Raw genomic sequence first — 115,343 nt, forward strand, 5'->3', positions numbered from 1 at the left:
AAATCCTACTCCAACTGTTACAACTACTACAACCGGCGCAACTATTTGTTCGGGAAGTTCTACAACGATCACTGCAAGTGGCGCTACAACTTATTCCTGGATGCCGGGAAGTTTGTCGGGAACTACTGTTACGGTTTCTCCAGCTTCAACTACTACTTACACCGTGACGGGAACCTCTGCCGGATGCAGTAGTACTGCAACACAACTTATAACAGTGAATCCTTCACCAACTGTTACGACCACTACAACTGGCGCAACTATTTGTTCGGGAAATTCCACCACAATCACCGCGAGCGGCGCAACAACTTACGCGTGGATGCCGGGTAGTTTATCCGGAACTACAGTTACAGTTTCCCCGGCTTCGACTACTACTTACACAGTGACGGGAACGGCGGGCAATGGTTGCACAGCAACGGCAACAAGAACAATCACAGTAAATCCTACTCCAACTGTTACAACTACTACAACCGGCGCAACTATTTGTTCGGGAAGTTCTACAACGATCACTGCAAGTGGCGCTACAACTTATTCCTGGATGCCGGGAAGTTTGTCGGGAACTACTGTTACGGTTTCTCCCAACAACTTACGCGTGGATGCCGGGAAGTTTGTCGGGAACTACTGTTACGGTTTCTCCGGCTTCGACTACTACTTACACAGTGACCGGAACGACGGGCAATGGTTGCACTGCAACGGCAACAAGAACAATTACAGTGAATCCTTCTCCAACTGTTACAACAACCACAACCGGCGCAGCTATTTGTTCTGGAAGCTCAACCACGATCACGGCAAGTGGTGCTACAACTTATGCGTGGATGCCCGGTAGTTTGTCGGGAGCTACGGTTACCGTTTCTCCTGCGTCAACTACTACCTACACTGTGACGGGCACCACTGGGTTGTGTTCTGGCACAACCACACAAATGATCACCGTAAATCCGAATCCGGGCGTAACATCTTCTTCATCGTCCCCATCGGTCTGCCAGAATGGAAACGTTACACTGACCGCTTCGGGTGCAACAACCTACAACTGGATGCCGGGAAGCATGAGCGGAACAAGCATTACTGTTACGCCACTATCGACCACAACTTATACTGTTACCGGAACAGATGTGAACGGATGTTCGAACACTTCGACACTCACCATTACTGTGAATTCATTGCCAACCGTCACGGCTTCTTCATCAAGTAGCACTGTCTGTTCTGGAAGCGCAGTTACACTTACTGCATCAGGAGCATCAACTTATAACTGGATGCCGATTAATGTGAATGGAAATCCTGTTACCGGTAATCCTGTTTCAAACACTACTTACACCGTAACAGGAACGGATGCTGTTGGATGTTCCAGCACTGCAACGGTCATTGTCAACGTGAATGCTCTTCCGAATGTTACTGCATCAGAATCTGCAACGTCGGTTTGCACCGGGGATGCTGTTACTCTCAGCGCGAGCGGCGCAAACACTTATTTGTGGCAACCGATAAACACAACGGGAGCAACCGTGACCGACGTTCCTGCATCAACAACAACGTATACCGTAACAGGAACCGATTTGAATGGATGCGCAAACACTGCACAGGAAACGGTAACTGTAAATCCGCTACCGATAATAACTGCAACAGGGGATTCGCTTATTTGCGAAGGAAATTCAGCAAATCTTTCCGCAAGCGGTGCAACAAATTATACCTGGAATCCGGGTGCGCTCAACGGATCAACTGTTGCAGTTTCTCCGGCTGCAACTACTTCCTATACCGTGTTGGGAACGGATGCAAACGGATGCAATGGATCTGCAACTTTTACCGTCACCGTCGATACGCCACCGGTTGCCGGAAATATTATCATCAATGGAACTACATTAACATCAAGCGTTGTCGGCACAACTTATCAGTGGTATTTAAATGGAAATCCTGTCTCCGGCGCAACTTCACAATCGTACACCGCAACACAGAATGGAACTTATACCGTGGAAGTATTTGATGCAGCAGGTTGCGGTTCCGGACAATCTTCCGGCGTAACAGACCCAACAGGTATTTCTGTTTCGTCGTCGGTAGAATTCATCAATCTATATCCGAATCCGAATAACGGACATTTCACACTGAATTTCAATTTGACAGAAAAATCAGATTGTACAGTGGATATTTACAATGCACTTGGTCAGTTGATCTATCGTGAAGCGCTTGGCGATTTTTCCGGCGAATACAAAAAAGATCTTGACCTGAGTAATTATGGAAAAGGCGTTTACTCCGTGCGATTGAAAACCGGAACGAAAGAGCTTGCGATCAAAACGATCGTGTACTGATAACAAAATCTGCCGGCTGATTTTAGCTCCATTCGTGATTTTTTCATTCTGAATTCTCCCTTTTTCTCCCGACATTTACTTTCCGTTCCGACTTCCCCGGGGTCCATGAAATTTCATCTCTAAAAACATCCGCTGCAATGTTCCGCTCCGTAAAAATCTGCACTCTTCTTCTTTCAATTTTTTTCTGCTCCCGGATTCTGTTTGCGCAGAATTCCAATAACTGGATCGATCTCTGGCAAACGCCGGGAACTAATTTTTTCGTTGTCAAAGCTGCGTTCGATTCCGCTTATTACGATCGTGAACAGGAAATGATCCGCGACATGCGCGAGCATCCGCGTGACTCGCACGGAAATGAAGAGCTGGATGGAACTTATTTTCAGTTCAAACGCTGGGAATATTTCATGCAGCCGCGCGTGGGCGAAACAGGTGATGTTTCTATTGTGAATACGACCAATCAGAAATTCAACGAATATCTTCAAGGCAATCCTGCTGCAATGACAATGCATAATTCTTCAGTCGCAAGAATGCAGTCTTCCTCTTCCTGGTCATTCGTAGGCCCAACGGGGGCGCCCACAAATTCAGGCGCGGGAAGATTGTGTTGCATACGATTCGATCCGGTTACGACAACGACCATGTACGTGGGTACGCCCGCAGGAGGTTTGTGGAAATCTACCAATAGCGGAACCACGTGGACATGCCTGACCGATTTTCTTCCTGAGATCGGATGTTCTGATGTTGCTATAGATCCAACCAACACCAACATCATATACATGGCAAGTGGCGACAATGATGCAGGCGACAGTCCAAGTATCGGTGTAATGAAAAGTACGGATGGTGGGTTGTCTTGGAACACAACCGGTCTCAGTTTTACTTCGAGCCAGGTTCGCCGCATCGGGCGATTGCTTATCGATCCTTCGAATCCGAATATTCTTTATGCAGGAACATCCTCCGGCATTTACAAAACTTATGATGCAGGAGTTAACTGGTATCTTGTTTCGCAGCTCAACACACAGGATATGGAATTCAAACCGGGGGATCCGAATACGATTTATGCTTGTAAAACTTCTTTTTTCAAAAGTACAAATGGCGGATTAACATGGTCGCTCATTACTACAGGGCTTCCGCAAAGCAGTATTGTTGCCCGTCTGGCAATTGCAGTTACGCCGGCTGCGCCTGATAATGTTTACGTCGTGGCCGCGCATACCTCTTCTTATATTTCCGAGGGAGTTTATCTCTCGACGAATTCAGGAAGTTCGTTCACTCCGCAATCCGGTCAACCGAATTTGCTCGGATGGGATCCTTCCGGTGGCGACAATACCGGGCAGGGATGGTATGATCTTTCTATTGCTGTTGCGCCTTATGATGCGAATATTGTTCTCGTTGGCGGTGTGAATGTCTGGAGAAGTGATGATGCCGGTGTGAACTGGACGCTCAATGCGCACTGGACGGGATCGGGCGCACCTTACGTGCATGCGGATGTGCACGATATTGTTTTCGATCCGGTTGCCGGAGGAAGTTATTACATCGGTTGCGACGGAGGAATTTTTAAAACTGTAAATGACGGTGGAAGTTTTTCCGACTTGAGTCACAATCTCAGCATTGCCCAGATTTACAGTCTGGGATTATCTCAGCTTAATTCCGGAACTCTTATCACCGGCCATCAGGATAACGGAACGAATGTAAAAGTCGGCGCAAATTATTTTGAAGGTCTCGGCGGCGACGGAATGGTTTGTTTTATTGACAGAACCAATGATGGAAATATGTTTGGTGAATTGTATTATGGCGCATTCAATCGCTCAACGAATGGCGGCGGTTTCTGGTCGGGAATTACCAGTGGATTGACCGGGAGTGCCGATTGGGTAACTCCGTGGTGCCAGGACCCTGTGAATGCAAATACACTTTACGCCGGGTATGATCAGCTTTTTAAATCGACGGACTTGGGAAATACCTGGAATCCTACGAGTACAACTATGCTCGGTGTTTTAAAAGATATTGAGATCGCTCCTTCCAACAATCAGATCATTTATACAACAACCGGTGTTGGCGTTACACGATCTTCCGATGGCGGAGTTACATGGGCCAACATCACTCCTTCCGTCAACACTTCTTCTTCTTCTATTACAAAAATTGCTGTGAGCAGTTATGATCCGAATAAAATCTGGATCTCATTGAGCGGATATACTCCGAATATGAAATGTTTTTACAGCGCCGATGGCGGAACAACGTGGACCAATATTTCTTACGGACTTCCGAATCTTCCTGCTAATTGTATTACCAGTGTTCCGGGTTCAATGAGTGATGCAATATTCATCGGGTGTGACGTGGGCGTTTATTACCGCGATAATTCTTCTGCCAACTGGCAACCTTTTTTTCAATCACTTCCGGATGCGCCTGTTTATGATCTGAAAATTTTTAAACCCACAATGATCCTGCGTGCGGCAACTTATGGCCGCGGTGTTTGGGAAGTTCCGATCGATCAGTCGTTGCTGGTTCCGCAGCCAAATTTCACAGCTAACCTGAGAAATGTTTGTCCCGGTCAAAGTATTTCATTCACCGATCTCTCGACAATGAATCCTGTTTCCTGGCAATGGAGTTTCCCCGGCGGAAATCCTTCTTCGTCCACGGTGCAGAATCCATCCATAGTTTACAATACTCCCGGAACTTATCCGGTAACACTTGTCGCCACCAATGCAGCAGGCAATGCAACATTGACACAAACTGCTTACATCACTGTGAACGGAAATGTTCAGCCGCCTTTCGTGGAAGGATTTTTGAATTCAACTTTTGTTCCCGCAGGATGGACAACGCTCAATGGAGGCAACCAGAATTTTTTCTGGCAACGCAGTAATACAGTCGGACACAACAGCACGAATTCTGCGTACTTCAATAATTATACACAGAATGGCGGAGGCGACAAAGATGACATCCGCACAATGGGATTGGATTTCACCGGTTATTCTTCGCTGCAATTGCAGTTCGATGTGGCTTACGCGCGCTACAGTAATTCACGATCCGATTCACTCGAGGTTCGCGTTTCAACCGATTGCGGTGTAACATGGACAACTGTTTACGTGAAAGGCGGATTGACACTCGCCACTGCGGGAACGCTGAGCACCCCCTTCACTCCTTCTAACAATCAGTGGAGAACAGAAACGGTAAATCTCGGTGCATACGCCAATCAAAGTGATGTGATCTTCGCTTTCAGAAATCACGCGCGTCACGGAAATTATCTTTACGTTGATAATATCAATATCGCCGGAACTGCAAATGCCGCTCCCGTAGCTTCGTTCTCCATGAATGGAAATGTATGTGAAAATAATGCGGTAACATTCAATGATCTTTCATCGCCTGTGCCGGCTTCATGGATGTGGTATTTCCCCGGAGGAAATCCGTCAACCTCCACTTCACAGAATGCAACAACCATTTTTGCAACGGCAGGCACTTACACTGTTTCGCTTGTTTCCACAAATTCATTCGGCAGCGATTCTGTTTCACAGGTGATCACTGTTAATTCTTCGCCGGCGATAAATGCAGGAGCCGATTCATCTTATTGCAGCGGAACGTATGTGCAACTCAATGCAAGCGGAGGAACCACTTACAGCTGGTCGCCATCCACAGGAATGAGCAATCCCAATGTTGCTGATCCCGGAATTTACCTGACCGCTTCCGGAACCTTCGTTGTGTTAGGATACAACCCTCTCGGATGTTATTCTTCCGACACCGTTGCCATCACCATCAAACCGAATCCTGCATTCTCTGTTAATGCAGCCCCTTCCATCATTTGCGTGGGAGATACTTCTTTGCTTACGGTTACAAATCCGGCATGGAGTTATGCGTGGACACCAACGAACACATTGAATATTGCAACCGGCGATAGCGTGGTTGGATCGCCAACGCAAACCACAAATTACACAGTGATTGCAACAGATACCAATGGATGCACTGCAACGGGAATAAAAACAGTAACGGTCACTCCTCCGCTTATGACGCCTTCTGTACTCGTGAATGGGTTCCAGCTCACCTGTTCTGTTTTCGGTTATTCTTATCAGTGGTACCTCAATGGAAATCCGATCGCGGGTGCCACTTCTCAAACCTATACTGCAACGCAGGTTGGAAATTATTCCGTGGAAGCATTCACTTACCAGGGATGTTCTTCCGGAATTTCTTCGCAGTTGTTCGTGAACGGAATAGAGGATCATTCTTCAATGCCGATCTTCAGCGTCGCACCGAATCCGAACAGCGGAGAATTCGATCTTTCATTCGTGGCGACAGAGAATGCCGATTACGTGCTGCAGATTTTCAGTATCGATGGTAAACTTGTTTTCAATGATGAACTGAAGAAATTTTCCGGTTCCTACACAAAACATATTGACATCCGCAGCTACGGGGCCGGATCCTATGTTGTTCGTTTGACGAATGAGAAACAGCAAACCGTGCAGCGCGTGATCGTGTTCTGATATTTTTTTCCTGTAGTTAATTATGAATGCGAAGATCTCCGAATGGAATATTGACAGAAGCTGGACGTTATTCCTCGACAGGGACGGTGTGATCAACAAACGTTTTCCCGGCGATTATGTGAAGTGCATGGAAGAATTTGAATTTCTTCCATTGGTAAAAGAAAGCATTGCGGAACTTTCATTTCTCTTTGGAAAAATAATTGTCATTACCAACCAGCAGGGAATCGGAAAAGGATATTATTCGCATGAAGATCTCGCGCACATACATGCGCACATGAAAAAAGAAATTGAAATGGCGGGAGGAAAAATAGATGCTGTTTTTTACGCGCCTCAACTGGAAGAAGAAAAATCGCCAATGAGAAAACCCGGGATAGGAATGGCGCTGCAGGCGAAAAAAGTGCTGCCCGAAATTGATTTTGCAAAAAGCATCATCGTCGGAGATTCGGAAAGTGATATGGAATTCGGAAAGCGCGCCGGGATGAAAACAATTTTCGTGGGAAAAGAAAAAGATGTAGCCATGAAATGTGATGGCTATGTGAGCGATCTCGGCGCGGCACGAACTTTTCTGCAGGGATTCTGATTCCGGTTGGCGGACCAACCGCCAATTCATCATAGCCCGCTGATTAATCGGTGAGTTATGACGAAAATTTTTCCAAAAAATAATTGTGACTTTCCGCGACCCATGGTATTATGAGTTCAAACGACACATAAAAAGCCATGAAAAATTCGCATTTTATCCCTCTGTGTGCGCTCGCGGCAGCGCTCACCTGCCTGTGTTTCGCCTCGTGCAAACCCGACCAGAAAACAGCCGGCAACACACGCCACGCTGTTGATCCTGCTCTGAAAGACGATGTTCCCTTCCGCGATTTTGATGTGGATGTTGCTAATGACGACACTGTTCGTCTCGGTGAAGGAACAAACATTTACATTCCGAAAAATATTTTTGTGGATGCCAATGGAAATCCTGTCAATGGAAAAATTCAATTGCATTACCGCGCATTCTATACACCGGGAGAGATCATTGCTTCTGGAATTACCATGGTTTACGATACTTCGGGAACCGATCACACATTCGCTTCTGCCGGAATGTTCCAGATCTCCGGAACACAGAATGGAAATCCTGTTTCTATTGCTCCGGGAAAATCGATCAGCATGGATTTCGCTTCATCAAAAAATGATGCGGATTATAATTTCTATGAACTCGATACGGCTAATGCCAAATGGGGATTTGTTTCCACTTCTACCGCCGGGCCGAATACGCTTCGCATGAAATTGCTTGCTGCCATTGATAAATTTTTTCCGAAGCCGGTGGACCCGCATGAATATGATCCTTCCAAAGCAATTCTGAATCTGGATGTGGATGTTTCCGATCATCCTGAACTTTCGGGTTATTCCAATATTCTCTGGCAATATGCGGGAACAGGAACCGATCCCGAAAAAAATAAATGGATCTACGATGAAGAATGGACCTCGGCTAAACTGGTGATGAATGATTCCAATACCTGCCGTTACAACATGAAACTTTCTGACAACAGCAGAACTTTTTCTACTGATGTTTATCCTTCGCTCAAAGGAGAAAATTACCAGAAAGCAAAAGAGGATTTTAAAACAAAAATGTTCGCCTTCGAAAATTCGGAACGCGGCCGCCAGCAGAATAGAATAAACGTTGCACTAACGCAACAATTCGAACGCAAATTAAATATTAACCGCTTTGGTATTTGCAACTTCGATATGTGGGCCATCTATGGTAAAGTGCGCCAGATACGCGCACGTTTTCATTTCGATGATGCCGAATTTGAAAAAAATCTTGAGAACGTTGCCGTGTTCGTGTGCGCCGTGGGAGGAAGATTCATCCGCACTTATGTCGGTTCTGAAATTGCGGATATTAGCTATATTCAGGAACGCAATAGTTGTGTCATTGCGGTTTTGCGCGGAACATCCAAAGCGTGTATTCTCAATAACAATGAATTCATTGGTGAGTGCCCGAAAGACCGCGATGGAATTGCAGATTTTCATCTGCACAAAACTTCTAAGGCCGTCACCAACAGTAAAGACATAGATGAACTGATCTCCCAATTATGATCCGAAAATTTCCTGCGTGCATAAGCGTGATCTTTCTTCTGGCCTTCGCTCATTGCACATCCGCACAAACAAAAGACGTGGGCTCCCCGCGTCTTTTGCTTCCTGTGAAGCAGGGAAAATTATGGGGCTATGCCGACACGATGAGAAACATTGTCATCTCTCCTCAATTCGACATGGCTTATCCTTTCAGAAAAAAAATCGCTGTTGTTGAAAAAGGACGCAAAGGATACGCGATCGATTCCACAGGAAAAATTCTTACACCCGGATTCGACCAGGTTTTTCAACTCGACGATTCTATTCTTGCTGTTTATGTCAATGAAATCAGCGATACGCTCGGCGGGTGGGGAATCAGCACTGTGACTGGAAAAAATATTCTTGCGCCCGCTTATGACCAGATCCTGCGCCTGAGTCCCGATGTTTTCACTTACAGGAAAGATACGCTGTGGGGCGCGGTGAATAAAAACGGAGTGCTGCTTACCAAAGCGGTTTACGATACGATCACACTTGTGTATGGAAAATATGTGGAGCTGCACACCGGAAAAAAAATCGGACTCATTGGAGCAGACGGAAAAAGATTTCTTGAAGATGAGTTCTCGATAATTTATTTGCCCAATGAAAATATCATAGGCGCTTATCATGAAAAACAAAATGCCGATCATCCGAAAGGATGGGGCGCCGTTGATCTTTCTTCCCGAGAAGTAATTCCATTCGGGTTCGACAGTCTTTTCCGCATCGGCTATTATTTCACGGGCGTAAAAGAAAAAGATTCGCTCGGAATTTATTTCACATCGGAGATCGGCATGCCTACTCCTGTTCATTACAAAACCATTCTTCCTCTCGATCTCTATTGGGCAAAACTCATCGACTTCTCCGGAAAATGCGGGCTCACAGATACGACGGGAAAAATAATTGTCCCGGTTCTTTACAACGACGTGATCATTGGCGGAAACGGATTATGGTTTGCTGCGGATGCAAAAAATAACTGGGGAATTTATTCTCCCGATGGAAAAATGATCGCGCCCACTTCCTATTCGCACATCGATCCTTTCCGTTCGAGAGTGGCCGTCTTTTATTCCGGTAACGAGCAGGGACTCATCAATGATCGCGGAATGGTTCTGGTGCCTCCCGGAATTCAGCAGATCATTGTGCGTGATCTTACTGTGAAGGTTCTGCATACAGATAGTTCTGCAACTTACATTACACTCGATGAAAATGGGAATATTTTCAGCAAGGATAACTACGATGTTTTTCGTGTAATAAAAATTACCGGGAGAGAAGCGCCTGTAAAATTACCGGTGAATAGTTCTTCCGCAGGAACAACAAATGGCTATACGCCGCGCATCGATTCGCTCGACTGGTTCATGAATAACAAAACAGGATTGTGGGGAATGCGGAATACTTTCACCGGCGATACTATTCTTCCTGCGCAATTTGAATACGTAACTCCGGCAGGAAATTTTCTTACGTTGGTTGCGATCAAAGAAGAAGTTCCCTCCGTGATCGTTGATGAAAGAATTTCTTACGCAATGGATCGTGTGGGGCTGGTGAATGACACCACCGGAAAATTCACGCTCAAACCGGAATATGCATCCATCCTCACCACCGACATCGGGAACAAAAGATTTTACGGGTACGTGCGCGCTACACTCACCGACGGGAGCATGGCGCTCGTGAGTACAGACGGAAGCGCGCGCACATTCCGCTGCACGTACGTGGAAAATGTTGCGAACGGTTACGCGCGTTTCTGCACCGGGGGAAAATGGACGATCGATGATCCGGGCGAAATGATCACGAATGTTTTTCATTTCACAACCGAACAGAATTTAAACCAGATGAGATCATTCGGCATTGCCAGCACTTCAAAAACATTCATGGAAAAAAATATCTGCATTGCCGGCGGAAAATGGGGCTATCTCGATTCCACCGGAAAAATTGTGATCGCTCCCGTTTACGATGGAGCAAAACCTTCGCAGAAAAAAACCGGCATTGTAAAACAAAATAAAAAATGGGGCGTACTCAGAATGGATAATTCTTCCATTATTCCCTGCGCGTACGATGTAGTCAGCTACCTGCCGGCCGATACCAACACGATGATCCTTGCGCAGAATAATGGTTTGCGTTATGGCTATATCGATCGCAATGGAAATATTGTTATTCCTGCCGATCTTAAAATGAGCAAACCACTCGGAGAAGGATTCATTGGTTTTACACGAACAGGAAAATGGGGAGTGATGAATGTAAGAGGAGAAATAATTTGTCCGGAAAATTACAATGAAATACTTCCGTTCTCCGAGGGAAAAGCAGCCGTGCGCAAAGGAACGAAATGGGGATTCATCGATACACTCGGTACCGAGATCATAGAACCCGGATTCGACAAAGCAGGTGGATTTCACAATGGAATTGCGCGCGCAAACAGTAATCACAAATGGGGATTCATTGATGTTTCCGGAAATTTCATTGTGGAACCAAAGTATTTACAGGCCGGTGATTTTTCTGTTTCATCTGCTCCTGCGAAAACGCGCGATGGCTGGGGCCTCATTGACAAAGACGGAAAATGGCTGCAGAAACCGGTGTGGAATAAAATAACATTGCTCGACTCTTTGCTTCCCGGATTTTTTGTGCTGAGGAATGAATATGTGAATGGCGTTTGCCGCGCCGACGGAAAAATAATTATCACGCCGCGCTATGATCAGTTTAAATATCTTGGCGAAGGCCGCATTGCTTATCTCTCCGGAACAGCATGGGGAATTACCGACACCAGCGGAAAAATAATTACTGCTTCTATTTTTGATCAGCTAAAATCATTTTCGGAAAATCTTGCTGCGGCGTCTTATGACAGTAAATGGGGATACATCCGCACCAATGGAAAATTCGCGATTGAACCGCAATACATGATTGCCGGAAAATTTCAGGATCACCGCGCGTACACGTACACGATGGATCACAAAGGACAATTCATCGATACTTCTGGAACTGTTTTTTTCAGCATTCCGCGTTCTTGCGTTTTGCTCGGTTATAGCGAAGGAAAATATCTTCTCGGAAGACTCAACAAGAAAAAAGAGGTAGAAAAAATGTATTTCATTACGCGACACGGCGTACTGGTGAACCGGTGCGAATACAAAGAAGCGCTTCCATTCCAGGATGGCGCTGCGCGCGTGCGCGAAGGAATGACGTGGGGCCTCATCAGTTACACCGGGTTTTACATTGTGCGTCCGCGTTATTTCATGATCTCTCCATTCGACCAGGGCCTCGCGCGATTCCAGATGCATTACACGCAAGGGCTTTTTTCCATTGACGGAAAAGAAATTCTTCCTGCTGAATACGATGCTATAGATTATGATGCTGAACTGAAGATGGTGCGTTTCGATAAAGGAAATGCAATGGGATATTTGTTTCCCGACGGAAGGATATGCTGGCCGGAAGGCGAATGAATTCCGCTCGTCGATGAGTAGAATTCATTCACCGATTTTCGCCTGTAAAACAGGTTTTTCATTATAATAATTACTTATTTTTACCTCGTCTCCTGAGTTTCATTTTCAGAATGAAATCAGGTTAGGAAAAAAGTTTTTGTAAAACGAAAATCTCGGGTCTTCTCCATCCATACTCCAAACTATCATGAACTCAGGCGCTGTTGATTATGTTCCCATTATTTTCACCATAGTTGTCGCTGCGGGATTTGTAGTGACGACCATGGTAGCAACGCATTGGCTGGGGCCTAAAAGAAACACGAAGAAAAAACTCGATACGTTCGAATGCGGAATTGAAGTGCAGGGCAATGCGCGGGTTCCATTCTCTGTAAAATTTTTTCTTGTCGCAATTCTCTTCGTGCTTTTCGATGTGGAAGTGATCTTCATGTATCCGTGGGCGGTGAATTTCCGCGATCCCGATGGAGCAGGGCCTTTGAAAGGCCTCGGCCCATTAGGACTTTTTGAAATGATCTCTTTCATGGCGGTTTTCCTTGTGGGATTTTATTACATCCTCAGAAAAGGTGCATTGAAATGGGAAGATTGAAAATTCAAGATTCAAGATTGAAAATTGAATTAAAAAAATAAAAAATGTCTGATATAATCACACCAAGAACAAAACTCCAGATGTCTCACTCTCCTGCGGGAGTGGAAGGTCCGGGATTTTTCGCGACTTCGCTCGAGAAAGTGGTGGGGCTTGCAAGAAAAAATTCCATCTGGCCATTGCCATTTGCAACTTCGTGCTGCGGAATTGAATTCATGGCAACGATGGCATCCACTTATGATCTCGGAAGATTCGGTGCAGAACGATTGAGTTTTTCTCCGCGCCAGGCCGACTTGCTGATGGTGATGGGAACGATCGCAAAAAAAATGGGGCCTGTTTTAAAACAAGTGTATGAGCAAATGGCAGAGCCACGCTGGGTTTTGTCAATGGGCGCGTGCGCATCGAGCGGTGGAATTTTCGATACCTACAGCGTGCTGCAGGGAATTGACAGAATAATTCCGGTTGATGTTTACATTCCCGGTTGCCCTCCACGGCCGGAGCAAGTTCTCGACGGAATTCTCCAGATACAAAAACTCGTGGAGAGTGAATCGCTGCGCAGAAGAGATTCTCCCGAATACAAAGCATTGTTGGCTAAATATGGAATTGAATAGCCTTCGATCCGTTCGACAAGCTCAGGACTCAATCTGACAAAAAATAAAAATGACAATAGCAACACAAGAAAATATTCAAACACTTCACAACACAGTTCTCTCGCGGCTGAAAGATAAATTCGGTGATGAAATAATTTCCTCAGGCATTAATTATGATTTCCCGGTTTTCATTGTGAGGCGCGAAAAAATAATTGACATTCTCCGTTTCCTGAAAGAAGATCCGGAATTGAATTTTCATTTTCTCACTACCCTGTGCGGATTGCATTATCCCGATAACAAGGGCGGGGAGTTTGGTGTGATGTATCAATTGCACAACATGCCAAAGAATTTCCGCATTCGCCTGAAAACTTTCGTTCCGGCGAATGATCTCGACATCGATTCCGCAACTGCATTGTGGCCAACTGCCAACTGGATGGAAAGACAGGAATATGATTTCTTCGGAATTATTTTCAAAGGGCATCCAAATCTCAAACGCATTCTCAATATGGACGACATCACTTTCTTCCCGATGAGAAAAGAATTTCCATTGGAAGATCAAACGCGCGATGATAAGGATGATTCTATGTTCGGACGATAAACCTTTTGTACGAACTACGAAATTGACGAACTACGAACTACGAAAAAAACGAATGAGCCAGGAATAAAATGGAAAATATCGTTGACGAAAATGTAAATACCGCACATCCCGAAGAGAAAGAGTACACCACGCTCAATCTCGGTCCTACGCATCCTGCCACGCACGGAATTTTTCAGAACGTGCTGAAGATGGACGGAGAAAAAATTGTTGACGCGGAATCCACCATCGGTTACATTCACCGCGCATTCGAAAAAATTTCGGAACGCAAGCCGTATTACATGCTCACCACGCTCACCGATCGTATGAATTATTGTTCTTCACCGATCAACAACATGGGCTGGCACATGACGGTGGAAAAACTCCTCGGTGTGAAATTGCCGAAGAGAATTGAATACATGCGCGTCGTGATCATGGAACTTTCGCGAATCTCCGATCATATCATTTGCAATTCGGTCATTGGTGTTGACACCGGCGCAATGACCGGGTTCCTCTACATTTTCCAGTGGAGAGAATTCATCTACGAAATTTTTGAAAATATCTGCGGAGCGCGACTCACAACAAACATCGGACGCATAGGAGGATTCGAACGGAATTTTTCTGCGGAAGTGTGGCAGAAGATCGACAACTTCCTGCGCGATTTTCCGAAAGCATTGAAAGAATTTGAAAATCTCCTCGTGCGTAACAGAATTTTCATGGATCGCACGATCAACGTTGGCCCGATCAAAGGCGATCGCGCACTCGAGTACGGATTCACCGGCCCGAACCTGCGCGCTGCGGGCGTGGATTATGATGTGCGCGTGATGAATCCTTATTCTTCTTATGAAGATTTTGATTTTAAAATTCCTGTCGGGCAGCATGGTGATACGTACGATCGTTTCATGGTGCGCGAACAGGAAATGTGGGAATCACTTTCCATCATCAAACAGGCACTCGCAAAAATTGATCGCAAGGAAAATATTTTTCATGCTGAGGTTCCTGAATTTTATTTGCCTCCGAAAGAAGATGTGTACAACAAAATGGAAGCGCTCATCTATCATTTCAAAATTGTAATGGGAGAAGCCGACGTTCCGGTTGGTGAAGTTTATCATTCGGTAGAAGGCGGAAACGGAGAACTCGGATTCTATCTCATCAGCGACGGAGGAAGATGTCCTTACCGTTTGCATTTCCGTCGCCCGTGTTTCATTTATTACCAGGCATATCCTGAAATGATTAAAGGCGGAATGTTGTCTGACGCAATTCTCACTATGAGTTCCATGAATGTTATCGCCGGCGAACTCGACGCATAACGGTTGTACGAAATACTAAAAGTTTACTAAAAGTTAGGAAATACGAATAAGTACAAATTGAAATGGCAAAAGAGATAAAATTTTCGGATGATACTTTAGCGGTGGTGAACACCATCCTCAAACGTTATCCCGAAGGAAAACAAAAATCGGCGGTCATTCCATTGTTGCATCTCGCGCAAATGGAATTCGATGGCTGGCTCGATGCTCCCGTAATGGATTACGTTGCTTCCATTCTTAAAGTTCAACCGATCGAAGTGTACGAAGTTGCTTCCTTCTATTCCATGTTCAATCTTAAACCGGTTGGAAAATGTTTGATCGAAGTTTGTCGTACGGGTCCTTGCTGGTTGCTTGGCGCGGAAGACATCGTTCGCCACATTGAAAAAAAATTAAACATCAAAGACGGAGAAACAACTTCAGACGGAATGTTCACATTGAAAACGGTGGAGTGTCTTGCTGCTTGTGGAACCGCCCCGGTGATACAAGTCGGAGAAAAATATCACGAAGGCATGACGTGCGAATCGGTTGACAACATGCTGAATGATTACAGATCGAAAGGTGAAAGAAAAACGCATTGGGATAAAAAACATGTCGTACGAAATACGAATCAACACTAATCTACGAAATACGGATTTGACGAATGGGAAAACAACTTCTTCTTGAAAACATCAACGTCCCGGGAATAGAAACTCTCGATGTTTATAAAGCGCACGGCGGATATTCCGCACTGGAAAAAGCGCTGAAGAAAAAACCGGAAGAGCTGGTGGATGAAGTAAAAAAATCCGGATTGCGCGGACGTGGTGGTGCAGGATTTCCAACAGGAATGAAATGGAGTTTCATCGCGAAACCGGAAGGCGTTCCGCGTCACGTTGTTTGTAATGCTGATGAATCAGAACCGGGAACGTTCAAAGACCGTTACCTGATGCAGCACAATCCGCACCTGCTCATTGAGGGAATGATCATTTCCAGTTTTGCGCTCGGTGCGAATGTTTCCTACATCTACATCCGTGGCGAGTTGCTTTACGTTTACCACATTCTCGAAAAAGCAATTGCTGAAGCTTATGCCGCAGGATTACTTGGAAAAAATATTCTCGGTTCCGGATTTGATTGTGATCTCTATGTTCACCCTGGCGCAGGCGCATACATCTGCGGAGAAGAAACAGGATTGATCGAATCGCTCGAAGGGAAACGCGGTAATCCGCGTATCAAGCCTCCGTTCCCTGCGGTGTCTGGAGTTTGGGGAAGACCGACCGTTGTGAATAATGTCGAGACCATTGCGGCGGTTGTTCCGATCATAAATATGGGCGGAGAAGAATACGCGAAGATCGGCGTTGGAAAATCTACAGGAACAAAACTCATTTCCGCTTGCGGACATATCAATAAGCCGGGGGTTTATGAAATTGATCTTGGTTTACCCGTTGAAGAATTTCTTTACTCGGAAAATTATTGCGGTGGAATCAAGAATGGAAAAAAATTAAAGGCAGTTGTTGCCGGCGGATCTTCCGTTCCTATTCTTCCTGCAGAATTATTTCTCAAAACAGCGAAAGGAGAACCGCGACTGATGAGTTATGAATCACTCGCTGATGGAGGATTTGCAACAGGAACAATGCTGGGTTCCGGCGGATTCATCGTGCTGGATGAAACAGCTTCTGTCGTAAAAAATCTCTGGAACTTCACGCGCTTTTATCATCATGAAAGTTGCGGTCAGTGTTCGCCTTGTCGTGAAGGAACAGGATGGATGGAAAAAATTCTTCATCGCATTCTTGACGGACACGGAAAACAAACGGACGTTGATCTGCTCTGGGATATTCAGCAGAAGATCGACGGAAAAACAATTTGTCCGTTGGGGGATGCTGCGGCATGGCCGGTGGCGAGTGCGATCCGCCATTTCAGAAAAGATTTTGAAGAGTACATCAATAATCCATCTTCGATAAAAGATGTGAAGCATTATTACTCACTGAGAAATCAAACTGCAATGGTGTAAATGAATTCAGTTATCTCAAATAATATGTCCGCTATTTCAGAAGCTTGTAAAAAATACAAGGTGAAAGAGCTATATGCTTTCGGTTCGGTCACTGATGAAAATAAGTTCAACGAGAAAAGCGATATTGATCTTCTTGTGGAATTCGGCGAAGCTTCGCTTGCAGATTATGCCGACAATTATTCTTCTTTCGTTGAAACAATGGAAAAACTTTTCGGAAGAGAAGTTGACCTCGTAACGGCGAAATACCTGAGAAATAGATTTTTTATTCAACGGGTCAATGAAACCAAACAAAAACTGTTTCAAGCATAGATTAAAAAAGTAAATGAAATTGCGGCTCCATATCCTCCTGGTTTCCGTAGCGTTGTATTCCAATACAACTGCGCAGAATTCCACCTGGAAATTTCAGAAAGGCGGCAACTGGTATTTCTCCTGGGGCTATGGAAAATTCTGGTACCCGAAAACGAATCTTTATTTCGATGAGAATTATACGGACCCTGTTGCGAAGGAAGTGGTGCACAGCGAATACACTTTGTATAATGTGAAAGCGCATGATCGGCTTGGTCTTGAAAAATTGTACAATGTTCCGCTTACTGTTCCTCAATTCTGCGTTCGCATCGGCTATTTCTTCAATGAAAAACAGGATCTCGGAATTGAGTTGACTTACGATCATGCAAAATTCATTGCTTCCGATTACCAATATGTGGAAATGAAAGGCACTACCAATGGAGTTGCATTTGACTCGCTCGCTTATTTGTATCCCGACAGAACGACGGGGCCAAAACCATTTGTTTACAAACTGAACAACGGTGCAAATTTTTTCGAATTCAACTTAGTCAAAAAATTTATTCTGTTCGACAGTAAAAACGGGATGATCCATTTGTCGTACATCACAAAATGCGGCGCGGGATGGAATACGCCTCACGTAGAAAATGAAATTTTCGGAGAAAAAAACAAACCGCATTTTCAACCTATAGGCGGGTGGAATGTGGGAGCGGAGGCCGCTGTGCGTTGCGTGTTTTTCAATCGCGCTTATCTTGAGTTCGGACAAAAAGGAGTTTATGCAAATTATTACAAACTAAGAAATGCACAGGGAGTTTCACGCCAGCAGATCGCAACTTATGAACTTGTTCTTTCGCTCGGAGTGAATTTTCCTTCGCACATTCACGCAATTCCATTGACAGATTCAGAAAAATCTAAATAATACAGAATGCCAAAAGTTACCATAGACGGTCACGAAATTGAAGTTCCAAAAGGAACAACGATTCTGCAGGCGGCAAGAATGCTCGGGCCTCATGTTGCTCCGCCGGCAATGTGTTATTATTCCAAATTAAAAACGAGCGGCGGATATTGTCGCACGTGCATTGTGCGTGTATCAAAAGGATCTGCACAAAATCCGAATCCAATGCCCAAGCCAGTTGCTTCTTGCAGAACTGAAGTGATGGATGGAATGGTGGTGGAAAATAATACTTCTCCGCAAGTACTTGAAGAGCGCAGAGGTGTTGTCGAATTTTTATTGCTGAATCATCCGCTCGATTGCCCGATCTGCGACCAGGCGGGCGAATGTCATTTGCAGGATCTCGGTTATGAGAATGGCGCCGAAGCAACACGATACGATTTTGAACGCCGCACCTTCGAGAAAATTGACATTGGCACAAAAGTTCAGTTGCACATGACGCGTTGCATTCTCTGTTACCGTTGTGTGAAAGTTGCCGATCAACTCACTGACAAACGCGTGCATGGAGTTCTGAATCGCGGAGAAGTTTCTGAGATTTCCACTTACATACACAACGTGATCGAAAATGAATTTTCCGGAAATGTCATTGACGTTTGTCCTGTTGGGGCGCTCACCGATAAAACTTTCCGTTTCAAATCGCGCGTGTGGTTTACAAAACCCGTGGATGCGCATCGCAATTGTAAAAAATGTTCCGGGCGCGTGCGCTTGTGGTTCAAGGGCGCAGATGTGTTGCGTGTAACTGCGCGTAAAGATCAATGGGGAGAAGTGCAGGATACGCCCGATGGAAAACCGGGATGGATTTGCAACGATTGCCGCTACGATCACAAAAAAGTTTCGGACTGGACGATCGAGGGCCCGTCACATGTTGATCGTCATTCGGTGATCTCGCAGAATCATTATGAATTAGCGAAACTGAAATTGGACACGGGAAAACAATTGAATGAATTGAAGGAGAAAAAAATAAAAGCTTCAAAATAATTTTATGACACCACTCATCGCACTCTTTGTTTTCCACTGGTATCCGCTGATACTCGCCATTTGCGTGTTCGGCGTTTCACTTGGAATTGCCGCCTACTCCACTTATTTCGAACGCAAGATCGCCGCATTTTTACAGGATCGCCTCGGGCCGAACCGTGCGGGCCCTTATGGAATTTTTCAGCCGCTTGCCGATGGATTGAAAATGTTCATGAAGGAAGAAATTATTCCGAATGTGTCGAATAAATTTCTTTTCATTCTCGGCCCTTCCATCGGGATGTTTACTTCACTCATTACCGGCGCTGTTATTCCGTGGGGGCCAAACATTCGCTATCACGGAGAAAGTCTTCCGCTGCAGGTGGCCGATGTGAATATCGGCGTGTTGTATTTGCTCGGCGTTGTTTCCATTGGCGTTTATGGCGTAATGATCGGCGGATGGGCATCAAACAATAAATATTCGCTGATCGGCGCATTGCGCGCTTCTTCACAAATGATAAGTTACGAAGTGGCAATGGGAATTTCAGTGGTAACGCTCATCATGATCACGGGATCGCTGAGCACTTCACAGATCGCAGCAGAGCAACACGGATTCATGAATGAACATTGGCTCACGTGGAATTTTTTCAAAAACCCATTGACGTTTTTCATCTTTTTCATTTGCGCCCTGGCAGAAACGAATCGCACGCCATTCGATCTTCCCGAATGCGAAACAGAATTGGTGGGCGGATATCACACGGAATATTCCTCGATGAAACTCGGATTTTATTTATTCGCCGAGTATGTGAACATGTTCATCTCTTCTGCGGTGATGTCGCTTTTTTTCTTCGGCGGATATAATTTTCCGTGGATGGATAAAATTCATGATCCGAATATGCTCGCGCTCGCGGGCACCTGCGTAATGTTTGCCAAAACACTTTTCTTCATTTTTGTTTTCATGTGGATACGCTGGACCATTCCGCGTTTCCGCTATGACCAACTCATGAATTTGGGCTGGAAAATCCTGATACCTTTGTCCGTCATCAATCTCGTTGCAACGGGATTCTTATTGTGGGGAACAGGAAAATTGTAAGCCGTAATTTTATTCAGTAAAAAAAATAATTGCAGATGCAGGCATTGACCAACAGATCGAAAATGGTTTCCAACAAGCAGATGACGTTCCTGGAGCGGCTTTATCTTGTTTCCATTTTCAAGGGAATGCTCATTACCATTTCACATTTTCTGAAAAAGAAAGCCACCATTTCCTATCCGGAAAAACATCGCCCCATCAGCAGCGTGTATCGCGGACAACACGTGCTCAAGCGCGATGAGAATGGCGCGGAACGATGCACGGCCTGCGGACTCTGTGCGGTTGCTTGTCCGGCGGAAGCAATTACGATGGTGGCGGCTGAAAGAAAAAAAGGAGAAGAGAATCTTTACCGCGAAGAAAAATACGCTGCCGTTTACGAGATCAATATGCTTCGCTGCATTTACTGCGGCTTGTGTGAAGAAGCGTGCCCGAAAGAAGCGATCTTTCTCACCGACAGAATTGTTCCTACGGAATTTGAGCGCGGAGATCTTGTTTACGGAAAAGATATTCTCGTGGAGCCCATGGAAAAATCAAAACGCATTGATGTGAGTAAGCGGCAGACGCCCGATGTTCTCGAATTCAAAACACATTCCGAATACGCACACAACCAGTTGTGGGATCCGAAAAAATCTTTGCAAACAAAAAAACAATCCCACTGATTCAAAGCACATTTTAATTTCATTATGCACCTAACCATCACACATATTCTTTTCGGCACTCTTTCGTTCATCGCTATTCTCAGCGGAATTCTCGTCATCTTCAGTAAGAATCCTGTGCACAGTGTCCTTTATCTCATAGTAGCATTCTTTGCCATTGCCGGGCATTACATTCTGCTCAACGCACAATTCCTCGCTATCGTTCACATCATCGTTTATGCAGGAGCCATCATGGTGTTGTTTCTTTTCGTGATCATGATGCTCAACCTGAATAAAGAAACAGAACCGCACAAACCGGCGTGGATACAGATCGCAGCAGTGATCGCGGGCGGCGTGCTCATGGTGACGCTCGTGGGCGCGCTGCGTAATGCGGGATCTCTGCCATTGACACAACCGAATGATGTGAACATCGGCCTCGTGGGCAATCTCGGGAAAGTTCTGTTCACCGATTTTTTAGTTCCGTTTGAAATTTCTTCCATCCTGTTCCTCGCCGCAATGGTGGGCGCAGTGATGCTGGGCAAAAAAAATATTAAATAAAAAAATATGTTGCTGTTAGAAGCAGGAAAATCCGCGATACAGGTGATACCGATGAACTGGTACATCACACTCTGCGCTGTACTCTTCGGCCTCGGCGTTCTTGGTGTTATGTTCCGCAGGAATGCGATCATCATTCTCATGAGTATTGAATTCATGTTGAACGCGGTGAATCTTCTGCTCGTTGCATTCTCTGCGCAACGCAGCGATCCCAATGCACAGGTGTTCGTGTTTTTCATTATGGCAGTTGCAGCAGCGGAAGTTGCGGTGGGCCTCGCCATTCTCATGATGGTTTACCGCAATACAAAAACAACGGATATTGATTTTCTGAATAAATTAAAATGGTAAACCTGTGATGTCGGGTGTTTAAAATGGCAAACCTGTGATGTCGGGTGTTAACACCCGACATCACAGGTTTACCACAACAAAATAAATTATGATCAAGCTTGCCGGACTCATTCCTCTTCTTCCGCTGATCGGATTTGCGATCATCGGGCTCGGTGGAAAAAAATTATCGAAGACCATTGTAAGTAGTATAGGTTGTGGATCTGTTTTACTTGCATTCGCGCTTGCACTCGGAATTTTCTTTCAGTTGCACGGGCATGCGCAGGATGTGCGCGTGATGGACTGGATCGTGACCGGGAATATGCACGTCGATCTTGCTTTTCTCATTGACCCGCTCTCTGTTCAGTTCCTGCTCATCATTACCGGTGTTGGATTTCTCATTCATGTTTATTCCACCGGCTACATGAAGGATGATGAAAATTACGATCGCTTTTTTGCTTACATGAATCTGTTTGTCTTCTTCATGCTCCTGCTCGTGATGGGAAATAATTATGTGATGATGTTCGTGGGATGGGAAGGCGTGGGATTGTGTTCGTATCTTCTCATCGGTTTCTGGTTTAAAAACACCGCTTACAATAACGCGGCAAGAAAAGCTTTCATCGTAAATCGGATCGGTGATCTCGGATTTCTATTGGGAATGATCCTCATTTATGTGACGTTCGGCCATCTCGATTTCAATCACGTTTTCGGAAGAGCTTCTGAAATGTCGCACGATGAATCTGCGGTGCTCAACACCATCGGAATTCTTCTTTTCATTGGCGCTTGCGGAAAATCGGCGCAGATCCCATTGTACACGTGGCTGCCCGATGCAATGGCCGGGCCTACTCCTGTTTCTGCACTCATCCACGCAGCAACAATGGTCACTGCAGGAATTTACATGATCGCACGTTCCGGTGTAATTTTCGCTCAGGCAGAAATTGCATCTGAAGTAGTGGCCATAGTTGGATTACTCACTGCGCTTTTTGCCGCAACGATCGGATTATTTCAGAACGATATCAAAAAAGTTCTTGCCTACTCCACCGTCAGTCAGCTTGGATATATGTTTCTCGGATTAGGAGTGGGCGCATACACCGGCGCAGTTTTTCACGTTACGACTCATGCATTTTTCAAAGCGTGTTTATTTCTCTGCGCAGGAAGTGTGATCCACGCCATGGGAGGAGAACAGGATATTCGCAGAATGGACGGACTGAAAAAAGCATTGCCCATTACACACCTCACATTTCTCATTGCTACGATCGCCATTGCGGGAATTCCTCCATTCTCCGGATTTTTCTCGAAAGATGAAATTCTTTCGCACGCTTACGATCACAATAAATTGTACTGGATGCTTGGCGTTATCGGATCAATGCTCACTGCGTTCTATATGTTCCGTTTGTATTTTCTCACGTTCGGTGGAAAATTCCGCGGCACACACGATCAGGAACATCATCTTCATGAATCGCCGAAGAGCATGACGGTTCCGCTCATGGTGCTCGCTGCACTTTCTCTCGTGGGCGGATTCATCGGAATTCCATTGATGAAGAACGGACACCTGCTCGATAAATTCCTTCGTCCTTCTCTCGATGGCGCTTACAGCAAATTGCTCGAGCCGAATATCATTCACCTGCAGCATGAACTTACGCTGATGGGAATTGCAGTTGCTGCAGCGGCGGCAGCAATTTATTTTGCTTATTCCATTTTTGTGAAGAGCGGATTTCTTCCGCAGGAAACAGAAGCAGAAATGTCGAAACCGCAGCGTGTTATTTACAATAAATATTATGTCGATGAATTTTACGATAGCATCATTCGCAAGCCGCTCGACTGGAGTTCCGATAAATTATACCGCTTCTTCGAATTGCGCGTCGTGGATTCATTCGTGAATGGAATCGGAACTGCCGTGAAATGGAGCGCAAATTCTGTTCGCTATCTCCAGGCGGGAAATGTGGGTTCTTACATTTTCGCAATGGTGATCGCCGTCATCGCTATTCTACTGATAAAATTATTCTGAAAAATACAGAGCTGAAAAACTATGATCACCGCATTACTCATCGGGTTACCACTTCTCTTCGCATTGCTGCTCTTATTCACGAGCGGCGAAGGTTCGAAAAAGATCGCGTTCGTCGCATCCGGACTTGAATTGGTTCTTGCACTTGTTGCTTACTGGTTCCTTCATAAAAATCCGGCAGATGCGCATCGTCTGGTGATGAATGTTCCGTGGATCACTTCAATGGGAATTAATTTCAACGTGGCGCTCGACGGAATAAGTATGGTGCTTGTGTTGCTCACCGCATTTCTTGTTCCGCTTATTATTCTCAGCAGCTTTAAAAATAATTATGAGAATCCCGCATTATTTTATTCGCTCATTCTTTTCATGCAGATGGCGCTCGTGGGCGTGTTCGTTGCGCGCGACGGATTTTTATTTTATGTGTTCTGGGAACTGGCGCTGATTCCTATTTATTTCATTTGCCTGATGTGGGGCGGAGAAAACCGCGGAGCGATCACTTTAAAATTTTTCGTGTACACGCTCTTCGGAAGTTTATTCATGCTGGCCGCACTCATTTATCTTTACCTGAACACTTCCATTGGAGAAACCGGCATTCACACATTTGATCTCAACGCACTTTACGATGCAGGACAACATCTTTCCGGAACAGAACAGACGTATGTTTTCTGGGGATTATTTCTTGCATTCGCAGTGAAGATGCCCATCTTTCCTTTCCACACCTGGCAACCCGACACGTACGTGGTTGCGCCTACGCAGGGAACCATGCTCCTCTCGGGGATCATGCTCAAAATGGGAACGTATGGATTGATCCGCTGGTTGCTGCCAATGACGCCGATCGCATTGAAAGAATGGGGACACGTGGTAGTCGTGTTGTGCGTGATCAGTATTATTTATGCATCGTGCATGGCAATCGTGCAAAAAGATTTTAAACGGCTCATTGCTTATTCTTCCATTGCGCACGTTGGACTCATTGCTGCAGGCATCATGGCATTCTCGGTTGAAAAAGGAAACGTGGAAGGAATAACCGGCGCCATTGTACAAATGTTTTCGCATGGCGTGAATGTCATCGGCCTGTTCTTCATTGCGGATATTATTTTTTCGCGCACAGGTACGCGCGATCTCGAGAAACTCGGCGGCATCCGTAATCTTTCTCCGCAGTTCACTTCGTTCTTCATGATCATCATGCTCGGTTCTGTTGCATTGCCGCTCACCAATGGATTCGTAGGAGAATTTCTCATCATCAACGGAGTTTACCAATACAGCGCGTGGATCGCGGCATTCGCAGGACTCACTATTATTCTGGGCGCGGTGTATATGCTGCGCAGTTTTCAGGTGATCATGCTTGGCGAGAGAAGAACGGCTACCGCATCATTCACTGCATTATCCACGAATGAAATTCTTGTTCTCGTTGGTATTTGCGCCGCAGTACTCGTACTCGGAATTTATCCGAAACCTATTCTCGGAATAATTCAGAATGATGTGCAGGAACTTGTCAACCGTATGGACGCTGTGGCCCACACTTAAAAAATCAGAAAAAATAAAACGGCATTTTTCCGGATAAAAAAATATGAAAGTAATTCTTGTATTAAGCGGTCTTGGAATACTGGTGCTTTTCGCCGAGATGTTCCGTATGCGAAAAGCGCTTTTTCCATTGGTGATCCTGGGAATGATCGCTTCCATTGCAACTGCTATTTCCTATTGGTGGTACGACGACGGAAAACTGGGCCCGCTGTTCAACGGAATGACGGATATGCATCATCACATTCCAACTTCTGCAGAAATTACACCGTTGCATTCCTTCAACCAGATGATCGACTTCGGCCATTCTTCCATCATTCTTTCTTCCATAATTCTTGTCACTGCATTATTGTGGTTCATCATGTCGTTTAAATTTTTCAGGGAAGAATCGAACGAGAGCGATCATTATGCGCTGGTAATATTTTCTCTCGTTGGCGCGGTGATCCTAACGTGCTACAGTAATATGGCGATGCTTTTTCTGGGAATAGAAATTCTTTCCATTCCGCTTTACGTTCTTGCAGGAAGCAACAAAAGTGATCTTTCTTCGAATGAATCGGCGTTCAAATATTTTCTGCTCGGATCTTTTGCTTCTGCATTTTTATTATTCGGCATCGCATTAATTTATGGAGCAACGGGTTCGTTCGATCTGAAAATGATCAGCTACGTGGTGAGCAACACCGCGCCGGGAACTTCCGCAAGTTTGCTTTACGCAGGCGTTCTTCTATTGCTTGTCGGTTTGCTTTTCAAGATCGGCGCTGCGCCATTTCATTTCTGGACGCCTGATGTGTACGAAGGCGCACCCACGCAGGTGACCGCATTCATGGCAACCGTCGTAAAGACCGCAGCCATTGCAATGATCATGCGTTTGTTTCTCACTTCCGTTTTCAACGGCATTACTCCATTCTGGATCCCGGTAATTTCCGTTTGCGTCGGACTCACATTTGTCATTGGAAATATTACTGCTGTTGCGCAGGATCGTGTGAAACGCATGCTGGCTTACTCAAGTATTTCTCACGCCGGATTTTTATTGCTTGCTGTTGCGGCGTTCAGTAATTTTTCTGCAAAGGCAATTATTTATTATGTCGCGGCTTATTCCATTGCTACTATCACTGCATTCACCGTGCTGCTCAATGTGAGCGAACAAACGGGCAGCGATCGCATTGACAATTTCAACGGGCTCGGAAAAAAGAATCCTATGCTCGCGGTTGCCATGACGATCGCTTTACTTTCTCTTGCGGGAATTCCGCCGGCTGCAGGTTTCTTCGGAAAATATTATGTGCTGAATGCAGCTCTCGTCAGCGGGCATTACTGGCTTGCTATTCTCGGAATTCTTGCGTCGCTCGTCGGTGTGTATTATTATTTCCGCATTATCATCGCGATGTATTTCAAAGAAGCGCCGAATGAAAATTTAATCAACGCCGGCATCCCGCACCAGGCGTTGCTTTTTGTGACCGCCGTGGCTACACTCGTTCTCGGTTTGCTTCCTGATCTTTTGCTGAATATAGGAACAGCAACTCCGAATCCAACGACGATCATCACTCCCTAATTTTTTTTCATGCTTAAAAAGTCCGGCCTTTCCTTCTGGATCCTCATCGGACTCGTACTCGGCATTGTTGCCGGAATTATTGCGCATCATCTCATCTGGCAAAATGTAAATGAGGATGCGCTTCCTCCCGCGGTGCGCGAAGGCGTGAAAAAATTCGCAACAGAAAAAGTGCTCGGCTATCATTTGCTCAGCGATATTTTTCTTTCGCTGGTGAAAGTGATCGTTGCTCCATTGGTGTTTTCGCTTTTACTCACCGGCCTTGTCAAGTCTGGAAGTTTTTCTGCGATGGGCCGCATTGGCGGAAAAACACTTTTGTATTTCACCTGTGCAACATTGATCGCGCTCACAATGGGATTGCTCATCGTGAATTTATTTCATCCCGGAACTTCGCTCGACGTGCACGATGCAACGCAGAAGATCGTTGCCACGCAAAAATTCAATGCGCCTGAATTCATCCTGCACATTTTTCCGAAGAACATCATCGACTCCATGGCGAAGAATGATATTCTGCCGATCATCATTTTTGTTTTATTCTTCGCTGCGGCGGTTTCTGCCGTTGGAGAAAAAGGAAAGATCGTAGTAGAATTTTTTGATGCGATCGCGCACATCATGCTCAAGGTTACGGGATACGTAATGTACTTTGCGCCGCTCGCGGTTTTCGGTGCGGTAGCCGCAGTGATCGCTGTGCACGGATTGGGAATTCTTGTTGGTTATTTAAAATTAATTCTTTGTTTCTTCGGCGGACTTGTCGTTTTTGTTTTCGGGATTCTTCCGCTGATCTGTTTTTTATTCCGCATAAAATATTTTCAATTGATGCAACTCATTCGCGAGCCCATGCTCCTTGCATTCGGCACTTCGAGTTCAGAAGCTGCATTGCCCAAAACGATGAATGCACTTGAGAAATTCGGATGCAGCGACAAGATCATCGGATTTGTTTTGCCATTGGGATATTCTTTCAATCTCGATGGAAGCATCATGTACATGACCTTCGCAACAGTTTCTATTGCGCAGGCATACGGAATGCATCTTTCGATCGGGCAACAAATAACTATGATGCTGATGTTGCTCGTAACGAGCAAGGGCCTCGCGGGTGTGCCGCGTGCGTCGCTCGTAGTGATCGCGGGCATGCTCGACACATTTCATATTCCCGCAGAAGGACTTTCCATCATCATTGCCATTGACTGGTTGCTCGACATGGGACGAAGCGCTACGAATGTTGCGGGCAATGCAGTAGCAACCGCGGTGGTGAGCAAGTGGGAGGGTGAATTGAAATAATTTGCCAATGAAAATTTACAATGAAAAAGTTGTTTCAAACAATATCCCGCACTAACTTGCGTATAAGAAATTTCTTCCTTCGTCCCAATGAAAAGTTGCTTTTACATTTTCTTCATTTTTATTTTCTCATGCGCGTATTCGTATGCACAGGCGCCGGCATGGGACTGGGCGATGCGTTACATTGGAACCGGAAATGATAAAGCGTACGACATTTGTGCTGATGCATCCGGAAATATTTACATGTGCGGATCTTTTTACAGCGACACGCTTTTTTTCGGGAATTGTTTTGCGGTCCGCACCACGAGTGGCGGTGAAAGTTTTTTCCTTGTGAAATTTGATGCGAATGAAAATGCCTTGTGGGTGCGCACACAGGGAGGCGGGCCCGGAACTACAAAAGCAACTGCAATTTCCATTGATGCCGCAAATCACATTCACATTTGCGGTTCGTTTGTCGGTGATCCGTATGTTGGAACTGCAACGCTTTTCGACGGATACCCGTCTATGTTTTTTGCATCGTATGACGCGAATGGAAATTTTATTTCGGCCGGTGCAAACTGGGGCGGCTGCCAGACCTGCAAGTCGTATGCGAAAGGATATATCAATTCTGCAAGCGGCAATTATTCTGTTGGGTCAAGAGAATTTATTAATAACACTATTTCGTATTACAACATTTCTATTTCAACTCCGGGTGGCGGTCAAACTTTCGGGGGAACAAACCATGATTATGGAAACGCGGTTTGTGCAGATGCCGCCGGTAACGGATATTTTACCGGCGACTACAGCAGCGCTTCTATTACATTCGGATCAATCACATTGACAAATTCAGGAACTGATGATGTTTTCCTTTTTAAAACAAACCCGGCGGGAAATATTCTGTGGGCAAAAAAATTCGGCAGCAATGGAGACGATGTCGGTTACAAATTAGCAGCGGATGCTTCGGGAAATATTTTACTCACCGGGTATTTCAGCAGCAATTCCATTCAGTTTGGAAATTTCACGCTCACGAATGAAAATCAGAATTCTTACCTGTACGATGTTTTTGTTGCCAAACTCGATACGGCCGGAAATATTCTGTGGGCAAAAAGTTTCGGTGGAAGCGGGCAGGATTATTGTTCAGGAATAACCAGCGATGCGAATGATAATATTTTTCTCAGCGGGTATTTCGGTTCTTCGTCCATTGCCATTGGCAATACAACACTAACCAATACTTCGGGCAACCAGGTCTTTCTTGCAAAGATGGATGCAGCCGGAAATGTGCAGTGGGCAAAGAGCGCCGGAAATCCAACTACTATTTTCAGCGGCGGGGTAGCGGTTACCTCCTTGGGAAATGTTTTTGTCGGCGGATATTTCAATTGCTCTTCGGTTTCTTTCGACAACATCACGCAAACGAATACGGAATTCAACAACACGAGCGATGCTTTTCTTGCGCGGCTTTCTTCTCCCACGGGCGTGAATGAAAATAATTTTTCTCCGGATTTTAATATTTATCCGAATCCGTCTTCCGGGATTTTCAATCTTCATACTGATTTTTCGGGTGCTTATGATGTGAAAATTTATAATTCGCTTGGGGAAATTGTTTTTGCAAAAGAAAATATTTCCGGGAATGATCTTCCGATCGATCTGCAGGACGAATCAAACGGAATTTACTTTTTGAATATTGTTTCCGGCGAAAAAGTTTCGGCGCTGAAGATTGTGAAAACGGAATGAGGTACGATGTACAATTTTTGATGCTCCCGGTTTCCGGCAAAATCTTCTTCCTTCCCACTTCCAAATTGTAAATCGTAAATCGTACATTGTAAATACAAATGTGGGGTTTTCTGAAAGAGCTTACCGATCCGGCTTCCATCATTCAATATGGCGGGCTCGCATTATTGCTGTTCGTTGTATTTGCCGAAACCGGTTTGATGATCGGATTTTTTCTTCCCGGCGATTCGCTCATTTTTATTTCCGGAATGTTCTGCACGGTGCATCCTTCTTTACTCGGAATTAATATTGTTCTTCTTCTTATTCTTCTTTCGCTCGCAGCCATTCTCGGAAATTATTCAGGTTACTGGTTCGGAAAAAAATTAGGCCCGGCATTATTCAGAAAAGAAGATTCACTCATTTTCAAAAAGAGATACCTCGAGGTGACTCGTATTTTTTATGCAAAACACGGAGGGAAAACACTCTTTCTCGGAAGATTTCTTCCCGTGATACGCACCTTCGCGCCCATCCTCGCGGGAGCCATCCGCGTCGATCTTGTGCGCTTTTCAATTTTCAATTTTCTGGGCGCCCTCGCGTGGATCTTTATCCTGGGATTGAGCGGATACTTTCTGGGAAGAATAGAATGGGTGAAAAATAACGTGGGCTATGTTGTAATATTTCTCATTGTCATCACGCTCATTCCCCTGCTGGGGGTTGGCAAAAAAAACCAGAAAAAATAATTTTTCCCTCTGAAATTTGCCATTTATCCTTCTTCATTTGCCACTTATTAAAAGTCCGGAGAAGGCCGCGTTTTTTGCCGTTACTTCGTGTAAGAATCCATGGAAAAACGCCCTCATCGCGGCCTTGTAAAGGTTTCAGTAATCGGCGGCTTTTTTGTAAGTTTGACCCCCTTGTGCGAGAGCGGTTTTTCCGTTTTCTCCTTCTGAAAAAGAAAAATGCTGACGGAAGATCGTTCGCCTCGGAAACCACGAATAATTTAACCAATACCAAACCAATAAATCCAATCACTATGAACAAGAAGACCTCGAACCTGCAGGCCTACTTTACTTTTGCGGTGATGATCGTAGAGCTCATCATTGCCATCGTTATCTTCAAAAAATTTCTGGGCAATCCCGACAATTTTGAAAACCACGATTTAGAAAAAGGTCATCCGCTGAATATTTTCGGCACCGTTTATAAGGGCGGCGTTATCGTGCCTATCCTCATCACCATCGTGTTGATGGTAATTACTTTCGCCATTGAGCGCCTCATCACCATCATGCGCGCGCGCGGCACAGGAAACATTTCCAATTTCGTGCGCAACATCCGCGAACTCGTGGAGAGCGGAAATATAGAAGAAGCAATGGCCGCTTGCGATCGCCAGAAAGGTTCCATTGGTAACGTGGTTCGTTCCGGCCTCGAGAAATACCGCATTGTGGAAAATGATACGCAGCTCGATAAAGAACAAAAAATTGCAGCCATACAGAAAGACCTGGAAGAAGCAACTTCTCTTGAACTTCCGATGCTTTCTAAAAATCTTGTCATTCTTTCTACCTGCGCTTCCATTGCTACACTTATCGGACTGATCGGAACGGTAATGGGAATGATCCGCTCCTTCTCTGCGCTTGCAACTTCTGGCGCACCGGATTCGAACGCACTTGCAACCGGTATCTCTGAAGCGCTCGTGAATACATTCATCGGTATCACCGGCTCCTGTCTCGCGATCATTTTCTTCAACGTGTTTTCCACGCAGATCGATCGCATCACTTACGGAATTGACGAAGCAAATTTCAGCATCCTTCAGACTTTTGCTGCCAAAAAACACTAAGCAGAAATTTTTCTGAAACGAAATTAATACCACCTGCAAATGCCAAAAATAAAAGTATCGAAATCAAGTCCTGCACTGGACATGACGCCGATGGTGGATCTTGCATTTCTGCTCGTAACATTCTTCATGCTTACCGCAACCATGCGCGCACCGGAACCGGTCATTGTTGACACGCCGAGTTCCATTTCAGATATTATCCTTCCGAAGAATACCATGCTGATCACTGTAGATACTGCAGGGCGTGTTTTCTTTAACCTGGAAGGAAAAGATGTGCGCATAGAAATGCTCAAGCGGATGATGAATTCCATGGCGAGATATTATCCCGATGTGAAATTCACAGAAGAAGAGATCCAGAAATTCGGATCACTGCAATCGTTCGGTGTTCCTTTCTCACAACTGCCCGATTTCATTGACGCAGATCAAACGGAAAGAGACCGGATGAATAAAGCCACGAAAGGAATTCCGCTTGACACGGCCGCAACTAATGCCGATGAGAAAGATCAGCTTTCTTATTGGATCAATGCAGGGCGTGTAGAAGAATTCAAATGGGCTAAAGACCAGGAATCGGATAATAAAAAAGTGGAGCCACTCCGTTACGCAATAAAAGCCGATGGAAAATCTTCTTACAAAAAAGTAGATGCCGTAATTGCGCTTTTCAAAAAACAGGAAGTGTACACCTTCAACCTGATCACCTCGCTGGAAAGCGATCCTAATAATCCTCCGGGAAAATAATTTATGGAAACTTTCTTTTTCCTGCATCTTATGGAAAGAGAAGAAAAAAAATAAAAATGGCAGAAGTAAATACCGATAGTGGCGGAGGTGGTGGTAAACATCACAAAAAAGGCCGGAAAAAAGGCGGCGGAAATCCACGCGTTGACATGACGCCGATGGTGGATCTTGCATTTCTGCTTCTCACGTTCTTCGTCCTCACTTCGCAGTTGAATAAATCCAAGACCATGGAGATCCGCATGCCGAAGGATGTGAAGGACACTAACACTACGAAGATCAACAACAAACTTGCGATCACGCTTCTCCTCGATGGAAATAAAGACCACAAGGTTTATTATTACGAAGGAATGCTCAACGATCAGACCGTGCTTAACGAAGTAAATCTCGATCCGAAAAAAGGCGGACTGCGCGAATACGTAGCAGGAAGAAACGCTGCGATCATTGCTGAAACAAAAGCGCTACGCACAAAATACAAAGCGGGCGGCATGGCCGATTCTACTTTCCGGAAAGAAAAATTCAAGATCGAAGAAACTCACGTGAAGGCGAAAGATGCGCCATTCTTCATTGTGAAATGGGGAGGAGAGGCACATTACGGCGACGTGGTGAACGTGATCGATGAATTGAAAATATGTGATGTGGAACACCAGTTCGCGCTCACGCCCATTACGCGCGTAGAGCTTGAAGCGCTTTCGAAAAAAACAGGAACGCATTACAAAGAACTTGACACCCCCGATCCGACCGCAGCAGCTGCAGGGGCGCCTCACTAAAAAAATAAAACGCTGAATTTTTACCAATTAAAATTCAACTCACATGGCTAACTGGAACAATGAAATTTTAGGCGAACGCAACGAACTTGTTTTCGAAAACAGGAATCGTTCGTACGGCGCTTATCTCATTCGCCGCAACTACGGAAAGGTGGTCCTCATTTCTGCAGGGCTTTCCACGGTGCTGCTTTTGTTCTGGGTTTTTCTCGCGATCGTCATGAAACACAATGATGGCCCGACAAAACCAAAAGAAAAAATTACCGAAGTAACATTGAAAGATGCACCGCCGGTAAATAAAGATGCGCCACCACCACCACCGCCGCCGCCGCCGCCGCCGCCTCAGCAAAAAATGATTCACTTCACTACGCCTGAGATCACGGAAAAAGATGTGGAACCGCCGCCGCCTGATACCACACATTCAAAAAGCGGTATCACTACGCAGAGCGGGCCGGATGATGATCAGCCGACTGAACTAACGCCAACATCTTCTACTCCTGTTGAACAGGAGAAGCCCGAAGAGATCTTCACTTACTCTGAGCAATTGCCGCAGGCCGCGTATGATTTCAATGCTTACCTGCAGAAAAATATTAAATACCCGGTGATCGAAAAAGAAGCGAATAAAACCGGAACGGTTTGGGTTTCTTTCGTTGTGGAAAAAGACGGCTCGATCACGAACGTTGATATTGCAAAGACCGCCGGTTCTCCCGGATTCGACAAAGAAGCAAAACGTGTGATAGAGCAAATGCCGAAGTGGAATGCAGGAACAACAAACGGCCGCACAGTTCGTGTGAAAGTAATTCAGCCGGTAAAATTCCTGTTGCAATAAAATTTTTCGCTTGCAGATCTTCAATAACCCGGGCCCGGGCAAGATCACCCTCCTGCTTTCATTCTCGATGGTGTTCATTTTCCTCGGCCTGGGTTATTTGTTTCTTGCAACTAATGTGATGCCCGATCGCTTTCCGAAGCCGAACAGAATTTATATCGGATTAGTTCTCGTAGTGTGGGCGCTCTTCCGCGGAGTTACCGTGTGGCTGAAATACAAACGTGAATTGAAAGATGAAGAAGATGAATAATAAATTTCTTTTTTTCGCCGCGATCTTTTTTTTCGCCTGCAACGATCCTATTGCCCATCCCGATGACATCGATACGCCGACGCGTGGAAAAATAAAAATTTTCATTGACGAAAATGTGCGGCCCGTCTCCGACGAACTCATCGACGCATTTGAATATTCTTATCCCGATGCATTTCTTTGCCAGAATTACGGAACAGAACCATTCGTTCTCAAAGCGCTTTTCGACGACACTTCGCGTCTCGCGATCATGACGCGTCAACTGAACAAACAGGAAATTGATTTTTTCCATTCCAAAAAATTCGGCATCGAACAAATACTGATCGGTTCTGATGCGGTGGTGCTGCTGGTGAACCGCGAAAATCCCGACAGTATTTTTTCTGTAGAGCAGATTCGTGATATTCTTTCGGGAAAAGATTCGCTGTGGTCTTCGATCAATTCCAATTCGAAACTCGGAAATCTGAATCTCGTTTTTGACAACGGAACTTCTTCCAACCTGCGCTATCTCTGCGATACACTTCTTGGCGGAAAAGCGCCGGGGAAAAATTGTTTCGCCGTGAATTCCAGCGACAGTGTGATCAACTATGTTTCGCATAATGCCAATGCCATTGGCGTAGTTGGACTCAACTGGCTGGGCGAAAAATACAGCGATGAAGATAGTAAGCGCCGTTCCCTCATCAGTATGGCCATGATCGGCAATGAAACAAGCGCTGCTGTTCATCCCACGCAGAGCGATCTTGTAACAAAAGCATATCCGTTTACACGAGGCATTTACATAGTGAAAATAGGAATGCGGGCGGGGCTTGGCACAGGCTTTGCCACCTTCTGTTACAGGGACAGGGGCCAATTGATCATACAGCATGCCGGGCTGGCACCTTCAAATCCCACAGAAAGAAAAGTGTTAATTGATTACCAATGAGAATTAGATAATTATTTTTGCATCGCATATGAAAACGCAAACAAAATACATTTCTGTCATTTCCGCTCTCCTGATCGGAACAGGAATATCCGCGCAAACGCTGCAGGATGCGATTCGCCTTACCGACGATGAACAATTTCCGAAAGCGAAAACTACGTTCGATCAGCTCGTGGCAAAAGATCCAACCAACGGAGATAATTTTTTCTACTACGGCGATCTGCTCCTGAAATCGGATGATCCCGAAGGGGCGAAAGCACAATTTCAGAAGGGAATTGATATCAACGCAACAAATCCCCTTGTACACATAGGCATGGCGCGCTATTCACTATCATCCGGAAAAGCAGATGATGGAATGAAAGAGATCGCATATGCCCAAGCGCTCATTGCAACAGAAGTTGGAAAAAAAGGAACAACACTCACTCCGCAGCGACAAGCGCAACTGGATCTTGAAATGGCAAAATCATTGCTGGCTGCAACGGCTCCCGATTTCCAGGCGGCACTCGATCTTACTGCGAAGGCAGAAAAACTTGATCCGAAAAATCCGGATGTGTTTCTTACACGCGGCGATATTCTTTACAAAAAAAATCCGGTGGAAGGCAGCGCTCCAGTCACCAATTACACCAATGCTGCGAAGCTCGATGCAAAATCGTGCAAAGCGTATGTGCGCATCGGTAATCTTTATGCGAACGGAAAAAATATGCAGTCGGCGATCGGTTATTATAATCTTGCGCTGAAGATCGATTCTACTTTTGCGCCAGCGTATCGCCTGCGCGGAGAGGCGCAATACCAGATCGGGAAATTCGATTCCGCTTCTTACAGCTATTCAAAATACCTCGCGCTCAATCCCGATTGTTATTCGCGTTACCGCTATTGCGCATTCCTTTACAAGAGCGGCGACTTTGATAATTCCATCAAACAGGGACAACAGGTTTTACAGTGCGACAGCACGATCTCTGTGGTGTATCGCATCGTTGGCCGTTCTTATCTCGACATGAAAACTCCTGATGCTGCAAAGTGCGTGGACTATTTCAATAAATTTTTTGCGAAGCAGAAATTGTATGGAAAACCGGCGCTGCTTGCCGACGATTACATTTATCGCGCGCGCGGATATGCAAAACAGAATATGGATTCACTTGCCATTATGGATTACGAAGCCGGATTGAAAACAGACACTTCACGAAAAGATATTTACTTCGAGTTGGGCGGGGAATATTTTAAAATGAAGAAGTACGATCAGGCCGCGGCCACTTACAAAAAGAAGATAGACGGCAACCCGGCAAAGGCGAACATCTCTGATTACAATGCTTATGGCCGTTCTTTATTCCTGCAGAAAGATTATGTAAATGCCGACAGCGCTTTCAAAAAAGTGTGCGTGCTCGATCCGAAAAATCCGATTGGCTGGTATTGGAGGGGCCGCTGCAATGCATCGCTCGACCCGGATGTAAAGTCAGACAGTGCGCGGAAATTCTACGAGGCGTTCTATGATCTTGCCATTGCCGATAAAGACAAAAACAAAAAAGAACTCATTGTGGCCGGCAAATATTTTGCGAGCTACAACTACATCAGGAAAAATTATGCCTGCTCAAAAGCGTGGTTCCAGTTTGTTCTTGAACTTGACCCGAATGACGGTAATGTGAAAAGTCAACTGGATACAGATAAATCGCTTAAGGCCGTTGCCGCTGCTTCTGATTTGAGTACGTGCAGGATGGGGAAATAAATTTTATTCCTTCACAACTTTTCGGATTCGTAAAATTATTTAACTATACACAACTTCTCTGATCTCACATCTCCGTCACTTGCACTTATTCTTAAAACATAACACCCAACAGAAAGATGGAGTTGATAACTTAGACTGGAGTAATTATTTTTAGCTAAACGATGCGACCAATGAAAATGAAACAGGTAAGAATGCGTTACGGAAAAGATTTCAAGATCAAAGCCGTAGAATTAAGTAATCAAAGAGGCAGCGTTCAGCAGGTTGCCGAGGAATTAAATATCAACACCGAGACACTCCGGCTTTGGAAACGTGCGTATCATGAAGGAAAACTTACGCATGAATCAGCAGCGAAAGAACGACCACGAAGTAAGGAAGAGGACGAGTTGCGTAGGTTGAAAAAGGAATTGTATGAAGTAACATTGGAACGGGACATCTTAAAAAAGGCGGTCACCATCTTCTCCAAGAGCGGCAAATGAAATTTAGTTTTATTGACAAGCATAAAACTGAGTTTCCTGTCGGGAAGATGTGTAGGATAATGAAAGTGAGTGAGAGCGGATTTTACAATTGGCAAGTGCGTGTTCCCTCTGTACGCGCAAGGCGTGGTGCATACCTGCAAGAGCAAGTGAAACGCGTGCATGAGCGAAGCAGAAAACGATATGGCAGCCCGAGAATAACTGCTCAGTTGAATAGTGAAGGAATAAAAGTATCACAACCTACAGTTGCAAAACTGATGAGAGTACAAAGCATAAGAAGCATCGTAAGAAAGAAATTCAAAGTGACGACTCAGTCTTCGCATCGTTATCCTGTGGTTGAAAATATAGTGAGTAGAAATTTCAACCCCGCAAGAATGAATCACACCTGGGTGTCAGATCTCACTTACATTTACACTGGAGGCGGTTGGATTTACTTGACAACAGTGATCGATCTTTTTGATCGCAAAGTGATCGGATGGGCGCTGAGTGAAACGATGAAAACCTGTGACACAAGTGTTCCAGCATTTAGAATGGCAGCAACAAATCGAAAACTATCGAGGGATCAGCAACTCACTTTTCATTCTGACCGAGGTATTCAGTATGCGTGCGATGAATTTGTGGACGAGATGAAGAGGTTTCCTAAACTTCAGAGAAGCATGAGCAGAAAAGGTGATTGCTGGGACAATGCTGTTGCGGAGAGTTTTTTCAAGACCCTCAAGACAGAGTTGGTCTATCAGGAAAAATACGAATCAAAATTTCAGGCTAAATTAGCGGTGTTCGAATACATTGAAGGTTGGTACAACAAGCATCGCCGTCACAAACATCTGAACAACCTCACCATTGAAGAATTCCACGGATCAATTAACAACTAAAAAAATGCGGAGTGAAGCAGAAATTAAATACTCCAGAAAATGTTTGCAATTCCATTCCATGTCTTAATGCGGGGACCACACATTTTATCCGATCATAAGCGGTTGAAAACGAGTATCACGAAATGTTTTTATTTCTTTTGCGGACAATAAAAATCAAACCATTTAAAAACCAATTTTTATGAAACCAAAAATCAACCTTGATCTGAAAAGAAAAAGCGTTCCGCAACTCATTGAGTTGGGCAATCACATTGTGGCATCCATGACCGGCAATGCAAATTTTCCAACTCCGCATCCGGCGCTTGCGGCAGTTACCACTGCGATCACCACATTGCAGAACGCCGACACGGCTGCTCTCGGTGGAGGCGCGGCGCTCAAAAGTGTAATGCATCAGAAACAGGAAGTGCTCAACCAGTTGCTCACACAACTTGCATTGTATGTAGAAGGAATTGTGAACGATCCTTCGGTTGCCGATGCAAACAAAGAAGTAATGATCCTCAGTTCCGGAATGCAAATGAAAACACTGACCCATCCGCAGCATCACGTATTCGGAGTGAAACACGGATCGGTTTCCGGGTCTATAGATTTAAGGGCAGAAGGAATAGAAAGAGGAATGCACAACTGGGAATATGCAATGGAACCTTCCATGGCCAATGGCTGGCACCTCGCCCCGGCTACCATGCAGGCGCATACTACTATAAACGGACTGACCGTGGGGGCGCAGTATTCTTTCCGTCACCGCGCGGTTACAAAAGAGGGGGAACAGGACTGGGGACAGCCGCTCTCGATTGTGGTGGTGTAGAAAAATAATGCTAATGATCCTGGAAAAGGGGCCGTTCTCAGGGACGGTCTTTTTTTATTTAGGTATGCCTGTTGTGCTGCAATACAACTACTGTACGAACTACGAAATACGAAATACACGAAGTACGAAGTACGAAACGAATACGAAACTTCGTACTTCGTGTATTTCGTAGTTCGTACAGTATAGTTTTAACGCTGCACCATTACTTTCTCCGTCACCACTCCATCGTTCGTGAGAATTCTCACTAAGTACATTCCGTTATCGGCGGCGGTAAGGCCGATCTCTTTTTTGAAAGAAGTGATGTTGCTTTCTTCGTCGGTGAAAATATTTCTTCCCGCTACATCCACCACTTCTATGGTTACATTTTTCGCTTTGGAGAATTCAAATGAAACGGTGAATTGCCCGTCATTCGGATTCGGATAAATGCTCAGCGAATTGGCGAGATCCACATCCTGCAATCCCACCTGCGTGATTGTGACCACCTGTGTGTACGTATCTGTTCCGCATGGGCCGGTAACCGTAAGCGTAACGGTGTACGTTCCGTTTACATTGTAAGTGTGGCTTGGATTTGCGCTGGTGTTTGTGCCGCTTGCATCGCCAAAATTCCAGCTGTAAGAAACAGCATTGGTAGATTGATTGGTGAAGTTTGCCGTTGCGCCTGTGACGTTGAAAATAAATTGCGCATTGGAGCCGGGAAGTACATTCACCAGCACCACATCAGAAGCAGAACATCCGTTAATGTCTGTTCCCGTTACATAATAAGTTGTCGTAGTACTCGGACTGACCGAAATACTTTGCGTAGGCGCACCTGTACTCCACACATAAGTTAATCCGCCGGAGCCGGTAAGTGTTGCAGATTGTGAAGGACAAATATCCTGGTCGGGCCCTGCAGAAACTGAAGGCGGAACATTAGCAGTTACTACAACAGTGTCCTGCGCAGAACATCCTGATGGGTCTGTGATCTGCACCGACCACGTTCCTGTTCCTGCAGAAATAGTTTGAGAAGTTGCTGCGTTGTTCCACAAATAAGTTGCTCCCGGATTTCCGGCATCAAGAACAATTGCAGCAGTACAGATGGCGGTATCGGGGCCAAGATTTGCATTCGGCTGATTATTGATCGTAACGTTGATCGTGTCGGAGTTGGAACATCCTGCTGCGGTTATTACATCCACAGAATAAGTTCCTGTTGAAGAAACAGATGTTGTTTGCGATGAAGTGGAATTGGACCAGAAATAAAGTGCGCCGGGATTTCCGGCATTGAGTGTAACTGTTCCTCCGCATTGTGTAGTGTCGGCTCCTAAATTCACTGTGGGCGCCGGATTCATAGTCACATTCACCGTATCGCTGGCCTGGCATCCGTTTCCATCAGTAACAAGCACAGCCACATTTCCTGTTGAAGTAACGTTGGTGGTTTGAACGCTGGATCCTGTGGTCCACGAATAATTAGAAAAACCTGCGCCGGCGTCGAGCGTAAGATTTGCATTGCACGTGCTGGTATCATTTCCCAATGAAACAACCGGATTCGGATTAATGGTGATGATAATGTTATCGGAATTCATACAACCGTTCAGGTCCTGCACGGCAACAGAATAATTTCCACTCAGCGTTACATTCAGCGTTTGTGTTCCTGCGCCGGTGCTCCACAAATAAGTTGCTCCCGGATTTTGTGCATCGAGAAGAATAGGCCCGCCGCACAGCGTAGTATCATTTCCGAGATTCACCGTCGGCGCCGGCAATAGCGTTACTAAAACCGTATCGGTGGCTTTGCATCCATTCGCATCAGTAAGTGTAAGTGTATAATCCTGCGTAGCGGTAACTGTTGCTGTTGTTTGCGGCACGGTGCTGCTTGCAAGATTAGTTGGTGGTTGCCAATCATAAGCGTAAGGAGTTGTTCCCCCGCTGCCGTTGTTTGCAATTCCAAGAGTAACCGTATTGTTCGTGCATGCCTGCAGGTCGGGCGCAGAGGTGAGCGAAGGAATGCCCGATCCGGCAGTATTCATTGTCATTGTTACATCAACCGAAGAAGTGGAAGTGGAACAGAAAAAAAGATCGACGAGTACACGAACTTCTCCGCAAAAATTCGGAGTGAAGCTTGTCTGCGATCTCAGTCCGCAGAAATCGTCATTATAGGCGAGAAAAGCTCCTGTTGCATCATTGTAAACAGTAAGCTGTGTGTCGAACGAAGAATTGCTGCACGTGGAGACGGTGTAATTTGCTCCTGCAACAACATTCGCAAGCACGTACTGGCCGAATTGATAATTCTGTGTGGTGGAAAGTGTGACTCCGGGGGGAGTGAGATTTCCTGCGACGAGTACATTGTCATTCGGACATTGGGATTTACCCAATTCCGGAAAAATAAAAAGAGAAAAAATGACAACGAGGTTTCGTAACGTTTGTTTCATAGTTTGCCGGGTTAACGTTATAGACAAAAATAATTAAATATGCCACGTGGGCAATAGGGGGCTTCTTGCTATTTTCGCTTTCGTTAAATGTCGGGCGGTAAAAAAAACAAATCAAAGTTACAGGGCAGGCAAGCTGTTTCGAATATTCGGCAAGGAGATAAGCCGGCGCCGAAGCAACGGACGGCCCGCCCGGTTCAAAAGGGCGGCATTTCCGGTTTTTTAAGCAGGAATTTATTTCAGAAGGTCCTGTTTCTTCTGTGTTTTGTTGTTTACGGAAACGGAATTTACAATGGGTATGCGCTCGACGATGAATTTTATACTAATTCGAAAGAGGGGGGAAATAAACTTACACAGAAGGGCTGGAAGGGAATTCCGGCTATCTGGCACACGCGTACTTTTTTCAATAACGACGGTTCGGGATATTCCTGGAGGCCGGTGGTGCTTACTACATTTGCAATAGAGGCCGCGCTCTTCGGCGAGCATCCTCACATCAGTCATTTCATCAGTGTTTTTTTATACGGGATCATTCTCGTTCTTCTTTTCGGAATTCTGCGTAAATGGTTTTCTACGCAGGGCGACTGGTTCAGTTTTTTTGTGTGCCTGATCTTTCTTGTTCATCCGCTGCATACCGAAGTGGTGGATAATATCAAATGCCGCGATGAATTGCTCGCCTTGCTTTTTTCGCTGCTCACGATCCGTTCCATCTGGTTTCAGTTTGATGAGAATCGGCCGAAGAGTCATTTTTCAATACGTATTTTCTCGCAAACATTTCCGCCGCTTGCGGGCCCTGATCCTTTTCCAAACAGATCTCGGCTGAGTATTTGTCTCGGAAAAATGCAGCATCTTATTATTGCCCCTGTTTTTTTCGGGCTGGGAATGTTATCAAAACATACGGTGATCCCTTTCTATGCAACCCTTCCGCTTGCACTTTGGTTTTTCACGAATGCTAATTGGAAAAAGATCGCGCTGTATGTTTTGCCGCTTATTGCTGTCGGGCTTTTTACAGTGTTGCTTCAGAAAATGCTTTTGCCTCCACAAACGAGAACGTTCCAGCAATTTGAAAATCCTCTGCCTACACATCCGGGAATTCTGAATCTCTTCGCAACTGCATTTTATGTACTCGCAAAATATATATGGTTACACGTTATTCCTTATCCGCTCGTTTATTATTACGGTTACAATTATGTTCCGCTGGCAACCTGGTCAAATCCTGTTTCCATCTTCGGTTTGGTTGCGTACGGCGCACTCGGAATTATTGCGCTTCGCGAGTTGAAGAAAAAAAGTATTGTTGGTTTCGGATTATTATTTTACCTCATTAATCTTGCAGCATACTCCAATATCCTGGAGCCCGCTCCCGGTTTAATGGCGGAGCGATTTGTATTCGACGCCTCGCTCGGATTCTGCATAATCGCGGTGTGGTTTATTTTTCGATGGATGAAAACCGAACCGCTGAATTTCAAATGGGGAATTGCACAATTCGCCCAGACGCGCGCGGTGCTTATTTTTCTCGCATTGATCTTTACGGTGCGCTGTTGGTTCCGCAATGAGGATTGGGAAAGCAAAATGACTCTTTATTCGCATGACATTGCATTCACACACGAGTCGGCAAAAGCAAATATGCTGCTCGGTGCGCTCGTTGCCAAAAGCGCTATGCAGGCCCGGCTCGATGCGAGTCGCTTGCAGAATCAACGTAAGAACGCCGAGGCAAAACAGAAAATGGACGAATCTGCGTCCCTGTTTCTGGAGGCGCGATCTTATTATAAAAAAGCAACAGAGATCGCCGATTATTATCCTACTGCATGGAGTAATCTTGGAACAACTTATTTTTTCGTGGATGAACCCAAACCGGCGCTCAGTTATTTTCTGAAGGCGGTGAAATTGAATCCGAAATACGGGGAAGGGCTTTTCAATACCGGAATGGCGTACGACAAACTGGAGAATCATGATTCGGCTGTGTGGTACCTCAGTGCCTGTATTCGTGTCGATTCTACTTATGTTTCTGCTTACGAACAATTGGGCCGCATACAATTCTCACAGGATCACGATACCGCCGGCACGATCAATCTTCTTCACATTGCCGCAAGAAAAAAACCCGATTCAGAAGCGCCGTGGAATAGTCTTGCAAATTTTTACACGCAAATGAAAGATACCGCGAGTGCAGCCGGCGCAATGGAAATGGCGGCGAAAATAAATCCTGCGAATTACGATCGCATGCGAAATCTTGCTGCGTATTTCTATCAGCACCACAATATGGAGAAGTATAATTATTACACCACGCTTTATAACGAGCAGGTGCGCATTGCGAAGAAAAAAGCAGAAGACGAAGGAACGAATGATCAGCAGCGCTGATCAGGAAATCTTTGCGTGAAGCCAGTCGTTGTAATCGATCACATCATTTGCCAGTGAGTTTCCCGATCTGTCGGCAATAAATTTCTCGATCTTCTTTCCCAGTATTTTATCGCGGCGCACCGAGGAGGAATGATACATTGCCGTAAGTATGGCGATCATTTCGTGATGGCGCTTCCCTTCTTTGGTCCGGAACATTTCTGCAAATTCTTTTTTCACCTGCTCCAGTCGGCGCTCCAGCACATCGAAATCACCAAGCTCATACCGGATGATCAATTCTGCTACGGCGATCTTCATGCGAAGAACAGGATCGAGATTTGAATAGCCCTGCTCCATAGTGAGTTTCACAAGATGGCGAATGGCCTGGCGATAATTTCCAGTATCAAAATTCAGGATCGTGAGGTTGTGATAAATGAAGACGATGTAGAACGGAAGTTTTTTGATGACCGGGTTGTCTTTCGCTTCATTTAGAATAGCGATTGCTTTTTCCGGATCTTTTCCTGAATAATTGATGACAAGAATATTGTAATAGAAAAAAAGATATTTATCGTGCAGCGATCCGCCGAATTCTGCCATTGCGTGTCTTAGTCTTTCCGCAGTAGCCAGTGAATGTTCTATTTCCCCGTTTTTATATTGCGCATTCGCCAGGTAAGTAAGCAACTGAAGTTTGGTATCGTGATTATTCCTGTTGAATAATCCTTCGCCGGCAAATTCCTCGAACGTTTGTTTGAGATATTTTTCGAGTGAACTGAAATCCTGTTTCTGCAGGAGAATCCTGCTGAGCGAATGATAAATTTTAAATCGCAACTGTATGCTGCTGCGTGTATCCTTGTGCCGCGAAATTTCATTCACTTTTTTCCGGAGCGATTCGATCATACGATAATCCTGTCCCGAAAAATTCTGCGTTGTGCGGACTTTGTAAACTACTTCTGCGAGAATATCATCGATCTCCTGCACGCGGTTAAGCTGCTCGCGGTTATTTTTTCTTTTTCGAATGTATTCCGTCGGATTGATCTCAAGTGTTTCCTGCGAAAAGCGGACATATTCGCTGAACACAAGATCAAGCAGCCCCGGGTTATCGGCGGCCTGTGCTTTTTTTTCTGCCTTGTGCAGGTAGTGAAGAGCAACCTGCGATTGTGATTTCGAGAGAAACAAACGCGCAAGTACCAACTGGTGCACCACTTCATTAAAATCATTTTCATCAACATATTGAAGCGACAGGCTTTTTCCAATGTCTTCCAGCAATCGGTTCTTCAGCCGATACAGCGCATTTTTATCGCGCGGCCCATAGAGCCGGTGTTGAATTTTCGTTTCATCATACTCTTCGTGATGCGCGCGTATGTAGTCGAAAAGCTCCACGTCTTTCCGCTCTTCGCCCGCATTGGTCCTGCCCATGAATAATTTCAGGTGGCGAACTTCTTCCTTGTTCATTAATCCAATGATGTGCTGTAGCGTTTTCATAATTTTTGAACGCGTAAGATATTTTCAAAAATAGATGTTTTTTTGGATAAACAAGGGTATTTTTGTTTGGGTTAGACCGTATAACAGACCAATGCGAACCGTTCAATCTTTATTTACCCTGCGCAGAAAATTTATTTTCTCCTGTTTCGCATGCGTGGTTTTTTGCGGAACCGCTTCTCTTCGCGCCCAGAATATGGTGAGCTTCGGAGTGAGTGGATTCAGTGGAATGCCCGACACGGTTTATTCTTCCAACAACGCCGTTCTTGTCGGTGCTTTTCTGAAAAATACTTCGGTCACTTTTTCTTACAACGACACGATCCAGGTTGACGGTTATATTGATCGCGGAGCTTCTACTGTTCCTCTTCATTTTCCCCCGGTCGATTCTATTAACATTAATCCGGGCGACAGTTTATTTTTCATTATTCCTGTTCAGTTTGCAGATACGTTCATGCAGGGCTTATTCCGAATTGGTGGAAATGTAATCGTGGTTTGGCCAACTGTATTCAATTCTGTTTTTGCAACCGGCGATTCGCTTACTGCAACTGTTTTCGTACTCGATTCTGTTAATAGCACGGGGGCTCCGCTGCATAATTTTGATGAGGTGCGTTGCTACCCGGTGCCCGCAACTGGAATGCTTTACATTACCGGCGGCGGACAACAATTGCATCCTAAAGAAGTTGTGATCTCTGATGCAACAGGAAAAATAATTGTCCGGTCGAAAGATGTTTCGATGGGAATAAATACGGAGCCCTGGCCTCCCGGAATTTATTTTCTTGATGTTTTATTTGACAACGACACTCATCACGTTTACAAGATTTCCAGAGAATAAAAATTCATCGCTCGTTCCAAAATAAAAAAGCCCGGAAAATTTTCCGGGCTTTCATTTTTAAATTCACCTTATGGTTTGTCTTTGATCAATGTTACAAATCCGCTGTAGGTGTACAATTTTGTATCGTACCCTGTTGCTGTTACTATGTAATAATACGTTCCATCTGCAGCTACAGATCCGCCTTTTGATTTTCCGTCCCAGAGTGCAACATCCTGCGGTGAAGAAGAAAGGCCGTGCACCTCTGACTCTCGCACGCGTGCACCCCAGCGATCGAACACTTCTATTTTCATATCACTGACCCCTGTTACCGTAGCAGAAAAATTATCATTCGTTCCGTCGGCATTCGGTGTAAATACATTCGGAAGAAGAATAGACGCTTGTTCAACAACAGTGATAACAAGCGTATCATAAACCGCACAAGATGGGTCATCATTATACGCAGTGAGCACGACAGTATAGGTTCCGGGCGCGGTGTAGGTAAAATTGGACGATGTTCCTGTTCCGCCGAATGACCACAAATAATTATTGATACCGCTAGTGCCGCTTGCAGCAAATTGCACATTGAGAGGATAAACACCGAATGTAGGATTCGCAGCAGCATTCACTACTGCCGTGTTCACTTCATTGACGCCAACAATCTGTGACGACGTACATCCATTGGCGTCTGTAGTGGTTATCGTATAATTTCCTGCAGTGAATCCACTGATCGGTAAAGTAGAATACGTTTGGCTGCCGATCTGGTAAGTGAACGGCCCTGTTCCTGTGACCACTCCTCCATCAGAGAAAAATCCTGTGGTGTCTCCACATTCGGTTGGGTTACCAAGAATATTTACATTCGGCAGCGGATTAACAGTGATGGTTATCGAAGCAGTATCTCTGCATCCATTTGCATCTGTTCCCACAACCTGGTAAGTTGTAGTGTTTGGCGGATTAGCATTTGATGAGCTTGAATTCGGATTAGATAGCGCGACATTCGGAATCCATTGATAAGACGTTGCACCATTTGAATTGAGCGTGGTGCTCTGGCCAATACAAATACTTGTGCTGGTTGCAGACGCAGTAACATTCGGAACCGGATTCACCGTAAGATTAATTGTATCGGTTGAAATACATCCTCCGGGGCCGGTTACTGTTATGGTGTAAGAAGTATTTGATGTTGGATCAACAACAATATTTTGCGTGGTGTTGCTTCCGATAATTCCTGTTGTTGATTGCCAATTGTATGTGCCCCCTGTTGCCACAGAAAGTGTTGCCTGTTGTCCATTGCAAATTGCAAAATCAGGTCCGGCAAAAACTGACGGAGGAGGAGTGATCGAAACAATGATCGAATCGGTACTCATACAGTTTCCATTATTTCCCGTGATCACATAGGTGGTGGTGGTCATTGGAGAAACCGTAACAGTAGGCCCGCTCATATTTCCTGGCTGCCAGTTATAACTTGTTGCTCCACTCGCATTAAGTGTGGCCATTGCCCCGGCACAAAGTGCAGTGTCATTCGAAAGCGTAAGTGGTGGCGCTGCAGTAACGGTAACAATAACAGAATCGATAGCAGTACATCCGAATGAATTTACCGCCGTAACGGTGTAGGTAGTTGTAGATGCCGGTGTGGCTGATGGATTGGCTGTATTGGCGCCGGAGAGGGTCGCTGACGGCTGCCAGCTATAGGTATTTCCCGCAGGACCACTTGCAAGCAGAATGGTACTATTGCCAGTGCAAATACTTACGTCGGGACTCGCAGTAACGCTCGCAATAGAAACGCTTACGTCCACCTGGTCTGTTCCTGTACACCCACTCGCATCAGTCACCGTTAGTGTGTATGTTGTGAAAGAACCCGGACAAACACTAACTGTTGCTCCTGATAAATTGCCCGGCATCCAGTTATAACTAACACCTCCGCTTCCTGTGAGATTTGCGCATGAGCCCGAACAAATTGTTGTGTTTGCGCCAGCATTCGCTGTTGGTGAAGGCAAAACTGTGATGAGTACTGAATTTGATGCAACAGTTCCGCATCCGCTGCCCGGCCATCCGCTGCCTGTTACCAACGCCTGATAATATAGCGATGAAGAAAGAGTGCCGGTATTCAGCGTGTCGTCGGTTTGTCCTGCGAGATTGAACCAGCTTGTTCCATTGGGAGAAACCTGCCATTGAATATTGTTGGATCCCATTCCCGAGAGAACAATCTGCGATGATCCTCCCGAACAAATTGACAATGGATTTCCGGTTGCGGTTCCCGGGGTAACATTCGGTGCAAGTGTAATTCCAACAGTGTCATCAGCAGAAGTGATCGTAAAGCATCCGCCAGAAGTTGTAACCGTATAGGTGATTGCGGTACTTACAAGCGCTGTTGGATTTGCAATATTCGGATTACTCAATCCCGTTGTCGGCGACCAGGAATAATTATAGGTCGCACCCGGGCAGCCTCCGCTTACACTTGCAGTAAGTTGCAATGTGGTGCCGGGACATGCATCGTATTGATTTGCTACCGCAGTAAGAATGGATGATGGCGGAATGCCGGGTGTAGTGAAAGATGCAGAGGCCGACCAGGGCCCTTGTGAATTATCTCCCTGAACATATTCCCGCGCTCGCCAATAATAAATTGTTCCGGTACACATTTGGGGATACGGAAGTAGTATTGAATTGTAGGGTTCAAGCGCACAGGCATCAGACATGATGTTTGGAATGTTTTCATTGGAATGAAACCAAGGCATGTTGCCCCATGAAAGACTGCTCGGCACGGGAGGCGCACCGGTAAATCCTGCTGGGTTGCAGGTCACTTCAACCTCCATCCAGTATGGATCACATCCGCATGTGGAGGGATCAGAATTTGCGTCGATCTGAATTCCTCCTGCAACAGGTGTTGCTGTCAGGTTCAGAAGCGGAAGGCCGTGACAGGCTTTTGCTTCATTGAAAAAAACAAGCAGAAGCATTGTGAAAAAAACGAAGAGCAGCTTCCGTTTTGCAATGGGGTAGTTTGTTTTCATGTACAAATATTTTTGTGCGCTGAAAATATTATTGGTCTTGTTTCGGGCGTAAAAATGCTTTGAATCGTTTGCCGGTTTCAAAGTGTTAACAAAAATAGAAAAATCCGCCACTTACACCAATTTTCATTAGATACTTTTACTTCTGCAGTTAAAGGCAATTTTCGAAATATGGGGAAAAAAAAAGATCGTGGATCGCGATTGCTATTTGAAGAAGTGCTAAAATTCCTCGATTCACAACGGGGACAATCTTATAATTACAAACAGGTCGCTTCTGCTCTTGGAATTACTAATGAAGAAGAGCGCCGCCTGGTTGCTTCACTGCTTGCAGATCTTGCAAAGAAGGGGCTGCTCGAGGAACCAGACCGGGGAAAATTCCGAAGCAATGCTTCTTCAAAAACCATAGAGGGGATCATTGATGTTACACAATCGGGCGCGGCCTACGTTACCTCGCCCGATTATGCGCAGGATATTTTCATTTCTGCATCCAACACAAAAGGCGCATTGCATCGCGACACCGTGCGCGTGAAAGTTTTTCGCCGCAAGAGAAACGACGGACGCGATGAAGGTGAGGTAACAGAAATTGTGCGGCGATCGCGCAGTGAATTTGCCGGAACGCTCACGATAGAAAATCGCGTTGCTTTTTTTTCCCCGGACAATAAAAAATTTCCCGATTTCATTATTCCGAAAGAAAAAACCGGGAAAGCGAAAAGTGGACAAAAGGTGGTGGTGCGCATGACCAGCTGGATCGATTATTCCGATCTGCCCGAGGGAGAAGTTACTGCTGTACTCGGGAATGTGGGAGAAAATGAAACGGAGATCAACGCGATCATGGTGGAATTCGGATTGCCTTATTCTTTTCCGAAAGATGTGGAACGTTTGGCAGAATTAATTCCTACCGAGATCGCGCCGGAAGAAATTTCGCGTCGGCGCGATTTCAGAAAAATCACCACGTTCACAATAGATCCTGCAGATGCAAAAGATTTTGACGACGCGCTCTCTGTACAAAAACTTGCCAATGGAAATTGGGAAATAGGCGTACACATCGCCGACGTTTCGCATTATGTAAAACCCGGAACGCTGCTCGACAGGGAAGCGATCGTTCGTGCGACTTCGGTTTATCTTGTCGATCGTGTTGTTCCAATGTTGCCGGAAGTATTGTCAAATTTCGTCTGCTCGCTTCGTCCCGATGAAGAAAAACTTACTTTCTCCGCGGTTTTTGAACTGGACGAAAAAGCGCAGATACAAAAAGAGTGGTTCGGAAGAACAGTGATCAGATCCGACCGTCGTTTTGCCTATGAGGATGTACAGGAAATTCTCGAAGGCAAAGACAGTGATCTCAAAGAAGAGATTTTTCTTCTCGATCGGCTTGCAAAAATTCTCCGCGCCGATCGGCTTAAGAATGGCTCCATCACTTTTGAAAAAGAAGAAGTGAAATTTCATCTCGATGAAAACGGGAATCCGCTCGGAGTTTATTTCAAAGTGATGAAAGATTCGAACCAGCTTATCGAGGATTTCATGCTGCTTGCCAATCGTCGTGTTGCGGAATTCTGCACGATCGGAAAAAAAAGGGGCGGAGATCAAAAAAATATTTCTTCGCGCGGCGTGCGCGGGCCCTTCGTGTATCGCGTGCATGCATCGCCCGATCCTGCGCGCGTAATGGAATTCGGAACTTTCGTCCGCACGTTCGGTTACCGCATGGATGTGGGAAGTGAAAAAGCGATTTCGAATTCGCTGAACAAACTTTTAAAAGACGTGCAGGGAAAACCCGAGGCGAACATGATAGAAACGCTCGCTATCCGCACCATGGCAAAAGCAATTTACACCACGGAAAATATCGGCCATTACGGTTTGGGTTTTCAGTATTACACGCACTTCACTTCGCCTATCCGCCGCTATCCCGATGTACTTGCGCATCGCCTGCTGCAATTATATCTTGACGCTGATGCAAAAGGAAAAGTGGAAAAAATCCCTGACAAAGATGAACTGGAAAACGAATGCAAACATTGTTCTGAAAGAGAAAAAGCCGCTGCCGATGCCGAACGCGCTTCCATTAAGTACAAGCAGGTGCAATTCTTACAGGATAAAGTGGGCGAAGAATTTGACGGAATAATTTCGGGCGTAACGGAGTTCGGATTTTTCGTGGAGCTCGAAGGAAATAAGTGCGAAGGAATGGTGCATGTGCGCAACCTGAAAGACGATCGTTATTTTTTCGAACAGGAAAATTATTGCCTCCGCGGACAGCGCAATGGAAAAAAATTCACGATCGGCGATAAGGTGCGCGTCCTGATCAAGAGCGCCGATCTCATCAAGAAACAAATTGATTTTGAACTGGCGTCGGGGGAAAAAGCGGAAAGCGGTGAACGAAGAGAAAAAAATTATTCCGGCAGAAAAACTTTTTCGGAAACTTCCGGCAAAGACGACTGGGATATTTCTTCCATGATGTCGGGAAAGAAAAAACATACGGAGAAGAAAAAACAAAAATCCGGCTGGGAAAATAAAGGGAAGAAAAAAGACCGGCCGAAAGGGAATTCGAAGAAGCGTTGGTAATGTGCTAATATGCAAATGTGCGGATTGATTTAGCGTTTGGAATTGCTGAAAAAAATTCTGTAAATCCGTTTACATCCGTAATTTGTATTCGCTGTAAAAAATCTGTAACCCCCCCCTACACCTGGTTGATCTTCTTCGCCAGCTCATCACGATAACTTCCTCCAATGGGAATTGGTTTTTTATCGTCCTCGAGAAAAAGATTCGGCGGCTCTATAGATGTGATCTTATCAATGCGGACAATGAATGAGCGATGCACGCGCACAAATTCATTCGTAGAAAGTTTTTTCTCAATGTCCTTCATCGTGGAATGGATCGTATACCGCGCATTGGAAGTATTGATCACCACGTAATCTTTCAGCGCTTCGATGTAGAAAATATCTTTCGTGCGGACTTTCACTAACCGTGAATTTGATTTCACGAAAATAATTTCCTTGTTGTCTTTATTCTCGACGATGCTGTATAGAAAATCGCGCTCCTTGCGAATGTCGGTTTCCTTCTGATGTTTATACAAAGCCATTTCGATGGACGTGCGCAGATCGATCTCCTTGAACGGCTTGATAATATATCCGTAAGGTTCGGTAATCTTTGCTTTGCTCAGCGTGCTTTCGTCGGCATAAGCTGTGAGATAAATTATGGGAACATTGCAACGTGATCGGATTTGCTCTGCTGCATCAATTCCGCTCATATCTCCTTTGAGCATAATATCCATCAGCACCAGATCGGGGTTGTGTTCCTCTGCAGCGGAAATGGCATCTTCTCCATTGGAGCAAATGGCCACAACGTTATAGCCGAGTTTGCGAAGACTCATCTGGATGTCCTTCGCTACGATGCTTTCGTCTTCGACGATAAGAATGTTTGTTTTCGACATGTGTTTTAAGCGTTGGGAGGGGTGCTGGAAAATTCGATGGTGAATTTAGTGCCTTTTTTTGTATCCGACTTAATTTTCCCGTTGATTTGCTCTACCAGCGAGACCACGAGTTGCAATCCCAGTGATTCTGTTTTTCTGAAATCAATTTTTGGAGGAAGCCCTATTCCATTATCAGCGATCACCATTGTTACGTGTTCTTCTTCCTGTTTGATGTTGATGCTGATCTTTCCTTTTCTTCCGTCGGCAAATGCATATTTAAGAGAATTGGAAAGAAGTTCGTTGATGATGAGTCCGCAGGGAATGGCCGTATCAAGATGAAGTTTAATGGGCTGAAGGCTGAGTTTTAATTCCGGAACATTTTCAAGCGCCGAATAAGATTGAACGAGATTGCTGCTGATGTTCTCCACGTATTCGCGGAAACTGATATTGGAAAAATCTTTTGTCTGGTATAAACTTTCGTGAACGAACGCCATGGACTTGATCCTGTTCTGGCTTTCGAGAAGAATGTCAAGAATTTTTTTGTCGCGCACGTATGAAGATTGCAGGTTGAGAATACTGGAAATGACCTGTAGGTTATTTTTTACACGATGATGAACTTCTTTGAGCAAAACTTCTTTTTCGCGCAGCGACAGTCGAAGCGATTCGTCCACCTGTTTTTTGTCGGTGATGTCATGCGCAATGGCAGAAACTTCCACCACATTGCCATGGTCGTCTCTGATCGGGTTAAGATAAATTTCTCTCCACGAAACATCGCCGGATCTGTGCGTGAAGGCCACTTCAAAATTCTGCACGGCGCCCTTGAGCGTATTGTTCATTTTCTCCACCCAGAAATCATTGTAAATATTTGCAGAGAGCATTCTTCCCGCGGCCATAGGCATGCCGGTGTATGCATTCACATTATAAGACCGCTTCAGCCATTTTGCCTGGTTTCCATTGAAAGAGGTAAGCCGGAAATTTTTATCGACCGTCCAGATCATGTGCGATGACGTTTCAATAATCGCATTCAACTTCGCTGCCTGTAATCGCAATTGTTCTTCTGCGTGGCGCTTCGGTGTAAGATCTTCGTAAACGTAAACGAAATAAAGCGGCCGGTTTTCTTCCGAGCGAACAAGGGAAACTGTCACGTTCACAATCACCGCATTTCCATTCTTGTGGCGATAGCGGTGTTCGTCAATGATACGTTCGAATCCGCCACGGATAAAATCTTTTCCGCTTGGCAAACGGGAGAGATCGCCTGGAATTCGCAGATCGTGAATTGTTTTATTCCGCAATTCTTCCGGTTCATACCCGAGCATGTCACACAGGCGCTGGTTCGCGTCTATGTAACGATCGCTTTGCGTGTCCACGAGCGCAATGCCGATGTAGGCCTGGTTGTAAATGGCGCGGTATTTTTCTTCGTTCAGTTTTAATTCTGTTTCTGTTCTTTTCCATTCGGTAATGTCGCGCGAAACACCCATGGAGCCGAATACATTTCCATTGCCGTCTTTGAGAATGCTTGCCGAAAGAAGCGCGGTGAATGTTTCTCCGTTCTTCTTGATGTTCGTTACCTCGCCCGAAAAATATCCACCACCATCAATGAGTTCCTTCATCACATCCATGCGCTGGTTCGGATCTTTGTAAAGGAATGAAACATGTTTCCCGATCACTTCTTCTGACGTAAATCCGAATGTGCGCTGGGCGGCTTTGTTGAATTCGGTAACGTAACCTTCTTTATCCGAAGCACAGATCATGTCGATAGAGCTGTTGATGAGCAGTCGCAGATATTTCTGCGTGGAAAAAAGTTCTTTCTCTGTTTTTTTTCTTACCGAAATTTCTTTTTGTAATTCCAGGTTTGCTTCTTCGGCGATCTGGGCGCGCAGTTGTTCTTTTGCAAGCTGGCGCTCGGCCGCAATGCTTCGCAGGAAAACAAGTATAGTTTGTTTTCCAAGATAATTATACAGACTTGGTTTTGATTCGCACTGCACGATCCTTCCGTCGCTGTGCTGGATCTCGATGACCTCGAACGGAACTTGTCCGCCTTGTGCAATGATCTTTATTCTTTCTGCCGAACGCTTCTGCTGTGCCGGAGAAAGAAATTCAAGAAGCTTGTGCCCGATGAGATCTTCCATGGCCGCTATGCCGGAAATTTCGAGCACGGATTTATTGGCAAAAAGAATTTTCTGATCGAAGCCGGCTACAATAATTCCGTCGGGATTCTGCTCGATGAGTGCGCGATAACTTTCGCGGCTTTCAATAATTTCCTGCTCAAATTCTTTTTTTCGGGTGATGTCGCGGGCCACGCCGAAAACTTCGAGCAATTTTCCATGCTCGTCGAACTGCGGGAACACGCGTTCTTCTATCCAGATCGTTTTTTCTGTTTTCGGATTCAGAAAACGATAATGATATTCCTGTGGTTTTTTTTCTTTTTCAAGTGCGGCTGAACTTAGTTTTATCCGCTCAAGATCTTCCGGGTGATAATATTTCAGGAACGCATCTTTATTGCGGAAAAAATCTTCTTTGGGAATTCCATAAATGGTTTCTGCGCTGTCACTGACGAATCGCAACCTTTTCCCGGATTCAAAGCGCATATCGACATGATAAACCACTTCATCAATTGTGTTGAGAATTACTTCGAGCGCTTTTTTACTTTCGGTTCCGTCGGGTTGCGCGGCAAGTGTTTCAAGTTGTTTTACAAGCGCATCTGCGCGCCCGGCTTCGCGCAGCGATTCTTCTTTTTTGTTTTTGCTGGATGATGGTTCGTTTTTCACCGGAAAATAAAATGATCAGTTGCTTGGCTGTGTATCGCTATCGGTGTGAGCGTCTTCGAATTTTACTTTCACCCCATCAAATTTTATTTCCACGTCGTCTTTGTAAGTGATCGTAAGTGTCATCAGTCCATCTTCGTCATAATATCTCCAGTCGCCGTCTTTTCTTCCGTAAACATATTTTCCTTCCTGCCACACGCGCCCGTTCTCATACCACCACGTAGCTTTTCCATCCGGAACTCCATTGATATAATTTCCTTCGAAGCGTTGTTTTCCGCTGGGAATGTAGGTGTGTTTCCATGTTCCGTTTCTTTCCCCGGCTACATAATCTCCTTCTTCGCGGTAATCATCGATCTGGAAAAACCAGTGTCCTTCTTTCAATCCATCCACATATTCTCCCTGTGTAATTATATTTCCTTTCTCATCATAATCAGTAAGAGTTCCATTGCGCAGGCCGTCAGAATATGTTTCGTCGCGAAGAATTTGTCCGTTCTCAAAATACCATTTCCAGTTTCCTTCGGGCCTTCCCTTGTTGTCATATTTTCCTTCCTGGTCTGTTTTTCCATCGGAATAATAAAATTTCCACGGGCCCACTTTCACGCCGTCTTTATATTCGCCTTCTCCTTTCAGTTCGCCGGTGTCATAATATTCTTTCCAGTGTCCCTGCTGTTGTCCTTTCCCGTCATACACGCCTTCGCCCACGAGAACACCGTCTTCATAAACTTCCGCAGCAACAATATTTCCTGTGGTATCATACATCCGGAAAACGCCTTCGGGAATTCCGTCTTTGTAATTTCCAATTTCCTTTGGCCTTCCGTTGGGATGATAGGTAATCTTCGTTTCCAGTTTTGCAAGCTCCGGCGGATTTTTCACAAGTTCTCCATTCGACCACTTGGTAATATTCACCATGTTTCCGAATTCATTGTATTCTTTGAAATAGCCGTCTTTTTTATCATTCACATAATGCGATTCTGTTTTTATTTTTCCATTCGGGAAAAATTCTTTCCATGTGCCTTGCTTCAGTCCATTCGCGTCACGACGATTAATGCGATCGGTACTTTTTACAAATCCTGCGTGGTACTCGGTGATGGTGATGATGGTTCCCGAAGTGTCGTATTCATAAGAGACGCCTTCTTCTTTTCCTTCGGAGAACGGCGTGCTCTTTTCAACTCTGCCGGAAGGATAAAATGTTTTTTCGGGGCCTTGTTTCATGTTGTTCACAAAAGTTTCTTCGAGCGCTATTTTTCCGTTCTGGTCGTATGTCCGCAGCGGTCCGTTCTTTTTTCCGTTAGCGTAGGTGTATTCGAATTGTAATTTTCCCTGCTCGGTATAGAATTTCCAGGTACTGTCGAGTTCAAAATTCTTGCGGTTGCCCTCTGATTTTATTTTTCCGCTTTCATAATACGTTTTCCAGTAGCCATCCGGTTTTCCATCGCGCATATTTCCCTCGCTCGAAAGTTTTCCATTCGGATAATAGAATTTATTGTAGCCATTCGGGTTAACGGGTTGCTTTCCGGTTTGAGAAAAGCAGGCGCTTCCTGCCAGCAGGAATAAAAAAATAAAAAAATTTCTCGCCGTTTTCATAGATCACAAACCTGATTTCGCGGAGATGTCGAGCATTCTTCTGATGGGTTTCGCGGCGGCCTCTATCAACGCGTTTTCCATTGTAATCTCGGGGGTTTCATCCCTTAAACAAATATACAGCTTTTCGAGGGTGTTCAGTTTCATGTGTGGGCAGTCGTTACAGGCGCAATTATTTTCCGGCGGAGCAGGAATGAATTTTTTTCCGGGCGAACTTTTCTGCATTTGGTGGAGAATACCGGTTTCTGTTCCTACAATAAAAATCTCTGCCGAATCTTTTTTTGTGTAGTTTAAAAGTGCAGTGGTAGATCCGATAAAATCTGCAATTTTCAGAAGCGGTTCTTCACATTCGGGATGCGCAATGAATTTTGCCCCGGCATTTTTCGCTTTAAGGATCGCAATTTTCTCCAGTGAAAAAATTTCATGCACCATACACGATCCATCCCAGAGTGCCATATCTCTTCCTGTTTTTTTCGTGATGTATTTCCCGAGATTTTTATCGGGTGCAAAAATTATTTTCTGTCCGGGCGGTAAACTATTCACGATCTGTTCGGCATTGCTTGAGGTACAAATAATATCACTCAGCGCTTTTATTTCTGCCGAACAATTGACGTACGTGATCACAACGTGTCCCGGATGCGCTGCTTTGAATTCGCTGAATTTATCGGCCGGACAGGAATCGGCGAGAGAACAACCTGCGCGCAGATCGGGAAGCAGAACTTTTTTCGAAGGATTGAGGATCTTTGCGGTTTCGGCCATGAAGTGTACACCTGCAAAAACAATGATATCTGCTTTTGTTTTTTCTGCCTGTTGTGCAAGCCCAAGACTATCGCCGATGAAATCCGCCACATCCTGGATATCATCTTCCTGATAATAATGCGCAAGCAGAACTGCATTTTTCTTTTTCCGGAGGCGATTGATTTCATCGAACAAATTTAGCTGTGGATCAATTGCTTTTACTTTTTCTTCTATTGCAGCGCCTAACATAGTATTCATTTTAAAAATATTTTAAATCTACTACTACTACTATACTGTTGAAACCGTTCAAAAAAAACTCATTGATTTTACGAATGAACAGTTATTCTGTTTCAGCAACAGGATTTGAACATGTTATTATTCTATAAAATGCTGAAATCCCGCAACAATCTTCTTTTTCAACAAAACACTTGCCTCAACTGAAGAGGCCGATTGTTGATTCTATTTTAAGCAAAGTTCGTGAGTTATCTGTTTGTTTCTTCCCGCTATGTTTTTTTTCACACCTATTGTTTATACCGGAAATTATTATAAGGCAAAACGCTTCAGCAATATCCAATAATAGTTTTGATGAATTTGATAACAAAAGAACTGCGTCATCAACAGGGTGTCTGTTAATTCAAAAAAGGATAATCGCTTCTGTTTCAACGCACATTTTTTCGGGAAAATACACAGATGTTCAAAAAAAAGGTAATTCATCCGGCATGGTGTTCGTGCGAGTGTGATGTGTAAATTTGTTCAAATTAATCTGTAATGGGATATAAAATTGCAATTGGATGTGATCACGCAGGATTCAAATTAAAAAAGACGCTGCTTGAATACCTGGGCTCAAAAGGTTTTTCACTCGAAGATCATGGAACTTTTTCTGAGCAAAGCGTGGACTATCCCGATTTTGCTCATCCTGTTGCCGACGCGGTTGAATCAGGAAAATGTGATTACGGAATTCTTATTTGTGGAAGCGCAAACGGAATAAGCATGGCGGCCAATAAACATAAAGGAGTAAGAGCGGCCGTGTGCTGGAAGAAAGAAGTTGCCGAGATCGCGCGCCTGCATAACGATGCAAATATTCTTTCTCTTCCCGCCAGGTTTATCAGCGACGACGAAGCAAAAGCCTGTGCCGACGTGTTTTTTTCTACTCCTTTCGAAGGAGGAAGACACGCAAATCGTGTAAATAAGATCGGCAACGGTTGTTGATTTTCAGGAACAGAATCAGGAGACAAAACCATATCTTAGCGAATCATTTGAGGAAAATGTTTTTTCGCAGACATACTGTTTTATTGATCGTCGCGCTTTTATTCCGCACCGGGGCGTACGCGCACACGGGCCCTTCTATTAATGGTTCGAACCTGCCAAACGACTATCAACACATTTCTTCATATACTCCGTACATCGACTCATCAAATCTTTACATCCAGAGCGGATACCAAATTGGAAACACGGTTGGCGATTTTACTTTGTTTGATTCGTCGAGCCACGCCACACAGCTGAGCGCGCTGCTCGCACAGGGTAAACCGGTCATGGTCATTTCCATGTCACTTTCTTGTCCGGCTTCGAGGCACAGTCTCGTTTATGTTTTGCCCGATGTTGTTGCGATGTATGGATCGCAGGTGAATTTTCTGGTCGTTTATGTTTTAGAGGCACATCCGGTAACGCCAGACGTTAGTCCATATTCAAATACAGTCTGGACCACTCAACTGAATTATAACGACAGTATTCTTATCCGGCAGGAGACCAACTATCTTCAGCGGAAAAGCGAGGCCGAAGATCTTATTCATCTCTATCGCCCAAGTTGTCCGCTGCTGATCGATCAACCAGGAAATGAATACTGGCGAAATTTCGGTCCTGCGCCAAACAACGCATACCTTATTAATACGGATGGAGTTGTTTATAGCAAATACGGATGGTTCGACCAATCAAAACAACAAATCGTTATTGACATCGCATCGTTGTTGTCTGCAACCGGGATCTCATCTTCACAAGCCTCTGAAAGCATAAAATTATTTCCGAACCCCGCGCAGGGAAATTTTAATATTCAAACCGGGTTCGACGGAAACTGGTCAATAAGCATCATCGACATTTCCGGCAGAATAATCTGGAGAGAAGAAAATATTCCGGAAAAAAATATTGTTGTTCCTGCCGGAGAATTTGCAGAGGGAGTTTATTCGGTTCGTGTGAATGGACCAGACAAAACAACCGTGCTGAGATTTGTACGCTCCGGCAATTAACATTTTTCCTGTGCATAAACACAAGCGCACGGGAATGCAATTCGCCGGCAACTCCGGTATATTTGTTTCGTGAACAATACTTCCCGTTTTTTTCTTTTTACAATTCCTCTTTTTTGTTTCTCTTTCGGAGGCGACAGCCCGGACCTTAAAAAACAATATTCCCAGGAAATAATTCCCGCCGACCTGTGCGTCTATTTATCCGTTATTGCTTCCGACAGTTTTGAAGGAAGAGAAACCGCCACCAGGGGGCTCGACATGACGGCAGAATTCATTGCCGGAAAATTCAGATCGTTCGGTATTCCGGAATTGCCTTCTGGCGGATATTACCAGGATGTTCCACTGTTGAAATTCATTCCCGGCAACGGCAGCGTGATGTTTAACGATCAGAAATTTGTTTACGGAAAAGATTTTTATTACACACCCGGAATTGATGATGGCAAAACAGACATTCAGAAAATAATTTTCGCCGGCTATGGGATCCAGGACAGTTTGTATAAAGATTATAGCGGTATCGATATTTCGGGAAGCGCCGTTATGTTTCTCGCCGATGAACCCATTGATAAAAACGGGAATTCGCTGATCACCGGGAAAAAAGAATTATCGTCGTGGAGCACGCAGAGAAGAAGAAAGATCAACGAAGCAAAAAAAAGAGGAGCCGCCGCACTGTTGATCATTGTCCCTGATTTTCAGAAAAAATTTCTGGAGAATAAAAAATATTTATCAGCGCCCACGCTGAAGCCGGATGAAGATCTTGTCGTGGAAATCAAATCAGATAATCCGCCCGTGCTTTACATCAGCAAAGAAATGGCGGACATGCTGCTGGTAAAAGCGAAGAAAAAAACCAACACCGGCCAGGCCATTGCTGCGATCGCAAAAAAGAAAAAAACTTTTCAGGCAGAGATCAATTCACTCCTCGTTATTGACATTGAGCGTGAGTCGGAAAAAGTACATTCTGAAAATGTGCTGGGCTTCATCGAAGGAGGTGATCTGAAAAAAGAAATTGTTGTGGTGACTGCGCACATGGACCATCTCGGAAAAGACAGCACGGAAATTTACAATGGCGCCGATGACGACGGATCGGGAACAACCGCAGTGATCGAGCTTGCGAAAATTTTTGCGCAGGCGAAAAAAGACGGGCATGGCCCGAGAAGAAGCATGTTGTTCATGACTTTCACCGGCGAAGAAAAAGGATTGCTCGGATCAAGATGGTATTCCGATCACCCGGTTTTCCCATTGGAAAATACTGTTTGCGATCTGAACATCGACATGATCGGAAGAATTGATAAAGACCACCAGCAGGACACCGGCTATGTTTACGTGATCGGCTCAGATATGCTGAGTTCTGAATTGAAAAAAATAAACGAAACGAATAACAACAACTACACAAAACTTCAGCTTGATTATCGCTACGACGACCCGAACGACCCGAATTCTTTTTATACGCGCTCCGATCATTACAATTTTGCGAAACACGGAATTCCCGTTGCTTTTTTCTTCAATGGCGTTCATGAAGATTATCACAAACCCACTGATGAAATTCAGAAAATTGATTTTCCGCTGATGGCGATCCGCGCCCGGCTTGTATTCTGCACGGCATGGGAAATTGCCAATCGTGATGCGCGACTCGTAGTTGATAAAAAACAAAAGAACAAATGACGGCTCTTGCAGAACTATTCAACAACGCGGCAGAAAAGAATACGTTCGATGAAACGCATCGTTCGAAAATGGAAAATAATATTCTGCGTTACGATGAAAAAGTGAAACAGGGAGTAGCGCAGTATTCCAATCTTGATCTTGCAAAAACAAGAGCAGCAGGGATTCGCCACAAAACCATAGAGCATCTCGACAAATATCTCATCGAATTCGAATCGAATTTCGTCCGGCATGGCGGCAGGATCATTTGGGCGCAGGACGCAGGAGAAGCGAGCCGGGCAATCATTGAGCTACTAAAGAAAAAAAATATTTCTTCAGTGGTCAAATCAAAATCGATGGTAACGGAAGAGATCGGTCTGAATGAAGAATTGAAAAAAGAAAATATTGTTTCTGTTGAAACCGATCTCGGAGAATTCATACAGCAGCTTGATGGCGAAGCGCCCTATCACATCGTAACGCCGGCCATGCACAAAACAAAAGAAGATGTGGCCGAATTGTTTCACCGAAAAATGAATACGCCGGAAGGATTATCTCCTTCGGAAATCACGCAATGGGTGCGCGTATATCTGAAAAAGAAATTCAGGGAAGCGGGGGCGGGAATTACCGGCGCGAATTTTCTTGCTGCCGACACGGGCGCCATCAGCATCACGGAGAATGAAGGCAACGCCATGATGAGTTTTTCTGCGCCGAAAATTCACATTGTGATTACGGGGATTGATAAAATAATTCCTTCATTCAAGGATCTCGATCTTTTCAATTCGCTGCTCGCATCGTATGGAACGGGACAACAGATCTCTTCTTATAATTCCATCATCAGCGGGCCGAAACAGCAGGGAGAAACAGACGGTCCCGAAGAATTATATCTCGTGCTGCTTGATAACGGAAGAACCAATGCGCTTGAAAAAGTAGATCAGCGTCGCGCGCTCGGGTGCATTCGCTGCGGCGCGTGCCTCAACGCGTGCCCTGTATATGTGAGCGCAGGAGGCCACGCGTATGCGAGCGCATACCCGGGACCGATCGGCGCAGCTCTTTTGCCGAATATTTTTCCCGACCATTCTTATGATCATCTCAGCAATGCATCGCCACTCTGTGGAAAATGTACAGAGGTGTGCCCGGTGAAAATCGATGTGCACAATTTGCTTTTGCTGAACAGGAGAGATGCTGCTGCTACGGGCCGCGCAACGAAAACAGAAAATGTAATGTGGTTTTTCTGGAAGGGCGCCATGATGAAAAGAAGCAAGATGGATAAAGGCGGAGCGAAGCTGAAGAATTTCATGTTGCGACAGTTCTTCAGAAAATCGTGGGGCGACAGAAGAGAACTACCGCAGGTTGCACAGAAATCTTTCAACCAGATGTGGAGAGAAAGAAAAGGAATCAGGTAGAAAATAAAAAATACAAATCCCAAATTCCAACCGGTCACAATTCCTTGTTTGGCATTTTTCTTTTGAAATTTTATCAGATGCTTCCCAAAACGATCAGCACAGCAAATACGATCGCAAAGAGCAGCAGAAGTCCGCCGTAATAAAATAATCCTACTACGCCCACGCCAAGTAACCAGCAGACAAGATCGATCCAGAAGCGATTGGTAACGCCCTCTTTCAGATAGACCGCGAGCGGAGAAAGAAGAATGGCAAGTAAAACAAGAATGAGTTGATTGGTATCGCCTCCGCCGCCCGGAGAGGAATTGCTATTTGATTTTTTTCCCGGAGGCAAATATTTTTTCAGAATTTGTTTTACAGGATTCTTTTTTTCCGGAGCAGAATTTTCCGGGAGATTTTTTTTGTGATTGGAATTTACTGCGGCATTATTTTCCGGCGATGGCCTATCAGCAACAACAATATTTTCCCGAACATTCAATGCCGGCTCCTGTTTTGCCTGAAGAGCGGTCGGTGTTTTTTCAATTGCCGGATCATTGTCTGCCGGTAAAGAGTGCTTATTTACCTGGACGAAAAATCCTTTACCGTAATGGCGCTTGTCAACTGTGATGCGCCCGTTGTACGAACAGGAAGAGCCAACAATGGCCAGAACAAAAAGCAAAGGAAGGTGTGCGTGGAAAAAGTTTTTCATAACCATTAATTTATTTGCAAATATAATCAGGCAGAAATAGTTGCGCGCCTGCTAATAACAATTCCGGGTGCAAATGTTCATAACAATTAACAGCAAAAAAGGCAGATGTTCAAAATTCAACGTAACAACATTTCTGCAATCCGCGTTTTATTGATGAACTTTGAGAAAAGACCCCCAAGGAGAATGACCCGAGAAGAATTCCGTTCGATTAACGACCAACCCTGCCGCTTCAAGTTAAAATCGGGCGGCGAGGTATTTGGAGTGATCTGGGAAAAGCCGCAGCCCGGAGGGGAAAGCTATTATTTTGCGACGCTCAGCGAAAGATTCAGCAGGTTCGGTTCGATCGGAATGCTCATTCGGCTGGACGACATCGTGGGCGCTGAATTACTCAGCAACAGCGGATCGCTCGTGGGCTGATCAATAGACGATCAGTTTCTTCACCACTATTTCATCACCATCATTAACACGGACAAAATAAATTCCAGGAATAAATTCTTTGCGGATATTCATTAAGCCCTGCGAATTTTCCGTTTGTTCAAAAAAGATAAGATTCCCGTCTGCGGAAAAAATTTCAACGCGCAGATCTTTTCCCGGAGCAATGATCGAAAAATTTCCACCAGAGGGATCCGGGAATATTTTTATTGCTGAAACACTTCGCTCTTCCACACCGGCCCACCCTCCATTATCCACGTGCAATAAACCAAACTGATCATCGCCGGAAATATTTCCTGTGCCGCCAATGAAAAATCCGCCGCCAAGTGCAGGAATAATTTCATAACCGATATCGATCCCTGGCCCGCCATACGGATTGGCCCACAATAAATTTCCGGCAGTATCGGTTTTGAAAACAATGATATTGTTTGGTCCCGGCGAATAACTCTGGCTGTAACCTGTGCCGATAAAACCATCTGCAACTTCGCAAACAGAAAACGCCGCATCAGGAAGATTGCCTCCCTGTTTTCTGAACCAGATCGTATTTCCATTCAGATCGATCTTGTGCAAAAGAAAATCGAACCACGAAAAAGGAGTGGATTGCGATTCACCGAAGAGAAGAAGATTACCATCACTCAGTAAAATAACATTCTGGCATCCGTCGGCAAGCGTATCATTATAACTGTAAGTGCTGTCCCACAAAATATTTCCGCCATTCTGAAAACGAACACCTTCAATATTGTAATCGGCCATCGCTGATCTTTTTGTATCGCCGAAAACCACAAAGCCAGAATCGGGCAACGCACAAATGCTATGGCCAACATCATTGAACATTCCGCCCACATTCGCAGACCAGACATAATTTCCATTTGCATCCACCACCAACACATAAATATCATTCGAACTGAAAGCGTCACTCACAAAACCGGTCATCGCAATTTTTCCATCTGCCAATACTGTCATTCGGTTGATGCATTCATTGAGAGGGCCACCGTAATTTCTTTGCCAGAGAATATTTCCACTCGTATCTACTTTCATCAGCAATGCATCAATGCCGTTCGAAGTAGTGTATGTTTCCCCGCACATCAGCAGATTTCCGTCAGAAGAAATTTCTATTCCCGATGCATCATCGTCGAGCGAACCACCATAGGTTCGTGTCCATAACATATTTCCGAAACGATCTGTTTTGCAAAGGCGGACATCGGTATGATGAGCAATTGTATCGGTTGTGTAGCCCGCCTCATAAATTGTGCTGTCGGAATATTGGCGAAGATCTCTTCCGCAATCAGGCAGGCCGCTTCCGAAATAAGTTTCGAAAAAAACATTCTGCGCCGGAAAATATTCTGAGAAGAAAAGAAACAGAACTACAAGGGAAATGCGCGACATAAACAAAGTTAATCCGCCTCGTTCATATTCAATGCAGGAATTCCGTTAAATTGCATATTGTCTTGCGGCTAATATTCTTTTTTCTCACTGTGATAATGTGGACTTCCTGTTCTGAACCGCAGACTGCGACCTCGTGCTCAAAAGTGAATTACTCGCGGCGATCGAAAAAAAACGACACCGGGCAGGAGCCCGACAAAAAACATTTTCATCTTTTCACGAAGGCGGCAAGCACAGACCGGAAAACAAAACGCAGCGCAAAACGGGCCGAGAAGGGAGAAAAAAAAGAAAGAGATAAAACAAAACCCGAAAAAAAATTTCAGTTGTTCCGAAGAAAAAAACAAGGAGAGCACGACGCCGCCGACCAGGACAAAGGAACGTTCAAGCCGAATGATGCAAAAGAAAAAAAGACGAGGAAGAAAAGATCGAAGCATCCGCAACTCGGTTTGTGGCCGAACGGGCATCCCGGTTAAACGCGCGTTTTCACAATGGCAAAACGCGATTTGAATTTCATGAAAGGTTTTTCAATGAGTTCGTAACTGATGATGGGAATGATGAGCGAAAGAAAAATGATCGCCGGCCAGAACATATACCAGTGCGTCATGAACGGATGTTTTTCGGTTACCTTATTGATGAAAATATTGAGAATGATATTTCCCCAGAGATAAATTCCGAAACAACATCGCCCGAGATAATTCACCGGGTGTTTCGGCCCCCAGCGCAAAGCCGCATCTTCATTGAAAACATAATTCAGCATCATCATGCCGAACAACAGCAGGTAAAGATATTTTTTGAAAAGCATATCGAACAACGTGTTCCACTCATTCAGGTCATCATAAGAAAGCAGCCAGATCATTGAAATGTAAACCAGAAGACGAGCATACACCGGCACTTTCAATTTGAACGGACGATGAAAAATAATCCACGCACCAAGTCCGCCGAGCGCAAGCGCATCGATGCGCGAAAATGTATTCAGGTAACCGTGGTACCAGCTCCATCCGTGAATGGAACAGTAGGCGCGGAACCCGATGCTGAAAATGATCACCGTGAGAAAAACAGAAGGAAGTCTTTTGATCGGGAAGAGCGCAACAAGGAAAGGCCACAGGAGATAAAAATGTTCTTCCACGCAAATGGACCAGAAATGTGCGAAGGGGAAAGTCCACTGTTCTGTTGCGATCGTGCGGAAATTATTATAAAAAAAGATCACCGGCTTGTATTCCGGTTTTGCAAATCCTGTCCAGTAAATGAGCAGCGGCGTAATTGCAATTATAAAATAATACAGCGGCCAGATCCTGAAAATTCTACGCAGGTAAAATTTAGGAATATCAATTTTTCCGGTTGAACTTTTTTCACGCAGCATGAGATATGTAATGAGAAATCCGCTGATCATGAAAAACATGTCGACACCGAAATTGAAATTTCCGATGATGTGATGCAGGCGATCGCCGAACCAGTTGTAGGAATGCGCATCCGCATTTCCGCGCAGGGGCGCAGGCGTTCCGTACCAGCCCGTCCACCCGTCCCACGCATGCACGATCACGACCATGAACGCGGCCGCGAAACGCAGCGCATCCATCTGCGCGAAGTGAATTGGTTTTTTATTTTCTGCGAGAGTGGTCATGGGGAAAGCCGCGCCAAGATACGGGTAAACGCAACAATGGAAAAACAACGATCAACGCACGATCACCAGCGCGATACCGAAAATCAAAGTGAAAATTCCCATTCCAATCATGAGCAAAGCAAGCCCGGGCCCGCCGGGAAAAAGAATATTTGTTTCCGGATCAATAGGATCATAATGAACTTTCACAACCGGCGTAATTTTTTCCAGGAGTTTTTCTGCATCTTTTTGCAGGAATCCCTTTTCTCCTTTGAGAATTTCGATCGGGAAAACCGTATTGCCGGTAAAACTTTTTCCATTCACGCTGAAACGATATTTCGCCAGGATCACTTTATTCGCCCTTCCGCCGGAAGAAAGTTTTCTCGGGCCAGTTTTTTTTGAAATCAGCTCGCCATCACAAATTGTCCATCGGCTCATTCTCCTCCACATCCGGAAAAGTTTTGCGCCATAATAAACAGCCATCGATCCGACGAGCAACGCAAAAACAAAAAGCATCCACTTGAGCATGGAGAAAAATTATTCTCAAATGTAGGAATGAAAAAGAAGAGAATTATTTCATCTGATTATTTACTTCGTTCAGCTTCTGAAAATCATTATTCTGAATAATACCTTTCGCTTTTTTTCCGCCCCCGCCCGCTTTGGAAAGCGTGTCAGTATGCGCCGGCTTCGATGCGGGACGGATAGAATCATTTGATCCAATGGAATCGATGCCGCTGCCGAATGAAGATTTTTCATTTGCAGAATCTTTTTTCTGCGCATCGTTCATCACCGAATCGACAGGAAGAATTTTATTTTCGGTATCGTGGTGATGCGGGATCAGAAAGAACCATACCGCCGCCGCCGCAATGATTCCTGCCACAGCAAAAGCCCACCACCATTTTCTGATGAAGGAAATTCTGTTGACGGAAGGAGAATAATTTTCCAGCGACGCCAATGGAATTCCAGCGCAAGCTGCCGCAATATGCTGTTTGAGAATTTTTCTTCCACTTTCTTTCATCGCCATTGTAGTTTGTTTCAGCCATTCAAATTCATCACGCAGTTCTTTATCGAGCGATAATTTTTTTTCAAATGCAGCACGCTCTTCATCTTTCATTTCCCCGAGGAGAAAACGATCAAAAAACACATAAATATTTTCGTCGGCCGCCATTTGTTATTGAGTTTCTGAACCGGAATAAATGGTTTTCAGTTTCTGAAGGCATTTATATTTCTGCGATTTTGCATTGTCGGCGTTCGTGTAACCGAGATCTGTTGCTATCTCCTCCATATTTTTTTTGAAATAATAAAAGAGCAACAATAATTTTCTGCAACCAACGCCCAATCGCGACAAACTTATTCTGAGTTGTTGGTGAATTATTTCATTCGAAGATTTCTCCTCCATCATCACGTCTTCTGCTTTTTCAAAATCAGTCAACCGGATATTTTTCTTTTTCTTTTCTAATTGTTTCAGCCATTTATTCCTGCACACGGCGTAGATCCACGTTTTGAGAGAGGAATGCAATTCAAATTTTCCCGACGAGAGTTGTTCGAACAAAACCACCGACGCCTCCTGGAAAAGATCGCGCGCGTCTTCTTCCCTGCCGTTGTTGTTGATCACGAAATAGCGGATCATATTGAAATGCTGAACGTACAATTTCCGGAACGCAGCCGACTCTCCTTTGCGGAGAAGCTCAATAAGTTCGTTATCGTGGGTGTCAACACTCATTTGTAATCGACTACTGCTACTCGTTTAAAAACCACGTCTTCCATTTCAACTTCCGAACACATGTATTCTCCGAGAACCATAATAGAATCATTCAACGAAATAATCGGTTCGGTATGATCACAGAGAATTCCCCGCATATCGGGAACGGTTTTCGCGGCGTAAACTAAAATCGAATCGGGAACAACAAATTTCCACGATCCGACCTGGTATGGCTTTCCATCCACGGTTTCTTTATAATCCCCGTTATCCAGGAAAGAATACACGGGAAAAAATCCTTGCATATCACAGTTCGTTTTTACTCCGCCCACAGTACTCGAAGCGCTCACCAGCTTCCAGTTGCCAACCACATTTTTTCTTGTTGCCACAAGAACGAAAGAATAAAACGGGAAGACGATCCAAAGAAAAGGAATAAGAAGTTTTTTCATAGTGCAATTTGTGGTTTATACCGGATATCGTCCAAAGGTAACCCGATAAAAAGAAAAAAATATTTTCAGCCAACCGGTTACCTTTTGCATCGTCTCGGCATTAAGAAGAAAAACCAGGACATGAAAAAGCTAATTATCCCTGCATCCCTGATCGCCATTGTGGTCATTGCAGTATCTGTTTATCATTCAAAGAATGTTCAGCCCGCTTCGGGCGCAGGCGCAAGCATGATAGCGCCCGCGCGCACCACAACCACGATCGCGCAGGACACGCGTCACCCGTACGAGGAAAGTTTTTCGGCGCTGAATATTCCGGAAAGCGAGAAACAACATTTTACGCTCAATGCAAGATCGGCGCAGGTGATCGTGGGAAACAGCGGCACCATTATTTCCATTCCGGAAGATGCATTCGCAGACAAGAATGGAAATCCTGTTACAGGAAAAGTGAAAATGCAGATCGTGGAAGGAATAAGCAATGCCGACATTATGAAAATGAATCTCGGCACAATGAGCGACCAGGGGCTTCTGCAAACAGGAGGAATGGTTTACATGAATGCGCTTTCCGAGAATGGCGATACGCTTTCATTGCAGAAAGGAAAAGAATTAGAAGTGGAAATTCCGGCAGCACATGTAAAAGAGGGAATGAAATTGTGGAATGGAGAAGTTCAGAAAGACGGAAGCCTGTTATGGAAAAATCCGCAGGATCTGAAAAACGGATTGCGCGATGTGCCGGTGGAAAATATAGATTCTTCATTGGCAAAAGCCGGAAAGAAATCGAAATATAATTTGGATTCTCAAAACGAAATGTTCCTGGCGCGCCGTGCCGCGTGGGGCTATACCTATTGGGGAAATGCAGGCAACATTACCGATTCATCACTCATCGACGCGTATAAAGTTTTGGGAGCCGACACACTTTTTCATTGGAAAACAGGAATGAGCGGAGTGGATTCTGTTGTAAATGTTTTGATGGATTACAGGACAAGAGGATACGATGCGGGAGATGTTTCGAATCAATTTTCCGACACCTCCAATGTAGTTTTGACGTCGAACAATTTTTCGAACGGCTCTCTTGTTCATCTCGACGACAAAAAATTTGAGCACACGAATATTTCTACTGCAGAATTCCGTTCGCGTTTGCCTTTCATTCGCCAGGCGTGCGATCAGAAGATCATGAATTGCTATACTGATAATCCGAATCGTGCATTGTGGAAAAGCGATGGAGCTGCCGCAGATTCTCTCGATAAAATTTCCTGTCCGTTGGCAGAAGTATTCCGCGAATTTGCAAAACTGAAACAGGACAAGATCGATCCGAAAGATCCGCACACAGTGGCCGCGCTCGATAATGCAAGAAATATTGCATTGCAGAATTATTCGCGCAATGTTCGTAATGACGATGTAACTTTGGGAGGAAAATACGGAGGATTCGGATCTTATTCTTTCGGAATGAAAAAATTAGGATGGGCGAATGTAGATCGCTTAATGCACAATTGCGGGGCGAATGATGTGGCGACTTTTTTCAACGCGCATCTTGACGGAATTAATTCCAATGAAAATCCTCAGGTATCACTGCTCATTCCCGACCAGGAAATTTTTATTCCGGGATACAAACGCCCGAACGGCGATTATTCGTTTACGCATGGAGAACAGGAGCAGGAAGCATTTTATCCGAAAGGAACGACGGCATATATTTTTGCAAGAACAGGAGACGGAAATAAATTGCGCTACGTGCTGAAAAAATTTGTGATGGGCGAAAATAAAATTGAAAATGCAACACTCGCGCCCGGAACAGAAAATGAAATGATACGTGCGCTGGGAAATCAGCCGGTGAATGACGATGACAATACGATCATCGACGACTGGACCACGAGAAATCTGAAAAGCGGATGGGGGTGTATTTGTGCAGGTGAAGAAAGGGCCAAATGATTTTGAGAAGCACCGGCCCATCTCAGATCGGGAAAACACTCTTCGGGGTGTTTTTCTTTTTTAAAAAGTACAATCGAATTTTCTCCTAATTTTGATTCGCCGCCCCACGGAAATCAAAATTACCATGAAACAGAAAAATATTTTTCTCACCGCGGCATTTCTCATTTTATTTTTTTCACTTCACGCGCAGTTCCGTGCCGGGGTCGGTTTATGCGGCGTGTCGTCAGACATAAAGGGCGCCGATTTTCTCGACGGTGATAATGATTTCAATAAAGCGGGATTTTCTGCGGGACTTATTCTTAATTCATTCATTGATGAGCAGAACAGTTTCCAGTTTGAACTGAATTACATTACCAAGGGCACTATGCAAAAATCCGATTCGGCAAACAATCATTATTTTAAACTTGCGCTCGATTATGTAGAAGTTCCGTTTGTTTATCGCCATCGAATGGATTTTGTTCTCAATAAAAAAGAAAGAAAAAATTTTGAAATTGAATTCGGCGCATCTGTCGGGCGCCTGGTAAAGATCAGGGACATTTACAATAATTATTACCAGACGTACAACACGGATCAATTTCATTATACAGACGTGAGCATTTTGCTCGGGCTTAATTACCACATCAGCGAACACTTTTATGCCGGGCTTCGCTATTCGAACAGCGTGATTCCGGTGATGGATAAAAACAAAGCGCTGTTTGCGCGGCGATTTACGATCAACAACGGAAACAATATGGTTTACCAGTTGGGAGTGCATTATGTTTTTGGAAATCCGAATAAAGCGAAGGAGCACGACGGAAGCGAAGGCGACAGCGGAAACCAATAGTCGTTTTTCAAGGAGGGTTTTGTTATATTAGTAGGGACAATTCCCACTAAAAAAATCTGCAACTTGAAAAATATTTACACCTTCTTTCTTGCCGCCCTGTTCTCTTTCGCGCTGAACGCACAGCAATACCTCAATCAAAACGGGCTCAACAACCGCAACGCGCAGAAACCGGCGAACTTTTATGATGTGCAGCGCGCATTCAATTCCTATTGGGAAAATAAAACACCGTCGGATACGGAATCGGAAAATGCCGAGGACGACGGCTACCAGCAATTTAAACGCTGGGAATCTTTTGCAGAACAGCGCACTTTTCCGAGCGGGAATTTTCCTTCCCCCGAAATTCTTTTCCAGCAATACCAGGCGTATAAAAATCAATACCCGCATTCGAATATGAATGTGGCCTCTGCCAACTGGTCGTTCTTCGGGCCCAATGTAATTCCCGGAAACGGCGGCGGCGCAGGAAGAATAAATTGCATTGCATTCGATCCTGCAAATTCAAATATCATCTGGATCGGCGCCGCTTGCGGAGGATTATGGAAATCTACCGACGGAGGAGTAACGTGGTTTTCAAATACAGATCTTCTTCCTGCGCTGAGCATTTCTGATATTGTCATTGATCCTTCCAATCCGCAAACGATGTACATCGCAACCGGCGACAAATACGGAATTTATTACCAGTACGAAGTGTGGGGACATTATTCCGCAGGAGTTTTGAAATCAACAGATGGCGGGTTGTCCTGGAACACAACCGGGCTGAATTATGCGCTCATGAATCTTACGCTCATCCAGCGCCTGATCATCGATCCTTCCAATGCCAGCATTCTTTATGCAGCCACCAACCAGGGAATTTTCAAAACCACCGATGCGGCAGTAACGTGGAGCAGCATCCGTTCGGGAAAATTTTATGATATGGAAATGAAACCTGGAACATCAGGTACGCTTTACGCAGGCGACAGCACGGGCGTGATCGTTTCCACCAACAGCGGGGGAACATGGAATTATGTGCCGACTGTTACATCAACCGGAAGAACTTCCATTGCTGTAACTCCGGCAAATGTGAATGTAGTTTATGTTTGGAGCGAAGGCGGTGGATTTTATTATTCCAATAATTCAGCAACATCATTTATCGTGCGAACAGATCCTTCTTCCAGTTGCACGCCTTATGGATATTACGACATGGTGCTTGAAGTTTCTCCCACGAATGAAAATATTCTTGCCACCGGCGGACTCAGTGTTGCCAAAACTACCAATGGAGGAGTGGCATGGACAACCACTTCCGACTATAACTGGCCGAATACAAATTATGTTCACGCCGATAATCACGCTTTGAAATTTCTTCCGGGAAGCGCTACTAATTTTTTTTCCTGTAACGATGGAGGAATTTTTAAAACCACCGATCAGGGAAATACGTGGAGTGATCTCAGCGGAGGAATTGCCATCAAACAATATTATCGCATCGGCGGTTCTGCGCTCACGCCTTCGCTCATATACGGGGGCGCGCAGGACAACGGAACAGACCAGGTGACAGGAGTGAGTACGGCGAATCATGTTTACGGCGCAGATGGTGAAGAATGTCTCGTGGATTATTCCGATGACAATATTGTTTTTGTTTCTTATCAGAACGGAGCATTCCAGCGATCAACCGACGGAGGCGCATCTTTTTCTCCTACGAGTGCATTTGGCTGCGACTGGACTTCGCCGCTCATTATGGATCCTTCGAATCACGACATTATGTACATGGGATCGACTGATGTATTGCAATCGACGGATAACGGAGTAACGTGGAATAATATTTCCAATGGTGCATTTGATGGCGGCTGTTTGTATTCGCTGGAGATCTGTCAGAATAATCCGCAGTGTATTTATGCTGCAACGTTCGGGCACATTTACAGAACAACTAATGGCGGAGTAACGTGGACGAATATTACCGGAACACTTCCTGTTGGAAGCGCTGCGATTTCAGGAATTACAATAAAAGATTCTGATCCGAATTCGGCGTGGGTAACGTTCTCCGGATTTTCTGCGCCCGATAAAGTTTATTATACCAATGACGGAGGAGCATCATGGTCGAATGTTTCGGGAACACTTCCGAATATTCCTGCGAACTGCATCGAATACCAGAACGGAAGTAACGATCTTCTTTATCTCGGAACGGATCTCGGTGTTTTTTATATGGACGCTACCATGAACGACTGGCTGCCGTACAATAATGGAATGCCCAATGTGATCATTGATGAACTGGAAATAAATTACGGAGTGAGCAAACTCCGCGCGGCAACTTACGGAAGAGGAATATGGGAAAGTGATCTGCAGGTTTCTTCATTGGTAAATCTTGATGCAAGTGCGTTCGGTATGTCCTATCCTCCGACTACAACATGCGACACCGCGATCGCGCCCGTCATACGCATACGCAACGCGGGCGTGGACACGATCTTCAATGCAGAACTTCATTACAAAATGGATGCGCAATCGTGGCAGGTTTACAACTGGAGCGGAACACTTGCTTCTTTAGCAATAGCGAATATAACTTTGCCTGTTTTCAATCTCACTGCGGGCGCACACACGCTCGTGGCGTACACAGCAAATCCGAATTTACTTGCAGACATGAACAACAACAACGACACGATCACGCGATCGTTCACAATTTTATCGAATGCCGTTGGCGCAACTCCGCCTCCGGTCGTTGAAGGATTTGTGAATAATATTTTTCCGCCGGCAAACTGGCAATTAGAAAACTCATCCGCGCTCTGGTCGAGATCGGTTGCGTGCGGAGGATATACCGCGAACGGGCAAAGTGCGATGGCAGATTTTTATAATATTTCATCGGGCACAGATGTGCTTGCAACTCCTTTCATCGATCTTACAAATTCTGTAGCGCCGATCACCCTGTATTTTGACGTGGCCTATGCGCCCTACGATCCGACTTATCTCGACAGCATGTTCATCGATCTTTATTCTGATTGTGGCGGAACGGAAACGGTGCTGTACAAAAAAGGATATCTCTCGCTTGCCACTGCGCCTGCGCAAGCCACACCGTTTGTTCCCGCGCCCGCGCAATGGAGAACAGACACGCTTCATCTTGATTCACTTGCCGGCCATTCTCCAATGAGAATTCGTTTTATTGCCAAGAGTGGATACGGAAACCAATTGTATATCGACAACATCAACATCAGCGGAAATGCAGTGGGAATTTCACCGCAGAATTCCACTTCAGAATTTTCTGTTTATCCGAACCCGGCAGATAATGCGGTGAACATCGAATGGTCGTCCGGCCGCGGCGGAGAAATTCTTTTCGTGATGTATGATGTGACCGGGAAAGAAATTCTGCGCAAGCAGGAGAACGCATCACCGGGAATAAACCGGTTCACGATCAATACTTCCGATCTTCCTTCAGGAATTTATTTGTTGAGGGCAAATGAGAACGGGATCCTACACACGCAAAGAATTTCTGTTGCGAAATAAGCCGGCGCGTTCCAGTTTTGCGAATGTGTATAAAATTGATTATTTTTGTGTATAATGAAAATCCGCAAATGAGAACCAATATTGTATTGAACGACAAACTTCTGAACGAAGCCATGCGTCTGAGCCATTCACAAACCAAGAAAGAAGTAGTGGAGCGGGCGCTTGAAAATTTTGTAAAATACATGAAGCGGAGAAAAATGAAAGATCTTTTCGGAAAGATAAAATGGGAAGGAAATCTTAACGATATGCGCAGATCATGAACCGTACCATGGTCGACACTTCTGTTTGGATTGATGCGATCAACGGAGTAAAAAACAAGCAATCAAAATTGCTGCATGAACTGATCGAAGACGACGCCGGGGTTGTGTTGTGTCCCGTTATTATTCAGGAAATTCTCCAGGGAATAAAAAGTGACCAGGAATATAAGTTGGTGAAAGAAAATATTTTTGGATTTGAAATTATTTCACTCGATCCTGTTGAGGTTGCAGTTGGTGCGGCAGAACTATTCCGTGAAATGAGAAAAAAAGGAATTACAATCAGGAAGAGTAATGATTGCACCATTGCTTATTACGCCATAAAAAGCAATTCAACGCTTCTGCATAAAGACAATGATTTCCTTCGCATTGCCCGCCACACTAATTTAAAAATCTTCGGATGAAAAATATTATTCCTACACTCCTGCTGGTTATTATTTGCACCGACGTATTCGCCTACAGCAAATACTGGGTGAAATTCACAGACAAAAACGGAACGCCCTACTCTACTTCCAATCCATCGGCGTTTCTTTCTCCGCAAAGTATTCAGCGAAGAACAAACCAAGGCATTGCCGTTACGTGGTATGATCTTCCTGTGAATCCGTCTTACATCAACCAGGTGCTTGCTACCGGCGCGGTCACGTTCAATTATTCTTCCCGCTGGCTGAATGCAATTTCCATTACCACGACCGATGCGGCAGCGCTCACCGCCATAAGCGGACTTTCATTTGTGATCAGCACTTCTCCGGTACAGCGGTTCGAAAATCCTGTTTCAGGAAGAGAAAAACCGAATGACGAGGAAATATTTTCGAATGAAAATTTACGTGAAGGCGCCCCACAGCAGGTTGTGTTAAATTACAACTATGGAATTTCCTACAACCAGGTACACCAGATCAATGTCGACTGCATGCACAGCGCAGGTTACAATGGCGCCGGAGTGGTGATTGCGGTGCTCGATGATGGATTCATGAATGTGAATACCATTGGCGCATTCGACAGTCTCCGCACGGATAACCGCATTCTCGGCACGTATGATTTTGTTGCAGGCGTCACGAACGTTTACGGTGTAGGTGGACATGGAACGATGTGTCTTTCCGATATGGCAGCGAATATTCCGGGCCAGATGATAGGCACTGCACCGAAAGCGTCTTATTATTTATTGCGCACAGAAGAAGCAGCAACCGAATATATCATTGAAGAAGATAATTGGGTAGCGGGCGCTGAATATGCCGATAGTGTTGGCGCAAATATTATTTCCACTTCACTTTATTACACGCAATTCGATGATGCATCACAGAATCACACGTACGCGGATATGAACGGGCGCACTTCTGCATGCGCGATTGCGGCTGTGTTCACGGCGCGCGTGGGCATGCTCACATTTGCGTGCGCAGGAAATTCCGGAACATCGGCGTGGTATTACGTAGGAACTCCTGCTGATGCAGATTCAATTCTTGCTGTTGGCGCAGTAGATGCAAGCGGAACACTCGCAAATTTTTCTTCACGCGGACCTTCATCTGACGGAAGAATAAAACCGGACATCAGCGCATGTGGCGTGAATGCGATCGTGGTGAACACGAGCGGAAATGTAACTGCGGCAAGCGGAACTTCATTTGCAACGCCATTGTCTGCAGGAGGCGCAGCGTGTTTGTGGCAGGCGAATCCTTCGTACACGAATATGCAATTGCGTCACGCGATACAGATGAGTTCGAGCCAATGGGCGGCGCCCGACAACAACAAAGGATATGGCATTCCCGATTATTGTTTGTCGAATATTATTCTGAATGCAAATACAAATGAAACGGAAGAAAATATTTTCAGCATTTATCCAAATCCGAATAACGGGGAAATGATCTTTTCATTGGCGAATTCAACCGAACACGGCGTGATAGAAATTTATGACGCAACGGGAAAATTAGTGCAGACGATAAATGTGAATGCAGGAGAAAAAAATATTCCGGTGAATGAAGAAGGCCTCGGCGAAGGAATTTATTTTGTCCGGGTGAAAAACGGCGAAACAATATTGCTTTCACAAAGGTTCGCGATCGTGAAATAATTCACTACATCATCATGTAGGTTTACCTTCGGGAACATTCTGTAATTTGCACACGAATGAAAACCCGTTCCCGCCGGATTATTTTTCTTTTCTGTTTTTTTCTTTGCAGCATTTCTGCCATTGCGGGGCTGCAGCCCATCTTCCGCCACCTCGGCGCTGAAGAAGGAATGACCTCCGGCTACACGAATTGCCTTTTTAAAGATCACTATGGTTTTCTCTGGATAGGAACGGCAAACGGATTGAATCGTTTCGACGGAAAAAATGTTGTTCAGTATGTTCATCGCGACAACGATTCTCTTTCACTCGGGACGAACGAAGTGGATGATATTTGTGAAGATGATCGCGGAATGCTATGGATCGCAACCAAGGGGGGGCTCAGTGTTTTTGATCCCGAAACAAAAAAATTCAGCAACTATTCCAGCGAAGGAACCGGCGACGGGCAAATATTATTTTATAAAGGCGTGCGCTCTGTTTGTTTTTTCGATCACAGAATATGGATGGGGCTTGCAGATGGAATTGTTTGCGCCACAACGGACAAAATAAAATTCACACTCATTCCGAAAAAAGATCTTCATGCAGAGAACAAGGGCGTTCATTGTGTTCCGAAATGTATGTGGAGCACGAAACATGGCTTGTGGATCTCCACGTTCACCGGCGTTTATTTAACCACCGACGGACAACATTTTTTCTGCAGTGAAAATAATCCGCAGAATATTCCTCTTCTCAACCGCGGATTCATTGGCGGAATGCAAACAGAAGGAGATTCCCTGATCTGGTTTGTCAATTGGAGATTTCCGGGATTGTACAGGTACAATATATTCACGCACGTCCTTGATTCTGTTCACGCCGAAGGCATGCACGGCATTAATTTCATGTCTATCTGTCGCATCGACAAAGATCATTTCTGGGGAGGAACCATTACCGATGGAATTATTTCCATTGACATTCATTCCGGAAAAAAATATTTCATCATGCCGCATCGTTTCGATCCGAATTCAATGTCGGATGCAGAAATACAGGGGATCATGATGGACGAAGAAGGAACTGTTTTTATTGCTACCAAGCGCGGAGTTGATTATGCAAATCCCGTGCAGACACAGTTCCGTGTTTACCGGAATGATCCGGCCGATTCGACTGCGTTTCCTTCGCAGGCCCCCATCGCTATTGAAGAAGATGCGGCCGGAATGTTATGGATGGGAACAATGTCGAACGGACTTTATTCGCTCGATCCCACAACCGGACGCTGTACACGATTTCCTTTAACGGGAGATTTCAATCGGGTATGGAATATTTTTTCGGATGAAAATAAAATTCTGGTCAGCACCGATGGAGGGTTGTGCTGGCTCGATATGAAGAATAAAAAAGTAACACTGTTTGATGTTCCGGATACATTGCGCGAATATCTTTCAGGATATGTCACCTTCATGTGCCGAGATAAACAGAATTGTTACTGGTTCGGATTGTGGCAAACCGGAATTCTCAAATATGATCCGGTGAGCAGGAATGCAATTTTATTTTCGAAAGCAGACCGCACACATCATCTCGAAACGGCCTCGCCTACGGATGCATTTATTGACGAGAATAATAATCTGTGGTACTCGCACATTGAATCGCCTTCTATCACGCGAATGAATATTTCCGATTTCCATTCGCAGACTTTCACGATCTCTTCCAACCGCAATGGACACATCAGCGGATTTTTGCAGTGCATGGAACGCGACAACAATGGAAATATATGGACGGGTTCTTCGCAGGGAGGACTTTACCGTTATGATGCGGCGCAAAATATTTTCCGTCAATATGATCAGGCCGATGGACTTTCGAATAATTATATCATCTGCATTCAGAAAGATAAAAAAGGAATTTTATGGATTTCCACTGCGAATGGATTGAATCGTCTAGATCCTGCAACCGGGAAGATAAGCGCGTTCTCTGTTTCCGACGGGCTTCCTTCCAACCAGTTTGTCGACAATCCGGCAACGATCACGTCGAGTGGAAAATTATTTTTTGGCTGCGACAATTTTCTTGTAGCATTCGAGCCCGACAGCATTATTCAGAATCCGCATTTTCCACCGGCGAAAATTTATGCGTATGAAATTTCCGGCATCAGCCATGACCTGCGGAAAGATGAAAAGGAAATTTTTCTTTCTTATAAGGACAAGTCGGTGAATTTTATTTTCGGCGCAATAAATTTCATCGATCCCGAAAAAACAAATTTCGCATACAAGCTTGATGGATTCGACAAGGATTGGAATTTCTGCGGAAAAGAAGAACACATCACGTACACGAATCTTCCGCCCGGCGATTTTATTTTCCGTGTGAAGGCGACCAATCGTTTCGGGGAATGGAATACCGTAGAGCAAACGCTTCTCGTTCACGTGGACGGGCCATTCTGGAAAACGTGGTGGTTCTTTATGCTGTGTGTTCTTTCGGGAATTGCAGTCACTGCGCTCGCGTATTACATGCGCCTGCGCCAGGTGATGCGCCTGCAGGAGATCAGGAATAAAATTTCAAAAGATCTGCACGACGAGATCGGCTCATCGCTCAGCAGTATTTCCATTTACAGCGAAGTGGCAAAAAAAATGTCGGCAGAAAAAGCACCGGATATTTCGGAGATCATTTCCAACATCGGCGACACGGCGCGTTCTGCAATGGAAAACATGAGCGATATCGTATGGGCGATAAACCCGGTGAATGACAAATTCGACAGCGTAGTGAATCGCCTGCAGTTATTTGCGAAACAACTTTTCGAAGCCAAACAGATCAGCTTTGAATTATCAGTCCCGGAAACGCTGGGTGATGTGCGGCTCACGATGCAGCAGCGAAGAAATGTTTATCTCGTGCTGAAGGAAGCGGTGAATAATGTGGCAAAATATTCCGAAGCAGAAAATTGTTCCGTCACCATCAGGCGCACCGACAAAAAAATAAATGTAGAAGTAAAAGATGATGGAAAAGGTTTTGCAGAAACAGGGCCATCGCTTGGCGGAAACGGATTGCTCAATATGAAACAGCGCATCGAAGAGTTGAATGGAATTTTCAACATCATTTCCGGAATTCAGCAAGGCACTACTATTTCATTTCAATTCGAATCCTGAGCCATGAACAAAAAAAAGATCCGTGTTTGCATTTTTGAAGACAACAGCGCTTTGCGCAATAGTCTTTCTGTACTCATCCGCTCCGACAGCGAACTGGAATTTGCCGGTGCATTTCCCAATGCAATAAAATTGGCGGACGATATAAAAGAAACAAAACCCGATGTGATCCTGATGGATATCGGCATGCCGGGCATTTCGGGAATAGAAGCAGTGAAGATTGTGCACAAAAATTTTCCGGAAATAAAAGTGGTGATGCAAACCGTGTTCGACGACGACGATAAAGTTTTTCATTCCGTATGTGCGGGCGCAGTGGGCTACCTTCTGAAAAAAACAGCGCCGCTTCAGTTTCTCGAAGCAATAAAAGAAGCGGCAGCCGGCGGCGCGCCCATGACCCCATCCATCGCAGTGAAAGTGTTGCAGCTTTTCCGCACGCATCATGCCCCCGCGACAAAATCTGAAGTCGATCTCAGCGCGAGAGAAAAAGAAATTCTTTCGTCGCTCACGAACGGATCGAGCTACAAGATGATCGCTGCCGAGCTTTCCATCAGCATTGATACGGTTCGTTTTCACATCAAGAATATTTATGAAAAACTACACGTGCATTCCATGACGGAGGCGGTGGCAAAAGCTTTGCGTGATAAACTGGTCTGAAAAAAATAATTTGAAAAACAAACCTTCATCACCGACGCAAAAAAAATTTCAGCAGAGAAAAATATTTTTCCTGGTGAATTTTCTTTTTTCTTTTTCTTTCATGCGTGCGCAGGTAGTTTTCCAGGAAACGCTGGGAAATGGTACGTTCGATCAGAAGACGGCGCACCAGACATTCGATGGCGGCTATATCGTGATGGGAGGGCAATATAACGGCGGAACATATCTCAGCAAACTGAACGCAACCGGAAATCTGCAATGGTCAAAAACATATTCCGGTTGTTATGGAATTTACGTGATTCAAAGTCACGACAGCGGCTACGTAATTGCCGGACAACTCTATTCTTCCGGCAGCGCCTCGGTAATGATAAAAACAGACAAGACGGGAAATATTCAATGGACGAATACTCTTTCATGCGGCCCGTACGATTATCTCGAGTGTGTGAAAGAAACAATTGATCGCTGCTTTATTTTTTCCGGATATGCTTCTCTTTCCACCAACACAGATGTTTTTCTTATAAAAGCAGATTCGCTTGGAAATATTCTCTGGTCGAAAACAGTCGGAACATCAACCAATGAAGACGGAATTTCCCTGGCAGCATTACCAAACGGAGAAATTTTTATTTCGGGAGTAACAAACGGATTCAGCAGCGGAGATTTTTATCTCGCGAAAACCGACGCATCGGGAAATGTGCTTTGGTCGCGTTCATATGGAGGAACAGGGTTGGAAGAGGTCTATGCAATGGATGCAACAAAAGAGGGAGGAGCGATCATGACGGGATTCACAGAAAGTTTTGGATCGGGACTCAGAGATGTTTACGTAGTGAAAACCGATTCGGCAGGAAATATGGATTGGTCAAAAACTTATGGCGGTGCCAATTTTGATCATGGCCTCGGAATAAAAGAATGTTTTTACGGAGGATTCGTGATCGGCGCAATGACAAAAAGTTTCGGTTTTGGAAATAACGATGCGTACCTGATCAGGACTGATGCGAATGGAAATGTATTGTGGTCGAATGTGTATGGTGGATCAGGAATGGAACAGATCTGGTCTATTGACGAAACAAGCGATCATGGTTTCATTCTCGCAGGAAATACGGACAGTTTTATTTCTTCACCGCAGGCCTATGTAATAAGAACAAATAATCTCGGACTCACCGGGTGCAATGAAATGATGAACGTTCCCACTCTTGTTACGCAACCGCCCACGGTTGTCACGAATTTATTTTCCACGAGCACCCCGGCAGGAAATATTATTTCCAACCCGATTGTAGCCGGAGCAGGCCCGGGACAATCCATTCTCTGCGCATCGGCATTAGGAATTTCATCTTTGCAGAATAATATTTCCGCACTGAATATTTTTCCTGATCCGGCGAATGATAATTTTTCAATAAGTTTTGTTTTAGAAAATCCGTCGCCCGTAATAATTTCATTTTACGATGCGGAAGGAAAAATGGTGCGTGAAGAAAACGAAGGAACATTTGTACCGGGAGACCAAAGCGTGATGATGAATGGCGCCGATCTTCCGTGCGGACTCTATTTCATTCTTGTGGAAGCGGGCAATACGCAATTTTCGCAGCGAATTCTCATTGAGCATTAACCCCACCTACCCCATCATGTAGTTGAATGGCTTTCTCATGCGGCCTATGTTTGCTTCATGAAAAACCCAACAAACATTCTCCGCAAAACACAGCTGCTCTGCCTGCTGTTCCTGCTCACACTTCAGCTAAGCGCGCAAGTCGTGACAGACGAGTACCGCGAACTGATCGATTCCAATGCCGTGATCACTTCTTCTTCCGAAGATCAGAATTACCAATGGATCGGAACCGATAAAGGCCTCTGGAAAATCAATAAAAAAACGAAGAAAGCCATTCATTACGACACGGAAAATATTCCGCTCGAAAGTAATTTCATCACTTCAGTTTGCTGCTGTGCCAATGGAAATGTGTGGATAGGCACGCCCAAAGGAGCGATCCGATTCGATGGATTTGCTTTTCTCACAGTGAATGATGAGAACTCCGATCTGCCGGACAATTATATTACTTCCATTGTGCAGGAAAAGAATGGTACATTGTGGATTGGCACCCGGTATGGCGGCCTTGTAAAAATCGACCGTAACAAATACACCGTTTACGATCACACGAACTCCGCAATCAAAAACGACCACATCTGTAAATTATCGCTCGACGTGAATGGAAATATTCTCGTTGATGTATTCATGAACGGACAGGTCAGCGCCGATGAACTTGTAACACGCCCCGGAATGGTTTCTGTAAATCAATGATAACAGCAAAAAATTTTGTTACAACATTTCAAAAAAATATTACCCGATGAAAAAAATATTCTTATTCATTCTTTCAAATTTCATTCTCATATTTTCCTTCGCACAATCTTCGCGCCTTGTTCTTGCTGAAGACTGGACGAGCGATAATTGTCCGCCATCGGCACCGTCAGATAATTATTTTGCCAATCTCATCGATCCGGACCCGACCAAAGTGGTGAAAATTACAGATCACGTTTCATGGCCCAATGGAAACGAACCCATGTACACGCAGGATGCGGCAGAAAATAATGCACGTGTACTTTATTACAGCGTTCCGCATGTGCCGTATGCGCGCATGAACGGAAGCCCGAATAATGGAATGGACTGGCCTTACAATTGGAATCAGAATCGTGTTGACAGCGCGGCCTCTATTGTTTCCCCGTTCAGCATTGATGTATCACACTACTTCAATAGTGCGCACGATTCTGCTTTTGTAATGATGATCATCACTTGCACACAAAATGTGATGATGGCTACTCCCGTATTTCAATGTGTGATGGTCGAAAAGCATATTCACTTTGCAACTGCGCCTGGAACGAACGGCACCACCGATTTTTTTGATGTGATGCGGAAAATGTATCCGAACCAACTCGGCACCGCGATCGCAACTTCATGGATAGTTGGACAAACAGACACCTTACGCTACGCTGTTCCTGTTCCGAATTATATTTATGACATCAACCAGGTTGCATTTATAGGATTTATACAGGATAATTTTACGAAAGAAGTTTTGCAGGCAGGAGCAGACCAACCTAATCCTGCTCTACTTGATGCCGGCGTGACATACATCAATGGAATTTCGCAAGTAGGATGCAATGGAAATATTTCCCCCGTGCTCACGATAAATAATCTCGGCACCGACACGATCACCTCACTGCTGGTTAAATACCAGGTTGACAATGGCCCGTGGAATTCTCAATTAATCAGCAACACCATTCTTCCCGGATGGTATTTGTTGTACAATATTCCCGTGCAGAATTTTTCTCCGGGCGCACACACGATACGCGCGCAAACTTCTTCTCCGAACGGTCTCACGGATCAGAACATCTGGAACGACGGAACATATTTTGATTTTGTGATACTCTCCGCCCCGGTAACGATTCCAATGACTGAAGATTTTGAAAGCGGAATTTTTCCGCCGTCCAACTGGAGCATTCTCAATTTGGATCACGATACCACGTGGATGCGTGCGAATGTAGGCGGGTTTGGTGCGAGCGCGCATTCGGCAGAGATGAACTTTTACTATTATGCAAATCCCATGGGACAGGAAGATTTTTTATTCTCACCGCAGGTTGATCTTTCTGCAACCATTGGAAATATTTACCTCGATTTCAATGTGGCTTACACCTCCTATGATTCTGCTTTTCATGATTCGCTCGTGATCGAAGTTTCTATTGATTGCGGAACGAGTTGGCAGCGCATTTATGGAAAAGCAGACAGCTCACTGATGACGGCGCCCGACACGCTGAATAATTTTGTTCCCACCGCCGATCAGTGGAGAGCAGAACATATTGACCTTAGCGCGTACGCCGGCTCGCCCGCGCTCGATGTTCGTTTCAAATCCATTAATGCTTTTGGAAATAATCTTTACATCGACGACATCAATATTCACGACAGTACATCGGCGAATTCCATTGTGGAAATGCAGCACCATACCTCATTCAGTATTTATCCGAATCCGAATAACGGGGAAATGAATTTTGTTTTTCCTGCGGCCGGAAAAAATTCCTTCCTGGAAATTTTTGATGCAACAGGAAATTGTGTGAGCCGGAATGAAATTGTTGCGGGAACAAAAAATCTTTTTGTAAGTGAATGTTTTCTGCCCGACGGAATTTATTTGTGCCGTATATTTTCAGACGGGAATATAACCGGAACGGAAAAAATGGTGATCACAAAATAAACACGCCCTCATTTATCCTTACAACTGCAGCCGGAATCGGCCCACGGCTCTTTACGCGAAATTGTTTTTGAAATATTTTCTTCGCCCGCCTTTGCATAGTATCCGTCGCATTTCTCCAGCGCATTTTCCAGTTCTTTATTCTCGTGTTTCCCATAATGATAAACGGCGAATTCAATGTGATTGGTCTTCGACTCATGACGAATTAATTTCTGTTCTGTTTTCTTCAATTGAAATTCCGCATCGCTGAAAAGAATGATCTGCGTTCGCACCGACGGATCGTGCAAACTATCGGCGAGCGCGTATCCTGCAGAAAGCGCCTTATCAATATTCGTGGAGCCGCCCTCTTCAAATGAAGAAAGCAAAGTTCCGACGAGCGAAGTGTCATTGACATAAGAAGAACGCAGTAACACTTTTATTCCTGATCCGAAAGTGATGAGCGTGATTTTTGTATTCGTCCCGTTTTCCGCGATGTAATTTTTCAATTCTGTTTTCAGTTCATCCATATATTTTCCTTCGTACATGGAACGCGAAACATCAACAAGCATGATCACATTATCGGCCGGAACATTTTCTATTTTATGTGAAGCAGCCGAATCTTTTGTAAGCAGAAAATCGTCCATGTAATAGTAGGAACAGAAATCGAGCTCGAGCGAAAGATTGCGTTTTATGTAATAAGAAAGGGAACGGCTGTGAAGTTTGTGATGTGCATTGCACGATTGGCAGCAACCAAAACATCCGAGGGTGAGATATTGTTCTCCTCCACTTGCAATGTAATAGCCGCTTATTTTATTCCAGTTCGTATCACACAACATCGACAGGGTTGTCATCACGATCTGCGGTTTCCTGTCATCAGTTGTTCCCATTGGCGCATAAGCATCGGAAGAAAAAAGTGCGCCCACACTTCCGGCGTTGAATGAAGAGAGCACATCGACCTTCAGAAAAAATTCCAGGTAATATTTTTCTCCGGCTACCATCGGCTCTTTCAATTTTGTTTGCATAAAATCCATGTAATCGTCCACGTCATCATCATCAATAGAATGGCCATTGGTTTCCATTTTGGTGTAGAGCATCAGCCCCACTCTTCCTTTTCCCGAATGAGCCGCGCCTGCAACAAATCGATTGTATTCATCACCCACTATCGCATCGCCATTCCAGTAATCAGGACAACCCGTGGAAGGATGTGTCCACCCGGGAAGAAATTCCGAGGGCATATTTTTATCGTCGCAGAAATTATTCATGGGCAACGTAGTAAGATAATCTTCGAAGCCCGGATTGGAAATAAGATTATTCTGCGCCGGAAGAAAATGCGCGGAGGCGATGAGAAAAAAGATAAAAAGAAAAAAATTTCTGTTCACGCGCAGTTTTATGGTTGACTAAAAATAGTCATTCTCCAACCCGTAAAACCAAAATGGACAAGCCGGCATGGGCCGGAAAAAATTTCTGTATCTTTTTTACCGGCGCGTCATTAGGAAGACAGAATTCAAAACCGACTCGCCATGAAAAAGAACCTCCTCCTCCTGCTATTTGCCGCATTTGCATTATGCGGCGCGCTCAACGCACAAGCCGGTGCGCAAAAATGGAAACTCACTGATGATGCAGGCCAAGTTGCCTATGTCACCATATATCCATTCACCTACAGCGGAACTTTTAATGAAACAGATGATAGTCCGGGATGGTGGATAGGTTGCGAAGGCGGAGGCAGCATTCGCATTCCAATAAGCGGCACCATTGCAAAAAGCGATTATGGCGATTCATGGACGTTTACTATTTCATTGGGCGGATGCGGATGCACCGTGCAGGGACAAGCGGAAGGAAATTCCATAGGAAGTTTTCCTGATGCGAGTTTTGTAAGCGGAACTTACAGCATGAGTTCTTCGTGCGGCATGACCAACTCGCAGCACAACTGGATCGCAGAACCGATGTAAAAAAATAATTCACGAAATAATTCACAAACAAAAAGAAAGGAGCACAACATGACCTGGTTCATCATCGCCGCCGTTGTATTGCTGATCATCATCATTTCGGCAAACTCATCCGGCAAATCAAGAAAAGAAACGGATGATTTTTATCGCGCGATCGTGCGCGGAGAATTGAAATCGGTTTATGCGAACCGGCATCCCAGTCCGCTTCCGCAACCTTTCCAGAAAATTGCAGATAAATATAATCAGGAGAATATAAAATTGCTCGACGGGGACGATGAGATCACGGCGCAGAAGATCCGGAAGCTTCTTATTTCTGCCTGTACGAATGAAAACAGGAACCAGCCCGTGTTTAATAAATTGCTGGAAGAATTATCGCGACGCGGGAAAGAAGTGAAAGCAAAAGGCGGGCAGCAACTTGTTTCAGCAATTAAACAACGGGTCTCCTATCTCTGCGGCGACGACTATCTTCTTTATCTCTACTACATGGATCGCTTCGACGCTCCTCATGCGGAGAATGAAAACGGGGAATAATATATTGATCAGATGATGTGAAAGGAATCGTAGAACACAGCGAACGAGGGTTGCAAATCTTTCAGCTGATCTTTCGGACAGGTTTGAACTGTTATGTATGCATAACGTCCTTTGCGGTACACGAAAATCATCTGCACCATGGTCACACCGTTTTTATCAATGGTATATGCGCCACCGTAAATATCATCGGCGCCCACCGCAGCGGCATCGGCGCCGGTAATGCTCCGGCTTTCTTCCGACATGAAATTTTTGCTGAAACCCGCAGCAGGCATAAAACTTTCGAGGTATTCGAGATGTTGTTTTGCTGTTACGCCTTCGTCTAATTTTTTAAGGTTCACATCAAAGATGCCGGTGCCATCGGCATTCGATGACCGGAAGGCGGTTTCTCCTTTGTCGAATGATTGCTGATCCCAGCCTGCGGGAATATTGAGCGCGAATCCCGCAACAGAGTCGGCATAAGTTGTAGTTGTTGTTTGCGCCGTGAGAACGGAGAACGGAGAGAGGAGAATGGAAAAGATCAAAAATTTTTTCATGGCGATGAGGGTGTTTGAAAAACTAAAGTAGAAATATTCCGACAGCAGTCAAAAAAAGAGTTCAGTGACGTAAAAGAAAATACTGTGCCAAATTAGCGGAACAGAAATTTCGGAAGTTCGTATTAGCTTCGTTTTTCTTACTTTTGATTCCCTTTTTAATTAAAAGGTCCTGTGGCCGAGAGGCTAGGCTCAGCTCTGCAAAAGCTGCTACAGCAGTTCGAATCTGCTCGGGACCTCTTAAAAAAAGCCGCCAGTAAAAAAGCGGCAGTCGGCAGTCAGAAACGATTGCCGATTTTTTTTGTAAAATTTCTTATCGCATTTATCGAGAAACGATCCTGATACTCATTTCGCCTGCAACTGACTCAATTCCTGGTCGGCGGTATCGCGGATTTCTACCTCTGCAAAATGCAATTGTTCTTTGAGTGACTGGTAAATTTTTTCGTAGTCGCCATCACCATCGAAAACAGAAGCATGCACAGGAAATAAAACGGCCGGATCATCATAGGATTTGAAATCTTTCAGCTGATCCATGATTTGTTTGTAAGAAACCAAAAGCTGATCCAATTCTGATTTTGCAGCAATCATTTTATCGGATGTCATTGGAAAATCATTTTTTATTGCTTCAATATCTGCCGCCACTTCCTTCGATTCATTATCTACAAATTGCCGCAGTTTGTCTTTATAAATTGTCCCTCCTTGTTGTTCCACCCACATCATCGCATCCACCCACGATTGGTCGAGTAACTTATTACACTGATTTATTCTTTCAAAATCGGCAAAAGTTGTTTTTTCGAAATGTCCGAGCACTGCATTTTTTTCATTATTCGCCCGGGGAACACAGGAAAAAGCAAGGACGATAAATAGCAGTGTAAAATATTTTTTCATGTTTAATGTGTGATGAGGACTTTTAAAGGTACAATTTCACCGGAGGTGTCGAATGAAACGAAATAAATTCCGGCAGGAAAATTTTCTGTGCGAAGCAAAACCTCACGTGAATGAGCAGGAATAATTACCGAACCCATTTCCTGCCCGAGTTCATTGGTGAAAAAAAGTTTTCCGTTCATAGGCGTAAAACCTCCGAAACTTATTTTAAGATCATCGTGATTAATTGCCGCAGTCATCGACACGGGCTGCTGATCGAAAATGGAAACGTAAGGAGCATTGGCGCAGGAATCAATTCTTCCGACAACAGCATTGGTATAGCTGTAACATGAATTGCACATGATCCGTTTGAAAAAACAACTCGATCGCTGAACAATAAGTGAATCGGGATAACCGCAATGATTTCCACTTCCGTTGATGATGTTCAATTCAGAACAACCGCCGTTCCGCGTTATTGAATTGTGCATTGCCGACGATCCGTATATCGTGTAAAAAACATTTCCCCAGCAACCGAATATGTTTCCGGAATAGATGGGCACTACGCAATCGAATTCATCATGAAAACTTATCATCGGAATTTTCATCATCGAAAGCAATGAAGTGTCACCGGGAATGGCGCCGCAATTGTCAATGACGCCGCGTACAGAATATTTTCCTGCGAATTGATTACCGGAAGTGTCGAGCGCACCGAGAATATTTTCTGCATCGGGAGCAAACGCATTCGCGTCTTCCTGCGTCCACGCAGAGGCGCACACTGCCGCGATGGATCCCGCGCTCGGGCCACCGACAAAAAAATGATCGGGATCAACGCCCCAGTAAAATTTATTTTCACTCACGTAACGCATCGCAGCACGAACGTCCTGCGCGGCTTCATAAGTTGCATCTCTCAGTAAAGAAGAATCTGCTCCGCAGGAATCGGTAATGCTGTTGCCTGTTGTGTTCGGGCAATTCCACCCCATTCTATAATCGATAGTAGCGCAAACAAATCCGCGCCGCGCAAATTCTTCGCAATAATAAGTAAGCGTTTGCCGCGATCCGAGTAAAAATCCGCCGCCGTGTACCATGAGAATGAATGGGCGTGCGGTAAGCGAATCGTCAGTGAAGGAAGGATAAAAAATATCCATCTTCAGCGCTTCTGTATTGCCGGTAGAAAAATTTTTCGCGTAACCATAGATCATCCCGGTATCATAACGCAATTGTGATAAACTGAAATAAGGCGATTCTGAAAATCTTCCGTCAATGCAATACTCGTCCTGCTGCGAAAAAAGAGAAGCGGAGAAAAGTAGAAAATGAATAAAAAAAATGCAAATACGGGTTTTCACTTATGAAAATTACGAAATGTGCAGTCAACTTCAACCTTCGATCGTAACGGAAACATCATCTACCGCCGCATTCATCGGGGGATTTATTTTTTTCACGGTAACGGAAAATAATTTTACGGCCGGATATTTTTTCCGCAATGAATTAATTATTCGCTGTGCAGCGTGTTCAATGAGTTTAGAACGAACGGACATTTCTGTTTTTACACATTCATAAACTCCGCAATAGTCAACCGTATCTTCCAGCGCATCTGTTTTTGCCGCGCGCGCAAGATCCGTTTCAATTTTTACATCCACCAAATATTCTCCGCCGATTTTCGCTTCTTCAGGAAGACAACCGTGGTAGGCGTAGAGGCGAATTCCGTTTACGTGAATTGTTCCCAATGAAATTTTGAATTTTGAATTGTGAATAAAGAAGCAATTCAATCCCGAAGCCTCGGGACAAAACTCGGAATTTATAATTTGTTTAGTGCAGTATTCAATCTTCTGACCACTGTCTCTTTGCCAAGCAACGCCACCATCTCAAATAACACCGGCCCTCCTCCTGCTCCACTCACGCATACGCGGAAAAGCTGCATCACGCTTCCGGGATTTGTGGAAGTTGCTTCTGCGGTTTTTTTGAATACAGTTTCACAATCAACAGCACCCCACGCCGACATATTTGCAAAAGTTTCTTTCACCGCCGCAATGAATTTTTTAGAATCGTCGTTCCAGCGTTTTTTGATCACGCCCTCATCATACGCCACCGGATCTTCGAAAAAGAATTTCCCCTGATCGTAGATCTCATGGACGAAATTTATTTTCTCTTTCATCAGATGGCAAACCTCGACAAGAAATTTTGAATTTTGAATTTTCAATGTTGAATCTGCGGAAAGTAATTCAGCTAATTCTTCGTCACTGTGTTTGCGCAGATACGATTGATTGAACCACTTCGTTTTCTCCGCATCGAACTTCGCTCCCGATTTACTAACTCGTTCCAATGAAAAATCGTTGATCAATTCTTCTTTCGAAAATAATTCCTGGTTTCCACTGGGATGCCAGCCGAGCAACGCCAGCATATTGATGAACGCTTCGGGAAAATATCCTGCTTCGCGATAACCGGTGAACGATTCCATTTTACCTTCAGCATTTTTCAGTTCTCCGCTCAATGGAAAAACAGGAAATCCCAAACGATCGCCGTCGCGCTTCGATAATTTTCCATTTCCATCGGGGCGCAACAGCAAAGGCAAATGCGCGAATTGCGGCATTACATTTTCCCAGCCGAGATAACGATAAAGCAAAACATGCAGCGGCGCCGATGGCAACCATTCTTCTCCGCGAATGACGTGAGAAATTTTCATGAGGTAATCGTCCACCACATTTGCAAGATGATAAGTAGGCATGCCATCGCTCTTGAAAAGAACTTTATCATCGAGTTGTGAAGAATGCACCACCACCCAGCCGCGGATAAGATCATGCAAACGAATTTCTTCGGCGCGCGGAATTTTTATTCTCACCACATAATGTTCACCGGCGTCAATTCTTTTTTTCACTTCGTCTTCCGAAAGTGTCAATGAATTTTTTAATTCCTGCCGCGTGATCGCGTTGTAAGCAAATTCATGACTCATTTTTTTATAACGTTCGCGCTGCTCATCCAGTTCTTCCTTCGTATCGAATGCATAATAAGCATGGCCCGCATCAATGAGTTGCTTCGCGTACTGCGCATACACGCCCGCGCTCTTGCGCTCACTCTGGCGGTAAGGCGCGCACGATCCATCACCGAAACCAATTCCTTCATTCGGCTCAATGCCGCACCATTTCAATGCTTCAATAATATATTCTTCGGCGCCGGGAACGAATCTTTCTGTATCGGTATCTTCAATTCTCAGAATGAAATCGCCGTTATTTTTTTTTGCAAAAAGATAATTGTACAATGCCGTGCGCACACCACCCATGTGAAGAGGGCCCGTTGGACTCGGAGCAAAACGCACGCGAACTTTTTTATTTTCCATAATTGCAAAGATACATCTCTGTACTTGGATTCAAAGATTCAAACCGCTGCGCTATGCAAAGATTATTCAGCGGGAAATAAATTTCAATCTTTGAATCTTTGAATCATTGAATTTTTGAATCTTTACCAAATGCAACTCCTCTCTCCTACTCACTGGAAAGATTACGAACTCCTCGACAGCGGCGAATTTGAAAAGCTCGAACGGTTTGGAAAATATATTACCATTCGCCCCGAGCCGCAAGCTGTTTGGGATAAAACGCTTTCGAATTCAGAATGGGAAAGAACAGCGCACACGAAATTTGTTCCGCGGAGTTCTTCCGCCGGAGAATGGAAGATGCTGAAGAAAATGCCGGAGCGCTGGAATATTTCCTATGAATTTCCTGATCACAAAAAGATCACACTTCGTCTCGCACTGACATCTTTCAAACACGTTGGCGTTTTTCCCGAGCAAGCGGTGAACTGGGATTTTATTTATTCGGCTATAAAAAAAATGTGCGCAGACCCTCCCCCACCGGGGGACCGAGGAGGTGAGCTTGGGGCGCCCAAATTTTTAAATCTTTTCGCGTACACCGGGGGCGCATCACTCGCGGCGCGCGCAGCAGGCGCAGACGTAACGCATGTTGATTCTATAAAGCAAGTGGTGACGTGGGCGAATGATAACATGGCACTTTCGAATCTCGATAATATCCGCTGGCTGGTGGAAGACGCGTTGAAATTCGTGAAGAGAGAAATTCGCAGGGGAAATAAATATCACGGAATAATTTTAGATCCGCCGGCTTATGGCCATGGCCCCAATGGAGAAAAATGGAAGTTGGAAGAAAATATAAATGAGATGGTGAAGGGTGTGGTAGAATTGCTCGATGAGAAAGAACATTTTTTAATTCTCAACGCCTACTCGCTCGGATTTTCCGCAATGATCCTCGAGAATTTATTTTCAGGAAGAAAAGTAGAAACCGGAGAATTATTTTTGAAAGCTAAAAGCGGATCGGTTCTTCCATTGGGAGTTTTCGGAAGGATGGAGAAGATTTAGAGGAACAAATTATTTCCCTGTATTTTCTTCTTTGAGAATGTACACTCCATTAACCAACGAATAAGTTCCTTCTTTTTTGTCTGTATCACACAAATTAGAATCATTCTGCAAGTCAGCATTTTTAATTACGATCGAACCGTTCTTTGTAAATGAAATTTCGCATTTATAATAACAACTTGATTCGGGATTTGGCAGATCATTGATCATTACTTTTTGTAGCGAGTCATCAAGTGTCGTATCATTTAGTATTTTTTCCGCCGACATAGCAGCAGATTTATCGTAACTCCAGGAAGATTCAAAATACTTCACGTCGAAAATTTTCTGTTTCGAATCAGGATTCCATATTTGCATAAAAGAAAAACTGTAATTGCCCATTCTATTGTACATCACAAATGTTCTCCTGCAGTCAATAATAATTTCAGGATGCCCTATGCCATCCAGTTGTTTTGCTGAAATAATGCACGTGTCAGAATTATATTCATTTTCGTCCTTGTCAATAAATAAACTGTCGACTTTGCTTTTATGTTTGATGAGTAAATAATAGTTGAACGCCACTTTGACGGCTGTCATTTTCAAAGAATCATTGCGACCAATCAAAACAGAATTATCACGGTTTTGTCCGTAAGAAATTTGCCGAAGCAAACCAAGCAAAATAACTGTGACAAAAAACAGGCGCTTCAAAGCCAAAGTGAATTAAGGATAACACTAAAGTAGAAATATTCATTCCGCACTTCGCAAATCCGCACTTCGCCTTTTCGTCCCGAAGCTGTTCGCATTCGCAATTCGATCCCCCGCGAGTATGGAATAGGTGTGCAGGCTTCATCTTTTTTAACAAGCAACCCCTTCGAATCAGTAACTTTCATACAGGGATTGCGTTATTAATACACTAAATTTGTTGGAGGAGTAACATGGAAATAAAGGGAAGCAGCTACGAAGTATTAATCGCGAAACTCGACGAGTTCATCCGCAAGTATTACAAAAATCAGTTGATACGCGGGTTGCTTTATGCGGGCGGAATTCTGTTGAGCGGGTTTCTCATTCTTGCAGTGCTGGAATATTTCGCCCATTTTGAGTCGCCGGTACGCCTTACCATTTTCTGGGGATTTCTTTCTGCAGCGGCCTATGTACTCACCCGGTTTGTTGCCATTCCATCATTCAAATTAAACCGCATCGGAAAAATTATTTCGCACGACGAAGCAGCATCTATTATCGGAAAACATTTTTCGAATGTGCAGGACAAGTTGCTCAATGTGCTTCAACTCCGGCGGAACGTTTCGACAGACGGAGCGAGTCCCGCGCTCATACATGCGAGCATCGATCAGAAAATAAAAGAGCTGAAACCGGTTCCTTTCGCAGCGGCTATTGATCTTAAAGAAAACAGGAAACACGCAAAATTCATTCTCATTCCTTTCTTCATCATTCTCGTTATTCTTTTTACCAATGCAGGAATGCTGGTTGAAAGTACGCGCCGGCTCGTGCACCCGGGCGAGGCGTATGAGACCATGGCTCCGTTTCGTTTCATCGTGAATGGAAATCAGCAGATGAAAGCTGTGGAGAATGAAGATTTCAAAGTGAATGTGAAACTTACGGGGCAGGAAATTCCGGAAACAGTTTATTTGCTTGTCGATGGAAATGAATATAAACTCGAAAGAGAAAGCACGATCAATTTCAATTATATTTTCAGGAATATTCAGAAAGCAAAAACATTCCGCCTCTCGGCCGATGGATTTACTTCTAAGGAATACACGGTTGATGTTTTGCCGAATCCAATTGTCCTCAATTTTGATGTGTCGCTTCATTATCCGAAATACATTGGCAAAAAAGATGAAGTGATCCGCAACACCGGCGATCTTGTTGTTCCGTGTGGAACCACGATCACCTGGAATTTCAATACACGCGCTACCAAAAAGTTCACGTTCAACATTGGCGATACTTCGTATGCGTTGCATTCAACGACAGAAAATATTTTTTCTTTCTCGAAGCGTTTACTCGAGAGCCGCAATTATTCTCTGCACCCTGCCAATGAATTCATGAGCAGCAAAGATTCCATCCGTTACAGCATCAATGTCATCCCCGATCTTTTCCCGATGATCAGCGTCGATGAGAAAAAAGATTCCGCCTCGTCACTCAAACTTTATTTCAACGGGGAAGTGAAAGATGATTACGGATTCTCGCGTCTTGTTTTCCAGTATCACGCGCTCAACAAAAAAGATTCAACGGGGAAAATTCTCGATGAGAAAACACAAACGGTGAATCTGCCGGTGAACATTTCCCAGCAGCGCGACCAGTTCTATTATTTCTGGGATCTCGGAAAACTCGGCATCAGTGCCGGCGATGAGATAGAATATTATTTTGAAATATGGGATAACGATGGAGTGCACGGAGCAAAATCAACGCGCACGCAGCGAATGATCTTTCACGCCCCCACCAAAAAAGATCTCGAAGAGCAGAACGATAAAAATAATCAGCAGACCTCCGATCAGCTTGAGCAGAGTTTGCAGGATGCACAGGCGTTGCAAAAAGACATAGACAACATGTATAAGAAACTCATGGAGAAGAAAAATCTTTCATGGGAAGACAAAAAGCAAATCGAAGATCTGAAAAACCGCCAGCAGGATCTGCAGCAGAAAATAGATGCACTCAAGCAGAAAAATGCAGAGAACACAAATCAGCAGCAGGAATTTCAGCCGAATGATCCCAATGCCGCAGCAGAACAACAGCAGATCCAGGATCTCTTCGATCAGCTTTCCACTGAAGACATGAAAAAGATGGTGGATCAATTGCAGCAGTTGTTGCAGAATTCCGATAAAGACAAAACGCAACAGGCGCTCGATAAGATGAAACAGGAAAACAAGGATGCGCAGAAAGATCTTGATCGAACATTGAATCTTTTTAAAGACATGATGGTGCAGCAGAAATTAGACGATGCAATAAAAGAGTTGAATCAGATGCAGCAACAACAGGACTCGCTTGCAAAAAAATCGGATCAGAATAATCTGAATAAACAAGACAAGGAGGATTTGAAAAAAGCACAGGACTCGCTCAATAAACAATTCAGTGATTTCCGCCAGAAAATGGATCAGATCGAACAGATGAATAATGAACTGGAAGTTCCTCACAACATTCCCAATACTGATCTCCAGGAAATGCAGATTCAGCAGCAGCAACGGGAAGGCACGCAGAATCTGAATGAAGGTTCTCCGAAAAAAGCATCGCCAAGTCAGAAAAGTGCGGCGCAGAAAATGGAAGAACTTTCACAGCAACTTGCAGAGGCACAAAAAGAGATGAATGCAGAAGAGCAGTCGGAAGACATGCAGGCCATTCGCCAATTACTTTCCAATTTGTTGCAGCTTTCGTTCGACCAGGAAGCGCTCATGAACCAGGTGAAGAATACCAATGTGAATGATCCGCAGTATCCCGATCTTGCACGTCAGCAGAAAAAACTGAAAGACGATTCGAAAATGATCGAGGATTCACTTCTTGCGCTCAGCAAACGCAATCCACTCATTTCTCCAATGGTAAATCGCTCCATAACGGATATCAATATGAATATGGAACGTTCGCAGAATGCACTCAGCGATCGAAATGTGGGCGAAGCGCAGGCACGCGAACAACTCACTATGAAATCCATCAATGATCTTGCATTGATGCTGAATCAATCGCTCGAGAGTATGATGGCGCAGCAGAATCAGCAGAATAAATCGCAGTGTAGCGGAGGAAAATGCAACAAGCCGGGCAATGGAAAGAAAAATAAACCGGGCATGTCGAGTTTGAGACAAATGCAACAGCAGGTGAATGACCAGATGATCAAACTGCAGGGACAGGGAAACGCAAGTGCAGAAGAACTGGCTAAACTTGCGGCGCAGCAGGAATACATTCGCCGCATGCTGGAAGAAGCAGCAAAAGATAATCCTAAAGAAGAAGGCGGACCCAAACCGGGCGGACAAACTCAAAAGGACATGGAAGAATCCGAATCGGATCTCGTGAATAAGCAGATCACCGCAGAAACCATTAAACGCCAGCAACAGATTCTCGACAAGATGCTGGAGTATGAAAAAGCCGAAAAAGAGCGTGAAATGGATAATGAAAGGCAATCAAATGAAGCAAAAAATGAGCAGGAGAGTAACCCTAATGGATTTTCTGAGTATAACAGGCAGAAACAGAAAGAAGCAGAGCTTTTGAGGACCGTTCCCCCGGCGCTTTCTCCTTTCTATAAGAACAAAGTGAACGTCTACTTTAATGGCGTAGAGCAAAAATGACCCATGCAGAAGAAATGATCAGGGAGCAAAAAATATCGTTCCCGTCTGTTGCCGACAACATTGGACTTGTAGAGAAACTCGTAAACGAGATTTGTGTTTCCCACCATGTGCCCGAAGACCACTACGGAAATATTCTCGTCGCAGTTACCGAAGCAGTGAACAATGCCATTCAACACGGAAATAAACTCGACCCCGGAAAAAAGGTTGACTTGAGTTTTTCTGCCGATGAGCGGCGTCTTTCTTTCCAGGTTTCTGACCAGGGAGAAGGATTTAATTTCACGAGCCTGCCCGATCCTACCAATCCGGAAAATCTTGAAAAACCAAATGGCCGCGGCGTGTTCCTCATGAAACATCTTGCCGATAAAGTGGAATTCTCCAATGAAGGAAGAACAGTGCTGTTGAATTTCAATATTTCCGGAAACTAATAGCGGCTTCTTTTTACTTTGACCGCAAAACCCTCCATTTCTAAAAAACGAATAAATGATGTGGCGAAAAAGAATATTGTTTTCCCCCGGTTTAATTTTTATTCCCGCCATCAGAAATTCTTACTGCGAAAAAAGAATCTTATTGGCGCGTGGTTAATCACGGTTGCTGCATGTCACAAAAGGAAGATTAGTCAGCTTGATTATATTTTTGTTTCAGATTCAGAATTGTTGCTGATGAATAAAAATTTTCTGGGGCACAATTATTTTACAGACGTGATCACGTTTGATTATTCCACTGGATCTGGAATGAAAAATTTGGTAAGCGGAGAAATATATATCAGCGTTGATCGTGTGAAGGAAAATGCTTCGAAATATAAAATTGAATTCCACGAGGAACTTCACCGCGTTATGGCACATGGATTGCTGCATTTGTGCGGACTTCGCGACAAGTCATTGACCCAGGTTTTGTCAATGAGAAACGCCGAAGAAAAAGCGTTAGTTTTACGCAAGTTCTAAATTGTCTCAACATGAAAAAAGTAATTACACTATTTTCCTGCTTAGCTGTTTCGTTTGCATTTGCGCAAACAAAGACCACTAGCACTACCACAACGACCACAACCGCATCAAGCACAGGTGCTCTTTCTGAAAAGGCAAAACAACTTTGTAAAACATGGACGTTATCCAAGACCGAGAATTTCGGCGATCAACACGACCCAACTGCAGAGCAAAAAGGAGATAAACTCAGCATAATGGATAATGGGCAATATCAATTTGTGTATAACGGAACTTCAGAAAGCGGAACGTGGACGCTGGACAAATCTAATGTTTGGCTTACACTCACCTCTTCTACCGGGACCGTAAAAAAACTGAAGATCCTCGAGCAAACGGAAACATCTCTAAAAGTGGATTACCGTGATGAGATCGACATTCACAATTTTCTTTATTATTCGGCAGGTTCTTCCTCAAAAAAACAGTAATTCCGAAATTTTCCACTACAAACATTTCTTAGAATAGACTGGTATTTTTCTTAAGCGTAACTTTGTGCGCAATGCTTAAGGAATATGATGTTATTGTTGTTGGCGCTGGCCATGCGGGCTGTGAAGCTGCTGCTGCTGCTGCCAATCTTGGATCCAGCGTTCTTCTGATAACGATGAATATGCAGACCATTGCACAAATGAGCTGCAATCCTGCAATGGGAGGAATTGGGAAAGGACAAATAATTCGGGAGATCGATGCATTAGGAGGATATTCCGGAATTGTTTCCGACAAGACCGCCATTCAATTCAGAATGCTTAATAAATCGAAAGGCGCGGCCATGTGGAGTCCGCGCGTTCAGAGCGACAGAATGCGTTTCGCGGAAGAATGGCGTTTGATGCTGGAGGCCACCCCCAATCTAGATTTCTGGCAGGACATAGTTTCTGCGCTTATAATAAAAAATGGTGCAGTGGAAGGCGTTGTTACCGGAATGGGAATTGAAATAAAATCCAGGGCTGTAATTCTTACTAATGGAACATTTTTAAATGGAATTATTCATATTGGAGAAAAACAATTTGGCGGGGGCCGTAGCGGAGAAAAATCTTCATTAGGAATAACCGAGCAGATGAATCAATTAGGGTTCAAAAGCGGGAGAATGAAAACAGGAACCCCACCGAGGGTAGACGGACGATCGCTCGATTATACGGTTATGGAGGAACAAAAGGGCGATGTGGCACCGGCTAAGTTTTCTTTCTCCGATGAAACAAAACCGTTAGATGAGCAGCGGTCTTGTCACATTACTTATACAAATCAAGAAGTGCACGATATCCTGCAAACAGGTTTTGAAAAGTCGCCAATGTATTCCGGGAGAATTCAAGGAATAGGTCCTCGCTATTGTCCATCCATTGAAGATAAGATTACCAGATTTGCGGATAAGGACAGACATCAAATTTTCGTGGAGCCAGAAGGCTGGAGGACTATTGAAATTTATGTGAATGGATTTTCCACTTCGCTTCCAGAAGAAGTACAAATAAAAGCTTTAAAAAGAATAAAGGGCTTTCAACACGCTAAACTCTTCCGTCCTGGTTATGCAATAGAGTATGATTATTTTCCACCTGTTCAGCTCTACCAAACTTTGCAGACTAAATTGGTTAAAAGACTCTTTTTCGCTGGGCAAATTAATGGAACTACTGGATATGAGGAGGCGGCATGTCAGGGATTAATGGCCGGAATAAATGCCCACCTGTTGGTTCACACCTCCGAAGAATTCATTCTCAAAAGATCTGAAGCTTATATCGGAGTTTTGATTGATGACCTTGTTACAAAAGGTACAGACGAACCGTACAGAATGTTCACTTCAAGAGCTGAGTATAGAATTTTACTTAGACAAGATAATGCTGATGTAAGGCTGACACCAAAGGGTTATCATATAGGATTAGTTTCTCGAAAAAGGATGAATGCACTAAATGGGAAGATTTCTGAGGCCAATAGTATTATCGAACATTTTAAAAGCCAAAGCGTTTTGCCCAATGAAATTAACGCATTCCTGGAAGGAAAAAACTCAGTACCAATTAAATCTAATCAGAAATTATTCAATGTGCTTTCTAGGCCGGGAATCGATATCAATTCGATGATCGGGAGCATTCCTGATCTTAAGGAAAAATTTACCACGTATTTACCCGAACATATTACGTACGCTGAGATATTAATGAAATATGAAGGATACATCAAGAGAGAAAATGAACTTGCATTAAAATTATCGAGATTAGACAGCCTGATAATTGATTCTTCGTTCGATTACGAACCGATGACCTCACTATCATATGAAGCGAGAGAAAAATTATCAAAATTAAAACCCACTACCATCGGACAGGCCGCGAGAATCAGCGGAATTAGCCCTGCGGACATTTCCATACTTCTGGTTTACTTAGGCCGTTGAGAACCATTTGCAACTATTGATTTCTTATCAATGCAATGTGTGAATTTTGAAGAGCTAATTCCTCAATGATTATTCTTGCATTTAGCCGAAAACGAAATACCATTCCGATAAGTTTATTTGAGTTTCACGTGAAACAGAGCCATGTCCGCTTCGGAATAAATGGCATTGATAATTTACATAATATTTCTATAAATAATTGATTAAAAATTAGTTATATATATTCTAAAAATTAATAATATACTAAAAACTTAATAATTATTGTTCCACGTGGAACAATAATTATTACCATAATAAATTGTGGATAAAAATAATAAATAAATTATCATAAATATACTGTTATACAGTATGTTTATGTACTTTTAAAAATCTTTATGAATAAAATATCAAGCTGTCCAATTTGTCATGAAAAAAAGTCCGACAGAGTATTTGTCTGTATGGACTTCACTGTATCAAAAGAAGAATTCGATATCAGGAGATGTTTGTCATGTGGATTCACATTTACTGATCCCAGGCCCGACAATAAGGATCTTGGAAAATATTATGAATCCGAAGAATACATTTCTCATTCCAATAAGAAGAAGGGATTTATTAGCGCAGTCTACCAGCGAGTGAGGAGGATAACTCTGAACAGAAAGCTGGATTTGATAAATAAAATTCGAGCTAAAAGTAAACTTCTTGACATCGGCTGTGGGACAGGTGAATTTTTGAATAAATGCAAGGTAGATGGATGGAATGTTGTGGGTGTTGAACCAAGTTCTCTCGCAAGGAAACAATGCGTAGAAAATTTTCATCTTGATGTCAAACAAGAAGAAGAATTAAAAAGCTTGCCAAAAAACTCTTTCGACGTTGTTACAATGTGGCACGTTCTTGAACATGTGCCGGGATTGAACGAGAGAATTCAGGAAATAAAAGGAATCCTGAAAGATAATGGTGTGCTTATTATCGCGGTTCCCAACAGAAATTCGTTTGACGCCGATTACTACAAGGAATTCTGGGCGGCTTATGATGTTCCCCGCCACCTTTGGCATTTCAATGCGAATGATATGAGAAAATTAATGGAAAAGAATGAAATGAAAATAGAGCAGATTCTTCCTATGAAATTTGACAGCTATTATGTTTCACTGCTTAGCGAAAAAAATAAAACAGGTAAGATGAATTTATTAAGGGCGTTTATCAACGGGTGGAAATCAAACCGAAAAGCCGGCAAGGAACGCTATTCAAGTTTAATTTATATCATCCGCAATCAATAATTATGAAAGGATTCTATTCCATTATTCTCCTTGTTATTTCAAATTCATTTATGACTTTGGCCTGGTACGGCCATTTGAAATTCAAAGATTGGAATTGGTTTATGAAATCGGGATTAATCGGATTTATTCTGATCAGTTGGGGAATTGCGTTTTTTGAATATTGTTTTCAGGTTCCGGCGAATCGTATAGGTTTTAAAGATTTTGGTGGACCTTTTTCGATGCTGCAGTTAAAAGTGATCCAGGAGGTGGTTTCTCTTTTGGTTTTCTCATTCTTTGCCGTGGTTGTGCTTAAGCAAGGAGGACTTCAATGGAATCACCTCCTCGGATTTTTTTTCCTGGTACTGGCTGTATTTTTTGTGTTTATAAAGACGTAATAAATTTTCACCGCTATTTTTTTTCGGCAATAATAATCGATGATTTTTGTTCTAATCTTTCCCCGATCTTAAATGGAGCTATCCTATATTCTGAATCATTTGGGCGAAGACCGCGAAAATTATTACAACGCGGTAACTCCTCCATTGATGCTGAGCTCTAATTTTTCATTTCGGAATACTTCGGAGATGAGAGAAAAACTGAAAACAGAACTTTCTACTCCATTTTACACACGAGGATACAATCCTACTGTCGGCATCCTGAGAAAAAAACTATCCGCATTGGAAGGCGCCGAAGATGCCCTTGTTTTTGCAAGCGGAAGTGCTGCAATAGCTGCCGCTGTAATGTCGGTCGTAAAATCAGGCGATCATGTAGTGTGCGTAGCAAAACCCTATTCGTGGACCGGAAATCTATTATCAAAATATTTAAACAACTTCGGGATCACTGTTTCCTTCGTGGAAGGACATGATCCCGGAAATTTCCGTAAAGAAATTATTCCGGCTACAAAACTTATTTATCTCGAAAGTCCGAATTCACTGACCTTTCAGTTGCAGGATATTGAAGCAGTAAGCAACATTGCAAAAGAAAAAAATATTACCACCATTCTCGACAACACTTACAATTCCCCGCTCAATCAGCAACCAATGAAAATGGGAATTGATATTGTAGTTCATTCAGCCACAAAATATCTCAACGGCCATAGTGATGTTGTTGCCGGCGTTGTTGTGTCTGATAAAAAACGCATTGCGAAAATGATGGCGGAAGAATATATGACGCTCGGCGGAATAATAAGCGCACACGATGCGTGGATGATGATCCGCGGATTACGCACGCTCGAGCTCCGCGTGAATCGCTCGTCATCGTCGGCACAATTGATCGCGGAATGGATGGAGAAACACCCGAAAATTGAAAAAATATATTATCCTTTTCTCAAAAGCAATCCTGATTTTTCATTGGCAAAAAAACAAATGAAGCAGGGCGGAGGATTAATGTCTGTTCTTTTAAAAACAAAGGAAGTTGCCGGCGTAGAAAGATTCTGCGATGAATTGAAATATTTTCTGCTCGCTACTTCCTGGGGCGGACACGAATCACTTTGCTTCCCGATGTGCGCACTTGGAAATGCTGAAAGTTTTAAAAATAAATCTTCATTGCCATGGAATCTTGTCCGACTTTACATCGGCCTGGAAGATCCGGAAGTACTCAGAAAAGATCTTGAGTCGGCCCTCGGCAAAGTCTGAACAAACTGAAAAAATAATTTCTTAATTACCATGTTGAATTCGTGAATAAAAAATGCCCCTCATTTTACCAATGAAGGGCATTTTTTCTGGTGACTCCGGAGGGATTCGAACCCCCAACCAACAGGACCGGAACCTGTCATTCTATCCAGTTGAACTACGGAGCCAAATTTTTTTTACTTGCTTGTCAATCTAAAGTTTTTATCATTCTATCCATCCCGATAGCCATCGGGAGAACTACGGAGCCAAATTTTTTTTACTTGCTTGTCAATCTAAAGTTTTTATCATTCTATCCATCCCGATAGCTATCGGGAGAACTACGGAGCCGGGTTTTTAAAACTGAAAAATCCGCAGTAAAGATACAACCCCTGAAAGAATTTCTGCATCCACACAATAAACGCCACTTTTTGCAGTTATTATCACGCGGCAAATTCTTAATTTCGTTCTGATGCACATCATCACCAGTTTCTTCTTACAGAAGAAAAACCTCTGTTTCTTTTTTCTTCTTTTCAGTTGCATTCTTTACTCGCAGGATGTTCCCATCGGCGGCTGGAAAATGCACTTGCCGTACATTTCCTGCAGGTATGTTACGGGATCTTCTTCATCTATCTGGACCGCTACGGACAATGGACTTTTCAAACTCAACAAATCAGATTATTCGGTAGAACGCATTACAAAAATTGACGGACTGAGTGATCTGAATGTCGGCGCCATAAATTATAACGCTGCGAATGATCTTCTCGTGGTTGGATATAAGAATGGGAACATTGATCTCGTTCACGGAACAACCATCACGAATCTGAACGACATAAAACGTGCACAGATCATCGGCGATAAAGCGATACACAATATTTTTTTCGTGGGAACGCTCGCCTATCTTTCCACCGGTTTCGGAATTGTGGTGATCGATACACAACGCAACGAAGTAAAAGATACATACTACATCGGCCCTAATGGAACTTACGTGGAAGTGTATGACATCACCACCGATGGCATTACTCTTTATGCAGCAACAGAACAGGGAATTTATTATGCACCCATCAACTCTCCTTTCCTTTCCAATTTTGCAACCTGGCAAACTTTCACCAATATTCCCAATGCAACTTCAGCCGGACATTTTCCTAACCTGGTTTTCTTTAATAATCATCTTATCGCAAATTACGAACCCACTTATCCTGTTTATACACTCGACCGCGGAATAATTTTCACTTACGATATTGCTGCGAACAATTGGGATACTCTTTACGATTCAATAAATGTCCGCGATCTGTATGTGAGCGCTGATAATAAAGTTTATGCGGCTTCGAATTATTTCACGTTTGCTTTTGACGCCTCACTCACCAGCTTCAGCGAACTTTTTTATTCCATTGATAATTTCGGGCCACTGTTCCCGAGAAATATTTTTGTCGAGCAAAATGGCGATACGTGGGAAGCGGATGAAGAATATGGTTTGGTGAAAATGATCACTCCCACACTCGGACAATCATATTATCCGAATGGGCCGGTAAGCATTAGCGCGTATGCAATGACAGAAGAAAATGGAGAATTACTTACCGTGACCGGCGGGCACGATGATGCATGGAATAATGTTTACAACAATGAAGGAGTCTCTCTTTACAATAATAGTTTGTGGACAGACTACACCAAAAAACAGGTTTCCGCTTTCGATACAATTTCCGATCTGCTCGCTTGCGCAATTGATCCGAACGATCCGAATCATTACTGGCTCGGATCATGGGGAAGAGGATTGGTGGAGATGAATGGATCCTCCGTTGCGCATGTGTGGGATAATTCCAATTCTACACTTCGTTCAAAATCGCAGTACCAGTGGGTGGGAATAGGAGGGTTGCAATATGATGACAATAATAATTTGTGGGTGGTGAATTCGTATGCACTCACCATGCTCAACGTTTACAAACCAGATGGAACCTGGCAGGCATTTGATTTCTCCGGCTACATTCCCGACGGCGAAACCGGAAGCCAGATGATGATCACTTCAAAAGGACAAAAATGGATCATTCTTCCGCGCGGCGAAGGCATGCTTGTTTTTGATGATAACGGAACGCTCACCAATACCAGCGACGACAGAAAAATAAGATTGGGTTTCACTGCAGGATCAGGCGGACTTCCCGGATCTGAACTTTATTCAATGGCAGAAGATGATGATGGTGAAATATGGGTGGGAACCGATCAGGGTGTTGCTGTTTATTATTGCGCAGAAAATATTTTTACTCCCGGCGCGTGCGATGCACAACAGATCCTGATCACACAGGATGGAAATGTGCAGATCTTGCTTGAAACACAAGTGGTGACAAGCATCGTGGTTGATGGCGCAAACAGAAAATGGATTGGCACAGAAGGCGGCGGAGTTTTTCTCATGTCGTCTGACGGGCAAAAAGAACTCGAACATTTCACAGCAGACAACAGCCCGCTTCTTTCCGACGACATCACCTCGATGGCCATTGATAAAAAAACCGGCGAACTTTTCATTGGCACTTCCAAAGGAATTGTTTCTTATCGCGGCGAAGCAACGGAAGGCGGAGAAACAAACAGCGATGTGTATGCATTCCCGAACCCGGTGTCGCCGGATTACCACGGAACAATTGCAATTACAGGACTCGTGAAAAATGCTGATATAAAAATTACCGATGTAAGCGGACAACTTATTTATAAAACAACAGCGCTCGGCGGACAGGCAATCTGGGATGGAAATAATTTTAAAGGAGACCGTGCTGCAAGCGGAGTTTATCTCGTTTACATTTCGAATGCAGATGGATCACAGAAAGCGGTGACTAAAATTCTGCTTATTAACTAAGCGGGAAGATTACAGATCTGCGGGAATACAGATTACAGATCGGAAGGATCTAAGATATTTTCAGATTATTTATTCAGGCGAAAACAATTCATATACATTTGCACAAAATAATATTATATGAAAGCCACTTACAAAAGTAATTTTATTCATGCAGATTTAAGTTACAAAATCATTGGATGTGCAATGTCGGTTTACAATTCTCTCGGGCCCGGGCATCTTGAAAAAGTTTATCAGAAAGCTTTGGGAATTGAACTACGAAAAGCAGGATTGAATGTAAACGAAGAAGTAATGTGTGATGTCTATTACGATGGAATAAAAGTCGGACAGTCGCGCGCTGATTTTCTCGTTGAGGAAAAAATTCTGATTGAGATAAAAAGAGGGAGTTCCATGATTCCTGCAGATTTTAATCAACTGAAGAAATACCTGGCTGCAAAAAATCTTGAACTCGGACTTTTATTCAGATTCGCTCCCGAACAATTAATCTATAAGCGAGTTGTTAATCTTTCCGGGTATTCAAAAGTTGAAGAACCAAATAAAAACTATCAATTGCGCAACACTGCTTGACGATAAAATCGCGCATCTGGTTTTATTTGTAATCTGTATTCCGTAAAAATTCGTAATCTTCCCGCTGTGCTTACGACCACCAAAGGAATTATTTTCCATACCGTCCCTTATTCCGACAGCCGCGTCATTGCAAAAATTTATACGGAGAATTCCGGAGTGCAGTCGTTCATCATTTCTGTTTCGAGAAGTAAAAAAGCCAAAATAAAAAACAGTTTTCTTCAACCACTCACGCTCGTTGAAGTTGTTTCCGATCAGCGCGAAAGAAAAGAACTGCATCACGCGCGTGAGATTTCCTGCTTTTCTCCTTATCAGCACCTGCAGGACGATGTTGTAAAAACCAGCATTGCTCTTTTCATTGCAGAAGTGCTTTACAAATCAGTAAAAGAAGAAGAAGCAAATCCCCAATTATTTTCTTTTCTCGTGCACTCGCTGCAGATCCTCGACCTGAAACACGAAGGCGTTGCAAATTTTCATTTGTGTTTTCTCGTCCAGCTTTCAAAATTCCTGGGATTTTATCCGCAACCGAATTCTGCCGGTGAAAAAAGTGTGTTCGATCTGCGCGATGGGATTTTTCGTCCGCATATTCCGCCGCATCCGCTTTTTCTCGAAGTGAATGAATCGCGCTTGCTGGAAAATATTATGTCGCTCTCATTCGAAAATATGCAAACACTTTTACTGAGCGGCGAGATCCGCGGAATGATGGTGAAACATTTACTGCGGTATTATGAATTGCATTTACATTCCATGAATGAAGTAAAATCGCATCATATTTTGGAAACGGTTCTCAACTGAAGTATTCCGGCGGGAGGATTACGGATAGTACAGATTCTGTGTCGGTCATCGCGATCCCGAATTTATTCGGGAGAAGCGATCCTGCGCGGGGCTTTTTCGTAATCCCCCTATCTGTTCTTATTTTACTTTCACCGCATCAGCCGTTTTCTTCTTCGCCATTTCATTGAACTGCGGAATTTTTTCTTTCTCAATTTTCTTCAGCGCATTCAATTGAACATCGATCAGCGCACTGATATCATCAAAGGCAACATACGATTGTTTCGTTGGCGCCGCATCCACGGAAGAAACCGCACTTCCTATCCCTGCCAATTGATCGTTGAGGCGGATCGGGTAATTCAGCAGATCCTGTCCGGCCACTGCTTTCGATTGCACGAGCGCATCTTCAATTTTCTGCAGCGAATCAAGAATAGGTTTTGAAATTTTTCTCATCTGCGAAGCGAACGCCGTGTCTTCGATACTTCCGCTGTAAGAATTAATCTGCGCGCGAATGGAACGCAGGTCATTGATCGCCTGGTGTGTTTCCGATAATTTTTTATTGATCTTCAACAGTAAAGCAAGTTGTTCATCGAGATCTTTTTGTGTCACTTTGAAACGCGGATCTTCTTTGATCACGAAATTCTGTTGCGCAACGAGTGAATCGCCAATGAAAAATTTCACCGAAAAATTTCCCGGAGAAGCAACAGGGCCGATCGTTGATCCCGCCCACATCGGGCCCGGCTTGTCGAGTTTTGTAGCATCGGGATAACGCATGTCCCAGGTGAAATGATTCATTCCCGAATCGGCAGGCAATCCCTGGTGACGCGGAATTTTTTTGTCTTCATAAAAATCTTTTGAAATTTTTATCGGCTCACCATCCTCGTTTTTTAAATTGCTGAAAGATTTTACTGTATCGCCATTCGCAGTGAAGAAGATCATTTTCATTTCTTTTTTCGGTTTGTTCTTCAGAAAATAAGTTATCGAAACTCCCGAAGGGGCATTTTGTCCTTCCTGCATTCCATCATAATAATAACTTCCGCCTTCGGTACGCATCGCATCATCGGGCTTGAAAAGATAAACTGCTGTTTTTGTCAATAGAAATTGTGCATCGTAAAATGGAGTGAGATCATCCAGGATCCAGAACCCTCTTCCGTGTGTGGCAATAACAAGATCATGTTCGCGCGACTGGATCCGGATATCGTGCACAGGAGTATTCGGTAAATTCAATTGCAGCGATTCCCATTTTTCTCCATCGTTGAATGAAACATAAACACCGGTTTCCGTTCCGGCATACAACAATCCTTTGCGCATCGGATCTTCGCGCACCACTCGTGTGTAATCATTCGCGCGGATTCCATTCGTGATGAGCTTCCATGTTTTTCCGTAGTCAGTTGATTTCAGCAGGTATGGTTTTGTGTCATCACTTTTGTAAGCAGTAGCCGATACGTAAACAGTTCCCGCATCAAAATGCGAAGGTTCAATTATGGTGATGAGTGAAAATTTCGGAAGGAGAGAAGCCGGCGTAACGTTCGTCCAGTTTTTTCCATCGTCTTTCGAAACATAAATATATCCATCGTCACTTCCCGTCCACAGTACACCTTTCTGCGCGTCACTTTCTGCGAATGCAAAAATGTCGGCATAAATTTCTGCACCGGTATTGTCTTTCGTGATCGGGCCGCCACTGGGTTTCATGGTCGTTGAATCGTGACGCGTGAGATCGGGAGAAATAATTTCCCAGGAATTTCCTCCGTCAAAACTTCGGTGAACATATTGCGAGCAAACAAAAAGTTCGTGCGGATCGTGCGGAGAAAATGCAATGGGATACGTCCACTGGAAACGATATTTTTTTTGCGCCGATCCGCTTCCGATAGCAGCAACAGGATAAACAGAAATATCGCGGTACTGATGTGTTTCGTCATTGTAGCTACTTAAGTTTCCATCGTACTCTCCTCCGTAAGTGATGTGCGAATCTGAAGGATCAGGAACAATGTATCCCGATTCTCCTCCTGCAACATTGTGCCAGTCTTCTCTTCCAATGGAATAACCATCTGTTTTTGCAGCAATGCGAATGGAAGAATTATCCTGCTGATCGCCGTAAACGTGATAAGGATAATCGTTGTCGAGATTCACGTGATAGAATTGCCCGGTAGGAAGATCGGCTTCTGTCCAGTTGCGCGCCCCGTCAATTGAAATTTCCGGGCCACCATCGTCGCCGATGATCATGCGCATCGCATCATCAGGATCAATCCACAGATCGTGATTATCGCCGTGGTGATTATTGATGAGTTGTGGAAAAGTTTTTCCTCCGTCAATGGATTTCCACGATTGCACATTGAGTACATAAACCACATTTGCATTTTTCGGATCGCAGAAGATCTGAGAAAAATACCAGGGACGTTGTTTGAGATTATTGTCCGTCGACATCTGCATCCAGTGATTTCCACCATCCATACTTTTGTAAACGCCGCCGTTCGTTTTATTTTCTACCAATGCAAAAAGTAAATTTCCATTCGTGGGAGAAATGCTCACAATGATTTTTCCGTCGAGGCCGGTTGGCAATCCCGCATTCTCAGAAATTTTTTTCCAGGTATCGCCGCCATCCATGCTCTTGTAAAGTCCGTCTCCTTTTCCACCGCTCTCGAGTGAATAAGGCGTTCTTCTCGATTGCCACATGCTTGCGTAAAGGATCAGCGGATTCGTAGGATCCATTTTAATATCTACACAACCGGTGGAATCATTCACGAATAAAATATTCTCCCACGTTTTTCCGCCGTCTTTACTTCTGTAAACGCCGCGTTCTTTATTCACACCGAAAATTTTTCCCTGGCAAGCCGCGTAAACCAAATTTTCATTCTGCGGATGAACAACGATGGTCCCGATCGCATAACTTTTTTCAAGGCCGGTATGTTTCCACGATTTTCCCGCGTCTGAACTTTTGTAAACACCATCGCCGAAAGAAATATTACTGCGCATTTCCACTTCGCCCATTCCCACATAAAGAATATTCTGATTCGACTGAGCAACTGCAATTGCACCGACAGACGACGAATGAAATGTTGTATCGCTGATGCAATTCCAGCTTTGTCCGCCGTCAATTGTTTTCCACACGCCACCGCCTACCGCGCCTGCGTAATACGTGTTGCGGTCGCCGCGCAGGCCCGCTACCGCGAGCGTACGCCCCGCGCGGAAAGGCCCGATGCTTCTCCACTTCATTCCATTGGGGGAATTAGTGAGAAGAGGATCTGAAGTTTGTGCGAAGAAAATAGAAGAGAAAAGAATGGAAGAGGAGAGGAGGAGATTTTTCATTGGAGAATTTATTTTTTTGGTGTTTGTGGAATAAGCCAAAGGTATTTTTTTCTAATGAGTTTTTTGAAATCGGTCAATGGTAAATCTTCACTCGCTGTTTCGTCTTCCCCGCCACTTAACTCATAAGAATAGTGGATAATCAAATTTATCTCGCTGAGCGAAATGCCAATGAAGTGAATGTTTCCTTCAAAACTTTCGTGCCCTTTGGTATTTCGTAACTTTTAGTATCCTTTTCGTATTTCGTACTACAGATAAAGATCAATCAATTCCCTCACAGCCCCATTGCCACCATTCTTCGTCAGTACGACATTCACGATATTTTTTATCGCGTCAACAGCATCCGCCGGGCAGGCAGAAAATCCTACCGTGCGCATCACTTCTTCGTCATTCACGTCATCGCCAATGAAACAGATATTTTCCGGTTTGATGTTCAGCGCGGCGCACCATTTATTCAGCGTTTCCATTTTAGGAACCTGTGAAACTTCAACGTGAGAAATATTCAGGATCTCTGCACGTTTGGCAATTATTTTACTCGTATATCCGTGTGAAATAATTCCTGTTTCAATTCCGCGTTTTTTCAACCTGCGGATCATCAATCCATCCTTCGCATTGAATTTTTTTATCTCGTCGCCATTCTCCGTGTAATAAATTCCGCAATCGGTAAGCACACCATCCACATCCATGATCACGAGTTTAATTTCCTTACTGCGCTGCTCTTCGCGCAATTCAAGATCTGTTTTCAGAAGGAGATCCGTGGTGATGGAAAATTTTTCGGCGATGTGCGGAATGTCATCCGGCAGCGGACGTGCGAGATCTTTCATTCCGAGTTCGGAAGAAATTTTTCCTGCTTCGAGATTATTTTTCCGGAGAAGAAAAGAAATATTTGCGGCGTACAAAGACATTTGTTGAGATATGCTTTGCGCCCTTGTGCCTTTGCGGTTCAGGTTCACCGCTAAGGCGCGAAGACGCCAAGTGTAAATTTAGATAATCTTTCTTCCGATTGAATTAGCAACTGCTTTCAATGAATTGGCGAGCACACGGAACTCATCGTGATTCAATTGCTGACTCGCATCACTCTTCGCCACTTTCGGATTAGGATGAACTTCAATCAACAATCCGTCCACGCCCATTGCGCAGCACGCGCGCGCGAGATCGGGCACACCATACGCATAACCGATCGCGTGCGAAGGATCGAGAATGATCGGGAGATTGGAATATTGTTTCATCCACGCGGCGCCACAGAGATCGAGTGTGAATCTTGTTTTTGTTTCGAATGTTCTTATTCCGCGTTCACACAGGATCACATTTGGATTTCCGCCGGCAAGAATAAATTCCGCGCATTGTAAAAATTCCTGCAGCGTTGTTCCGAATCCGCGTTTCAGTAAAACAGGTTTCTGTGTTTTGCCGCAGCGTTTCAGAATTCCGTGATCGTACATCGACTTCGCGCCGATCTGGATGATGTCAGCGTATGCGATGATGTCTTCCACTTGTGTCGCGTCTCGCACTTCGGTGATAATATTGAAACCATATTTCTCTCTCATTTTCGCAAGCAGTTTCAATCCGTCAATTCCCATTCCCTGGAAAGTGTAAGGCGAAGTGCGCGGTTTGTATGCGCCGGCACGCAGAGTGGAAATGCCGAGTTCTTTTAAAAGTTGCGCGCTCTGTTCGATCTGTTCTTCCGATTCTACCGAGCAGGGGCCTGCGATGAGCGCCGTGTGATTCGTATGACCACCGATGGTTGTATTTCCGAATTTAACTGTACGTGTTTCTTTTTTCCACGCGCGCGATGACAATTGCATATCGTCGTTGAGAACGGTAACGCGATCAGTTTCACTTTGGAATTTTGCATCAAGTTCTTTTGTTGCCGATGGAGTGATGAGCGTGAATTTCTCTTCGCAGTGAATACAGAACGCTTTGAGTTCTTTCGCGATCTCATTGGCGCGGGATTCGGTTATGTTATGTTTGAGTTCTATGATCATTTTTTCCGTAAAAATTTTGAGTTCGGGTCAAATAGCCGAATTTAAGATTACGATCTTTTCCCAATCAATGCTTCCATCTGCCTTACAGAATTCTTTCGAAAACTCTAACGTAAATTTGTTTATCATTTTAGAATATGATTTTTGGTATTCATCGTTTTTCTCTTTTGCCTTATGCCCGAGAGGTTCGATAATGTCCAGGTAAAGTTTACTGTCGCCAGAAATGAATTCCCAAAACTTTTGTCCACAATATTTGAAATAAATTCCTTTTCTATCCGAATTTTTTTCTTTGCCGTAGCAACAGCCATTTATTGCTATAACATTTAATTTGGAATTACTTGTCCGTAACGTTTTTCTCGCGGCATTAAATTCAGAAATCATTTTGTTTATCTGACTTCCGTTTCCCCAACTTGGACCAGATTTAATATTAACAATATACCTTATTCCATCTAAATCAAACTCAAGATCAATTCCCGCAATTCCCGATTTTTTCCCACCATATACTTTTTCATTAATATAAATAGCGAGACCCTCAAGCCATGCCCCAAATATAGTTTCCTCGTGTGATGAAATATGCGCGTCAGTTAAATTCTTTACAATCGCCTCCGAAGTAAGAATATATTTTGCTTTAAATAAATATGGATTTTTCTTTTTAAGAACCGTTTTGAGTTTCAGTTTGTCCAAACTGTCAATTCTTATTTTATGAAAATCACCAATATTGTCTTCAACATATTTAACAACATCTGAAAGATTAAATTTTTCTAATTTCTTTCGATTAGGCATTTGTGAGTTTTTTTGCTTTTTTGGACTTAATTTTCGTCTTGTATTTTGCTTTCGGTTCCATCAAATATAATTCGGTCGGGCTAATTGATCTTTTCACAATTTCAAAGTAATCAGACAAAATTTCAATTCCAATGGAATTTCTTTTCAATCGCTGAGCAATTTCAATTGTGGTTCCTGAACCCATGAATGGATCTAAAACCAGATCATATTCTTTTGTAAAAAGTTTTATAAACCAGGCAGGAAGCTCCTCCGGAAATGCTGCACTATGATTTTTGTTATTGCATTCAGTTGCCAAATGCAAAACGTTGGATGGATACGCTTTGTCTCGATTAACCCAATTAGAAATATTTTTTCCGAAACCGCTTCCAACTTTCGAATTGTCTCTTGTTTTGTCTGTCTGACTTAAGTTTTTTAATCGAGTTTTTGCCCAATCTCCCATTGGCACCATGACTTCTTCTTGGTACATATTAAACTTCTTGGTCTTATTAAACTGGATCAGCCTTTCCCAAGAGTCTCTAAAACGATTAGGCCATTTTCCCGGGTAAGAATTTTTTTTGTGCCAAATAAATTCTTCGGTCCAAAACCAGCCCTGTTTCCGCATTTGAAGAATCAACTCCATTACATAAGTGTGCCTTTCACCGTTAGATACTTTTTCTTTAATGTTTAAAACAAAAGTTCCATCGGGCTTTAA

The 115,343-nt window shown here is 44.2% G+C and carries 94 protein-coding genes and 2 tRNA genes (1 of these 96 running past the window's edge); 69 read left to right on the forward strand and 27 right to left on the reverse strand.

The features are described from left to right. The first annotated feature begins 593 nt into the window (after positions 1–593). From HY064_13265 to HY064_13430, 34 genes are all read left to right on the forward strand, one after another. Complete coding sequence (locus HY064_13265; GenBank protein MBI3511624.1) at positions 594–2,291, forward strand: T9SS type A sorting domain-containing protein; 1,698 nt, start codon at positions 594–596, stop codon at positions 2,289–2,291. Positions 2,292–2,428: 137 nt separating this feature from the next. Beyond that, a complete protein-coding gene (locus tag HY064_13270) occupies positions 2,429–6,748 on the forward strand; it encodes a PKD domain-containing protein (GenBank protein ID MBI3511625.1) in 4,320 nt (1,439 codons plus the stop codon). Between the two features lie 22 nt (positions 6,749–6,770). Then, positions 6,771–7,328 carry an HAD family hydrolase gene (locus tag HY064_13275; protein MBI3511626.1) on the forward strand — a complete coding sequence of 186 codons (558 nt, stop codon included), beginning with the start codon at positions 6,771–6,773 and terminating at the stop codon, positions 7,326–7,328. Between the two features lie 137 nt (positions 7,329–7,465). After that, positions 7,466–8,830, forward strand: coding sequence for a hypothetical protein (locus HY064_13280; protein ID MBI3511627.1), 1,365 nt, complete (start codon positions 7,466–7,468; stop codon positions 8,828–8,830). Then, a complete protein-coding gene (locus HY064_13285) occupies positions 8,827–12,261 on the forward strand; it encodes a WG repeat-containing protein (GenBank protein MBI3511628.1) in 3,435 nt (1,144 codons plus the stop codon). Before HY064_13280 ends, HY064_13285 begins: the two co-directional genes overlap by 4 nt. Before the next feature lie 184 nt (positions 12,262–12,445). After that, positions 12,446–12,841, forward strand: a complete 396-nt coding sequence (locus tag HY064_13290) for an NADH-quinone oxidoreductase subunit A (protein MBI3511629.1) — start codon at positions 12,446–12,448, stop codon at positions 12,839–12,841. Positions 12,842–12,885: 44 nt separating this feature from the next. Beyond that, the gene (locus tag HY064_13295; GenBank protein ID MBI3511630.1) at positions 12,886–13,449 is read left to right on the forward strand and encodes an NADH-quinone oxidoreductase subunit B; all 564 of its coding nucleotides are present in this window, start codon (positions 12,886–12,888) and stop codon (positions 13,447–13,449) included. A gap of 49 nt (positions 13,450–13,498) precedes the next feature. Beyond that, positions 13,499–14,026 carry an NADH-quinone oxidoreductase subunit C gene (locus HY064_13300; GenBank protein ID MBI3511631.1) on the forward strand — a complete coding sequence of 176 codons (528 nt, stop codon included), beginning with the start codon at positions 13,499–13,501 and terminating at the stop codon, positions 14,024–14,026. Positions 14,027–14,094: 68 nt separating this feature from the next. Beyond that, the gene (locus HY064_13305; protein MBI3511632.1) at positions 14,095–15,312 is read left to right on the forward strand and encodes an NADH-quinone oxidoreductase subunit D; all 1,218 of its coding nucleotides are present in this window, start codon (positions 14,095–14,097) and stop codon (positions 15,310–15,312) included. 62 nt (positions 15,313–15,374) lie between these two features. Continuing rightward, the gene (locus HY064_13310; protein MBI3511633.1) at positions 15,375–15,926 is read left to right on the forward strand and encodes an NAD(P)H-dependent oxidoreductase subunit E; all 552 of its coding nucleotides are present in this window, start codon (positions 15,375–15,377) and stop codon (positions 15,924–15,926) included. Positions 15,927–15,949: 23 nt separating this feature from the next. Continuing rightward, a complete protein-coding gene (gene nuoF / locus HY064_13315; GenBank protein MBI3511634.1) occupies positions 15,950–17,293 on the forward strand; it encodes an NADH-quinone oxidoreductase subunit NuoF in 1,344 nt (447 codons plus the stop codon). Then, the gene (locus HY064_13320) at positions 17,294–17,602 is read left to right on the forward strand and encodes a nucleotidyltransferase domain-containing protein (GenBank protein ID MBI3511635.1); all 309 of its coding nucleotides are present in this window, start codon (positions 17,294–17,296) and stop codon (positions 17,600–17,602) included. Positions 17,603–17,615: 13 nt separating this feature from the next. Next, a complete protein-coding gene (locus HY064_13325; GenBank protein MBI3511636.1) occupies positions 17,616–18,494 on the forward strand; it encodes a hypothetical protein in 879 nt (292 codons plus the stop codon). Between the two features lie 6 nt (positions 18,495–18,500). After that, on the forward strand, positions 18,501–19,505 hold the full coding sequence (locus HY064_13330) for a (2Fe-2S)-binding protein (protein ID MBI3511637.1): 1,005 nt from the start codon (positions 18,501–18,503) through the stop codon (positions 19,503–19,505). A gap of 4 nt (positions 19,506–19,509) precedes the next feature. Continuing rightward, positions 19,510–20,571, forward strand: a complete 1,062-nt coding sequence (nuoH, locus tag HY064_13335) for an NADH-quinone oxidoreductase subunit NuoH (protein ID MBI3511638.1) — start codon at positions 19,510–19,512, stop codon at positions 20,569–20,571. 35 nt (positions 20,572–20,606) lie between these two features. Continuing rightward, positions 20,607–21,227 carry an NADH-quinone oxidoreductase subunit NuoI gene (gene nuoI / locus HY064_13340; protein MBI3511639.1) on the forward strand — a complete coding sequence of 207 codons (621 nt, stop codon included), beginning with the start codon at positions 20,607–20,609 and terminating at the stop codon, positions 21,225–21,227. Between the two features lie 24 nt (positions 21,228–21,251). Beyond that, positions 21,252–21,761, forward strand: a complete 510-nt coding sequence (locus HY064_13345) for an NADH-quinone oxidoreductase subunit J (protein ID MBI3511640.1) — start codon at positions 21,252–21,254, stop codon at positions 21,759–21,761. Between the two features lie 6 nt (positions 21,762–21,767). Beyond that, positions 21,768–22,106, forward strand: coding sequence for an NADH-quinone oxidoreductase subunit NuoK (gene nuoK, locus HY064_13350; protein ID MBI3511641.1), 339 nt, complete (start codon positions 21,768–21,770; stop codon positions 22,104–22,106). A gap of 88 nt (positions 22,107–22,194) precedes the next feature. After that, positions 22,195–24,090: an NADH-quinone oxidoreductase subunit L gene (gene nuoL, locus HY064_13355; protein MBI3511642.1), complete on the forward strand. Its 1,896-nt coding sequence runs from the start codon at positions 22,195–22,197 to the stop codon at positions 24,088–24,090. Between the two features lie 21 nt (positions 24,091–24,111). Further along, positions 24,112–25,611, forward strand: coding sequence for an NADH-quinone oxidoreductase subunit M (locus tag HY064_13360; GenBank protein ID MBI3511643.1), 1,500 nt, complete (start codon positions 24,112–24,114; stop codon positions 25,609–25,611). A gap of 43 nt (positions 25,612–25,654) precedes the next feature. After that, entirely contained in the window at positions 25,655–27,151 is a 1,497-nt protein-coding gene (locus HY064_13365; GenBank protein ID MBI3511644.1) for an NADH-quinone oxidoreductase subunit N, read from the forward strand. A 9-nt stretch (positions 27,152–27,160) separates the two neighbouring features. Further along, entirely contained in the window at positions 27,161–28,426 is a 1,266-nt protein-coding gene (locus tag HY064_13370; protein MBI3511645.1) for a dicarboxylate/amino acid:cation symporter, read from the forward strand. Positions 28,427–28,513: 87 nt separating this feature from the next. After that, entirely contained in the window at positions 28,514–30,133 is a 1,620-nt protein-coding gene (locus tag HY064_13375; GenBank protein MBI3511646.1) for a T9SS type A sorting domain-containing protein, read from the forward strand. 98 nt (positions 30,134–30,231) lie between these two features. Next, the gene (locus tag HY064_13380) at positions 30,232–30,849 is read left to right on the forward strand and encodes a VTT domain-containing protein (protein MBI3511647.1); all 618 of its coding nucleotides are present in this window, start codon (positions 30,232–30,234) and stop codon (positions 30,847–30,849) included. A gap of 290 nt (positions 30,850–31,139) precedes the next feature. Then, positions 31,140–31,937, forward strand: a complete 798-nt coding sequence (locus tag HY064_13385; protein MBI3511648.1) for a MotA/TolQ/ExbB proton channel family protein — start codon at positions 31,140–31,142, stop codon at positions 31,935–31,937. A gap of 39 nt (positions 31,938–31,976) precedes the next feature. Beyond that, positions 31,977–32,669 carry a biopolymer transporter ExbD gene (locus HY064_13390; protein MBI3511649.1) on the forward strand — a complete coding sequence of 231 codons (693 nt, stop codon included), beginning with the start codon at positions 31,977–31,979 and terminating at the stop codon, positions 32,667–32,669. Between the two features lie 56 nt (positions 32,670–32,725). Beyond that, complete coding sequence (locus tag HY064_13395) at positions 32,726–33,433, forward strand: biopolymer transporter ExbD (GenBank protein ID MBI3511650.1); 708 nt, start codon at positions 32,726–32,728, stop codon at positions 33,431–33,433. 43 nt (positions 33,434–33,476) lie between these two features. Beyond that, positions 33,477–34,256 (forward strand): energy transducer TonB, encoded by a 780-nt coding sequence (locus HY064_13400; GenBank protein MBI3511651.1) that lies wholly within the window; start codon positions 33,477–33,479, stop codon positions 34,254–34,256. Between the two features lie 10 nt (positions 34,257–34,266). After that, positions 34,267–34,503 (forward strand): hypothetical protein, encoded by a 237-nt coding sequence (locus HY064_13405; protein ID MBI3511652.1) that lies wholly within the window; start codon positions 34,267–34,269, stop codon positions 34,501–34,503. After that, positions 34,487–35,419 carry a substrate-binding domain-containing protein gene (locus HY064_13410; GenBank protein MBI3511653.1) on the forward strand — a complete coding sequence of 311 codons (933 nt, stop codon included), beginning with the start codon at positions 34,487–34,489 and terminating at the stop codon, positions 35,417–35,419. Before HY064_13405 ends, HY064_13410 begins: the two co-directional genes overlap by 17 nt. Before the next feature lie 28 nt (positions 35,420–35,447). Beyond that, positions 35,448–37,136, forward strand: coding sequence for a hypothetical protein (locus tag HY064_13415; protein MBI3511654.1), 1,689 nt, complete (start codon positions 35,448–35,450; stop codon positions 37,134–37,136). Positions 37,137–37,327: 191 nt separating this feature from the next. Beyond that, positions 37,328–37,612: a transposase gene (locus HY064_13420; protein ID MBI3511655.1), complete on the forward strand. Its 285-nt coding sequence runs from the start codon at positions 37,328–37,330 to the stop codon at positions 37,610–37,612. After that, positions 37,609–38,481 (forward strand): IS3 family transposase, encoded by an 873-nt coding sequence (locus tag HY064_13425; GenBank protein MBI3511656.1) that lies wholly within the window; start codon positions 37,609–37,611, stop codon positions 38,479–38,481. The genes HY064_13420 and HY064_13425 overlap by 4 nt, the downstream gene beginning before the upstream one ends. Before the next feature lie 178 nt (positions 38,482–38,659). Further along, a complete protein-coding gene (locus HY064_13430; GenBank protein MBI3511657.1) occupies positions 38,660–39,280 on the forward strand; it encodes a hypothetical protein in 621 nt (206 codons plus the stop codon). Between the two features lie 188 nt (positions 39,281–39,468). Here the strand turns inward: HY064_13430 and HY064_13435 are convergent, their stop codons facing one another. Then, a complete protein-coding gene (locus tag HY064_13435; GenBank protein MBI3511658.1) occupies positions 39,469–41,682 on the reverse strand; it encodes a T9SS type A sorting domain-containing protein in 2,214 nt (737 codons plus the stop codon). Between the two features lie 87 nt (positions 41,683–41,769). On the opposite strand from HY064_13435, the gene HY064_13440 reads away from it, so the two are divergent. Beyond that, positions 41,770–44,031: a hypothetical protein gene (locus HY064_13440; GenBank protein MBI3511659.1), complete on the forward strand. Its 2,262-nt coding sequence runs from the start codon at positions 41,770–41,772 to the stop codon at positions 44,029–44,031. On the opposite strand, the gene HY064_13445 is transcribed toward HY064_13440, so the two are convergent. After that, positions 44,032–45,489, reverse strand: coding sequence for a hypothetical protein (locus tag HY064_13445; GenBank protein ID MBI3511660.1), 1,458 nt, complete (start codon positions 45,487–45,489; stop codon positions 44,032–44,034). 91 nt (positions 45,490–45,580) lie between these two features. Between HY064_13445 and HY064_13450 the strand changes: the two genes are divergently transcribed. Next, positions 45,581–46,318 (forward strand): T9SS type A sorting domain-containing protein, encoded by a 738-nt coding sequence (locus tag HY064_13450; GenBank protein ID MBI3511661.1) that lies wholly within the window; start codon positions 45,581–45,583, stop codon positions 46,316–46,318. Between the two features lie 68 nt (positions 46,319–46,386). Here HY064_13450 and HY064_13455 read toward each other — a convergent pair whose 3' ends face one another. Continuing rightward, positions 46,387–49,299, reverse strand: coding sequence for a gliding motility-associated C-terminal domain-containing protein (locus tag HY064_13455; protein MBI3511662.1), 2,913 nt, complete (start codon positions 49,297–49,299; stop codon positions 46,387–46,389). Between the two features lie 168 nt (positions 49,300–49,467). On the opposite strand from HY064_13455, the gene rnr reads away from it, so the two are divergent. Beyond that, positions 49,468–51,846: a ribonuclease R gene (gene rnr / locus HY064_13460; protein MBI3511663.1), complete on the forward strand. Its 2,379-nt coding sequence runs from the start codon at positions 49,468–49,470 to the stop codon at positions 51,844–51,846. 115 nt (positions 51,847–51,961) lie between these two features. Here the strand turns inward: rnr and HY064_13465 are convergent, their stop codons facing one another. Genes HY064_13465 through nadA form a run of 4 tightly spaced genes read right to left on the reverse strand, consistent with a single transcriptional unit; the run spans position 51,962 to position 58,035 of the window. Continuing rightward, positions 51,962–52,714, reverse strand: a complete 753-nt coding sequence (locus tag HY064_13465; protein MBI3511664.1) for a response regulator — start codon at positions 52,712–52,714, stop codon at positions 51,962–51,964. A gap of 5 nt (positions 52,715–52,719) precedes the next feature. Beyond that, complete coding sequence (locus tag HY064_13470) at positions 52,720–55,461, reverse strand: PAS domain S-box protein (protein MBI3511665.1); 2,742 nt, start codon at positions 55,459–55,461, stop codon at positions 52,720–52,722. A gap of 15 nt (positions 55,462–55,476) precedes the next feature. After that, on the reverse strand, positions 55,477–57,042 hold the full coding sequence (locus HY064_13475; protein ID MBI3511666.1) for a toxin-antitoxin system YwqK family antitoxin: 1,566 nt from the start codon (positions 57,040–57,042) through the stop codon (positions 55,477–55,479). A 3-nt stretch (positions 57,043–57,045) separates the two neighbouring features. After that, on the reverse strand, positions 57,046–58,035 hold the full coding sequence (gene nadA / locus HY064_13480; GenBank protein MBI3511667.1) for a quinolinate synthase NadA: 990 nt from the start codon (positions 58,033–58,035) through the stop codon (positions 57,046–57,048). Positions 58,036–58,545: 510 nt separating this feature from the next. Here nadA and rpiB point away from each other — a divergent pair. From rpiB to HY064_13500, 4 genes are all read left to right on the forward strand, one after another. Beyond that, positions 58,546–58,986 (forward strand): ribose 5-phosphate isomerase B, encoded by a 441-nt coding sequence (gene rpiB, locus HY064_13485; protein ID MBI3511668.1) that lies wholly within the window; start codon positions 58,546–58,548, stop codon positions 58,984–58,986. A 56-nt stretch (positions 58,987–59,042) separates the two neighbouring features. Beyond that, positions 59,043–60,017 (forward strand): T9SS type A sorting domain-containing protein, encoded by a 975-nt coding sequence (locus HY064_13490; GenBank protein MBI3511669.1) that lies wholly within the window; start codon positions 59,043–59,045, stop codon positions 60,015–60,017. A gap of 69 nt (positions 60,018–60,086) precedes the next feature. Beyond that, positions 60,087–61,673 carry a M28 family peptidase gene (locus tag HY064_13495; GenBank protein ID MBI3511670.1) on the forward strand — a complete coding sequence of 529 codons (1,587 nt, stop codon included), beginning with the start codon at positions 60,087–60,089 and terminating at the stop codon, positions 61,671–61,673. Further along, on the forward strand, positions 61,670–63,052 hold the full coding sequence (locus tag HY064_13500; GenBank protein MBI3511671.1) for a lactate utilization protein: 1,383 nt from the start codon (positions 61,670–61,672) through the stop codon (positions 63,050–63,052). Before HY064_13495 ends, HY064_13500 begins: the two co-directional genes overlap by 4 nt. A gap of 73 nt (positions 63,053–63,125) precedes the next feature. On the opposite strand, the gene HY064_13505 is transcribed toward HY064_13500, so the two are convergent. Continuing rightward, the gene (locus tag HY064_13505) at positions 63,126–63,737 is read right to left on the reverse strand and encodes a YqaE/Pmp3 family membrane protein (protein ID MBI3511672.1); all 612 of its coding nucleotides are present in this window, start codon (positions 63,735–63,737) and stop codon (positions 63,126–63,128) included. A 261-nt stretch (positions 63,738–63,998) separates the two neighbouring features. On the opposite strand from HY064_13505, the gene HY064_13510 reads away from it, so the two are divergent. After that, positions 63,999–64,154 carry a hypothetical protein gene (locus HY064_13510; protein ID MBI3511673.1) on the forward strand — a complete coding sequence of 52 codons (156 nt, stop codon included), beginning with the start codon at positions 63,999–64,001 and terminating at the stop codon, positions 64,152–64,154. Here HY064_13510 and HY064_13515 read toward each other — a convergent pair whose 3' ends face one another. Beyond that, complete coding sequence (locus HY064_13515) at positions 64,155–65,555, reverse strand: T9SS type A sorting domain-containing protein (GenBank protein ID MBI3511674.1); 1,401 nt, start codon at positions 65,553–65,555, stop codon at positions 64,155–64,157. A gap of 143 nt (positions 65,556–65,698) precedes the next feature. Here HY064_13515 and HY064_13520 point away from each other — a divergent pair, with 143 nt between their 5' ends. Beyond that, positions 65,699–66,025, forward strand: a complete 327-nt coding sequence (locus tag HY064_13520) for a hypothetical protein (protein ID MBI3511675.1) — start codon at positions 65,699–65,701, stop codon at positions 66,023–66,025. Here HY064_13520 and HY064_13525 read toward each other — a convergent pair. The 5 genes from HY064_13525 to HY064_13545 are packed head-to-tail and all read right to left on the reverse strand — an operon-like array spanning position 66,022 to position 69,297. After that, on the reverse strand, positions 66,022–67,173 hold the full coding sequence (locus HY064_13525; GenBank protein ID MBI3511676.1) for an acyltransferase: 1,152 nt from the start codon (positions 67,171–67,173) through the stop codon (positions 66,022–66,024). The genes HY064_13520 and HY064_13525 overlap by 4 nt on opposite strands. A 51-nt stretch (positions 67,174–67,224) precedes the next feature. After that, a complete protein-coding gene (locus HY064_13530; GenBank protein ID MBI3511677.1) occupies positions 67,225–67,677 on the reverse strand; it encodes a DUF3592 domain-containing protein in 453 nt (150 codons plus the stop codon). A 43-nt stretch (positions 67,678–67,720) separates the two neighbouring features. Next, positions 67,721–68,317: a hypothetical protein gene (locus HY064_13535; GenBank protein ID MBI3511678.1), complete on the reverse strand. Its 597-nt coding sequence runs from the start codon at positions 68,315–68,317 to the stop codon at positions 67,721–67,723. A gap of 3 nt (positions 68,318–68,320) precedes the next feature. Then, entirely contained in the window at positions 68,321–68,872 is a 552-nt protein-coding gene (locus HY064_13540) for a sigma-70 family RNA polymerase sigma factor (GenBank protein MBI3511679.1), read from the reverse strand. Continuing rightward, complete coding sequence (locus HY064_13545; GenBank protein MBI3511680.1) at positions 68,869–69,297, reverse strand: hypothetical protein; 429 nt, start codon at positions 69,295–69,297, stop codon at positions 68,869–68,871. The genes HY064_13540 and HY064_13545 overlap by 4 nt, the downstream gene beginning before the upstream one ends. Positions 69,298–69,417: 120 nt before the next feature. Between HY064_13545 and HY064_13550 the strand changes: the two genes are divergently transcribed. The 11 genes from HY064_13550 (at position 69,418) to HY064_13600 (ending at position 85,778) form a co-directional block, all read left to right on the forward strand. After that, positions 69,418–71,217, forward strand: coding sequence for a hypothetical protein (locus HY064_13550; GenBank protein ID MBI3511681.1), 1,800 nt, complete (start codon positions 69,418–69,420; stop codon positions 71,215–71,217). A 124-nt stretch (positions 71,218–71,341) separates the two neighbouring features. Continuing rightward, a complete protein-coding gene (locus HY064_13555) occupies positions 71,342–72,040 on the forward strand; it encodes a PorT family protein (GenBank protein MBI3511682.1) in 699 nt (232 codons plus the stop codon). Between the two features lie 63 nt (positions 72,041–72,103). Continuing rightward, positions 72,104–75,502: a T9SS type A sorting domain-containing protein gene (locus HY064_13560; GenBank protein ID MBI3511683.1), complete on the forward strand. Its 3,399-nt coding sequence runs from the start codon at positions 72,104–72,106 to the stop codon at positions 75,500–75,502. Between the two features lie 68 nt (positions 75,503–75,570). After that, entirely contained in the window at positions 75,571–75,762 is a 192-nt protein-coding gene (locus HY064_13565) for a type II toxin-antitoxin system VapB family antitoxin (GenBank protein ID MBI3511684.1), read from the forward strand. Between the two features lie 8 nt (positions 75,763–75,770). Beyond that, positions 75,771–76,160 (forward strand): PIN domain nuclease, encoded by a 390-nt coding sequence (locus HY064_13570; protein MBI3511685.1) that lies wholly within the window; start codon positions 75,771–75,773, stop codon positions 76,158–76,160. Further along, complete coding sequence (locus HY064_13575) at positions 76,157–77,812, forward strand: S8 family serine peptidase (GenBank protein ID MBI3511686.1); 1,656 nt, start codon at positions 76,157–76,159, stop codon at positions 77,810–77,812. Before HY064_13570 ends, HY064_13575 begins: the two co-directional genes overlap by 4 nt. Positions 77,813–77,868: 56 nt before the next feature. Continuing rightward, positions 77,869–80,907 carry a hypothetical protein gene (locus tag HY064_13580; GenBank protein ID MBI3511687.1) on the forward strand — a complete coding sequence of 1,013 codons (3,039 nt, stop codon included), beginning with the start codon at positions 77,869–77,871 and terminating at the stop codon, positions 80,905–80,907. 3 nt (positions 80,908–80,910) lie between these two features. Beyond that, on the forward strand, positions 80,911–81,558 hold the full coding sequence (locus tag HY064_13585; protein MBI3511688.1) for a response regulator transcription factor: 648 nt from the start codon (positions 80,911–80,913) through the stop codon (positions 81,556–81,558). 10 nt (positions 81,559–81,568) lie between these two features. Continuing rightward, complete coding sequence (locus HY064_13590) at positions 81,569–83,155, forward strand: T9SS type A sorting domain-containing protein (protein ID MBI3511689.1); 1,587 nt, start codon at positions 81,569–81,571, stop codon at positions 83,153–83,155. Positions 83,156–83,212: 57 nt separating this feature from the next. After that, positions 83,213–83,839, forward strand: a complete 627-nt coding sequence (locus HY064_13595; GenBank protein ID MBI3511690.1) for a hypothetical protein — start codon at positions 83,213–83,215, stop codon at positions 83,837–83,839. A gap of 46 nt (positions 83,840–83,885) precedes the next feature. Beyond that, positions 83,886–85,778, forward strand: a complete 1,893-nt coding sequence (locus tag HY064_13600; protein MBI3511691.1) for a T9SS type A sorting domain-containing protein — start codon at positions 83,886–83,888, stop codon at positions 85,776–85,778. An 8-nt stretch (positions 85,779–85,786) separates the two neighbouring features. On the opposite strand, the gene HY064_13605 is transcribed toward HY064_13600, so the two are convergent. After that, entirely contained in the window at positions 85,787–87,133 is a 1,347-nt protein-coding gene (locus HY064_13605) for a VWA domain-containing protein (GenBank protein MBI3511692.1), read from the reverse strand. Positions 87,134–87,274: 141 nt separating this feature from the next. Here HY064_13605 and HY064_13610 point away from each other — a divergent pair, with 141 nt between their 5' ends. Together HY064_13610 and HY064_13615 are read left to right on the forward strand one after the other, a co-directional pair. Continuing rightward, positions 87,275–87,703, forward strand: coding sequence for a hypothetical protein (locus tag HY064_13610; protein ID MBI3511693.1), 429 nt, complete (start codon positions 87,275–87,277; stop codon positions 87,701–87,703). 48 nt (positions 87,704–87,751) lie between these two features. Continuing rightward, the gene (locus tag HY064_13615) at positions 87,752–88,231 is read left to right on the forward strand and encodes a hypothetical protein (protein MBI3511694.1); all 480 of its coding nucleotides are present in this window, start codon (positions 87,752–87,754) and stop codon (positions 88,229–88,231) included. 8 nt (positions 88,232–88,239) lie between these two features. Here HY064_13615 and HY064_13620 read toward each other — a convergent pair whose 3' ends face one another. Next, positions 88,240–88,764, reverse strand: a complete 525-nt coding sequence (locus HY064_13620) for a hypothetical protein (protein MBI3511695.1) — start codon at positions 88,762–88,764, stop codon at positions 88,240–88,242. 165 nt (positions 88,765–88,929) lie between these two features. Here HY064_13620 and HY064_13625 point away from each other — a divergent pair. Then, a tRNA-Cys gene (locus tag HY064_13625) sits at positions 88,930–89,000 on the forward strand. A gap of 106 nt (positions 89,001–89,106) precedes the next feature. Here the strand turns inward: HY064_13625 and HY064_13630 are convergent. From HY064_13630 to HY064_13645, 4 genes are all read right to left on the reverse strand, one after another. After that, positions 89,107–89,649 carry a hypothetical protein gene (locus HY064_13630; GenBank protein MBI3511696.1) on the reverse strand — a complete coding sequence of 181 codons (543 nt, stop codon included), beginning with the start codon at positions 89,647–89,649 and terminating at the stop codon, positions 89,107–89,109. A gap of 2 nt (positions 89,650–89,651) precedes the next feature. Then, positions 89,652–90,968 carry a carboxylesterase family protein gene (locus tag HY064_13635; GenBank protein MBI3511697.1) on the reverse strand — a complete coding sequence of 439 codons (1,317 nt, stop codon included), beginning with the start codon at positions 90,966–90,968 and terminating at the stop codon, positions 89,652–89,654. Positions 90,969–90,998: 30 nt separating this feature from the next. Next, a complete protein-coding gene (gene folB, locus HY064_13640; protein ID MBI3511698.1) occupies positions 90,999–91,349 on the reverse strand; it encodes a dihydroneopterin aldolase in 351 nt (116 codons plus the stop codon). 71 nt (positions 91,350–91,420) lie between these two features. Beyond that, entirely contained in the window at positions 91,421–92,956 is a 1,536-nt protein-coding gene (locus HY064_13645) for a glutamate--tRNA ligase (protein MBI3511699.1), read from the reverse strand. A gap of 129 nt (positions 92,957–93,085) precedes the next feature. On the opposite strand from HY064_13645, the gene HY064_13650 reads away from it, so the two are divergent. Then, positions 93,086–93,985, forward strand: a complete 900-nt coding sequence (locus tag HY064_13650) for a class I SAM-dependent methyltransferase (GenBank protein MBI3511700.1) — start codon at positions 93,086–93,088, stop codon at positions 93,983–93,985. Positions 93,986–93,994: 9 nt separating this feature from the next. Here the strand turns inward: HY064_13650 and HY064_13655 are convergent, their stop codons facing one another. Then, positions 93,995–94,555, reverse strand: a complete 561-nt coding sequence (locus HY064_13655; GenBank protein MBI3511701.1) for a hypothetical protein — start codon at positions 94,553–94,555, stop codon at positions 93,995–93,997. Positions 94,556–94,893: 338 nt separating this feature from the next. On the opposite strand from HY064_13655, the gene HY064_13660 reads away from it, so the two are divergent. From HY064_13660 to HY064_13695, 8 genes are all read left to right on the forward strand, one after another. Then, positions 94,894–98,244 carry a hypothetical protein gene (locus tag HY064_13660; protein ID MBI3511702.1) on the forward strand — a complete coding sequence of 1,117 codons (3,351 nt, stop codon included), beginning with the start codon at positions 94,894–94,896 and terminating at the stop codon, positions 98,242–98,244. Between the two features lie 17 nt (positions 98,245–98,261). Further along, entirely contained in the window at positions 98,262–98,669 is a 408-nt protein-coding gene (locus tag HY064_13665; protein MBI3511703.1) for an ATP-binding protein, read from the forward strand. Positions 98,670–98,792: 123 nt separating this feature from the next. Then, positions 98,793–99,185, forward strand: a complete 393-nt coding sequence (gene ybeY / locus HY064_13670) for an rRNA maturation RNase YbeY (GenBank protein ID MBI3511704.1) — start codon at positions 98,793–98,795, stop codon at positions 99,183–99,185. Between the two features lie 11 nt (positions 99,186–99,196). Next, positions 99,197–99,646, forward strand: coding sequence for a hypothetical protein (locus tag HY064_13675; protein ID MBI3511705.1), 450 nt, complete (start codon positions 99,197–99,199; stop codon positions 99,644–99,646). A gap of 71 nt (positions 99,647–99,717) precedes the next feature. Further along, positions 99,718–101,583: a tRNA uridine-5-carboxymethylaminomethyl(34) synthesis enzyme MnmG gene (gene mnmG / locus HY064_13680; GenBank protein ID MBI3511706.1), complete on the forward strand. Its 1,866-nt coding sequence runs from the start codon at positions 99,718–99,720 to the stop codon at positions 101,581–101,583. A gap of 371 nt (positions 101,584–101,954) precedes the next feature. Beyond that, a complete protein-coding gene (locus HY064_13685; protein ID MBI3511707.1) occupies positions 101,955–102,833 on the forward strand; it encodes a class I SAM-dependent methyltransferase in 879 nt (292 codons plus the stop codon). Positions 102,834–102,835: 2 nt separating this feature from the next. Further along, complete coding sequence (locus tag HY064_13690) at positions 102,836–103,207, forward strand: DMT family protein (protein ID MBI3511708.1); 372 nt, start codon at positions 102,836–102,838, stop codon at positions 103,205–103,207. A 72-nt stretch (positions 103,208–103,279) separates the two neighbouring features. Beyond that, positions 103,280–104,443 carry an aminotransferase class I/II-fold pyridoxal phosphate-dependent enzyme gene (locus HY064_13695; GenBank protein ID MBI3511709.1) on the forward strand — a complete coding sequence of 388 codons (1,164 nt, stop codon included), beginning with the start codon at positions 103,280–103,282 and terminating at the stop codon, positions 104,441–104,443. An 87-nt stretch (positions 104,444–104,530) separates the two neighbouring features. Here the strand turns inward: HY064_13695 and HY064_13700 are convergent. Further along, positions 104,531–104,607 (reverse strand) — tRNA-Arg (locus tag HY064_13700). 281 nt (positions 104,608–104,888) lie between these two features. Between HY064_13700 and HY064_13705 the strand changes: the two genes are divergently transcribed. The 3 genes from HY064_13705 to recO all read left to right on the forward strand — a co-directional run bounded on the left by HY064_13705 (position 104,889) and on the right by recO (position 108,611). After that, positions 104,889–107,255 carry a T9SS type A sorting domain-containing protein gene (locus tag HY064_13705; protein ID MBI3511710.1) on the forward strand — a complete coding sequence of 789 codons (2,367 nt, stop codon included), beginning with the start codon at positions 104,889–104,891 and terminating at the stop codon, positions 107,253–107,255. 117 nt (positions 107,256–107,372) lie between these two features. Beyond that, positions 107,373–107,819: a GxxExxY protein gene (locus HY064_13710; GenBank protein MBI3511711.1), complete on the forward strand. Its 447-nt coding sequence runs from the start codon at positions 107,373–107,375 to the stop codon at positions 107,817–107,819. Positions 107,820–107,885: 66 nt separating this feature from the next. Continuing rightward, the gene (gene recO / locus HY064_13715) at positions 107,886–108,611 is read left to right on the forward strand and encodes a DNA repair protein RecO (protein ID MBI3511712.1); all 726 of its coding nucleotides are present in this window, start codon (positions 107,886–107,888) and stop codon (positions 108,609–108,611) included. 117 nt (positions 108,612–108,728) lie between these two features. Here the strand turns inward: recO and HY064_13720 are convergent, their stop codons facing one another. The 5 genes from HY064_13720 to HY064_13740 form a co-directional block, all read right to left on the reverse strand. Continuing rightward, the gene (locus HY064_13720; GenBank protein ID MBI3511713.1) at positions 108,729–111,893 is read right to left on the reverse strand and encodes a glycosyl hydrolase; all 3,165 of its coding nucleotides are present in this window, start codon (positions 111,891–111,893) and stop codon (positions 108,729–108,731) included. Between the two features lie 245 nt (positions 111,894–112,138). Beyond that, entirely contained in the window at positions 112,139–112,795 is a 657-nt protein-coding gene (locus HY064_13725) for an HAD-IIIA family hydrolase (protein MBI3511714.1), read from the reverse strand. 78 nt (positions 112,796–112,873) lie between these two features. Then, entirely contained in the window at positions 112,874–113,872 is a 999-nt protein-coding gene (gene aroF / locus HY064_13730) for a 3-deoxy-7-phosphoheptulonate synthase (protein ID MBI3511715.1), read from the reverse strand. Positions 113,873–113,899: 27 nt separating this feature from the next. Continuing rightward, positions 113,900–114,652 (reverse strand): cytosolic protein, encoded by a 753-nt coding sequence (locus HY064_13735; GenBank protein ID MBI3511716.1) that lies wholly within the window; start codon positions 114,650–114,652, stop codon positions 113,900–113,902. Further along, positions 114,645–115,343, reverse strand: the 3' portion of a protein-coding gene (locus HY064_13740; protein MBI3511717.1) for a site-specific DNA-methyltransferase. 189 nt of this gene lie beyond the right edge of the window; 699 of the gene's 888 nt are visible here — the last part of the coding sequence; its start codon lies off the right edge, out of view; it ends in the stop codon at positions 114,645–114,647. The genes HY064_13735 and HY064_13740 overlap by 8 nt, the downstream gene beginning before the upstream one ends.

The organism is Bacteroidota bacterium, assembly GCA_016194975.1.
In the GTDB taxonomy this organism is placed as follows: Bacteria; Bacteroidota; Bacteroidia; order Palsa-965; family Palsa-965.

Excerpts from the sequence above, each read along its gene's own strand:
- HY064_13265 (MBI3511624.1), top strand. The coding sequence starts at position 594 with ATGCCGGGAAGTTTGTCGGGAACTACTGTTACGGTTTCTCCGGCTTCG.
- HY064_13270 (MBI3511625.1), top strand. The coding sequence starts at position 2,429 with ATGTTCCGCTCCGTAAAAATCTGCACTCTTCTTCTTTCAATTTTTTTC.
- HY064_13275 (MBI3511626.1), top strand. The coding sequence starts at position 6,771 with ATGAATGCGAAGATCTCCGAATGGAATATTGACAGAAGCTGGACGTTA.
- HY064_13280 (MBI3511627.1), top strand. The coding sequence starts at position 7,466 with ATGAAAAATTCGCATTTTATCCCTCTGTGTGCGCTCGCGGCAGCGCTC.
- HY064_13285 (MBI3511628.1), top strand. The coding sequence starts at position 8,827 with ATGATCCGAAAATTTCCTGCGTGCATAAGCGTGATCTTTCTTCTGGCC.
- HY064_13290 (MBI3511629.1), top strand. The coding sequence starts at position 12,446 with ATGAACTCAGGCGCTGTTGATTATGTTCCCATTATTTTCACCATAGTT.
- HY064_13295 (MBI3511630.1), top strand. The coding sequence starts at position 12,886 with ATGTCTGATATAATCACACCAAGAACAAAACTCCAGATGTCTCACTCT.
- HY064_13300 (MBI3511631.1), top strand. The coding sequence starts at position 13,499 with ATGACAATAGCAACACAAGAAAATATTCAAACACTTCACAACACAGTT.
- HY064_13305 (MBI3511632.1), top strand. The coding sequence starts at position 14,095 with ATGGAAAATATCGTTGACGAAAATGTAAATACCGCACATCCCGAAGAG.
- HY064_13310 (MBI3511633.1), top strand. The coding sequence starts at position 15,375 with ATGGCAAAAGAGATAAAATTTTCGGATGATACTTTAGCGGTGGTGAAC.
- nuoF (MBI3511634.1), top strand. The coding sequence starts at position 15,950 with ATGGGAAAACAACTTCTTCTTGAAAACATCAACGTCCCGGGAATAGAA.
- HY064_13320 (MBI3511635.1), top strand. The coding sequence starts at position 17,294 with ATGAATTCAGTTATCTCAAATAATATGTCCGCTATTTCAGAAGCTTGT.
- HY064_13325 (MBI3511636.1), top strand. The coding sequence starts at position 17,616 with ATGAAATTGCGGCTCCATATCCTCCTGGTTTCCGTAGCGTTGTATTCC.
- HY064_13330 (MBI3511637.1), top strand. The coding sequence starts at position 18,501 with ATGCCAAAAGTTACCATAGACGGTCACGAAATTGAAGTTCCAAAAGGA.
- nuoH (MBI3511638.1), top strand. The coding sequence starts at position 19,510 with ATGACACCACTCATCGCACTCTTTGTTTTCCACTGGTATCCGCTGATA.
- nuoI (MBI3511639.1), top strand. The coding sequence starts at position 20,607 with ATGCAGGCATTGACCAACAGATCGAAAATGGTTTCCAACAAGCAGATG.
- HY064_13345 (MBI3511640.1), top strand. The coding sequence starts at position 21,252 with ATGCACCTAACCATCACACATATTCTTTTCGGCACTCTTTCGTTCATC.
- nuoK (MBI3511641.1), top strand. The coding sequence starts at position 21,768 with ATGTTGCTGTTAGAAGCAGGAAAATCCGCGATACAGGTGATACCGATG.
- nuoL (MBI3511642.1), top strand. The coding sequence starts at position 22,195 with ATGATCAAGCTTGCCGGACTCATTCCTCTTCTTCCGCTGATCGGATTT.
- HY064_13360 (MBI3511643.1), top strand. The coding sequence starts at position 24,112 with ATGATCACCGCATTACTCATCGGGTTACCACTTCTCTTCGCATTGCTG.
- HY064_13365 (MBI3511644.1), top strand. The coding sequence starts at position 25,655 with ATGAAAGTAATTCTTGTATTAAGCGGTCTTGGAATACTGGTGCTTTTC.
- HY064_13370 (MBI3511645.1), top strand. The coding sequence starts at position 27,161 with ATGCTTAAAAAGTCCGGCCTTTCCTTCTGGATCCTCATCGGACTCGTA.
- HY064_13375 (MBI3511646.1), top strand. The coding sequence starts at position 28,514 with ATGAAAAGTTGCTTTTACATTTTCTTCATTTTTATTTTCTCATGCGCG.
- HY064_13380 (MBI3511647.1), top strand. The coding sequence starts at position 30,232 with ATGTGGGGTTTTCTGAAAGAGCTTACCGATCCGGCTTCCATCATTCAA.
- HY064_13385 (MBI3511648.1), top strand. The coding sequence starts at position 31,140 with ATGAACAAGAAGACCTCGAACCTGCAGGCCTACTTTACTTTTGCGGTG.
- HY064_13390 (MBI3511649.1), top strand. The coding sequence starts at position 31,977 with ATGCCAAAAATAAAAGTATCGAAATCAAGTCCTGCACTGGACATGACG.
- HY064_13395 (MBI3511650.1), top strand. The coding sequence starts at position 32,726 with ATGGCAGAAGTAAATACCGATAGTGGCGGAGGTGGTGGTAAACATCAC.
- HY064_13400 (MBI3511651.1), top strand. The coding sequence starts at position 33,477 with ATGGCTAACTGGAACAATGAAATTTTAGGCGAACGCAACGAACTTGTT.
- HY064_13410 (MBI3511653.1), top strand. The coding sequence starts at position 34,487 with ATGAAGAAGATGAATAATAAATTTCTTTTTTTCGCCGCGATCTTTTTT.
- HY064_13415 (MBI3511654.1), top strand. The coding sequence starts at position 35,448 with ATGAAAACGCAAACAAAATACATTTCTGTCATTTCCGCTCTCCTGATC.
- HY064_13420 (MBI3511655.1), top strand. The coding sequence starts at position 37,328 with ATGCGTTACGGAAAAGATTTCAAGATCAAAGCCGTAGAATTAAGTAAT.
- HY064_13425 (MBI3511656.1), top strand. The coding sequence starts at position 37,609 with ATGAAATTTAGTTTTATTGACAAGCATAAAACTGAGTTTCCTGTCGGG.
- HY064_13430 (MBI3511657.1), top strand. The coding sequence starts at position 38,660 with ATGAAACCAAAAATCAACCTTGATCTGAAAAGAAAAAGCGTTCCGCAA.
- HY064_13435 (MBI3511658.1), bottom strand. The coding sequence starts at position 41,682 with ATGAAACAAACGTTACGAAACCTCGTTGTCATTTTTTCTCTTTTTATT.
- HY064_13440 (MBI3511659.1), top strand. The coding sequence starts at position 41,770 with ATGTCGGGCGGTAAAAAAAACAAATCAAAGTTACAGGGCAGGCAAGCT.
- HY064_13445 (MBI3511660.1), bottom strand. The coding sequence starts at position 45,489 with ATGAAAACGCTACAGCACATCATTGGATTAATGAACAAGGAAGAAGTT.
- HY064_13450 (MBI3511661.1), top strand. The coding sequence starts at position 45,581 with ATGCGAACCGTTCAATCTTTATTTACCCTGCGCAGAAAATTTATTTTC.
- HY064_13455 (MBI3511662.1), bottom strand. The coding sequence starts at position 49,299 with ATGAAAACAAACTACCCCATTGCAAAACGGAAGCTGCTCTTCGTTTTT.
- rnr (MBI3511663.1), top strand. The coding sequence starts at position 49,468 with ATGGGGAAAAAAAAAGATCGTGGATCGCGATTGCTATTTGAAGAAGTG.
- HY064_13465 (MBI3511664.1), bottom strand. The coding sequence starts at position 52,714 with ATGTCGAAAACAAACATTCTTATCGTCGAAGACGAAAGCATCGTAGCG.
- HY064_13475 (MBI3511666.1), bottom strand. The coding sequence starts at position 57,042 with ATGAAAACGGCGAGAAATTTTTTTATTTTTTTATTCCTGCTGGCAGGA.
- nadA (MBI3511667.1), bottom strand. The coding sequence starts at position 58,035 with ATGAATACTATGTTAGGCGCTGCAATAGAAGAAAAAGTAAAAGCAATT.
- rpiB (MBI3511668.1), top strand. The coding sequence starts at position 58,546 with ATGGGATATAAAATTGCAATTGGATGTGATCACGCAGGATTCAAATTA.
- HY064_13490 (MBI3511669.1), top strand. The coding sequence starts at position 59,043 with ATGTTTTTTCGCAGACATACTGTTTTATTGATCGTCGCGCTTTTATTC.
- HY064_13500 (MBI3511671.1), top strand. The coding sequence starts at position 61,670 with ATGACGGCTCTTGCAGAACTATTCAACAACGCGGCAGAAAAGAATACG.
- HY064_13505 (MBI3511672.1), bottom strand. The coding sequence starts at position 63,737 with ATGAAAAACTTTTTCCACGCACACCTTCCTTTGCTTTTTGTTCTGGCC.
- HY064_13515 (MBI3511674.1), bottom strand. The coding sequence starts at position 65,555 with ATGTCGCGCATTTCCCTTGTAGTTCTGTTTCTTTTCTTCTCAGAATAT.
- HY064_13525 (MBI3511676.1), bottom strand. The coding sequence starts at position 67,173 with ATGACCACTCTCGCAGAAAATAAAAAACCAATTCACTTCGCGCAGATG.
- HY064_13530 (MBI3511677.1), bottom strand. The coding sequence starts at position 67,677 with ATGCTCAAGTGGATGCTTTTTGTTTTTGCGTTGCTCGTCGGATCGATG.
- HY064_13535 (MBI3511678.1), bottom strand. The coding sequence starts at position 68,317 with ATGGCGGCCGACGAAAATATTTATGTGTTTTTTGATCGTTTTCTCCTC.
- HY064_13540 (MBI3511679.1), bottom strand. The coding sequence starts at position 68,872 with ATGAGTGTTGACACCCACGATAACGAACTTATTGAGCTTCTCCGCAAA.
- HY064_13545 (MBI3511680.1), bottom strand. The coding sequence starts at position 69,297 with ATGAAAAAACTTCTTATTCCTTTTCTTTGGATCGTCTTCCCGTTTTAT.
- HY064_13550 (MBI3511681.1), top strand. The coding sequence starts at position 69,418 with ATGAAAAAGCTAATTATCCCTGCATCCCTGATCGCCATTGTGGTCATT.
- HY064_13555 (MBI3511682.1), top strand. The coding sequence starts at position 71,342 with ATGAAACAGAAAAATATTTTTCTCACCGCGGCATTTCTCATTTTATTT.
- HY064_13565 (MBI3511684.1), top strand. The coding sequence starts at position 75,571 with ATGAGAACCAATATTGTATTGAACGACAAACTTCTGAACGAAGCCATG.
- HY064_13570 (MBI3511685.1), top strand. The coding sequence starts at position 75,771 with ATGGTCGACACTTCTGTTTGGATTGATGCGATCAACGGAGTAAAAAAC.
- HY064_13575 (MBI3511686.1), top strand. The coding sequence starts at position 76,157 with ATGAAAAATATTATTCCTACACTCCTGCTGGTTATTATTTGCACCGAC.
- HY064_13580 (MBI3511687.1), top strand. The coding sequence starts at position 77,869 with ATGAAAACCCGTTCCCGCCGGATTATTTTTCTTTTCTGTTTTTTTCTT.
- HY064_13585 (MBI3511688.1), top strand. The coding sequence starts at position 80,911 with ATGAACAAAAAAAAGATCCGTGTTTGCATTTTTGAAGACAACAGCGCT.
- HY064_13595 (MBI3511690.1), top strand. The coding sequence starts at position 83,213 with ATGAAAAACCCAACAAACATTCTCCGCAAAACACAGCTGCTCTGCCTG.
- HY064_13600 (MBI3511691.1), top strand. The coding sequence starts at position 83,886 with ATGAAAAAAATATTCTTATTCATTCTTTCAAATTTCATTCTCATATTT.
- HY064_13610 (MBI3511693.1), top strand. The coding sequence starts at position 87,275 with ATGAAAAAGAACCTCCTCCTCCTGCTATTTGCCGCATTTGCATTATGC.
- HY064_13615 (MBI3511694.1), top strand. The coding sequence starts at position 87,752 with ATGACCTGGTTCATCATCGCCGCCGTTGTATTGCTGATCATCATCATT.
- HY064_13620 (MBI3511695.1), bottom strand. The coding sequence starts at position 88,764 with ATGAAAAAATTTTTGATCTTTTCCATTCTCCTCTCTCCGTTCTCCGTT.
- HY064_13630 (MBI3511696.1), bottom strand. The coding sequence starts at position 89,649 with ATGAAAAAATATTTTACACTGCTATTTATCGTCCTTGCTTTTTCCTGT.
- HY064_13645 (MBI3511699.1), bottom strand. The coding sequence starts at position 92,956 with ATGGAAAATAAAAAAGTTCGCGTGCGTTTTGCTCCGAGTCCAACGGGC.
- HY064_13650 (MBI3511700.1), top strand. The coding sequence starts at position 93,086 with ATGCAACTCCTCTCTCCTACTCACTGGAAAGATTACGAACTCCTCGAC.
- HY064_13655 (MBI3511701.1), bottom strand. The coding sequence starts at position 94,555 with ATGACAGCCGTCAAAGTGGCGTTCAACTATTATTTACTCATCAAACAT.
- HY064_13660 (MBI3511702.1), top strand. The coding sequence starts at position 94,894 with ATGGAAATAAAGGGAAGCAGCTACGAAGTATTAATCGCGAAACTCGAC.
- HY064_13675 (MBI3511705.1), top strand. The coding sequence starts at position 99,197 with ATGAAAAAAGTAATTACACTATTTTCCTGCTTAGCTGTTTCGTTTGCA.
- mnmG (MBI3511706.1), top strand. The coding sequence starts at position 99,718 with ATGCTTAAGGAATATGATGTTATTGTTGTTGGCGCTGGCCATGCGGGC.
- HY064_13685 (MBI3511707.1), top strand. The coding sequence starts at position 101,955 with ATGAATAAAATATCAAGCTGTCCAATTTGTCATGAAAAAAAGTCCGAC.
- HY064_13690 (MBI3511708.1), top strand. The coding sequence starts at position 102,836 with ATGAAAGGATTCTATTCCATTATTCTCCTTGTTATTTCAAATTCATTT.
- HY064_13695 (MBI3511709.1), top strand. The coding sequence starts at position 103,280 with ATGGAGCTATCCTATATTCTGAATCATTTGGGCGAAGACCGCGAAAAT.
- HY064_13705 (MBI3511710.1), top strand. The coding sequence starts at position 104,889 with ATGCACATCATCACCAGTTTCTTCTTACAGAAGAAAAACCTCTGTTTC.
- HY064_13710 (MBI3511711.1), top strand. The coding sequence starts at position 107,373 with ATGAAAGCCACTTACAAAAGTAATTTTATTCATGCAGATTTAAGTTAC.
- HY064_13720 (MBI3511713.1), bottom strand. The coding sequence starts at position 111,893 with ATGAAAAATCTCCTCCTCTCCTCTTCCATTCTTTTCTCTTCTATTTTC.
- HY064_13725 (MBI3511714.1), bottom strand. The coding sequence starts at position 112,795 with ATGTCTTTGTACGCCGCAAATATTTCTTTTCTTCTCCGGAAAAATAAT.
- aroF (MBI3511715.1), bottom strand. The coding sequence starts at position 113,872 with ATGATCATAGAACTCAAACATAACATAACCGAATCCCGCGCCAATGAG.
- HY064_13735 (MBI3511716.1), bottom strand. The coding sequence starts at position 114,652 with ATGCCTAATCGAAAGAAATTAGAAAAATTTAATCTTTCAGATGTTGTT.